The 94,164-nt window shown below is 51.3% G+C and carries 80 protein-coding genes (1 of these 80 cut by a window edge); 21 read left to right on the top strand and 59 right to left on the bottom strand.

What is annotated here, in order from left to right:
• Positions 1-128 precede the first annotated feature (128 nt).
• The gene (locus tag DP091_RS10470) at positions 129-1,391 is read right to left on the bottom strand and encodes an ABC transporter permease (protein ID WP_113058264.1); all 1,263 of its coding nucleotides are present in this window, start codon (positions 1,389-1,391) and stop codon (positions 129-131) included.
• Positions 1,392-1,405: 14 nt separating this feature from the next.
• The gene (locus DP091_RS10465; protein ID WP_113058263.1) at positions 1,406-2,137 is read right to left on the bottom strand and encodes an ABC transporter ATP-binding protein; all 732 of its coding nucleotides are present in this window, start codon (positions 2,135-2,137) and stop codon (positions 1,406-1,408) included.
• A gap of 354 nt (positions 2,138-2,491) precedes the next feature.
• Between DP091_RS10465 and DP091_RS10460 the strand changes: the two genes are divergently transcribed.
• Complete coding sequence (locus DP091_RS10460) at positions 2,492-2,956, top strand: MarR family winged helix-turn-helix transcriptional regulator (protein WP_113058262.1); 465 nt, start codon at positions 2,492-2,494, stop codon at positions 2,954-2,956.
• A 66-nt stretch (positions 2,957-3,022) separates the two neighbouring features.
• Here the strand turns inward: DP091_RS10460 and DP091_RS10455 are convergent, their stop codons facing one another.
• The 12 genes from DP091_RS10455 to DP091_RS10400 all read right to left on the bottom strand — a co-directional run bounded on the left by DP091_RS10455 (position 3,023) and on the right by DP091_RS10400 (position 19,265).
• The gene (locus DP091_RS10455) at positions 3,023-4,042 is read right to left on the bottom strand and encodes a glycoside hydrolase family 53 protein (protein WP_258394477.1); all 1,020 of its coding nucleotides are present in this window, start codon (positions 4,040-4,042) and stop codon (positions 3,023-3,025) included.
• Between the two features lie 317 nt (positions 4,043-4,359).
• Positions 4,360-6,432, bottom strand: coding sequence for a beta-galactosidase (locus DP091_RS10450; RefSeq protein WP_113058260.1), 2,073 nt, complete (start codon positions 6,430-6,432; stop codon positions 4,360-4,362).
• Between the two features lie 40 nt (positions 6,433-6,472).
• The gene (locus DP091_RS10445) at positions 6,473-7,351 is read right to left on the bottom strand and encodes a carbohydrate ABC transporter permease (protein WP_113058259.1); all 879 of its coding nucleotides are present in this window, start codon (positions 7,349-7,351) and stop codon (positions 6,473-6,475) included.
• A gap of 21 nt (positions 7,352-7,372) precedes the next feature.
• Positions 7,373-8,263, bottom strand: coding sequence for an ABC transporter permease (locus tag DP091_RS10440; protein WP_113058258.1), 891 nt, complete (start codon positions 8,261-8,263; stop codon positions 7,373-7,375).
• Between the two features lie 173 nt (positions 8,264-8,436).
• Positions 8,437-10,122 (bottom strand): type 2 periplasmic-binding domain-containing protein, encoded by a 1,686-nt coding sequence (locus tag DP091_RS10435; RefSeq protein ID WP_113058257.1) that lies wholly within the window; start codon positions 10,120-10,122, stop codon positions 8,437-8,439.
• Between the two features lie 97 nt (positions 10,123-10,219).
• Positions 10,220-11,857, bottom strand: a complete 1,638-nt coding sequence (locus DP091_RS10430; protein WP_113058256.1) for a response regulator — start codon at positions 11,855-11,857, stop codon at positions 10,220-10,222.
• Positions 11,838-13,628, bottom strand: coding sequence for a sensor histidine kinase (locus tag DP091_RS10425; protein WP_113058255.1), 1,791 nt, complete (start codon positions 13,626-13,628; stop codon positions 11,838-11,840). The genes DP091_RS10430 and DP091_RS10425 overlap by 20 nt, the downstream gene beginning before the upstream one ends.
• A gap of 257 nt (positions 13,629-13,885) precedes the next feature.
• Entirely contained in the window at positions 13,886-15,406 is a 1,521-nt protein-coding gene (locus DP091_RS10420) for an MDR family MFS transporter (RefSeq protein ID WP_113058254.1), read from the bottom strand.
• A gap of 169 nt (positions 15,407-15,575) precedes the next feature.
• Positions 15,576-17,207, bottom strand: a complete 1,632-nt coding sequence (locus DP091_RS10415) for an ABC transporter ATP-binding protein (protein WP_113058253.1) — start codon at positions 17,205-17,207, stop codon at positions 15,576-15,578.
• A 4-nt stretch (positions 17,208-17,211) separates the two neighbouring features.
• Complete coding sequence (locus DP091_RS10410; RefSeq protein WP_373456911.1) at positions 17,212-17,802, bottom strand: ECF transporter S component; 591 nt, start codon at positions 17,800-17,802, stop codon at positions 17,212-17,214.
• Positions 17,803-17,923: 121 nt separating this feature from the next.
• On the bottom strand, positions 17,924-18,682 hold the full coding sequence (locus DP091_RS10405) for an energy-coupling factor transporter transmembrane component T family protein (RefSeq protein ID WP_113058252.1): 759 nt from the start codon (positions 18,680-18,682) through the stop codon (positions 17,924-17,926).
• Between the two features lies 1 nt (position 18,683).
• On the bottom strand, positions 18,684-19,265 hold the full coding sequence (locus tag DP091_RS10400; protein WP_113058251.1) for a GNAT family N-acetyltransferase: 582 nt from the start codon (positions 19,263-19,265) through the stop codon (positions 18,684-18,686).
• Between the two features lie 224 nt (positions 19,266-19,489).
• Between DP091_RS10400 and DP091_RS10395 the strand changes: the two genes are divergently transcribed.
• Complete coding sequence (locus DP091_RS10395; RefSeq protein WP_113058250.1) at positions 19,490-20,512, top strand: alpha/beta hydrolase; 1,023 nt, start codon at positions 19,490-19,492, stop codon at positions 20,510-20,512.
• Between the two features lie 102 nt (positions 20,513-20,614).
• Here DP091_RS10395 and DP091_RS10390 read toward each other — a convergent pair whose 3' ends face one another.
• A complete protein-coding gene (locus tag DP091_RS10390) occupies positions 20,615-20,920 on the bottom strand; it encodes a hypothetical protein (protein ID WP_071221900.1) in 306 nt (101 codons plus the stop codon).
• A gap of 189 nt (positions 20,921-21,109) precedes the next feature.
• Between DP091_RS10390 and DP091_RS10385 the strand changes: the two genes are divergently transcribed.
• Positions 21,110-21,595, top strand: coding sequence for a GAF domain-containing protein (locus DP091_RS10385; RefSeq protein ID WP_113058249.1), 486 nt, complete (start codon positions 21,110-21,112; stop codon positions 21,593-21,595).
• Positions 21,596-21,652: 57 nt separating this feature from the next.
• Here the strand turns inward: DP091_RS10385 and DP091_RS31315 are convergent, their stop codons facing one another.
• The 5 genes from DP091_RS31315 to DP091_RS10360 form a co-directional block, all read right to left on the bottom strand.
• A complete protein-coding gene (locus DP091_RS31315) occupies positions 21,653-21,988 on the bottom strand; it encodes a hypothetical protein (protein ID WP_181469772.1) in 336 nt (111 codons plus the stop codon).
• Positions 21,989-22,091: 103 nt separating this feature from the next.
• Positions 22,092-22,706, bottom strand: coding sequence for a hypothetical protein (locus DP091_RS10375; protein WP_258394474.1), 615 nt, complete (start codon positions 22,704-22,706; stop codon positions 22,092-22,094).
• Between the two features lie 167 nt (positions 22,707-22,873).
• Positions 22,874-23,071, bottom strand: coding sequence for a YwbE family protein (locus tag DP091_RS10370; RefSeq protein WP_053490029.1), 198 nt, complete (start codon positions 23,069-23,071; stop codon positions 22,874-22,876).
• A gap of 189 nt (positions 23,072-23,260) precedes the next feature.
• Positions 23,261-24,127: a C40 family peptidase gene (locus tag DP091_RS10365; RefSeq protein ID WP_258394473.1), complete on the bottom strand. Its 867-nt coding sequence runs from the start codon at positions 24,125-24,127 to the stop codon at positions 23,261-23,263.
• A gap of 367 nt (positions 24,128-24,494) precedes the next feature.
• Positions 24,495-25,259, bottom strand: a complete 765-nt coding sequence (locus DP091_RS10360; RefSeq protein ID WP_113058247.1) for a pirin family protein — start codon at positions 25,257-25,259, stop codon at positions 24,495-24,497.
• A gap of 237 nt (positions 25,260-25,496) precedes the next feature.
• Here DP091_RS10360 and DP091_RS10355 point away from each other — a divergent pair, with 237 nt between their 5' ends.
• The 8 genes from DP091_RS10355 (at position 25,497) to DP091_RS10320 (ending at position 34,011) form a co-directional block, all read left to right on the top strand.
• Positions 25,497-26,183 (top strand): response regulator transcription factor, encoded by a 687-nt coding sequence (locus DP091_RS10355; protein ID WP_113058246.1) that lies wholly within the window; start codon positions 25,497-25,499, stop codon positions 26,181-26,183.
• Positions 26,180-27,679, top strand: a complete 1,500-nt coding sequence (locus DP091_RS10350) for a sensor histidine kinase (protein WP_113058245.1) — start codon at positions 26,180-26,182, stop codon at positions 27,677-27,679. Before DP091_RS10355 ends, DP091_RS10350 begins: the two co-directional genes overlap by 4 nt.
• A gap of 145 nt (positions 27,680-27,824) precedes the next feature.
• Entirely contained in the window at positions 27,825-28,526 is a 702-nt protein-coding gene (locus tag DP091_RS10345; protein WP_113058271.1) for a response regulator transcription factor, read from the top strand.
• Positions 28,523-29,530 carry a sensor histidine kinase gene (locus DP091_RS10340; protein WP_113058244.1) on the top strand — a complete coding sequence of 336 codons (1,008 nt, stop codon included), beginning with the start codon at positions 28,523-28,525 and terminating at the stop codon, positions 29,528-29,530. Before DP091_RS10345 ends, DP091_RS10340 begins: the two co-directional genes overlap by 4 nt.
• A gap of 184 nt (positions 29,531-29,714) precedes the next feature.
• Entirely contained in the window at positions 29,715-30,485 is a 771-nt protein-coding gene (locus DP091_RS10335) for an ABC transporter ATP-binding protein (protein WP_113058243.1), read from the top strand.
• The gene (locus DP091_RS10330; protein ID WP_113058242.1) at positions 30,460-32,409 is read left to right on the top strand and encodes an FtsX-like permease family protein; all 1,950 of its coding nucleotides are present in this window, start codon (positions 30,460-30,462) and stop codon (positions 32,407-32,409) included. Before DP091_RS10335 ends, DP091_RS10330 begins: the two co-directional genes overlap by 26 nt.
• Positions 32,410-32,452: 43 nt before the next feature.
• Positions 32,453-33,064, top strand: coding sequence for a DedA family protein (locus tag DP091_RS10325; protein WP_113058241.1), 612 nt, complete (start codon positions 32,453-32,455; stop codon positions 33,062-33,064).
• A 104-nt stretch (positions 33,065-33,168) separates the two neighbouring features.
• Positions 33,169-34,011 carry an undecaprenyl-diphosphate phosphatase gene (locus DP091_RS10320; RefSeq protein WP_113058240.1) on the top strand — a complete coding sequence of 281 codons (843 nt, stop codon included), beginning with the start codon at positions 33,169-33,171 and terminating at the stop codon, positions 34,009-34,011.
• 141 nt (positions 34,012-34,152) lie between these two features.
• Here the strand turns inward: DP091_RS10320 and DP091_RS10315 are convergent, their stop codons facing one another.
• The 6 genes from DP091_RS10315 to DP091_RS10290 all read right to left on the bottom strand — a co-directional run bounded on the left by DP091_RS10315 (position 34,153) and on the right by DP091_RS10290 (position 40,693).
• Entirely contained in the window at positions 34,153-34,797 is a 645-nt protein-coding gene (locus DP091_RS10315) for an N-acetylmannosamine-6-phosphate 2-epimerase (protein ID WP_258394472.1), read from the bottom strand.
• A gap of 29 nt (positions 34,798-34,826) precedes the next feature.
• A complete protein-coding gene (locus DP091_RS10310; protein WP_113058238.1) occupies positions 34,827-36,317 on the bottom strand; it encodes a PTS transporter subunit EIIC in 1,491 nt (496 codons plus the stop codon).
• A 224-nt stretch (positions 36,318-36,541) separates the two neighbouring features.
• Positions 36,542-37,354, bottom strand: a complete 813-nt coding sequence (locus DP091_RS10305) for a MurR/RpiR family transcriptional regulator (protein WP_258394471.1) — start codon at positions 37,352-37,354, stop codon at positions 36,542-36,544.
• A gap of 158 nt (positions 37,355-37,512) precedes the next feature.
• On the bottom strand, positions 37,513-38,412 hold the full coding sequence (locus DP091_RS10300; RefSeq protein WP_113058270.1) for a helix-turn-helix domain-containing protein: 900 nt from the start codon (positions 38,410-38,412) through the stop codon (positions 37,513-37,515).
• A gap of 290 nt (positions 38,413-38,702) precedes the next feature.
• The gene (locus tag DP091_RS10295) at positions 38,703-39,698 is read right to left on the bottom strand and encodes a Gfo/Idh/MocA family protein (protein WP_113058236.1); all 996 of its coding nucleotides are present in this window, start codon (positions 39,696-39,698) and stop codon (positions 38,703-38,705) included.
• The gene (locus DP091_RS10290) at positions 39,695-40,693 is read right to left on the bottom strand and encodes a Gfo/Idh/MocA family protein (RefSeq protein WP_113058235.1); all 999 of its coding nucleotides are present in this window, start codon (positions 40,691-40,693) and stop codon (positions 39,695-39,697) included. The genes DP091_RS10295 and DP091_RS10290 overlap by 4 nt, the downstream gene beginning before the upstream one ends.
• Positions 40,694-40,971: 278 nt before the next feature.
• Between DP091_RS10290 and DP091_RS10285 the strand changes: the two genes are divergently transcribed.
• Positions 40,972-42,435: a carboxylesterase/lipase family protein gene (locus tag DP091_RS10285; protein ID WP_113058234.1), complete on the top strand. Its 1,464-nt coding sequence runs from the start codon at positions 40,972-40,974 to the stop codon at positions 42,433-42,435.
• A 231-nt stretch (positions 42,436-42,666) separates the two neighbouring features.
• Here the strand turns inward: DP091_RS10285 and DP091_RS10280 are convergent, their stop codons facing one another.
• The 11 genes from DP091_RS10280 to DP091_RS10230 form a co-directional block, all read right to left on the bottom strand.
• Entirely contained in the window at positions 42,667-43,485 is an 819-nt protein-coding gene (locus DP091_RS10280; RefSeq protein ID WP_113058233.1) for a carbohydrate ABC transporter permease, read from the bottom strand.
• The gene (locus DP091_RS10275) at positions 43,485-44,351 is read right to left on the bottom strand and encodes a carbohydrate ABC transporter permease (protein WP_071221921.1); all 867 of its coding nucleotides are present in this window, start codon (positions 44,349-44,351) and stop codon (positions 43,485-43,487) included. The genes DP091_RS10280 and DP091_RS10275 overlap by 1 nt, the downstream gene beginning before the upstream one ends.
• A gap of 53 nt (positions 44,352-44,404) precedes the next feature.
• Entirely contained in the window at positions 44,405-45,625 is a 1,221-nt protein-coding gene (locus tag DP091_RS10270; RefSeq protein ID WP_113058232.1) for an ABC transporter substrate-binding protein, read from the bottom strand.
• Between the two features lie 205 nt (positions 45,626-45,830).
• On the bottom strand, positions 45,831-46,691 hold the full coding sequence (locus DP091_RS10265; protein ID WP_071221923.1) for a transporter substrate-binding domain-containing protein: 861 nt from the start codon (positions 46,689-46,691) through the stop codon (positions 45,831-45,833).
• A gap of 205 nt (positions 46,692-46,896) precedes the next feature.
• The gene (locus DP091_RS10260) at positions 46,897-48,864 is read right to left on the bottom strand and encodes a methyl-accepting chemotaxis protein (RefSeq protein ID WP_113058231.1); all 1,968 of its coding nucleotides are present in this window, start codon (positions 48,862-48,864) and stop codon (positions 46,897-46,899) included.
• Between the two features lie 454 nt (positions 48,865-49,318).
• Complete coding sequence (locus DP091_RS10255) at positions 49,319-50,539, bottom strand: sn-glycerol-1-phosphate dehydrogenase (RefSeq protein ID WP_113058230.1); 1,221 nt, start codon at positions 50,537-50,539, stop codon at positions 49,319-49,321.
• Positions 50,536-51,303, bottom strand: coding sequence for a glycerophosphodiester phosphodiesterase family protein (locus DP091_RS10250; protein ID WP_113058229.1), 768 nt, complete (start codon positions 51,301-51,303; stop codon positions 50,536-50,538). The genes DP091_RS10255 and DP091_RS10250 overlap by 4 nt, the downstream gene beginning before the upstream one ends.
• A 26-nt stretch (positions 51,304-51,329) precedes the next feature.
• Positions 51,330-52,646, bottom strand: coding sequence for an ABC transporter substrate-binding protein (locus DP091_RS10245; RefSeq protein WP_113058228.1), 1,317 nt, complete (start codon positions 52,644-52,646; stop codon positions 51,330-51,332).
• A gap of 61 nt (positions 52,647-52,707) precedes the next feature.
• Positions 52,708-53,541, bottom strand: coding sequence for a carbohydrate ABC transporter permease (locus DP091_RS10240; protein WP_113058227.1), 834 nt, complete (start codon positions 53,539-53,541; stop codon positions 52,708-52,710).
• A 30-nt stretch (positions 53,542-53,571) separates the two neighbouring features.
• Positions 53,572-54,450, bottom strand: coding sequence for a carbohydrate ABC transporter permease (locus tag DP091_RS10235; RefSeq protein WP_113058226.1), 879 nt, complete (start codon positions 54,448-54,450; stop codon positions 53,572-53,574).
• Complete coding sequence (locus tag DP091_RS10230) at positions 54,443-55,498, bottom strand: ABC transporter ATP-binding protein (protein WP_113058225.1); 1,056 nt, start codon at positions 55,496-55,498, stop codon at positions 54,443-54,445. Before DP091_RS10230 ends, DP091_RS10235 begins: the two co-directional genes overlap by 8 nt.
• A 362-nt stretch (positions 55,499-55,860) precedes the next feature.
• On the opposite strand from DP091_RS10230, the gene DP091_RS10225 reads away from it, so the two are divergent.
• Entirely contained in the window at positions 55,861-56,622 is a 762-nt protein-coding gene (locus DP091_RS10225; protein ID WP_071221931.1) for a DeoR/GlpR family DNA-binding transcription regulator, read from the top strand.
• An 896-nt stretch (positions 56,623-57,518) separates the two neighbouring features.
• On the opposite strand, the gene DP091_RS10220 is transcribed toward DP091_RS10225, so the two are convergent.
• A complete protein-coding gene (locus DP091_RS10220) occupies positions 57,519-58,553 on the bottom strand; it encodes a lytic polysaccharide monooxygenase (RefSeq protein WP_113058224.1) in 1,035 nt (344 codons plus the stop codon).
• Between the two features lie 381 nt (positions 58,554-58,934).
• Positions 58,935-59,234, bottom strand: coding sequence for a hypothetical protein (locus DP091_RS10215; RefSeq protein WP_113058223.1), 300 nt, complete (start codon positions 59,232-59,234; stop codon positions 58,935-58,937).
• 204 nt (positions 59,235-59,438) lie between these two features.
• Between DP091_RS10215 and DP091_RS10210 the strand changes: the two genes are divergently transcribed.
• The 3 genes from DP091_RS10210 to DP091_RS10200 all read left to right on the top strand — a co-directional run bounded on the left by DP091_RS10210 (position 59,439) and on the right by DP091_RS10200 (position 62,042).
• The gene (locus DP091_RS10210; RefSeq protein WP_113058222.1) at positions 59,439-60,854 is read left to right on the top strand and encodes an NAD-dependent malic enzyme; all 1,416 of its coding nucleotides are present in this window, start codon (positions 59,439-59,441) and stop codon (positions 60,852-60,854) included.
• On the top strand, positions 60,847-61,452 hold the full coding sequence (locus DP091_RS10205; RefSeq protein ID WP_113058221.1) for a class I SAM-dependent methyltransferase: 606 nt from the start codon (positions 60,847-60,849) through the stop codon (positions 61,450-61,452). Before DP091_RS10210 ends, DP091_RS10205 begins: the two co-directional genes overlap by 8 nt.
• Positions 61,453-61,526: 74 nt before the next feature.
• Positions 61,527-62,042 (top strand): DinB family protein, encoded by a 516-nt coding sequence (locus DP091_RS10200; protein ID WP_100540121.1) that lies wholly within the window; start codon positions 61,527-61,529, stop codon positions 62,040-62,042.
• 359 nt (positions 62,043-62,401) lie between these two features.
• Here DP091_RS10200 and DP091_RS10195 read toward each other — a convergent pair whose 3' ends face one another.
• The 9 genes from DP091_RS10195 to DP091_RS10155 all read right to left on the bottom strand — a co-directional run bounded on the left by DP091_RS10195 (position 62,402) and on the right by DP091_RS10155 (position 71,745).
• On the bottom strand, positions 62,402-63,181 hold the full coding sequence (locus DP091_RS10195; RefSeq protein ID WP_258394470.1) for an anti-sigma factor C-terminal domain-containing protein: 780 nt from the start codon (positions 63,179-63,181) through the stop codon (positions 62,402-62,404).
• A 308-nt stretch (positions 63,182-63,489) separates the two neighbouring features.
• Positions 63,490-64,929, bottom strand: a complete 1,440-nt coding sequence (locus DP091_RS10190) for an alanine/glycine:cation symporter family protein (protein ID WP_113058219.1) — start codon at positions 64,927-64,929, stop codon at positions 63,490-63,492.
• Between the two features lie 287 nt (positions 64,930-65,216).
• Positions 65,217-65,987, bottom strand: coding sequence for a MerR family transcriptional regulator (locus tag DP091_RS10185; protein WP_113058218.1), 771 nt, complete (start codon positions 65,985-65,987; stop codon positions 65,217-65,219).
• 157 nt (positions 65,988-66,144) lie between these two features.
• Positions 66,145-66,915, bottom strand: a complete 771-nt coding sequence (locus tag DP091_RS10180; protein WP_113058217.1) for a hypothetical protein — start codon at positions 66,913-66,915, stop codon at positions 66,145-66,147.
• 162 nt (positions 66,916-67,077) lie between these two features.
• The gene (locus DP091_RS10175) at positions 67,078-67,752 is read right to left on the bottom strand and encodes a hypothetical protein (RefSeq protein WP_258394476.1); all 675 of its coding nucleotides are present in this window, start codon (positions 67,750-67,752) and stop codon (positions 67,078-67,080) included.
• A gap of 278 nt (positions 67,753-68,030) precedes the next feature.
• Positions 68,031-69,224 carry an acyl-CoA dehydrogenase family protein gene (locus DP091_RS10170; RefSeq protein ID WP_181469771.1) on the bottom strand — a complete coding sequence of 398 codons (1,194 nt, stop codon included), beginning with the start codon at positions 69,222-69,224 and terminating at the stop codon, positions 68,031-68,033.
• A gap of 110 nt (positions 69,225-69,334) precedes the next feature.
• A complete protein-coding gene (locus DP091_RS10165) occupies positions 69,335-69,838 on the bottom strand; it encodes a GNAT family N-acetyltransferase (protein WP_258394475.1) in 504 nt (167 codons plus the stop codon).
• A gap of 507 nt (positions 69,839-70,345) precedes the next feature.
• Entirely contained in the window at positions 70,346-71,125 is a 780-nt protein-coding gene (locus DP091_RS10160; protein ID WP_113058215.1) for an alpha/beta fold hydrolase, read from the bottom strand.
• A gap of 14 nt (positions 71,126-71,139) precedes the next feature.
• Positions 71,140-71,745, bottom strand: a complete 606-nt coding sequence (locus DP091_RS10155; protein WP_113058214.1) for a TetR/AcrR family transcriptional regulator — start codon at positions 71,743-71,745, stop codon at positions 71,140-71,142.
• Positions 71,746-72,021: 276 nt separating this feature from the next.
• Between DP091_RS10155 and lacZ the strand changes: the two genes are divergently transcribed.
• Positions 72,022-75,150, top strand: coding sequence for a beta-galactosidase, LacZ type (lacZ, locus tag DP091_RS10150; RefSeq protein WP_113058213.1), 3,129 nt, complete (start codon positions 72,022-72,024; stop codon positions 75,148-75,150).
• A 136-nt stretch (positions 75,151-75,286) separates the two neighbouring features.
• On the opposite strand, the gene DP091_RS10145 is transcribed toward lacZ, so the two are convergent.
• The 10 genes from DP091_RS10145 to DP091_RS10100 all read right to left on the bottom strand — a co-directional run bounded on the left by DP091_RS10145 (position 75,287) and on the right by DP091_RS10100 (position 89,078).
• Positions 75,287-76,354 (bottom strand): hemolysin family protein, encoded by a 1,068-nt coding sequence (locus DP091_RS10145; protein WP_113058212.1) that lies wholly within the window; start codon positions 76,352-76,354, stop codon positions 75,287-75,289.
• 77 nt (positions 76,355-76,431) lie between these two features.
• Complete coding sequence (locus tag DP091_RS10140; protein ID WP_113058211.1) at positions 76,432-77,730, bottom strand: hemolysin family protein; 1,299 nt, start codon at positions 77,728-77,730, stop codon at positions 76,432-76,434.
• A 503-nt stretch (positions 77,731-78,233) separates the two neighbouring features.
• On the bottom strand, positions 78,234-78,728 hold the full coding sequence (locus tag DP091_RS10135; RefSeq protein WP_113058210.1) for a pyridoxamine 5'-phosphate oxidase family protein: 495 nt from the start codon (positions 78,726-78,728) through the stop codon (positions 78,234-78,236).
• A gap of 232 nt (positions 78,729-78,960) precedes the next feature.
• Positions 78,961-80,976, bottom strand: a complete 2,016-nt coding sequence (locus DP091_RS10130) for an alpha-L-arabinofuranosidase C-terminal domain-containing protein (RefSeq protein WP_113058267.1) — start codon at positions 80,974-80,976, stop codon at positions 78,961-78,963.
• A gap of 53 nt (positions 80,977-81,029) precedes the next feature.
• Positions 81,030-81,923 (bottom strand): carbohydrate ABC transporter permease, encoded by an 894-nt coding sequence (locus tag DP091_RS10125; protein WP_071221947.1) that lies wholly within the window; start codon positions 81,921-81,923, stop codon positions 81,030-81,032.
• 14 nt (positions 81,924-81,937) lie between these two features.
• Positions 81,938-82,900 (bottom strand): ABC transporter permease, encoded by a 963-nt coding sequence (locus DP091_RS10120; RefSeq protein ID WP_113058209.1) that lies wholly within the window; start codon positions 82,898-82,900, stop codon positions 81,938-81,940.
• Positions 82,901-82,933: 33 nt separating this feature from the next.
• Positions 82,934-84,505: an extracellular solute-binding protein gene (locus DP091_RS10115; RefSeq protein ID WP_113058208.1), complete on the bottom strand. Its 1,572-nt coding sequence runs from the start codon at positions 84,503-84,505 to the stop codon at positions 82,934-82,936.
• Between the two features lie 197 nt (positions 84,506-84,702).
• Positions 84,703-86,343, bottom strand: coding sequence for a response regulator (locus DP091_RS10110; protein ID WP_113058207.1), 1,641 nt, complete (start codon positions 86,341-86,343; stop codon positions 84,703-84,705).
• Between the two features lie 4 nt (positions 86,344-86,347).
• Complete coding sequence (locus DP091_RS10105) at positions 86,348-88,147, bottom strand: sensor histidine kinase (protein ID WP_113058206.1); 1,800 nt, start codon at positions 88,145-88,147, stop codon at positions 86,348-86,350.
• 76 nt (positions 88,148-88,223) lie between these two features.
• Positions 88,224-89,078, bottom strand: coding sequence for an AraC family transcriptional regulator (locus DP091_RS10100; RefSeq protein ID WP_113058205.1), 855 nt, complete (start codon positions 89,076-89,078; stop codon positions 88,224-88,226).
• 125 nt (positions 89,079-89,203) lie between these two features.
• Here DP091_RS10100 and DP091_RS10095 point away from each other — a divergent pair, with 125 nt between their 5' ends.
• Positions 89,204-90,742 (top strand): sulfatase family protein, encoded by a 1,539-nt coding sequence (locus DP091_RS10095; protein ID WP_113058204.1) that lies wholly within the window; start codon positions 89,204-89,206, stop codon positions 90,740-90,742.
• Positions 90,743-90,962: 220 nt separating this feature from the next.
• Positions 90,963-91,343 (top strand): chromate transporter, encoded by a 381-nt coding sequence (locus tag DP091_RS10090; RefSeq protein WP_258394469.1) that lies wholly within the window; start codon positions 90,963-90,965, stop codon positions 91,341-91,343.
• Here the strand turns inward: DP091_RS10090 and DP091_RS10085 are convergent.
• Positions 91,246-92,154, bottom strand: coding sequence for a LysR family transcriptional regulator (locus DP091_RS10085; protein ID WP_113058203.1), 909 nt, complete (start codon positions 92,152-92,154; stop codon positions 91,246-91,248). The two genes, DP091_RS10090 and DP091_RS10085, sit on opposite strands and share 98 nt — an antisense overlap.
• A 125-nt stretch (positions 92,155-92,279) precedes the next feature.
• Here DP091_RS10085 and DP091_RS10080 point away from each other — a divergent pair, with 125 nt between their 5' ends.
• Together DP091_RS10080 and DP091_RS10075 are read left to right on the top strand one after the other, a co-directional pair.
• Complete coding sequence (locus DP091_RS10080) at positions 92,280-93,755, top strand: carboxylesterase/lipase family protein (protein ID WP_113058202.1); 1,476 nt, start codon at positions 92,280-92,282, stop codon at positions 93,753-93,755.
• Positions 93,755-94,164, top strand: the 5' portion of a protein-coding gene (locus DP091_RS10075) for a sulfite exporter TauE/SafE family protein (protein WP_113058201.1). The gene runs 358 nt beyond the window's last position; 410 of the gene's 768 nt are visible here — the first part of the coding sequence; its start codon is at positions 93,755-93,757; the stop codon falls past the right edge of the window. The genes DP091_RS10080 and DP091_RS10075 overlap by 1 nt, the downstream gene beginning before the upstream one ends.

Genomic DNA, 94,164 nt, shown 5'->3' with positions numbered 1-94,164 from the left:
CTAAGCTTCGAAGTTTATACTTTCTGATATCTATAAGAAAAACGTCTATCGACGTACTTCCTTCTCTGATATTTTGAATAAAAGCGCGCTGTGTGCCCCTCCCATGGAGCATTCCAGCGCGCTTTTTATTATTCTTGCGGGTGCCTCTCCTCTTTGTAGACCGGCCAAGACATGAGCGATGGCGCCACCATGACAGCGAGCGCAGTCAGTGCAAGCACGGCGAGCCATCCCATCCCCCCTTGCAAAAGCGTTAGCCCAGCCACGAGCGAATAAAGAAATGCGGGAAGGGCGAGCAAGGATCGGACCGCGAGAACACCAGCCGAACGATTCTGCTGATTCGTAAACGGGAGAACCTGCATAAATTCGGCTTTGGCAAACACCGCCCATCTTGTATTCAGCCAATACGACATCATCAATACCAGAGCAAGGTATACGATGATTTTGATGATCGGCGGCGGCAGCCAGACAGCCGGAATGCCGACCAGCGTAATCTGAATGTACAATAATAAGCTCTCAGGGTGGCGCAAAATCGCCTTTAACCCCGCATCCGCCAGCCTCTTCTCCGCCGTACCTTTGAACAATCGGCCGGACTTGCGCATAAACCAGGTCTTGCTTCGTATACTTGGTGGTTTGCCGACGGCTTGAACGAGCAGCTTCTCCGTCAACTGGACCCTTGTCTTCGCATCCTCACGTGCATCTGCGATGAAGGTTCCTTGCATGGCAAGCCGCTTGCGGCTAAGAAGAAACAGCGCCATAAGCAGAATCAAGGCAGCTGCCCACAATACACCATAGGACTCAAGCCAAAACGTAACAAGCAGCGCTAACAGTCCGAATGAGAGCCAGCGTACGAGATAAGTCATTACATGTTTCCGCCAGCCTTTAGAGCTGGAGCGAATCATAGCGGTTAATAAATTCGCGCACCAAGCGCATACAGCCGTCATCATCAGCAAGGTCACCAGGGAAATGCCGGTTATCTCATGTTCCCTGACCAGGATTGGCAGCGCAAGCACTGTAACGACCAATCCCTTGATCGCTGAAACCGTATGACTGTATGCCATGCCCCTGATCATTAACCCCTTCATCCAGCCTCGCTGCTGACGAAGAAACAATACGTCAGCCTCTTCCAGGAACAACAGCACTCTGCCTGAAAACATAAAGAGCAGAAGGCCTACCACCGCCTGCAGCGGGAGGAAGTGTGCCCATCCGGGAAGCGGGCTCGTCCATAACTCGCGGTAGAGCCCGCCTCCCAGCAGTAGACCCGGAACAATGATGTACAGCATAACAATCCAGTCGACCACGGTTGCCAGATTGTCGCGTTGATTCTTCCAATGAGCGGTCACCCTTCGCCAAAAGAGAGCGCCCGGATGGCTAAATTGATAGGATCGATCCATCTCCATTCCCTCCCTCATGTCAGCGCATCGAAGCAATCAAACAACGATGCGCCGGGAAGATCAGCGGCCTGGCGAATTTGATCCAACGTGCCCTCCGAGGCAATCCGGCCTGCGGATATGAGCACAAAGCGATCGCAAATTTTCTCTGCAGTATCCAGCACATGGGTGGACATCAATACGCCGGCTCCCCGACTTCTCTCCTCAAGCAGCAAATTCAAGAAATCTCGGGTGGCCCGGGGATCCAATCCTATAAACGGTTCATCTACAATATAGACGTCCGGCTTGGAGAGAAACCCAATCATCAGCATCATCTTCTGCTTCATTCCTTTGGAGAATCCACCCGGCAGTTCATTGCGCACCAGCTCCATTCCAAACTGACGGAGAAGCTGGTCAGCCTGTCTCTCGAATTGTTCATCATCCATTCCAAATGCAGCGGCCGCCAAATCCAGATGCTCCCACAGCGTCAAATCCTCATAAAACACCGGCTGCTCGGGAACGTAAGCATATCGGGGGGGCTGACCTGCAATAAAGATGTCGGCTTTACTATCTTTAAGCAGCCCAAGCACCGTCTTAATGGTCGTGCTCTTTCCGGCTCCATTCGGTCCGATCAACCCCAGCAGTTCGCCGGGTGCCACTTGAAACGATATATCCCGTATGCGCGGGCGGCCTGGTTCGTAACCCGCCTGCTGGATATCCACCTTCAGTACCGGCTCGGTATCCCATTCATTTTCTTGAATCTTATGCATCCTAACACCCCATCCGTTATTCCTTATCTCAGTATTACGCAGACGGACAAGGATTCGTTGCATTTAGCAAACCTTCTTACATTATACTGTAGAAGTTTCAGGGACCATGCAGCCCTTGCTCCCGGCGGCTGAAGCTTCATCCTTCCGTTCGATTCCGCGGTTTGCATAACAGCAGCAGCGGTTGAAATCCCGCTGACTCCGGCTTACCAGGCTGGAGGTGTAGTTGTGACGAGCGGAGAAAGATAATGTTTCGGCTGGATTGTGACAAATCACATGTTGAATTTTCTCTTTTCAGCGTAATCTTAGATTTGAAGTAAGTCAGGACATGAGTCCATATCAAAGGCGGGAGAATGTATGAAGGTGTCACATGAACGCGATACACAGCTTGCTATGCACCTGTATCGGGTGTTGGCCAAGTCATTCAAGAGCGTCAACGAACATGTCGTGAATGGTAGTAAAATCGAGGGCTTTAATCCCACTTCATTTGCCGTAATGGAAGTACTGTTCTATAAAGGCCGCCAGCCCATCCAGCAGATTGGGGCACAGCTGCTCCTGCAGAGCGGGAACGTAACCTATGTGGTGGATAAGCTCGTCGAAAAAGGTTTTGTGCGCCGCAAACCCTGTCCCGAGGACAGAAGAGTGATTTACGCCGAGCTGACTCCGCCCGGAGAGCAATTGATGCAGAAGCTTTACCCCCTGCATGAACGTCACATCAAGCATGCCCTGGGTGGATTGGATGAGGAAGAGAAACATCAACTGATTGGGCTTCTGAGTAAAATGGGGAAACATGCGGAACAGGTACAAATCGTGCGCCAGTAGAGCTGACAAACAAAGAGAAGAACCCTTTCTCCTTCTCGGAATCAGGGTTCTTCTTGTTAAATACACTCAGTCTTTAAAGCCTTCCAAGGCAATGGTCGGCTTCCCGTCCGCCTGCCAGGCTCCCTTGTTGTATCCCGCATTGTATCCCGGCGCTGCTTCCGGCTCCCAGTAGAACACGCCCAGCCCGGTACCTCCCGATAAACCTCTTACCTTGGTCTTGATGCTCTGGATAAAGCTCTTGGCTGCCGCCGGCTGATTGTAATCCATGCCGATTTCGCTGATCATGATGCTCTTCCCATATCTGGCCGTCATGTCTTTGGCATTGGCAATCGTCTGATCGACCTTCGATGACCAATCGCCTGCTTCCGGGTACAGCGACATGCCGATAATATCAAAGTTCGCGCCGTTGCTGATCAAGCCGCCAATGTTCCACTTGAACAATTCATTGTCGTAGCCATTCGATATATGAACGATCGTCTTGGCCTGGCTGCTGACGGACTTCACTGCATTATGCCCCGTATTGACGAGCCAGGCGTAATTCTTCATGTTCGCCGAGGCTTTGCCGTCGTCCCACAGCATCCCGTTGTTGGTTTCGTTGCCGACCTGTACCCAATCGGGAGTCACGCCCTTATTCTTCATGGTGTTCATCACATAGACGGTATGGGAATAGACCGCATCCATCAGCTGCTGAAAGGTAAAATGACGCCAGGCATAGGGCTTGTTCTGCTGTCCCGGGTCCGCCCAGGAATCGCTGTAATGCAGCGTAAGCATAATGCTCATGCCTTTATTCTTGGCACGCTGGGCCAGCTCGGCGGCTTTTTCCGCATTCAGATAGCCATTCATGTAATCATTCATGTTGGGATTGACCCAGACTCGAATCCGTGCGGAATTGATCTGGTAATCGTTCTTCAGAATGTCCAAAATATCGCGCTGAACCCCTGTCTTGTCCTTCCACTTATATCCTTGAGCTTCCATACCGGGAACCCAGCTGATGTCCGCTCCTTTTGCAAAAGCAGGCGCCGCCTCGGCTGAGCCGTTACCCGTAAAGCCAAACGAGAGCGCAAGCATCGATACGCATAGAAACATTCTGAACCAAACTCCTTTCGCAACTTCAGTCATCATGATACCTCCCTGGTTTTCGTTCACTGCGCAAGTGACACCCCTATTGTAAGCGCTCTCCAAATGAAGCCACAGGGCATAATGCCAACATTTCCGGTCCTTTTCCAAGCAAAATGAATTGTGCGCAAGGGGCCCAAATGTCAGATCTGGTGCAGATAAGACGATCATATGGTATAGACAAAAGAGCTGCGCGGTATATGAAAAAAGGACAGGCACCGTACGCGGCACCTGCCCTGGAAGAGGCATGTTGCGAAACGAATCGGTGCATCGAACGCTAAGACGGCTTACGAAATCCCGCCTTTTATGATCACCTTCACTCCGTAAGGAGCCAACACAAGTTCAGCCCCTGTGTCTTCGCCTGAAATAAAATCGCTGTACCGGGTTCCGTCCAGCATGACCCGCTTTGCTTCGCCAGAGAAGTTCATCACGAAAATGTAGTCCGACTCTCCATCGGTACGAATGGATGCGCTAACGCCCGAAGGCAGCTCCACCGGCAGCGCCCGGCGGACGCCTGTCTGTTCAACGAGTTTCCTGTAAAAATCGGAATGAAACGGCTCCTTGTTCCGGGAGGCAATATAATAGGCTCGGCCCTTCCCTAGCTGATTGACCGTCAAGGCAGGCCGTCCCTCATAAAAATCGGATGCGTAAACGGCCAGTGCCTCCGCCGTCTCCAGATGAATGAGGTCGCAGAGCTCAATGGCTTCATAAGCTTTGGCCAAGCCGAGCCCCCCTCCGTCATTCGTTACGATCCCATTGACATCGTGATCATGGAGAGCATCGATTTCCTCCGACCATACGCCGAGCGTCTTGCGGAGGGGACCCGGAAATCCGCCAAGAAAGCAAAGGTCAAACTCGTCAACGATTCCCGACCAATACGTTGCAACAAACGTGCCGCCCGCTTCCACAAATTGTTGAATCCGCTCGCCCACGCCCGGGCGTACCATATACAGCATGGGCGCTACCAAAAGTTTATATCTGGAGAAGTCCTGCTCCATATCGATGACGTCGACCGGGACTCCCAACTCCCATAAAGCCCGGTAATGCTCTTGCACGGTCTCCTCATACTTGACTCCCTTGTTCCGAGGACCCTGCGCATCGTTGATGGCCCAGCGGTTCTCCCAGTCAAAAATGACCGCCGCTTCCGCCGGAATGCCCGTTCCTACAACGGCATCCATCTTCTTGAGATAGTCCCCGACCTCGGCCACATCGCTGAACACCCGGGTGTGTTCATGACCGACATGATCGACGACGGCCCCGTGCAGCTTCTCGCTCGATCCCCTGCTCTTGCGCCATTGAAAGTATTGCACCGTATCCGAACCATGGGCAACGGCTTGCATGGAGGACAGCAAATGCATACCCGGACGCTTCAGCTTGCTCACCGGCTGCCAGTTGGTTAAACTTGGCGTGCTCTCCATGAGCATCCAAGGCTGTCCGCCTTTGATCGAGCGGATAATATCATGCATCATGGCAACGCGGGCTGCCTGCACGGCCTCATCCCCGCCCTGATCATGCCAGGTCGGATAGCTGTCCCAAGATACCACGTCCAGCAGATCAGCGAACTTCCAGTAATTCAGCCCTTCAAAATATTCCATCAGATTGGTCGTAACCGGAAGGGATGGATTGACCCTGCGGAGGGGTTCCATTTCATGCCGGATGAAATCCGCCGTCTGATCGGTTACAAACCGTCTCCAATCCAGGTTCATTCCATGGACCTGCGTCTCACCGTGCGGTGCTGGGGATTCGATCTGGCTCCATTTCGTAATCGTGTGACTCCAGAATGCGCTCCACCAGGCATGGTTGAGGTCATCAAGCGTAGCATACTTCGCCTGCAGCCAAGACCGGAATGCGTCCTGGCAGTAGTCGCAATGGCAATCGCCGCCAAACTCGTTCGAGATATGCCAACCGATCACGGCTGGATGGTTGCCGTACCGCTCCGCAAGCTTCCTGTTGATCGTATGGACCTTCTCCCGATAGACCGGCGAAGTATAACAGTGATTATGCCGGAAACCGTGCAGGTTACGGACCCGTCTCTCGCTTACGCGAAGCACCTCAGGATACTTCTCCGACATCCAAGCCGGTCTTGCGCCGCTCGGCGTTGCCAGAAAAGCATAAATTCCATTGGCGGCAAAGCGGTCCAATACGGCGTCAAGCCAATCAAACGTGAACACTCCTTCCTCGGGCTCTAAGGAAACCCATGAAAATATGCCGACGGACATCACATTGCAATTCGCCAGCTTCATCAGCCGGATATCCTCTTCGAGGACTTCGGGATAACGGAGCCATTGCTCCGGATTATAATCGGCTCCATGCAGCATGTGCGGAACGCGCGAGCTAATCGGATTAAACGTTCGTTTCATAGTAGGTTAAACCTCCTGTTTCCTGTTATGTTTGCATCTCTTATTCTTTGACAGAGCCCAGCGTCATCCCTTTAACGAAAAAACGCTGCAAAAAAGGATAGACCAGCAGGATGGGCGCCGCGCCGATAAAGATCTGTGCGGCATTCACCGTCGTCTGGGACAAAAGCTCCATCTCTTTCGGGCTCATACTCATCGAGCTCATGTCCCGCTGGATAATAACCGTCTGCAGGAAGGTCGCCAGCGGGAAGTCCTTGGCATTGTTCAGATACAGCAGCCCGTCAAACCATGAGTTCCAATGGAACACCATGCTGAACAGCGCAATCGTGGCAATCGAGGGCAGCGAGATCGGCAAATAAATCTTAAACAGCGTTTTGAAATGGCCGGCTCCATCGATGAAAGCTGCTTCCTCCAGTTCTTTCGGAATCCCCCTGAAGAAGTTCAGCATCAGGATCACCAGAAAGGTATTCACGGTGCCGGGAATGACCAGCACCCAGAAGGAGTTGATCAAGCCCAGCTTCTGAATCACGATATAGAATGGCACCAGGCCGCCATTAAACACCATGCTGAACACAAACAGCCAGGAATAAATACTGCGGCTGCGGAAGACGCGGTTCTCCTTGGACAACGGGTATGCGGCCAGAAACGTTACGGCAAGCGTTAGAGCCGTTCCTAATACGGTACGCGCAATGGAGATCCAGATCGAGTGCAGAAACGCCGGGTTATTGATCGTTTTCTTGTAAGCCTCCAGCGAAAAATCGACCGGCCATAATCCCACCAGACTGGCGTCGGCAGCGGCTTTGGAGCTGAACGAAATCGCCAGCACATGAAGCAGCGGAATGATGCAGAGAATGGCCAGCGCGACAAGCAAGCAGGTATTAAACACGTTAAATATGCGGTATTCCATCGTTTTATGGTACATGGCTCTCCCTCTTTCCCTCTGCTAGAATATACGGTAGCCCGCCCACTTGTAGGCCAGCCGATAAGATACGAGAATAAGGGCCATACTGATCACCGATTTAAACAAGCCGATGGCCGTTCCAAACCCCATCTCGCCATTGAGGATTGCTGTACGGTATACAAAGGTATCGATAATATCGCCTTTCTCGTATACCAGCGGATTGTACAGGTTGAAGATTTGGTCAAACCCGGCATTCAGGATGTTGCCGAGCGCCAATGTTCCGACAACGATCGTGATGGGAATCATGGCAGGGATCGTGATATGAAGCGTTTGTTTCAGGCGTCCCGCTCCATCCATCTCCGCAGCTTCGTACAAGGTCGGGCTGACGCCGGCCAGCGCAGCCAGGAATACAATCGTATTGTAGCCGAACTCCTTCCATACGTCGGACACGATCACCGTGAACCGGAACCAGTTATTGTCTCCGAGAAAAAAGATCGGATCGATGCCGACGGCCGCCAGAATCCGATTGGCAAAACCGTCCACGGCGAGCATTTCGATCAAAATTCCGCCCAGGATGACCCAGGACAAAAAGTGCGGCAAATACACCATCGTCTGGATGCTCCGCTGAAGCGCCGTTTTTCGGATTTCATTCAGCAGAATGGCAAACACGAATGGAATCAGCAGATTGAACACGATTTTCATCACCGCGATGACCAAGGTGTTCCATATGACCTGCATGCTGTCCTGCCTTTCAAACAAATAACGGAAATTGTCCAATCCCACCCATGCGGAGCCGCCAACGCCCTCCCACGGCTTATAGTCCTGAAAAGCCATAATGATGCCGCCCATCGGCAAATAACTGAATAAGAACAGACAGATAAGGGCCGGCAGCAGCATGACGTGGAAAGGCCATGTTTTTTTCATCCTCTTCATCCAAGATCCTCCCGTTAAATCAATCTACCTCTTGATTATAGGACCCGTCCCACGGGGCGCAGTAGCCCACAAAACCAATATTCATGGCACGATAGCAATCAATTTGCGGCGGCTCCCATGACACAAAAAGGACGGCCTTTGGCAGGCCGCCCTTCATTAATCGGTAACCATAACTACTTCACGCTTTGATACCATTCGTTAACCTCTTTGGTGATCTGTTCGCCGCCTCCGGCTTTCCACGTCTCAACGAATTTATCAAACGATTCAACCGGCTGCTTGCCGTAAATGATCTCGTTCAGGGTTTGATTCTCGATCTTCAGCAGATAATCCCACTTCGATTTCATCGTGGAGGTAACCGGTCCCGTAAACATGTTCTTCTTGGAGATCTCCTCTTGGGAGAGGAGCACCTCGGCAGCGGCCGGCGTATCCTTGCCATAGTTCACCGCGACATCTTTTTCGAGACGGCTCTCCGGCTTCTCCCCTTTTGCCAGCTTCAGCAGCGCTTTCATCTGCTCGTCCGGAATCCGGGCGCCGTCGCGGACCAGCAAATAACGGACGACATTGACATAACCGCCTTCGATTTGATCGTTCGGAACCATTTCGCCATTGGCATCGAGCTCGAAGTCATAGCCTTCAAACAGTCCATTGGCAAATTCGCCGCCTTCCTTGGACACCGCAAAGTTATCAAACAGATAGTTCTGATACGTGAAGAAAGCTTCAGGATGCTCCATGTCTTTATGGATCAGGGTAACGCCATTCGTATACTGCGTTCCATGCCGCATCGCAGTGCCATCAGGACCAGCCGGAATCTGCACAGGCTTCCAGACAGCTTCCGGCGCGTTCTTCACGGTATCAATCAGCGGCCAGCCGCTCATCCAATAGGGCCCCGGAATGATCCCGGCCGTTCCGGCTACAGCCGGCTCCGCAGTCTTATTCTCATCCCACAGTGCGGCTTCCTTCGGAATATACCCTTTATTCATCCACTCGTTCAGCTTCGCCAAGCCTTGCTTCATGCCTGAATGAACCGAGCCATATTCCAGGCTTCCGTCCTCAGCCACGTTCCACTGCTGCGGCAGCGTTCCGTAAGCGCCGAATATCCAGGACGGATCGCCCATCCAGGTGCTCATTGACGTTTTGAAGCCAATGCTGAGCGGGGTGACTTTGTCCGGGGCAAGACCGGACGGGTTCTGGTTCTTGAAGGCCTCCATCACCTGCTCAAGCTCATCCATCGTCTTCGGTGCGCTCATCCCCAGCTTGTCCAGCCAATCCTGCCGGATCCATAATACATAGTCGTGATTATAGGCAAAATCCAGCACCGGTAGCCCCATTCGCTTACCGTCCCGGCTGTACTGATTCCACACATTGGAATCCAGATTCATCGCGTTCTTCCACGTTTCCGATGCATACTGGTCAAACAGCGTGCCTACCTCGGCAAACATGCCGGAATCGATTAAATCCTGGGCCAACTGCTGATTTTCGGTGCCGAGCGTGACGACATCCGGCATCTCCTGTCCGGAGGACATAGCCAAACGCAGCTTGGTTGCAAATGCGCCGTTGGTATCCGTAATGGACCACAGCGATTTGATGTTGATGCCGAACTTCTCCTTGGCCCACTTCGTGGCCACGTTGTTCTCGATCGTTTCCCCATTCTTGAATTGCAGCGTTGGATCAACGCCCCACACCGTCGTAATCGTAACTTCCGGATCATATTTGTCTTTGTAGACGTTTTCAGTTTTGGATTCGGTTGGCTGTTGTGCCGCTTCCGGCTTCGGCTCGCCCCCGGAGCATCCGGCCAAGGATCCGGCCAGCAGCAAGGACGCGGCCAGGATCGGGAACCATTTCTTTTTTCTAGCGTTCATATCTAAATCCCCCTTCTACCACCTTATGGATTACATGTTTAATTATAGAGGGGCCGGCTGCCGCATCCTATGTCACGAATCGAAGATTTCTGCACCTTTAGCAACATCCTTGGTCTCTGTATTCGTTCGGCGTCATCCCGTAGTGCTTCCGGAACATCTTGCTAAAATACTGCGGGTTCTGGTAACCCAGTTCAGCAGTAATTTCATAAATCTTCTTGTTTGTATGCTTCAGCAGGTATAACGCCCGCTCCATTCGCTTGCGGATGATATAATCGCCAAGACCCTCTCCGGTTTCACTCTTATAAATCTTGGATAAATACACCGGATGCAGGAATACCCGGTCCGCAATCGTCTTGACGGACAGATCATGACCCGAATCGGCAGTCACCATCTCCTGAACCTGTTTGATGATATGGCTCTTGCTCGTTGTCTCCTGCTCGGAGGAGATATCATGAAGTTTGTTCAGCATATCAAGCGACCAGGAACGCAGCTTCGCAGCCGACTGAACCACCTGCTGAATATAGAGGGGATCCCAGCCGGCCTGGTCCAGCTGATGAATATAATGGCCCTGCTTATGAGCCAGGTACATAAAGGCATTGGCAACCGACAAAAACATTTCATACAATGCCGTCTGCCCTATGAATGCGGTTTCAAGTTCTCCAAAGACTTCTTCTATTTTGTCCCGGGCGGCATCCCACTGCCTTGTCTCCAGCAGATGCAGCAGGCTGGGCGGTTTGGCAAACGCCTGGGTAACGTCCCACACAGGCTCAAACAGCCGGCCATCATGGTCTTCCGCAAATCGGATGGCTTCATGATCTCCGTTTCCCCAGAGGTAAAGCGAGCTTAATCCCGACCGGTAAACGGATGCCAATTCCTCCGGAAAATCAAAGGAGGCCGACACGAGAACTGAAATGCTTCCCTTCAGATAGCTGTCCACGTCCTGTTGAAACTGGATTACATACCGTTTCAATGCGCGGGAATCCGCGAATGCATCCATTTCCCCTGCCTTGGGCTCGCTCTTGGACTGAGCCAACAGAATCAAGCCGTTATGCGGCGTTTTGCTGGACCACACATGGAGCAGCTCGGCAAATACCTCCTCCGCAATATTACCGATGGCATATTCCATCAGGCTGACCGAATGGTCGTCCATTCTTGTAAATTTCTGCCCAAGCCGGATCAGCAGCATGACCGTCCGCCGGTCTGTTCGGAGCGGGATCTCGTATTCATGCAGCTTGTGTTCGAGTGAAGGGCGCGGTATCTCGCGTCCAAGCAAGAGATCATGCATGAGGCTGTTCCGCAGAATGCCGAGATCCGATTTACGGCTGTACATCAACTGATGGTACTGCCCAAGCTCCTTCCGCTCCTCCTTGATTGACGCCAAGGCGGAGCTCACGCTGCGTATGAATTCATCATCGTCCACCGGCTTCAAAATATAATCGGATGCCTGCAGCCGAATCGCCTGCTTGGCATATTCAAAATCCGAATAACCCGTAAGCAAAATGCAGCGGATATGCGTCCAGCGCTCGGTTATGGTCTCCACCAGCTCCAGGCCGGTCATGACCGGCATCCGAACATCCGTGACCACCACATCGATGTCCTGCTCCTCCAGCAGGTCGATCGCTTCCAAGGCGGAAGAAGCCTGGTGCACTTCTTCAATATCCAGCTCACGCCATGGAATGGTCTGATATAAACTTTCCGTGACATAACTCTCGTCATCAACCAATAAGATATTCATTCATTCCCTGCCCCCTGCCCTGACTTTGATTGATACCTTCCAAGCGATCCGGCAGCGGCCAATAGAGCACAGCCCGTACCCCTCCCTGCGGAGATGCCGCAAACCGCAGGCCCGCTTCTTCGCCGTAACGCAGCCGCATGCGCTGGTGAACATTCCAGACGCCGCATCCCATCTCCTGATCCATCGGCTTGTTCAACCGAGCCTCCAGCTCGGCCAGCTTCTGCCCGTTCATACCTATTCCGTTATCATCCACTTGGATGCAGGCCACGCCGTCCAGAATTCGGAAGGTTACCCTGATCTCGCCGTCGCCCGAATGAGGTTCAATGCCATGCAATACGGCATTCTCTACCAAAGGCTGAATGACCAGCGGCGGGATCTCCATGCCTTCGGCTTCTTCCGTCAAATCAAGATGATATTGCAGACGCCTCATCCGCATCTGCTGAATTTCCAAATAATGCGTAACGAACTCCATCTCATCGGGCAAGGGAACCAGCTCCCTTTCCTGACGCGTGGTATAGCGGAAATACCGGGACAAGTTGTGCGACATCGCCACGACGGCTTCGTATTTCCGAAGCTTCGCCATACTGGTGATAAACGAGAAGCAATTATAGAAGAAATGGGGATTGATCTGGGACTGCAGCTGCTTCAGCTTCGCTTCCCTGACATGGATCTTCTCCATGTATACATGCTCGAACAGCTCCTGGATCTGCTCCACCATCGAGTTGAATCTCGTAGCCAGAAAACTGAACTCGTTTCGGCCCGATACCTTCATCCTCACCGCGTAATCCCCGGCCTGCAGCCTGCGGAACACATAAACCAGCTGCTTGATCGGAACCTGAACCTGGGAGTACAGCAGGTATGCGGCGAGGCAGCTCATCAAGAGCAATGCGGCGATCGATATATAAAAGAGCCTGTTGGACGTATGGATCGGCTTCATAATGTCCGATAGCGGAATATAGTCTATCAAATACCATCCGGTCGTTTCCGATAATACGATGCTGACCGAATAGGTTTTGCCGCCCACTTCCTTCGCGCGGTTCTCCACGTCTTGGAGCGGCCCCCGACCCAGCTCCGCCATCATATGGTTAATCAGTTCCTGGTCCGCGGTACGGTTGTAAATAACGCCGGTATCCGGTTTATAGTAGAACGGATCGCTCCTTCCGTCGCTTTTAAAGCGGTCCAGCATATCCTGAATGTTGGTGCTGTCGAATTCCACCTTGATCACGGTATTCGCCTTGCCTGTATGATGCTGGGTGGAATACGGTGCCACCGAATACCAGACAAACAGGAACCGCCGCTCGCTCCCCTCATCATAAGGAGTGACCTGCCAGCCCGGCTTCACGTCCTCCGCAAGCTCCTTTGGCGAGTAAAACCCGGCATCGCTTTCGGTGACCACCCGCCCAAGGGACGGGGAATAAATGGCCAGATGGCTGCGCCAGTTTGAAGAGCTCTCCTGTATGCTCAGCTTCGTCTGAATCTGCTTCACCAGGTTAATCGCATCCAGGTTCAGATATTTATCCTGCAAATAAATATCCCGAAAGCTTGAAATGTCCGGGTCATGCAGCAGCAAATTCGGCCACGATGCCAAAATATCGATATTGGTATTCACCTGATTTTGAAAGAAGACGAGCTGGTTCGTATTCGATTGGCTGAGCTCCTTGCTGAGCACGTTCGTCGTGGTTTGGTTCGAATAGAAATAGAGGCCGACAATCGGAATCAACATTAGGAAAATAAACAGAATGATTTTTCGGAACAGATTAAATTTGGACATACGTCGGCAGCCCCTTGGGTTATGTAGTATGAGAAGTTCATTTATAGAGCGAAATATGTTTATTATATCGGAGTCCACCCTGCGCCGTGTAGGGCATATTAGCAAGATTTCAGACACTTTCGAAGGGGATTGTTGCGAGATGGCCGTCAGCGTCCGCAAAGAGGAGCATTAAACAAGAAAACAGGATCCGGCCTCAAAGAGACCGGATCCTGTTAAATATGCTATGAAAAAATATATGCCTTACATGAGTCCATCCATCAATGGCCTGACGGCTGTGTCTCTTCCGTTCCCGTCTCGGGTTCAGGAGGCGCATTGCGGAAGGCGGCCACGATCAGCATACAGATCACCGCCATCACGGCCATCACCACAAACAGGGAATTCAGGCTGCCCTCCAGTATTCCGCTCAGCAGGCTGCCTGACCCTTCGGGCAGTTCAGCCATGCCATGCGGAGAGAGCAGCTTATTAATATCGTCGCTGGTAATGCCTGCCGCATCCGGCTCCGCTGCAAGTCTGCCCGCAATCCCCGCATTGACCCATAATCCGAACACCGCTACGCCCACGGTCTGACCGAACGTGCGGATGAAGGAGTTCAGCGCCGTGGAAGCTCCCCGGACCTCATAACCCACCGAAGATTGCGCGATGATTTGAAACAAGGTGGAGATATATCCGAAGCCGACCCCATAAATGAACGTAAAGACCAGCAGCACGCCCAGCGCCGTATCCTTATGCATGAGCGCCAATCCTACGGCTCCGACGATTAGAAATACGACGCCGATAATCGCCGTTTTCCGGGAACCGGATTTAATGATCAGGCGCCCGCTGATAATCGAACCGATCAGCCATCCGATCGACATCGGGGCTAATGCCAGGCCCGACAAGGTCGCGTTGCCGCCCCGAACCCCTTGAATCCACAGCGGCAAATACGTGGTCAGCCCGATGATAAGCGCGCTTACCAGAATATTGGCTACCGTCGATACCGTAATATCCCGGATCTTGAACAGATGGAGCGGCAGCATCGGCTCCTTCACCCGGCTCTCCACCACCAGGAACGCAGCGAGCAGCACCACGGAACCGATCATCAAACCGAGCATGAACGGAGAAGTCCAAGAATAGCTCTCTCCGCCGCCTACCGCGAGCGCAAACAGCAGCGCCGTCATTCCCACGGTAAACAAGGCCGCTCCCCCGTAATCGATCGATACTTCGCGCGAGGTGCGCTCCTCTTTGAAATAACGGAATATCAGCCATATCGATAACAGCGCAAACGGTACATTAAAGACAAAGATCCAGTGCCAGGACAGGTAGTCCACGAAATACCCGCCAAGCAGCGGTCCGATCAGAGAGGAGATTCCCCATACGGAGCTGATCATCCCCTGAATCTTCCCTCGTTCCTCCAGATTGTAAATGTCTCCGACAATCGTGAAGGTCACCGGAATAACCGCACCGGCCCCAATTCCTTGGATTGCCCTGAATATGATCAGCTGCGTCATGTTCTGCGACAGGCCGCACAGCAATGAGCCTACGAGAAAGATCAGCGAGCCGTATAAAAATACGGGCTTGCGTCCATATAAATCGCTTATTTTACCGAAGATCGGCGTCGTTACCGCCATCGTCAACAGGTATGCCGTAAAAATCCAGCTCATCAGGCTTACGCTGCCGAAGCTGCTGATAATGGCCGGGCCCGCCGGGCCGACTACCGTTCCTTCGATCGCAGCCATAAAGGTGGATAACAAAATACCGACCAGGACATAACTGCGTTTGTTTTGTTTTAATACACCCATGTTCCTTCGTCCCCTTTACTCTAGACAGCCCCGGCATTTTCCAGTCCCTGCCGTATCAGGTTTCCGATATCTGTCCTTCTGATTAGGATAAAAACCGGGGCTAACAGCATAAAAGCGCCTCCCGATACCAGGAGCGCTTTCACATCATGTAACGTTTCTATTATAAGGGCTACCGCGAAGGTTGCACAGACATTTTCCCGCTTCGCAGATGAATATAGGAAGTGGCATGCCTCTTCATGAGCTCGGGATCGTGCGTAATCATCAATATGGCCGAGCCTTCCCCAATGACATAACGGCACAGCTCGATCACCTTATCGATGGCGGCATAGTCCATCCCCGACGTCGGTTCGTCCAGGATATACAGCCCTCTTTGCAGCATTAATTGGCTGATGATGCTCAAAAGGCGCTTCTCCCCCTGACTGAGCAGGTAGGGAGACAATTCAAGCCGATCCGTAAGTCCCGCTTTCCCCAAAAGAAACCTAGCGCGCTGCTGCTGGCCAGCGGATAGCTCCGGACGCTTCTTCACGGACACCCCTCCATGAAGACTGTAAATCAGCTCCTCCCACACATTCGGGGCAGTAAACATATATTCCGGCTGCTGAAACACATAGCCGATCATCTCGGCTCTGCGGTAGACGGCCATTCCCTTCGTATCTTCCCCTTGCCAGCGTATGCTGCCTGCCGGAGCTGGCAGCAGTCCCATGATCAGGCGGCTGAGGGTCGTTTTGCCGGACCCGTTCTCCCCGGTCAGCAGCACCCAGTCGCCGGGATCAATCTTCGCATCGATATCGCGCAGCGCCTCCCGGCCGCCGGGATACGCAAACGTCAGCGAATTGATCTGGAGCAGCGGGGAGACGGCAGACAGCCCGCTGCCTTCCGCATGGGGGACCGCTGCAGACACGGAACATGCGGGGATCGACGCTTCCGCACGGGATACCGATGCAGGCAGGGAGCCTGCGAGGATCGGCATTTCCGCACGGGGTTCAGCCGAATGCGGGGAAGTTGCCGCCGGGACAGGCTTGTCCCCGGCGGCGGCACCCGCTGCCTCGCCTGAAAGCCGAGGCAGCAAGCCCAGCTGCACCAGCTGCTCCCCGCAGCAGTGCAGCAGCTCATCCGGCGGCCCGTCGAGCACGACGGCCCCGCCGTCCAGGACGATGACGCGCCCTGCGGCGCGCGCGACATCGTCAAAGCGGCCGGACGCGGTAATCAGCGTCCGGCCCTCCGCCTGCAGCTTGCGGCACAGCTGCAGGAAGTTCGCCTGCGCCGCGGCATCCAGGCTGGCGCAGGCGTCGTCGAAGACGAAGAGCCGCGGGCGCAGCGCCAGCACCGCGGCAATGGCCGTGCGCTGCCGTTGTCCGCCGGACAGGCTGCGTACCGGATCCATCCGGCGGTCTAACAGCCCGACCGCCGTAAGGGACTGCACCACCCGCTCCTCAATCTCAGCGGGCGGAACCCGCATATTTTCAGGACCGAAGGCCGCCTCGTCCTCCACGATGCCCTGAACGAGCTGTGCATCCGGATCCTGAAACAATACTCCTACCGCTTCAGCCACGTCGGCAATCGGCGCCGTGGCGGGATCAAAACCATCCAGCAGCACTTCCCCAGTTCTCGTGCCTCCGCCGCTCCGCGGAAGAAGACCACACAGCAGTTGGCACAGCGTTGACTTCCCGCTGCCGCTTGCCCCGAGGATCGCGACCCACCCGTTCTGCTCGATCTCCAGATGGAGATCCTGTATAACCGGGCGCTCTTCTCCATCGTAAAGAAATCCGAGGTCCCGGCATGTTACCGTTGATCCTGACATGGAACTATCCCTTCACGGCGACGGCAAACCGGCGAAGCAGGCCTGTCTTCACTAACGCCTCTCCTAACACTTTCGTTAACAGACCGCAGAGGAGCACGCCGCTCAGAATGCGCACTACCAGCGCAATACCAAGCACTTCAAGCGGCCAGGATGTATATCCGAACATGTTGGCCGCGAACAGAAACCACAGCGGTACCATCGCGCCGCCAGCCAGCATGAGCACGCCGGCAGTCCACTTTTTATGGCGGTAGATGGCAAAAATCGTCTCGGCTACGATCATATAACAGCCTGCGGCCACAAAACACGAAGCAATGCCGTAGACCGTCCCCGTCAGAGCTTGAATCGTGCCGCCAATCGCAAAGGTGACGACCGCCGTCCCCGGTTTACGAATGATGTAATACGCCAAGAGCCCATACACCATGTAGATGCCCGTCGTTGTCGAAGTTGCGATGGGTCCGCCAAGACTGTTCAGCAGCTTGTTAACCGGCCCTATGTACACCGTTAGAACGGCATTGACGGCAGCAAGCATCGCCATCAGGATTATTTCCTGCGTCGTAAAAGCAAACCATTTTTTTGGGGATGATGATGAATTCAAATGTAGTCCTCCTTAATTCCAGCCATGGTTGGCTGTACTAGCACTTTCAGATGCTTCATTCATATTTTGCATGCTTCCGCCCCGATCGTCAACCTAATTTTGAACATAAAAGGTTAACAATTTAGACAATCCACCACACGACAATGGTTGCTAGCACATACATGACAGCCGATATGACGGCCCATAAAGGAATGTTAACCTCCGTACGGTACGTTCGTTCCGGATACGCGCCAAAGCCTTTGGACTCCATTGCGCCCGCCGTTTGCTGCACACGCCGCAGCGCATTGAGCAGAACAGCCGATACAAACTTCAAGCCATAGCGAATGCGGTTACTAAGGCCCTTGGGTGGTCGATGGCCCCTCACCTGCTGGGCAGCCAAAATATGGGTTCCCTCTTCCTCCAACAGCGGGATAAAGGTTAGCGCTGCGGATATGCCAAACGCAAACCGGTAAGGGATTCGAAGACGTCTGGTCAATTCGGCTACCAGCTCTCTCGGATCTGTCGTCAAGATATACGCCATCGAGGTTAGAAACAAGGTAAACATCCGGAGCGTCATGGCACCCGCGGCGTTTAGCGCCTCCACTGTTAAGGAGATGGGTCCCCATTGCAGCCATATGGTCTCTCCCTTGACCGTCAGACTGGTCAGAATGAAATAGGGTACTGCAACGATTGCAATCAGCCGGATCCCTCCCAGCAGCCGCTTGCCTGACACCTGGCCTGCAAATCGGGCTTGTCCAATGCATAACAGAAGGAATAACGCCTGCTGCCAGGCCTGATCAAGCAGCATGGCTATCACGGCGGTGCAAAATAATATCACCAGCTTGCTTAATGGATCATATCGATGAAGAAGCGTGTTACCCTTCTCATATTGAATCAGCATATTACAACTCCTGCCTTTCTATCGGCCTTGTCCATTCTTTACTTAACCGTGAAAAAACGACGGCATCCACATAACCGCTTGGCGTATGGCGATAATCTCTTAAGACGCCTTCGCGCGTATAGCCGATCCTCGCAAACCAACGGCATGCCCGTTCATTTCTCGAATCAACAAAAGCTTCGATCCGGTTTAGTCCCATGGATGTGTATCCAAATGCCGCAACCATTTCGGCCGCCTCCGACATGAAGCCCTGCCCCCAAAAAGCGCTTGTGAGCTCACAGCCGAACTCGCCTTTGAACGCGCCATTCAGCTGCCACATATTAAACCCGCAGCTGCCGATCAATTGGCCTGTGTCTATGGCTTCGATGCCCCAGCGGATGGCCTCGTCCTGCTCGGCAAGCAGATGCAGCCAATGAATCAATGCCTTTGCGTCCTCAGCCGAATGCATGGCGGGCAAATCCAGAAAAGCGGTCGTATTCGGATCGGACCAGCAGCGGAACATCGCTTCCGCATCACCCTTCTCCAACCCGCGCAGACGTATTCGCCGGCCATTCAACTCCGGAATGATTCCCTTGCAGACATACATGGTTTTTGCACCTCCTTGCAAATAATCTGACTTGCATCGGCTGTTTCCGGTGATACTATGTCGTGTATAAAAGAGTATAGCGAATATTTAACCCGTGTCCTGGTCACCCTTCAGTATCTCTAGAAGCTGGATGTATCTATATTGATGGATTCGGGAGGCTTCCGTCAATATGCATGTTACAGCCCCGTTGAACAGTACGGAAGAAGGAGGAAAGTCATCTGAGTATGAATATCGCGATTATCTTGCTGTTCACCGTCGTTATCATTCCCGCTGCCATTACACAAATCGGATATCTGCAGATTACAAGGATGAGAGTAAAGAACGATCTTAGGCTGTTCTCCGTGCTGGAAAAAGCCGGACTGTACAGCAGAGAGCAATATGAGTCACTTCAGAAGAACGAAGTGGTCATTACGAGTTTTGACGGATTGAAGCTGTGCGGCGCAGCCATTGAGAACAATCCCGGCTCCAAGCATTGGATGCTTCTCGCACACGGCTATACCGGATCCCGAGCCGTATCCACCCAATTCATCGATTTGTTCGCAGAAGAGGGCTACAATGTCCTTCTCATCGACCAACGGCGGCACGGGCGAAGCGAAGGACGTTATACCACCTACGGCTATTATGAAAAACACGATGTGCAAGCGTGGGTGCGCTGGCTTATTCAGCAGTATGGCCAGGATGTGGCCATTGGGCTTCATGGTCAATCGCTGGGAGGCGGAACCGTGCTTGAATATTTGTCCATTGCCGAGCCGCAGGTCAAGCTTGTCATCGCCGATTGTCCGTATTCCGATTTGACGGATTTAATGCGGCATCAGCTTACGCGTATTAACAAAATCCCTTCGGTGCCGTTCCTGTCTTGGGTCAATGCCAGAATACGGCGCAAGGCCGGGTTCAGCCTCGATCAAGTCAGTCCGATCCGTGCCGTTCGGAACAGCACGCTGCCGGTTATGTTCATCCATGGCACCAAGGATAATTACGTGCCTACCCGAATGAGTATCGAGATGTTTGAGGCCAAACCGGAACCGAAAAAACTTCTTCTTATCGAAGGCGCTATCCATGCGAACGCTTATCATGTTGATCCCAAGCATTATCGGGAAAGCGTGCACTCTTTCCTTCGTGAACATATAGATCAACCCGTAAGAGCACCGCAGGTGGACGCTGAACGAGTATCACAGCCGGAAACGGAAGCTCCGCCTGCATCTCATCCTTTCCAGTTGGAGTTGGACGGCACACTTGAAACGATATAGACCCGTGTTGATACTTCATATCTCTTCAAAAAAGCCCCCGCCTGCACGCATAAGAACCAGCGTGAGTCGGGGGCTTCTTCTAATGTTATATCTGTTATTTACCTACGCCATGGAGTCTGCCTTCTTCGGATTCACCGGCTTAAGCACTTCATCACAAAGCTCCTTAAGCCTGCTCTGGATTTCCTTGAATTCCTCGATCCCGGCTCCCGTGAGGCTGTATCCTTCCCCGTGAGCCGTCAGGAAGTTCTCCTCGGTCAAGCGTTCGAGCTCATGCTTAACCTCCCGGTCGCCAACCTTATAACCATGACGCTCCAGCTCGGGCTGCATCTCGCTAATCGTTAGGTCCCGCTCATGGGCGTGATAGAGCATATGAATACCGATAAACAAATTCTGTACGTCTGCCCGCATTAAGGTTCTCTCCCTCCATCTGATTAAAATTAATACCTGGTCATGTCATTCATTACCCTTGCGCCTGGAAGAGGAATCAACCGGATCCACTTGATGCTTTTCTTCGTCGTGGCTTGTCCCTTGACGAATATCATATACTTATACTAAGGTCATTGAACCAACGCGATAAAAGGAAGGACGGAAATCCACATGTTTCAAAACACACCCTATGAAGGCACCCGGAGCGAGCAATACGCCCAGGTCCTGAGCCAGTTAAAAGCACTTATACACGATGAGCCCAATGCCATTGCCAATTTGTCCAATGCCTCTGCGCTCCTCAAGCAGTTTCTATCGGATACGAACTGGGTCGGCTTCTATCTCTATGATGGGAAAGAACTGGTGCTCGGGCCGTTCCAAGGACTGCCCGCTTGCATTCGGATTCCGATGAATCGTGGCGTTTGCGGAACGGCAGCGGCTGAACAGACGACACTGCTTGTTCCCGATGTACATGAATTCCCCGGGCACATTGCCTGTGATGCAGCTTCGAACAGCGAGATTGTCGTTCCGATGATGGTGGACGGGGCATTGTACGGCGTCCTCGATATCGATAGTCCGCTTAAGAACCGTTTCGACCAAGAGGACCAGATCTTTCTGGAGGAGTTTGTCCATATATTGGAAGGACAGCTCACTCTATAATCAGGATGTTTTCATGTATTCTTCCGTACACTAACCAAGGATTTGAAACCACAATTCTTAGGAGGAATACACGCTATGTATCAAATGAACAACAATTCGCAAATTTCGCAGCAAATTCGTCAGTGCGAGCAAATTCTTCAGCAGCTGACCCAGCAAACGCAGCAGGGTTCGGCTATGTACCAGCAGCTGATGCAGCAGGAGCAGCAGAATGCAGCCCGCCTGGAGGAGCTCGCTCAGCGTGAGCGCCAAGCCGTACAGATGCTCCAAACAGCCCTTCAAGGCCATCAACAGGCGATGCAGCAGTATCAGCAAATCTCCCAAATCGTTAGGCAAGTCGAGAATTCCGTGCAAGCGCACAACCAAACACAGCACATTCAGCCTTCGTTTGGACAACAGGGTTTTCCTAACACACATCAGGGCCAAGGCTTCCAATAAGCATGTTAAAGGGGTATCTCATAGGTCGCTAAGACCTGCGAGATACCCCTTCTATCGTTATTTACTTCGTATCTTCACTTACGCTGAATTCGATCTCGGCTTGTATCTTATACCTCTTCGGCTCTTCCCCATTCGAACCGCCCTGGTCCGCCCCGTGCGACTGTAAATCAATCACGAAATCCGCAGATCCGTAGACGACGTAGCGCCCGCCCGGAAAACCATCCTTCAGCGAATGGATGAAATCCTTGTACCTTTTGTCGTCCCTGCTGTCGTAACCGCCGCCGATTTTGTAATATTCGCGCAGTGGCTCGCCCTTCTTCAGCTTGGTAGTAATATAGGGCTCATTCATGGCGTAACTGATGTTGTAGTCCCTTGTGAGCTCTTTCATCGGGAAATAAAAGGCGGAGGCCGCATGACCGATCGTAATCTCCTCCTTTTCGCCGATATATTCCAGCTCCGCGTATACTTGAACTTGATCTCCCTGTTCATACTTCGCTTTCTCGCTAACGAGTCGATACACGAAGTCGCCGTCGGTCATTTCCGCCTGACTACCCCTGGCAGCATTATTCAATGTAGGATCAGACGGAGCCGCCCCTAGCGTCTCCTGCTTCACACAACCTGTTAGCATAATAAGCATCAAGATAAACCCCATATAAAGGTATCTTTTCATCTTCATTTTCACCTCAACCTCCAGACGGATGATCTGAGGGCAATGTTGCATAGAAATGCAAAAAAGCCGCATCCAAAACTCCTCGAATTTGCGAAGTTTTGGATCGACTTATACTCAAACTGTTCTATAATAATGGCAGCCTGAATATGATGGCCGCAGGATACATTGAATTTTCAAGACTCGTAAATGTTCTTTACCCGTCCCACCTGACCATCTTGAAGGCGTACTTTAATGCCATGGGGATGGTTCGGGGAATTGGTCAGAATATCTTTAACTACGCCACGGGTTAATTTGCCCGTTCGCTGATCCTGCTTCAATACGATATCGACCTCAAGTCCCGGTTTGATATTGGAACGCTGCCCGCCATTCATCGTCGTCCCTCCTGTCCATTTCTTGATGCTGTCCGTTCTCTATTGTCCACCTTACTGAAATCACAGGCGAAAAGCAAATCCCAAATAACAAAGGACTGCCCGTTAAAGATCATTCAGATCGATTCGGACAGTCCTTCTATCTCATGCTAAGTATGAATTTATACTTAATGAAAAAACGATAATGAAACGTTACAGGACGCTTCCGCCATGCACGAAGCGATTTTTCCAAGAATCACCGAAAGTACCTACCAGGACACCACCGGATTGTTTCGAATACGTATGCAGCAGCTTATTATCTCCCAGATAAATAGCTACATGCGTGATGCGCTGTTTGGACTTGTCCAATCCGGCATAAGCGGATGCCGACGAACCTCTGTAACTCATAAAGAATACCAGATCCCCGCGTTTTAATTGATTCACGCTATATACGGCAGTTCCTTTGTCCTTGATGTACTGCCCTTGCTTGCGGGAATCGCTTGGCAGCGTAATGTCAGCGCCGTCCATAAATGCGCGGCGGACAAAGGCCGAGCAGTCAAAGGTTTTCGTTGAATTGCGGTTAGAACCGAATTCATATGGCGTGCCCAAATACTTCATGCCTGCACTGATTACTTTTTCAACGCTTGCGCTCGCAGAAGGCGCAGTGCTTCCGGAATTGCCGGAATTACTGCCGGAGTTGTTAGAAGAGCCGTTACTTTGGTTAATATATTTAGAGGATGCATATCCTTGCTTGCCCTCCGAAGTTTTAATCTTATACCATCCTGAGCTGCTGCCCAGAATTTGAACGCTGTCACCTTTATACACGCGATCCAAGACTTTACCCGAAGTCGAAGGCTGATTGCGCATATACACATTCGAGCTTGCTACACCTTTGGTTACTGACTGCACGCTGGCAGCTGCCACTTCATTCACAGACCCATATCCGTAAGAACCAAGAACAGCTGCTGATAGAAGCGCTCCGGCCATCAATTGTTTAAAGCTTTTTTTCGAGAAAATAATGATCTCCCCCGTCTCGTTAGATTGTGGGATGACGAAATTGTCATTTTCGTGATCCCGCAATCATTATAGACAGGCTATGTCTTGGGACGCATGCTACCATCCTCACAAAAACGCATGCCAACTATTGGTAAAGAGGGGGACTTTAGTCTCTTTTTATACTTTAATTTAGTATAAATAGATTATTATAGAAATAATACATACCAAAATAACCCAACGATCCCGGTATAACGAACTCCGGAATTCTCTGTTGGGTCTTTCTACTTACCATATATACGTATCTTTTCTTGTTGTTGCTCCATGAGAGAATATATTTGAATCCTTCCGACAGCTAAAAAAAGCCTGTCCAGACGGGTATCCCCATCTGACAGACTCTAGTTTATCGTACATCCTAAATTTCATTCCACTACAATTTTGTAAACATTTATCCTTATGGCCTCTTGGAATAGAGCGGATATCCAGGGTTTTCCGGTACGTCAATCAGGATGACCCTGACATTCTCTTGCGCCTTAAGGCTTAACGTCTCGTCATGCTTCGTATCCATTACCATAAAGTCCCGCTGACCAAATTGGAGGCTTTCCTCTTCGGCACAAAAGCTGCCCGCCCCCCTCACGGCAAGCACAGCCGCTCTTCTGCCGGACTTCAATTCATACTGAGCTTCGTTCCCGGCCAGAATCTGAATATCCAGCATCCTCACATCAACGGATAAATCAGTTGGCGCAGAACCGCCAATCATCGTTTTAACCAGCCCACCCTGTATACGGGTTACCGGAAAGGAATCCGGTCGATACTGACGACAGGCTGGATTCTGTTTCAATGAATCGCGAAGATACGGCTCGAACCAAATCTGAAATCCTTCTGCATCCGGCCCAGTGAGACGTTCCTCGTGCGTTAGTCCGGAACCCGCCCTCATCAATTGCAGGCCTCCAGGACCCAACTCATTGTGCGTGCCATGCGAATCCTTATGAACGCCCTTCCCCTGAATCATATAAGTTACGATTTCAAAACCCTGATGGGGATGAGGCGCGATATAACCTTCGACGGGCGAACGGAACCAGGACCAATAGAAAAGCGGTCCCACCCGGGTCACGGCAGACCCTTCTCCGGAGAAACCGATCGGCTTCTGCTCCGTTATCCTTCCTCCATGGAGAGAGCCCTTGCTCTGATCCTCGGGTGGATATACATTTCCTATCATGTCCAGTCTCCTCCTTTCACCCATCCATAATGACCTTGAACAGGTGCTGCATTGATTGTCTCGGCTTTAAGATAGTATCCACGATAACAGAATATATATCAACATCCTTAAATTCCCTTATTGAGGATGCATATTTGCGAATCACTTTTCAGTTTATTTTCAGTTTACGTTCAGTTTTCATTCAGCTGGAGCACGTATGATAAAGTTGAAGGAATGAGATAAGGGGAGTTTTGTGTTATGGAATCAATGCATCGTATTCGCATTTTGCTCGTGGATGACGAGCCGCATATCCTGCAGTTTCTGGAGCTTGGTCTCCATAATGAAGGGTTTGTGGTGCGAACGGCCCCCGATGGGGAATCTGCAATAATGGAAGCAAGCCGCTTCGAGCCGCATATCATCGTTCTCGATGTGATGATGCCGGGAATGGACGGACTTGCGGTATGCCGACGGTTGAAGGAGGAGGGCCGGGATGTCGCGATCATCATGCTTACCGCAAAGGACGAGATTGATGACCGTGTGAAGGGCCTCATGATCGGCGCGGATGATTACATGGCCAAGCCCTTCAGTTTCGAAGAGCTGCTTGCCCGAATTCAAGCAAGGCTGCGCAATCAGTTCCCGAGCCTGCTGGGTGAACTCCAACTTGGCCCATTCACCATCGATGACCGCAAGAAAGAGATTGCATACCAAGGGGAGGCACTTGAGCTGTCCCCCACGGAGTATAAGCTGCTTAAACTGCTTGTGACCAAACACGGCAGCGTTTTGAGTAAACCAAACATTTTGAATATTGTATGGGATTATGACTTTGGCGGAGAGGACAACATCGTGGAGGTTTATATCCGCTCCCTGCGCGAGAAGCTCGGCGATAAGGAACACCGGGTTATTCGCACGCTTCGCGGAGCCGGCTACCGGGTTGATTTGCCATGAGTTTGCGAAATCGTATACGTTCATCCGGACCTACGTCTCTACGCACGCAGCTCCTGTCACGATCCCTCATCGTCTTGGCGCTTCTGCTCGTGCTGATCGGCGCATTGCAATATGTGTTAATGAAAAATGCCCTGTTCCGCAATCAAGCCGAGGCGCTTTCCCTTCAGGCTCGCTCTATCCCCGTGGAGGTGTGGGAGCCTGATCGGGAGCAGCGTGACCGGTCTGCAGGGCGAAATAACGAAACCCTTCCGGAAAATCCGCGTCAGGGAGACAGACCTATGTTTTTTCTGCCGAATATGTCGCTTGCCAAGATAGAAGCTGACGGAGGCTACACCGACCTCGCCGCTGGCAACGGTCTGTCCGCACCACAGCTGACAGCAGAGGCTTATTCATCGATTCTGGAGAAATTCCAGGGACGTCAGCCTATTTCGTATGAAGTGATCGACAATGCCGAAGGCACCGAGCAGATCATTGTCTTTCGTCCTTACGGCAACCCTAACAGCCCCTCAGGTGTGCTTCAGCTTGGATTGGATACGCAGCCGCTGCATGCCGTTCTGCTGCGGCAGCTGCTGATTTTTGCCGTACTGGCTTTACTTGCCATGGCTGCGGGAATTGCACTGTACCTGCCTTTGCTGCGCCGGACGCTCCACCCGCTGAACCGAATGGTCGAATCGGTAGAACGCACGGATGCTGGAAACTTGGCGGAGCGTTTTCCTTCCGTGCAGGGTCAACGGGAGATTGACCGCTTGGCCGAATCGTTTAACGGCATGCTGGAACGGCTCGAGGATGCGTTTGAAGCCGAACGCGAAGCCAAAGAACAGATGCGGAGATTTATTGCCGATGCTTCCCATGAGCTTCGAACGCCGCTGACTTCGATTCACGGCTTTCTGGAGGTGCTGGGCCGCGGCGCCGCGGATAACCCGGAGCAGCTGCGTGCTGCACTATCCAGCATGCACGGGGAATCCAAGCGCATGAAGAAATTGGTCGAGGATTTGCTTCTGTTAGCCAAGCTTGACCGCAAACCGGAGCTCCATCTGCTGGAAACCTGGCTGGATCAGCTGCTGCTAGAAATGGAGCCTCATCTCAGGATGCTTGCCCAAGGCAGGAGTGTAGCGATTCAAACGATACCGGTGCTGTGCAGGTGTGACCCCGATAAGATCAAACAGGTCATCTACAACCTCTTTCATAATGCCGTACAGCATACTGACTCTGCTACAGGGCAGATTACCGTAACGGTTAATAAAACCAAGGACCAGGTCGTACTGCTGGTTGCCGATAATGGAGCCGGGATTCCGAAGGAGCATCTCCCCCATCTGTTCGAGCGTTTTTACCGTATCGACGAATCTCGGACCAGACAGTATGGCGGTGCGGGTCTTGGATTATCCATTACCCAATCCATCATTTCCGCGCATGGGGGGCAGATGAGCGTGGACAGCACGGTCAACCAAGGAACGGTTTTTCGTGCCGAGTGGCCGGGCATCATTCCTAGCCTGTAATTATTTGATCAGTTCTATGGTTGATGAGCCACTCGTCCTCTACCTAATGTCCACTGTGTTTGCTAACATATTTTTTCCTTAAATCCTTACAATTTGGTACAATACAGTCGGTACTAGAATGTCGAATGAAGGGACTATGATCGATATGTTCAAAATCTTTATTGTCGAAGACGATACCGGGCTGGTTAACCTGCTGAAAGAGTATCTTCATAAATTCGGTTACATGACGCAGTCCGTTCATGACTTCGAGACGGTACGCGATCAATTTGAATCGTATGACCCCCACCTTGTGCTTCTGGATATCAATCTGCCAAAATACGACGGCTATTACTGGTGCCGCCAATTCCGCAGCCTCTCCACCTGCCCGATTATCTTCATCTCCGCTCGTGACGGGAAAATGGATCAGGTGATGGCCCTGGAAAACGGCGCTGACGATTATATAACCAAACCTTTTGACTACGAGATTGCCATGGCCAAAATCAAGAGTCAGCTCCGGCGTGCCTACGGCTCCTATGCTGTCGCTCAGAATGAGCGGGTTCTAAGCGTCGCCGGACTCACGCTCGACGTTGAGCGTCTCTCCCTGTCGCTTGAGCAGACCCAGACGGAAATCAGCCATACCGAAGCCAAAATATTGGACGAGTTAATGAAGAAGCCCGAGCAGATCGTCAGCAGAGACCGGCTTCTCGAGAAAATATGGGATGATCAGGCCTTTGTGGACGATAATACACTGAACGTGTACATCACCCGCGTCCGCAAAAAACTCGCCGCCCTCGGGATCGAGGATGGCCTTCAAACCGTGCGCGGTCGCGGCTATCGTCTGGTACCGAACTGGAGGGACGAAGCATGAAGCTATTCTTGCAAGAACAGCGTCCCTTAATAATGGTTTACATTGCCCAGCTTTTGGTGATAACGCTCATTTACAGGCTGGATGGTTATCGCAATTTGACGGTCAGTCTGTACGCGGGCATCATCAGCTTGCTGCTGCTTCTCGGCTATCTGGCCTTTCGGTTTATTGCCAACCGTTCGTTCTATAAACGATTAGAGCAGCCACTCCCGGGAGAATCCCTCACCGGCGAATCCTCGGCAGAATCCTCCCACACTCCGCTCGCTGAAGCGCTTCATCAGCTGCTAAAAACCCAGTTCCGGCATTACACCACGGATCTGCATAACTATAAACATAAAATTGAAGGACATCTTCAGTTCATCAATCAATGGGCCCACCAGATGAAAACGCCGATTTCGGTCATACACCTGATTCTTCAGGATGACGATGACCCCCGTTTTGCCGCGATCGGCGACGAGCTGGACCGACTCAAAAAAGGGCTTGATCTGGTGCTGTATACCGCAAGGCTTGATACGTTCGAGCATGATTTTCACGTGGAGAACCTGCCGCTTCAGCGAATCGTCCGTCATGTGACTTCCGAGCAAAAACGTTTGTTTATCCGGCGGAGAATTTACCCGTCCATCCGGATCGATTCCGGACTAACGGTGGCCACGGACGAGAAATGGCTCTCTTTTGTGCTAACGCAGCTGCTGACCAATGCGGTTCGGTATACGCTGAAGGAACAAGGCACCCTCTTTTTTCACGGCTACACCCGGGAGAATCAAGTTGTGCTTGAGATCCGGGACGAAGGCATCGGCATTCCCCAAAGCGATCTCCCGCGGGTGTTCGATCCCTATTTCACCGGAGAGAACGGTCGCAGGTTCCAAGTATCGACAGGCATGGGGCTGTTTCTTGTCAAACAAATATGCGATAAGCTTGGACATGCCTTCGAGATCGAATCCAAAGTGGATGAAGGAACGACGGTCCGTATCATTTTCACGGATTCTTCAGGCCGCATTGCACAATAGCTTAATGACGAGCAGAGCAGCTGCTAAAGTGCCCATTCGGATACTATGGCAGTGGCAGTCCCTGTTCTAGCTTACTTCCGTTCAAGAAACCTTACAAGGTTGTAAGGTAACTGTAAGTTACGAATATGGCATGGAGGCGACCGCATCTTTTACAATGAGATCATCGTTATAGAGGAGTGAAGATATGCCCATTCTGAGCGTCAAGCATCTATCCAAAATCTACGAGGGCAAAGTGGCGTTCCAAGCGCTGAACAATATTCACTTCAACGTCGCCAAAGGAGAGTTCGTCGGTATTATGGGTCCATCCGGCAGCGGAAAAACCACGCTCCTCAATCTGATTGCAACCATTGATCAGCCCACGGCCGGGGAAGTGATCATCAATGGGCGCAATCCTCATCTTCTCAGCAGAAGCGACACCGCTCTGTTTCGGCGCCGGGAGCTGGGTTTCGTCTTCCAGCACTTCAACCTGCTGGATACGCTCACCGTTGAGGAAAATATCGTTCTCCCGTTAACGCTGGAAGGCATACCGCTGGACGATATGGGCAGCCGGCTGAGTCGGATCGCTGATCGACTCGACATCGGGTCCATTCTGCATAAGCATACCTATGAGATTTCCGGCGGACAGATGCAGCGCACTGCCATTGCCAGGGCGCTCATTCAGGAGCCCTCCCTGATTCTCGCTGACGAGCCCACCGGCAACCTGGACTCCAAAGCCTCCAAAGAGGTGATGCAGACGCTTTCCGCATCGAGTAAAGAGGCATCCGCAACGATTCTCATGGTCACTCATGATCCGGTGGCAGCCAGCTATTGTGACCGCGTCTTGTTCATCAAGGACGGACAACTATATAATGAAATGTATTGCGGCGACAACCGCCAAGCCTTTTTCCAGAAAATCATCGACATGCTGGCTTTACTGGGAGGAGGCAGTCATGACCTTTCGACAATTCGCTTTTAGGAATGTCCTGAGGAATAAGCGGACCTATGCGGCCTATTTCTTAAGCAGCGCATTCTCCGTCATGATATTCTTTGTGTGCGCGCTGTTCCTGTTCCATCCTTCGATAGCCGACGAGATGTTCTATCCGGTTGTTATCCAGGCGATGCTCGGCGCTGAGCTGATCATGTATGTATTCTCGTTTTTCTTCGTGCTGTATTCCGTCGGGGCCTTTCTAAAGACGCGCAAGCGCGAGTTCGGCATTCTGTTCATGCATGGCATGACGGATCGCCAGTTTAACAAGATGGTGTTTCTCGAAAATATGATCATCGGCGTAAGCGCCATTGCAACAGGCATCCTATTCGGCGTCATTACAGGCAAGCTGTTTCTGATGGCAGGTTCGGCCTTTCTTGGAATTCCGCCCCTGCCGTTTCGACTGCCCCTGCGTGCACTTGGACTGACGGTCGCAAGTTACGTGCTGCTGTTTATCATCATCTCGCTGTGCACACCCTGGCTGCTGCGTCCTAAAGCGTTGATCGATCTGTTTCAGTCCGGACAGCGGCCGAAAACCGCGCCCAGGACATCGCCCTGGTTATCCATATTGGCAGCCGTGCTGCTGGTGGTCAGTTACAGCTTGGCGGCCACGACAAGCGCGTCGACCCTCGCGCTGCGCATGTTTCCGGTTACCTTCATGACGATGATCGGTACGTATCTGTTGTATACGCAGTTAGGCGTTGCTCTTGTGCGAAGGCTGAAACAGAGCCGCCGGTTAGCCTGGAGACGGACCAAACTGATCTCGCTATCCAGCCTGCATTACCGGCTTAGGGATCATGCACAGATGTTCTCGATGGTAACCATCGTGCTGGCTGTTTCTTTTTGCTCGGTAGGCGTATTTGCCTCCATCCCGGTGCTCACAAAGCAATTCAATGAGGATTTCCCTGCCGCCATCGGCTATATTGCCAAAACGGGAGACACCTCCGAGAAGCAGCATTTACATGAAATCCGACAGGAGCTTGAATCGAAAAAAATACCGTTTGAAACGCTATCGTTTCGCGTGAAATATACGGAAGCCCAGCCGGCTTCCGCGCATGTGGGGCAATTGCAAATTCCCTTGGCACTAATCTCCTTCTCCGACTATAAGGCGGCGGTGCTGATGGCGGGGCTGCCGTTTGATGAACAGCCGCTGAGCGGCGAGGATGCTCTTGTCCTCATTGCCTCGCAAAATGACAGGGCTTATATTCGCCATCGGGAGCACGCTTCATACCGGATCCATGATTCCGAAATCCTCCTGCATGAAATCGGTTATTCCGATCATGTCAGCGTACCGGAATATTTGCTCCCGGAAATGGACAACGATTCCCGCTTCGGCGGGCTTGTGGTCAGTGACGAAGCCTTCGCCGCCATCACGAATCCGGTCCGGCTAGAGCGGTACACCGGCTTCTATGTAGATGATTTCACGAAGACTGAGGGCATCGTCCCTCATCTGGCCCCGCGCGGGGCGGTGCGTTATGAGATGGACCGGACCTTTGCGCTGGCGGTCAGCGGCACGCTGTTTGCCCTCCGGGATAGCCTGTACAATATGCTGCTCTTCGCGGCACTGCTTGTGGGTACGGTGTTCTTTATCGCGGCGGGAAGCTTCCTGTACTTCCGCCTCTATGCCGATCTGGATTATGACCGCAGGCATTATGCCACGATATCCCGGCTTGGAATGACCGATAAGGAGTTCCGGCGGATCGTCACCGGACAGCTGGCGCTGCTGTTTTTTGTACCGATTGGCCTTGCGATTGTACACAGCATCTTTGCCTTTGTCGCGCTGCAGAGCTACTTCTATTTATCCATTGCGGCTGAAATGGGCATCGTGCTGATCAGCTTCCTGATGATGCAGGTCCTGTATTTCTTCTTCATCCGCAGTCAATATTTGCGCAAGCTGAAGCAGACCCTTATATAAAGGATGGCAGTGGCATCCTTATCATTTGAAAGAGGTGTAACTTTTGGAAAACTGGATTACGGATATTATGGAGCAGTTCGGCTATATCGGCATCCTGCTGATGATTGCCCTGGAAAACGTGTTTCCTCCAATCCCCTCCGAGGTCATTCTTACCTTCGGCGGGTTCATGACCACCTACACGAAATTGACGGTGCCAGGCGTTATCATTGCCGCTACGATCGGATCGATAGCCGGTGCTGTTATTCTGTACGGGATTGGTCGCCTGCTCGATGTCGAGCGGCTTGAAAAAATCGTGGATCGTTGGGGACATATTCTTCGCGTCAAAAAAGAAGACATTCGCAAGGCGGATGCGTGGTTTGATAAATACGGCTACTGGACCGTCCTGTTCTGCCGCATGATTCCACTGATCCGAAGCCTGATCTCCATCCCGGCGGGGATGTCCAACATGAAGTTCGGCATGTTCCTCCTCTTCACGACGATCGGTACACTGATCTGGAACGTTATTCTGGTATGTGTGGGAGCCGCTGTCGGCGGTTCATGGGAAAAAATCGTGGCCTTCATGGACGTCTATTCCAATATCGCTTATGCTGTAATAGCTGTGGCCGGGATTGCGTTTCTGTTCCTTTTCTTCCGCAAGCGGAGAAAGTCAGCTTAAAATCGGGTTCCCACTGAAAAGTTGAAGATTGAATACGCACTTCATGCCATTCATCATTCATATCATTACATTTAATATTTTTTGTAAGGGAGAGACTATAGGTCATGGATTTTTTAACCATCCTCAAAGCAATTATTCTGGGAATCGTCGAGGGACTGACCGAGTTCGCTCCTGTATCCTCAACCGGACATATGATCATCGTTGATGATATGTGGCTGAAATCCGAGGAGTTTCTGACGAAATACGTAGCCAATACCTTCAAGGTTGTCATTCAGCTTGGCTCCATTCTCGCCGTCCTCGTTGTGTTTAAGGACCGCTTCCTGGATCTCTTGGGACTCAAACGCAAAAAGCCTGAAGCCGGCGTACCGGCGGGTACAGGCAGATTGAAGCTCAGCCAGGTTATCGTCGGTTTGATTCCGGCTGGTGTTCTGGGCGTCTTGTTCGAAGACCTTATTGACGAGCATTTATTTTCTACCGAAACGGTGCTTATCGGACTTGTGATCGGAGCCGTCTTCATGATCGTCGCTGATAAAGTCAGCTCGAAAAAAGAGCCGAAAGTGGTCACTGTCGACCAAATTACGTACAGACAGGCATTCAGCGTCGGACTGATTCAGTGTCTGTCGCTCTGGCCGGGCTTCTCCCGCTCCGGCTCCACCATCTCCGGAGGCGTCATGCTCGGTATGAGTCACCGCGCGGCGGCTGACTTTACCTTCATTATGGCAGTGCCGATCATGTTCGGAGCCAGCTTGCTGTCGCTCCTGAAGAATTGGGAATACTTCACGCTGGAGGCTCTTCCCTTCTTCATCGCCGGTTTCGTGGCAGCCTTCGTCTTCGCCTTGATCTCCATCCGCTTCTTCCTGAAGCTGATTAACCGGATCAAGCTGGTGCCGTTTGCGATTTATCGGATCGTGCTCGCTGCTATAATTGCGTTGGTTCTTTATCTGTAAAACCGCTCGTTCATGTATATTAAATGCACAAGATCGGAAAAAGGCGGGGCTGTCCCCTAAGTCATCTTCAATGACTTTTGGGACAGCCCCGCCTTTTATTAAGGGTGCGCGGATAGCTTTTGTACAACTGTATCTCTTTTGTTATAGAATTTCGTTTACCGCGTTCGAGAACCATTTCGTGATGATTTGCGGCCTTGTTATGGCGCTGCCTACAACCACACAATAAGCTCCCATTTCGATCGCTTTTGCAGCCTGCTCCGGTGTGTTGAAGTTGCCTTCTGCAATGACTGGCTTCTTACACTGCTTAATCAGTTCTTCCAGCACGGTGAACTTCTCCACATGCTGAGACTGCGGTGTATAACCAATAAGTGTCGTTCCAATGTAGTGGAACCCTAATCGCTCTGCTCGCAACCCTTCTTCCGTTGTGGAGATATCCGCCATGAACTTCTGCGAAGGATATTTTGTAAAGATCGATTGCAGGAATGCCTCATCCTGATCCATCGTTGCTTGCACAGCAATAATCTCAACCCCCGTACCAACAAGCGCATCCACTTCGGTCATGGTCGCTGTAATGAACGATTGCATGCCCGGATAGTCTTTTTTGATAATGCCAATAATGGGCAACTCAACTTGCTTCTTAATTTCCTCGATGTCTTCAACGCTATTAGCACGGATCCCCACCGCACCGGATTCGGCTGCCGCAATGGCCATACGTCCCATAATAAACGAACTATGCAACGGCTCGCCTGGCAAAGCCTGACATGATACAATTAATCCTCGTTTCACAATATGTTCCCTCCAAGCCATATCCTCTTTTATTCTTCTCCAATAGCCTCATTTATCTTTTGTTTAATTAAGTCGGCTTTTGCGCCAAATACAGCCTGAATCCCGCCTTTCACTTCCAATACTGCAGTAGCGCCCAGTTCTTTAATTGTATCCTTATCTACTTTCGATACATCTTTGACTGCAACACGAAGTCTTGTAATACATGCATCGACATCTTCCAAGTTCTCCTTGCCACCAAGCGCATTCAGCACTTTCATCGCGGTCTCTCCAATGCTGTCCTTGGTTTCGACCGATACGCTCTCCCCATCACTTTCACGTCCAGGTGTCGCCACATTGAATTTCGCAATTAAGAAGCGGAACACAAGGTAATAGATGATAGCCCAGAAGAGCCCGACAATAATGACATAGATCCAATTCGTTTTGGCATTCCCCTGTAGAACCCCAAAGAGCATGAAGTCGATGGCCCCGCCAGAGAAGGTATTGCCGATACGAACGGATAACATATCCGCGATCATAAAGGATAGACCATCCAGAGCCGCATGAATCACGTATAACCAGGGAGCGACGAATAAGAACATAAACTCAATCGGCTCCGTAATCCCTGTCAGGAACGATGTCAGCGCTGCACTAAAGAACAAACCAAACACAAGCTTGCGACGATGCTTCGGAACGCAATGATACATCGCAAGACATGCCGCAGGAAGACCAAACATCATCGTAGCAAAACGTCCTGCAAAAAAACGGGTTCCTTCGGAGAACATTCCAACATGATTCGGATCAGCCAGTTCGGCAAAAAAGATTTTCTGCGCACCCACCACTTGCTGACCTGCAACCGTGGCGACACCGCCCAGCTCTGTGAACCAGAACATCGGATAAATCATATGGTGTAGACCGACAGCACCTGTAAGACGAAGCAAGAATCCGTATAAATAGGTACCGAAATATCCCATTCCGGCTATAGCGGTCCCTGCCGCTACCAGCCAGCCTTGAAATGTGGGCCAGATTAAGAAGAAGATCCCGCCTACAAAAATAGCACTAAACGATGAGACGATCGGAATAAACCGCGAGCCTCCAAAAAATCCAAGAAAGGAAGGTAATTGAATCCCCCGGTATCGATTGTTCAAATAAGTAACCAGGATACCAATGACAATAGCCCCTACAACTCCGGTGTCAATGGATTCAACGCTTGGATTAAATACAGTGATCATTGCACCAATCGATGCATTCATAACCAGGAACGAGACGGCCGCCGCCAGCGCAGCAGTACCTTTATCTTTTTTCGCTAACCCCACGGCAAGACCAATACACATGATTAGCGCTAAGTTGGCAAACACAACATTACCGGCTGCCGACATAATTTGAAAAACAGCTTGTAAAAACCGCGTATTCAGAATCGGATATGCAGCAATCGTATTCGCATTCGATAAGGCTCCCCCAATCCCAAGCAGCAAACCCGCGGCAGGTAGGATTGCAATCGGTAACATAAATGACTTACCAAGCTTTTGCAACTGTTTAAACATGGATTTTCCTCCTATTGGATCAATCATTGTATTCCATCGCGATATGTCAATTCTACATCATGAAATTATTTTAGTAAATATAATTTCACTAAAATAATTTTATTAAATGGTAATGAATCTATGACACTTAGTATGAACAATGACAATAAAAAAACCTGTGCCCCTCCAGTAGACGAAAAACACGTCAACTTCTGAGGTTCACAGGTACGATGAAAGCTTTGTTATTAATCCATTCGATTATGTTCAAGAATCGTATTCACTGTAATTTGCATCCGACTATTTAAATCCGGATCCGCGAGTAAGATCATGCATAAAATATCTATCGCATACATGACGGAAAATTGACTATTTACAAACCTTTCTTTATCAACAAACAAGGTATTGGAGACCAAAATGAAAGAGTCCACTTGTTGCGCAAGCGTACTTTCGGAGAAGCTGGTCAGACAGATGACTTTGCACCCATTATTCTTTGCGATTCTGGTTGCATCGACAATGACAGACGTTTCCCCTGAACTGGAAATCGCAATAACGAAATCATTCTCATTCAATATCGAACTATTGATCAGCATTAAATGAGAATCCGTAATACTCTGCACATTGAAGCCCATACGGAGCAAGCGAAGCATCATTTCCTTCGCTGAAAGTCCCGAGCTCCCGATTCCGTATATGTAAATTCGCGCCGCGCTCTTAATCGCTTCAGCAAGTCGATGCAAATATGTAATGTCCAGTAATTGATTCGAACGCTCAATGACCGTCTGATAGAATTTAGATACTTGAATGAGAATATTGTCCTCCGCCGAAGGAGCCGTTGCAATACGAAGCCTGCCCAACTGAACCTTCAATTCGGCAAAATTATTGCAACCAATCTTCTTGCAAAAATGCGTAATTGTCCCATTCGAGACACCAACATGGTTGGCCAGGACAGATATATTCATGTTATTAATTGATTGACCTTCTTGAAGAATATAATTCGCTACCAACTGTTCTTTCTTCGAGAAACTCGGATATAACTGCTGAATAACCATATAAATATCCATTGAATCCACCACCGCCATTTGGGAATTATAACAAAAAAAGCATATGGATTCAATATTATTGCCATAGGCGTGAATGCTAGTGCCCATCCTGAATCCTAGTTCGTAAAAACGGGTATGCAGAGAATGATATCGAGCTCGCGGCGTGAAGCTTCTCCGCCTCACTCCTCAAACGATAAATTGGTAGGCTCCTCCAGCATTTCATAGTGAAGATCAAGGTTCGTCGTCGGTACGCCAAGATCCACCTCTTCAAAACGGAGGCTGTCCAGCCACACCTTGCCTGCCCCCATCAGCAGAACACCGATCGAGATCGTGGCGCTCTCCTCGGGTACGTCAAGCACGATGGCGTAGTGATTCCAGTGCGTACTGCCCACAATGCGCCGATCATTCATATTATCGAACTGAAGCACGTCTTCCGCACGGTTATCAACGCGCATCCACAGCCCGCAGTATTCTTTGACGTTCTCGGTTTTGACAAATCCGGAGAACCGCATCCGCTTGCCCGCATACTTATCGGCTTTGAATTGCTGCATCATGGTCGCAAAAGCGCCCGCCTCCATGGGGGTAAGGGCTTTTAGGTAACCGGAAGTGCTACCTTGGTGGGCGATAGAACGGTCGACGCCGATTTCATAATCATGCGGGTGGCTTTCGCTCAGAAACCAGCCTTTTAATTCGGGTTGAGATGGTTGCTGCATGTGATCCTCTCCTTTATAGTGGCTTGAGTGATGAGCGTGGACCGCAAAGATTTTCCGGTAACGCCCCGGCGGCATGCCGTATAGTTTTTTGAATGATCTCGTAAACGACTCCTGACTCTCGAAGTGGCAGTGCAGGGAAATGTCGATAATCGCAGCCTCGGAGTGCAGCAAGAGCTGTGCGGCATAACAGAGTCTTCGTTTTCTAAGATAATCCGCGATATTCATGCCGACCTCCTTCCGAAACAAGCGGTGGAAGTGATATGGCGAAAAACCGGCATGGGCTGCAATTTCCGCGAGGGTCAGCTGCTCCTCCAGATGCTGTTCCATGTACGCTATGCTTTTTTGGATGATACGCTGGGTACTCAAGGTTAGGCCCTCCTTTGTTATAAGAATACCAAATGGAAGAAGCACGTTTTTGATCTTTTTTGCCAACATCAAAAAGCCCCTTCGATTACAAAGATCGAAGAGGCTTTTGCCATGATATGATTCTTATTATGGATCCCGGGAAAGGCCTCCTGCCATGTAGAAGCTATACCCGCCCGCGGTGCGTATCGGACGCTTCGACATGACCTCACGTCTTGAGGATCCGTGTCGTCGACGGTGACACGAAACTGAGCGCGCATCCTGCTGTACGGCTAAAGCCGGATAAATGGCATTTATCCCAGCGGTTTCAGCTGAACGGCACGCTTGGTGCTTGCGGATTCATACGCTGCAATGGCTACACGGGCAGAATAAAGTCCGTCTTCCCCAGTTATTTCGACCGGCTTGCCGTCGCGAATGCTGTCGATAAAGCTGTTGACAAGACCTGTATCCATATCATCGCCCCAGAAGCTCCACGCTGCTTTACCAGTTACATCGCTGTAGACATCGTTCTTCTGGGCAAAAGAATCAATGTTCAGCACACCCTTGGTGCCGATGATCTCAAGCGTTACATCTCCCCAGGTCGGGAAGGCGCGATTACGGGACCAGCTTGGGTCCAGCACAGCAACAACGCCATTCGCGAATTTAACGTGGACCATGCCGGCATCGTCAATCTCCGTGTCATTGAAGAGCGTTTCCGCATGGGCGTACACTTCCTCAGCCTTGCTGCCGGTAAACCAGTGCATCAGGTCCATCACATGGACGGTATGGTCCAATACGGCTCCGCCGCCCGATTTCTCCCGTTCGATAAACCAGCCCCCAGGCATGCTTCCCCGGTTGGTTCCCTTCATGGCCAAAATCTCACCGATTTGTCCCGCGTCAATCGCTTCCTTCGCCTGACGCACGGAGGTAATATAACGGCAAGGAAAGGCCGTCATGAGCTGAACGCCATGATCCTTGCACACTTGAATCATCTCCAGCATCTCGGACTCGGACAAACCTAACGGCTTCTCGCACAGCACATGCTTACCCGCCGCAGCGGCAAGCTTGGTAAATTCCGCATGTCGTGCATTTTCCGAACAGATGACAACCGCATCCAGTTCCTGTGCCAGCAATTCATTATAGTCTGCATAATACGGGATTCCCCGGTCAACAGAGTAAGGACGCACGCGCTCCGCGTTCTCATCCGCGACTCCGACCACCTCGACATCATCCCGCTTCAGCATGCCTAAGAGATAACTTGCTGCATGCATATGGGCAAAGCTAATAAAGCCTACTTTAACTTTCTTCATGAAACTGTCCCTCCGATCATCACGGGCTGTCCAGTCTGAGCCGATTGCTCCGCTGCCTGAGCGATTGCAACGGCATAACAAGCATCCTTGATACTGACGAGCGGCTCGCCCCCGTTCCGGATGCACTCGATAAAATGCTGCACCTCGTAATAATATGGGTCATACAAGCTTGGGCTTGAAGGAACCTGTACGGCTGCTCCCTCTCCTGCCTCCGCATTCACCAATTTAATGTCCAGAGACTGCACCTGAGTGCTATCAAATCTTATGATTCCTTGATTTCCCGAAATTTCGAACTGCGTCGTAAACGGTCCGGGGTACCCCCAATAGCCGGTTAGACTCGCGATTGCTTTATTTTTAAAATGCAGCGTAAGCTGAGCATACTCCATCTCAGGCTCATCCCGCTTAACGGTGGAAGCATATACCGACTCCACTTCCCCGAACAGCCAGCAGGCAAAATCGATATCGTGAATCAAGAGGTCCATGATAACACCGCCGCTCTTGCCCGGATCGTTATACCATCCATCCATGCCCTGCGGATACGAACCGTACCGCTTAAAGTGAGCCATCTTTGGTGTTCCGATGCTCCCGGAGTTGGCCTGCCGATAGGCATCATGATAGTTCGGGAAGAATCGAACAACATGTCCGATAAACAAGCGGACTCCATGCTTCTCGCAGGCTGCCTTCATTTCCAGCGCGTCCTCCAGGGTCAATGCAGCCGGTTTTTCGCAGATGACGTGCAGCCCTCTTTCAGCTAACTTCAGCACAAACGGTTTATGGAGATAGGTGGGCAGACACACCGCAACCGTTACCAAATCTTTTTGTTCAAACAGCGACTCTACATCCGTGTATGCCTTCGCCCCAGTCAAAGCTGCTGCCCGCTCAGCCCGCCCGGCGTTAATATCAACCACGCCTGTCACCGTTACTCCCGGCATTTTCGCCAAATTGTGCGCATAGGCTGTCCCCATCGTTCCGCAGCCCAAAATCGCTATGTTCATGCTTATCCCTCCAGTATACCTATAATGACTTGGACCAAAAGGTGACACCGTATTCGTTGTCCGCAAATACGGCCCACCCTGTTACATTCTTCATGTGACATGGCATTCCTGCCTCTATTTCGCATGATTCGTGCTTTTTTGAACTTATGCCGCTAACTTGATAAAGTGTATTATAGAGATTAGTAAAAATCTTCTATATGACGCTTCAGCCATTTATGAATAACATTCGAATAGGGTCGACAGGAAAGATCCACAGAGAGAAAGGGTGTAGAGTGAACATGTCAGAACTTGTCGTTCAAACGAAAGCCGGGCGTATTCAAGGCAGTTCGGAAAACGGAGTACGCGTATGGAAGGGAATTCCTTATGCGAAGCCCCCGGTTGGCCCGCTTCGATTCCGTGCTCCTGTGCCCCCCGATCCATGGGACGGGATAAAGGATGCCACTGCCTTCAGCCCCATGTGCCTTCAACCGCTTGAATCCACCTCAAGCATGCTAGGCGGAGGAGTGACCAAAACGGTGTCCGAGGATTGCCTCTATCTCAATGTGTGGGCACCCCTGAACACGCCGGCGGAGCCACTGCCGGTCATGGTATGGATTCACGGGGGCACTTTCGTCACAGGCGCCGGCAGCTTGCCAAGCTATAACGGCACGCCTTTCGTACTCCGGGGCGACGTGATTGTGGTAACAATCAATTACCGGCTGGGTCCGCTCGGCTTTCTCCATCTCTCCCCATACGGCGAGTCCTTTTCCTCCAATACTGGTTTATTGGACCAAATAGCGGCCCTACAATGGGTACGGGATCATATTGCGGGCTTCGGCGGCGACCCCGAACGGGTTACCGTATTCGGAGAGTCGGCCGGCAGCATGAGCATCGCAGCCTTACTTGCAATGCCGGCAGCCAAAGGGTTGTTTCACCGGGCTATCATGCAAAGCGGTGCTGCCCAAGTCATGGCTCCGGAACAGGCAAAGATGGTAACGGCAGGTTTGCTTAAAGAGCTGGACATAACGCCTGATAAGGTCCATGAGCTTGAATCGCTCACAGGTGAATTAATATTCGAAGCCGGGGAACGATTGAAGAAACGTTTTGGCTCCGGTGTCAGCATGATCTTCCAGCCGGTGCTGGAACCGGGCACTTTGCCTCATGATCCGCTGCAGGCTGTTCAATCGGGCTGGGCCAAGGACTTGCCGATCCTGATCGGCACAAATCTCGATGAAGGCGCCTTGTTCTTCCGGCCGGACATGCCGCTTGTGAAGGAAGACGATCTTGTACGCACCGTTGAAATGATGACCGGTATCCAGGATGCCGCGCCTATCACCAAGGAATACCCGTACAGCATCGACGGACATGCCCAGATTATGACTGACCTGTATTTCTGGCGTTCGGCCCTGCAATTCGCTTCCGCTCAGAGCAAACACGCGCCGGTATGGATGTACCGATTCGATTGGACGCTGCCAAATCATCCGGTTCTCGGCAAAGCGATGCATGCCCTGGAGATACCGTTTGTATTTAACACCCTGGCGCTGTTTCAGAACATCGGTGTTCAAGTCGATGCCGCCACGCAAGCCCTGTCCGACCGGATGCAGGATGCTTGGATTGCATTTGCGCGCCATGGTTCGCCGGATACGGAGGCGCTGCCGTGGCCAGCTTATGATCCGGCATCGCGCTCAACGATGATATTCAACAACGACAGCAGGATCATCGAGGACCCGGATGCGGAGAAACGGAAAATGCTGCAATTATAAAATGGACAAGCCTTAAGCAAGGGCCCTTTCGCGGGAGGGGCTCCTTATAACAGCAAAAAAGCTGTACTCCTGGCATGACATCATGGACATCATGCCGGAGTACAGCTTTTTGTTAATTTTAGCAGGCCGCACATGTACAAACACGGCTAACCTCTTGCGTAACTCTGTTCCCACAGCATCCGATTCAGGCTCCGTTGATCGAAGGACACTTGGATATGACCGAGCCGCTCCTTATTTCACAGCTCCCTGCGTAATGCCATTGATGATCCACTTCTGCGCGAACAGATAAATGATGATCATCGGCAGCATCGCCATCAGATATGAAGCAAAGGCCAGATTGAAATCTGTATTGAACTGCCCTTGGAAAATATACTGCACAAGCGGCAGCGTGTAGGAATCCGTATCGCTGATAATGATGAGCGGCAGCAGGAAGTCATTGTAAGTCGAAAGGCAGATCAGAATGCCTACCGTCGCATTGATCGGTGCCATAATCGGGAATATGATTCTCCAAAAGGTTCCCCAAGTCGACGTGCCGTCCACCCGAGCCGCTTCCTCCAGCGCAACCGGAATGGATTTAATATAACCAACATAAACAAATACGTTAAATGCCAATGCATACACGGTATGCAGGATGGTCAACCCGACCAGATTCGTCATATTGAACCCGGCTGTCAGCTTGACCAGCGGCAGCATAATAATCGGGAACGGAATGAACATAGCGCTAATGAAATAGAAGTATAAGCCCTTGAAGAACTTTCGGTTCATATTGCGGGCAATGGCATAAGCGACAAGCGAATTGGTCAGCAGGGTCAGTACCACCGTTGCTGTCGTTACCATGGCACTATTGCCCAGCGCGTTGAAGAAATTGGTCATTCGAATGGCATTCGTAAAATTCTCGAAATGAAGCTCCTTCGGCAGGCCAAACACGGAAGTAAGCATGTCCTCCGGCGTTTTGAGCGCAATCGTGATTGTCATATACAACGGGAACAGGATCAGTATCGTCCCCAATGTGATGAGAATCATCACCGTCCAGTTGGTTTTCGTCCGCATTACATGTCCCCCTCTCTTCTCTGCAGGAATCGAATCTGCACAATCGATATCGTGGCAATCAGGATGAAGTAGATCACGGAGTTCGCGGATTGATAGGCAAACTCCCCTCCCTCGAAGCCGCCGGTGTAGATCAGATGGGAGATGGACTGCGTGGCCCGGCCTGGACCGCCGTTGGTAAGGGCGACGATCTGGTCAAAGACCATTAGGGAATTCTTCATCGCAAGCACCATGTTGATCGTAAAGAATGGCGCGATCAGCGGAAACGTTATTTTCCAAAATTCCTGCCAGCGGTTCGCCCCATCGAGGTTGGACGCCTCGTACAGTGTTTGAGGGATAGTCTGGAGCCCCGCGAGATACAGGATCGTGTTATAAGCTATGCCCTGCCATACCGCTACCACCACGATACCGATCCAGGCATGCTGTTCACTGCCCAGAATATTGGTGGACAGCCACTCGATCCCCAGGTTTTGGCCCCAGATGGTGAACACATTCGAGAACAGATAGTTGAAGATGTAACCAACGATCAGCACACTCAGAATATTCGGAAGAAAGTAGATGCCTCTGAAGAAATTCCTCGCTTTGATTCTGGCGTTCAGCCCCATGGCAATCAGCAGACTAAAGATGTTGATCAGGATGGTTACCACGACCGCGAATTTGAATGTGAACCAATACGCATTGCCCACGTTGCCGTCCTTGAACAGATTGACGTAATTCTTGAATCCGATGAAATCGAAGTTATCGCCGAATCCATTCCAGTTCGTGAAGGAGTAATACACCCCCTGCAAGGCCGGCAGTGTCAGAAATACGAAGAACAGCACGACCGCTGGCACGGTCATCAAATAATAAGGCATAAGACGCTTGTTCATGTTGGGTCCTCCTCAATGCTCATGGATATCGTGTCACAGCGTTGATCGCTCCGTTAGCGTCTGTCCGCTACCTTGTCCCATTCAGTGTCCAGCTTCTTTAGATACCCGTCAATATCCCTGTTCTGGAGGAAGGATTGGATCACTGAGTTCAACTGCACAGCGGCAGGAATATAGTGATCGGCAAAATCGATGACTTGGCCCCGCTCCAGATAAGGCAGCAGCTCTGCAACGGCAGGGTCGTCCTGCGTCACGCCCTCAACGGTCGAGAACAACGTTTGCTCCGTATTGTATTGCTTGCTATTCTCAGGCTCCAGCAGAAACTGAATAAAACGCTGTGCCTCCTCTTTATGCTTCGATTCCTCGGAAATAGCCAGCAGAGTATCAACGCCCGAAATCAGTTTATTCTCCTCCGGATGATCGCCGGTTGGCAGCGGAAAGAAGCCGATCGGCGCATCCGGATTGGCCTTCCGGATTTCCGGAATCGCCCAGGTTCCCTGGATATACATCGCCGATTCTCCCCTCGCAAACCCTCGGTTGCCGTCCGCGTAGTTCTTGCCGAAGTTATCCCCATGGCCATAGTCCATCAACGCGAGCTGCTTCTCCGCAATCTCTCGATACTTCTCAGCAAACGTTACCGAGCCTTCCCGCCGATCCATGTAAAACTCTATGCCCTCCAGATTGGATGCCAATGCGTTAAACGGGAGCACCGTCTGCCAATCGTCTTTATATGTGTAATAAAACGGGATTATCCCCGCATCCTTGGCCTTCTGAGCCGTGGCTAACAGCTCGTCCCAGGTCTTGGGAACGCTGAGCCCCAATTCTTTAAAAATTTCCGGGTTGTACATCACGCCGTTAGCGTTCGTTGAATAAGGAATGCCCGTAACCTCATCCATCCCCGCTACGTCCTTCAGCATCTGAACATAGGTCTCATCCACCTGACTCAGCAGCGGATTATTCGTCAAATCCATAAATATGCCGCTTTGCGCCAGCAATGAATACGTATCTGTTGCACCCATGCCGATAATGTCAGGAATATCATTCTTAACAACTCTTGTCTTGAGTACGGTCTCCGCATCCGGCGGATTTACCTGAACGACCTTGATCTCGGATTGGGATTGATTAAATTTCTCAATTAGTGCGTCAAAGGAGCCCTTAGCCTCAGGCTTATTCTGAAAAAATTCAATCTGAACGCGTCCCGATTCCTCTTTTGCACCGCACGCGGCCAGCATCAATACCATCACCAAACACGCTGCGATCCTTGTACCAAGCTTCATGGTCTGCCCCCCATTTCATATCCTGATGTAGTTTTGGTCAAAGTCCATGTCTATTTACTACCCTTTTTGCTTGGTTGGTAAACCTCCCGGACGCCGAGGCGGAGCCCTCTTCACTTTATTGGACAAAACAAAAAAGCCAGCAGACCAGGCTCTTCAGCCTGGTCTGCTGGCAGGGATTGGCTATCTGTTCATAGCCTGACTCAACCTACTCCAACCATTTTTTATGAATGTCCGCAAACTTGCCTTGCAGCTTCATTTCGTCAATCCACATTTCCAGATAGCTTGCATATTCAAAGTCGCCGCGAGGAATCATGTAGCCTTTTTCGCTGTTCGTGAACGGCTTATCTGTCAATGCAGCATACAGTCTGGAATCTGCTTTTGCATACGTAATCGCTTCGATTGTATCGGTAATCATCACATCATACGTACCGTCCGCCACCAAATGAGGGATATCCAGATTGTTTGGAACGACAGTTACATTAGCTTTCGTCAGGTGCTCGCGTACGAACACCTCGTTTGTTCCGCCCGGATTCACGCCAATACGAACCGAAGGTTTGTTAATGTCTTCAATCGTCAGGTATTTGTCCTTGTCTTCGGCACGAATCAATGGGGCTTTACCGAAGGAAATGTACCCTTGGGATACATAAGCCGTTTTTTGTCTTGCCGTGTTGCGGGTAACGCCGCCCACCGCGATGTCGAATTTATCAGCCTGCAGGTCCTTCATCATGTTGGACCATGTGGTGTTGACGTAGCGAACTTCCACGCCCAGATCTTTACCGAGCTCTTCCATAGCGTCAACATCATAACCTTCATACTCTTTTGTAGCAGGATTTAAATATGTAAACGGTTTGTAATCCCCAGTCATACCCACCCGGATGTAGCCTCTTTCGATAATCTCGTCGAGCTGGGAAGCCGATTGTTTCTTTAGTTGTCCGGGTGCATTGGTCGAAGCCGATTTAGCGGATACCTCCGGTGAAGTGAGCACTTCGTTTGCAGCAAAACCCGTTGCCACCAATGATAAGCTGACTACCCCTGCAAGTAATACCTTTTTCCAATTCTTAGCCATGTCTTCGTTTCCTCCAGTTTTCATCTAGTTGTACATCGTGATGCCCCTTGGTTGGCAGCGGCATCGATCTGCCTGAAACACTCTGATCATCGTCTTGCTGGTACTTTCCTTGGCTTACTGCCTTACACGTTACGATTGGAGCTTCTTTTCTTCCATGCATCCCCCCTCTCAAGTACCCCTACGCGCGATCCATAAGAACGGAATGTTAAAGCCTGAATTTGGCAAGCTCTTTGCTAAGCTCCTGAGCGACCGTCTCCAAATGTTTAACGGAATTCGAAATTTCCTTGATGGTTGAGATTTGATCTTCCACAGCGGCAGACACATTTTGGGCGTCGCTGGAAGTCAGATCTGCGATGGATTTCAGCTCTTCCACCGAAGCGCTGACTTGTTCGGATCCCGCCGACATTTCCTCGGAAGCTGCCGATACCTCCAGAATGTGGTCAGCCACGTTGCGTGTCGCACTCAAAATGTTATCGAATTTCTCGCGCACCTCTTCAATCAGCGCAATTCCATCCTGTACATCCTTCCGGCTGACGTCCATCACCTGTACGGCGTTAATTGTGTCCTCGCGGATTTCCGTAATCAGCTTCGCGATCTGATCGGTTGATACCTCGGACTGTCCAGCCAGTTTCTTAACTTCCTCAGCCACGACTGCAAAGCCGCGTCCATGCTCCCCTGCTCTAGCTGCTTCGATCGAAGCATTCAAGGACAGCAAGCGAATCCGGGAGGTCACTTCCGTGATGAAGCTCAGAATCTGCTCGATTTCGGAAGAACGCTCATTTAAGCGCTCAATTGCCGTTCCGACCTTGGTCGTGCCCGCGCCGATGTTGCCAATCTGCTTCACGGCTTGTTCAACGACAACCGATCCGGTCTCCGCTTGACTTGCCGCCTCCTGTGCAGCTTCAGACACCATGGAGGACGTTTCGGCTATTTTGACGATCCCGCTAGCCATGTCACTCATCGATACGGCGATCTCGTTGGAGCTTGAGGCGTGAGCATTCGCGCCGCTGGCAATTTGACGAATGGAGACGCCGATGCGATCCACGCTGTCCATAGCCGTCTCCACCCCGCTCGAAACGGTCTCCGTTACCGACATAACTTGTCGGGAAGAATCGTTCACACCGAGGACCAGATGCTTCAAATGCGATACCGTCTGGTTAAAATCGCCGGAAAGGACGGCAACTTCATCCTTGCCGCTAACCTGAATCGTTTTGGTCAAATCGCCTGCCGCAACTTCCTTAACTGCTGTGTTGAGCCTGCGGATCGGCCGGACGATCTGTGCCGTGAACCAGACCGCTGCACCGGCGGAAACGACCAGCGCGGCAACCGATATAATGACTAGCGTAACCGACATCTCCGTGATCGGAGCATTCAGCTCCTTGGTCGGTGCCGTTACGAATATGCCCCAATTCAAATTGGATGAAGCGAAAGCCGCCGTGTATTCGACGTTATCCAGAACATATTCGAATTCTCCCATCTCTCCTTGACGCACCTTGTCAAAAGCTTGCGATAATTCCGTGCTCTCCACGTCTTCGACCTTCTTTTGAAGGACGAAATCCTCTGTTGGATGCCACATGAACGTTCCCGCTTTGCTTAGAAGAAATGCGTATCCGGTATCTCCGAAGGTTTGGGAGGATACTTTTTTCTGCACCTCGTTGATCGGAAGCGTAGAGCCCATGTAACCGTACTGTTTACCATCCTTCATTAACGGAATGATCATCGTTACGATGTTGTTGCCCGTACGTTTGGAAAGCACCGGCTCTGATACAACCAGCTTGCCTTCGCCCTTCCCGGCCTCCTGATAGTGAACGCGATCGGATACATCGGTCACTTCACCCAGAAAGTTAATGACATTTTTCCCGGTTAAATCGTACGAGAAGAAAAAGGTTTCAAATTCCGGGTTCACTTCCTGCGCCGCTTGTATCAATTGCAAGTCTTGCGCTTTATTCCCCGTGACGAACTTCCCCACAGTCTCAACCTTAGCAATTTCCACGTCAAGAAATTGGTCGATCTGAAGCGCAAGCTTCTCCGCGCGAAGCTGCGCCTCTTTGTCCAGGCTCTCCTGAAGCAATACGGAGGACCGGTTGTAAGTTACGGCAAAGACGGATCCAAGACTGACGAGTAAGAGCAAACAAATCATTGTAATCATTTTTTGCTTGAGACTCTTTAGCATGCTGTAAACCCTCCCCAAAAATAGTGCCTGGGTCCTATCCGATCATTCGTCCAAAATTTTTGCAAGTGCTCTTTTCTCTGTAAGGACTTTCTCTCTACAAACAAAAATGAACAAATCACGTCGAAAAATCATGGTATAAAATGGTGAAATAAGACTCCACTTTATTAGTTATCGGTAAGGTATGTTCGTTTTTTGAGAGGTTAATGAGACATTTTACACAATTCGACATTAACGTGAGAAAGCATAAGTCCAGGAATTCATCTAGTTCAAAAGATTTAAATATGCAAAAAAATCCCCATACATCTTTAGTCCCTGCCCACAAATTGCAGGAATTCTTGAGTTTATATGAAACGGAGGAATAGTAGCCAGGAGGATAAAAGCAAATAAGGCTGTCCCCTAACAAGCAGAATGGTCTGCTTATAGGGAACAGCCTTATTTCAATGCATGTGGATTCTTAATTTACGAATAGATATCCTTGTTCATTGTAGGCACGGAGCAGCGTGTAACGGCTGCTTCGAACCTTATGAGCCTCACTCAGGCTCCGCTTCAACAATTCGCTCTTGATCGGAAGCTCCGACACCCCAGCCGGTCCGCCGACCGTTCGCATCATATCAGCCAGCTCTGACGGTTCCGGGATTTGCGTTATATACGACCGGATTTCATTCCAGTGCTGCGTGATCCGAAGCGCCGCGTCATCCGCACCCCTGGAGGCGCCTCTGTTCAACTCAAGCCCCTGTTCCCCGAGACGGTGATACAGCTTCGAGATTTCCACGCAAGCAGCGCCTACCTTGGCGCCGTGCAGCAGCTGCTTCTCCCCCAGCCGGATAAACTCCATCTCCCAATAGTGGGACAGGTGATGTTCCGAGCCTGAAGCCGGATGGGATTGACCGAACAGCAGCATGGCTAAGCCGGATTCGACGAGCGCACCCATTAAGAGGCGTACCCCCTCCTCGGTTCCCTCCGCAATCTGTTCCATCCCTTTCACGCACTGGTTAAGCGCAGACCGTGTAATTTCCGCCGAAATTTGCAAATAGGGTTCATCGGCCACCAGGCTTCCGAATTTCCAGTCGAACAGGGATGTATACTTGCCCAGCATATCCCCGAACCCGGCTGCGGTAAGCTGTGGGGGAGCCGACATGAGAATATCGACGTCCGCAAAAATCGCGCTCGGTCCAATGGCTGGAATCGTCTTTTTCTCCCCTCGTATAATGATGGGTGCTCCCTTGGAATTAAATCCATCCACCGAAGCGGCCGTGGGTATGGAGATGAACGGAATGCCCGCGGTATATGCACCATAACGGCTAATATCGTGAATCGTTCCCCCGCCTACCGCCAGCACCGCCTTTGCCCCGTTTTGCTGGATATCCAGAATGACCTGAATCAGGGAAACCTCATCCGCGATAACATCTCCCTTTCGGTCCGGATGAAGCTTGGTGACTTGGACCTGAATCGAGGATTTCGTGAGCAGGCTCGCAAGCGGCTGGCCCGCTACGTCATAGGTATTGCCGTCGACGACCATCACCACCGAGGTCCAGCGTTTCGTCTCAAGGTAACCCGCGACCTCGCGCAGAGCTCCGGACTGGATCCGAACCAGCTCCACTTCGTCCAGATTCGAAAGCTGCCTAGCAGGCAAGTCCGCCGCCAAACTTCGAACATTCGATAAAATAGAGGTCATATCGGCGTGCCCTTCTTTCCGATCACAGCCATCGCCGGCAGCGGGTCATTGCAGGTCATGCCGGTAACCCCGCATTCCAGCGAATAGCGGACACCCTGCTCATCGTCCGGACAATAACTCCAGACCAGCAGCCCCTGCTCCTGAAACCGGGCAACGAGCTCCGGCGTAAGCAGCGACATCTCCACGCCGATTGCCCACATCTTAGAATAGGTTCCATCCTCGCCGAAGACGAAACGGGACATTTTCTCGCCAGGAAAACCCTGGGTCTTCAGACCATGCGTATCATGAATATGGGTCAGAACTTCTGCATTGAAGCAGGTGAATACACAGCGCGGCAGGTACCCGTATCGGTTTAGCACATCAATCGCCAGATCTGCGGTCTCTATAGCATCGGGACTTGCCTTAATCTCCACGTTGCACAGAACTTCGGGATATTCCCGGAGCAGTTCGCATAACTCCGCAAGCGTCGGGATCTTCAATCCCTCAAACTCCCGAGCGAACCAGCCGCCCGCATCGAGGGATTTCAGCTCTGCAAGCGTATAATCCCTCACCTCGCCGGTGCCGCTCGTCGTGCGCTGAACCGTTGCATCATGGATAACCACCACTTCCTTATCCCGCGTCAGCCGAAGATCAAACTCCAGCATTTCCACCCCTAACTCCAGCGCCTTGCGAAAGGCCAGCAGCGTATTTTCCGGATAAGCTGATTTATACCCGCGATGTGCAGCCACCATCGTACAGGATGGTTCCCGTAGTCGTTCGATCATATGTCCTGCCACTCCTTTACCAGTTGTTATTGGGCCAAAATCCGTTCCGTCTCTTTCTTGAAGGTATCCAGCGTGGCCGGAATATCCTTGCTGTCATACATAATCGCTTCCATGGCTGAGAAGAACTCATGCATAATCTCCGGCCATGCTACGTCCTTATTGGTATCGGTCGCAAATTCCAGCTGATCATAGGCGACTTTGCGGTTCGGTTCCTTGGCCCACAGCTCTTGGATTTGCTCCGACTCCACCATCTTCTTCGTGAAAGGCAGATAACCGGATTGCAAAATAAATTCAAGGCCGCCTTCCTCTTCCATCTCCATCCACCGGATGAACTCCCATGCCGCTTCCTTGTTCTTGGAAGAGGACAGCATCGTCACATTCGCGCCTCCGGTCGGATTCGCATACACTTCGTCCTTAGGCAGGAATGCCGTCACGTAATCGAAATCCACCGCGCTGGACAGCCCGCCAATCGATCCCGTCGATTGATACATCATTCCGACCTTGCCTTCAACAAACATGCTGTTCACAATGTTGCCGGAATCCTGAGCCGGCGGATAATACAAGGCGCCTGTGCTTTGCAGATCTTTAAGGTAAGTGAACATTTTGGCGCCTGCGCCGTTATCCCCGAAGCCGATCGACGTATTATCTTCGTTGAAGAAAGTGCCGCCCGCCTGCGAGATCATGGCAATCGGATACCAAGTGTCATAAGGCATCGTAACGCCGTAGCGCTTATACTCGCTGCCTTCCTTAACCACCAGCGCATTGGCGACCTCCTTCAGCTCCTCCCATGTGGTCGGTATTTGAAGCCCCTGCTCATCCAGCAATGTTTTGTTCACATGCAGAATCGGGGTGGAACGGTTCAGCGGCAGCGATACCAATTGATCATTGAAGGTGGAATGTCCCATCAGTCCCGGCGTAAAGTCATCGACGCTGATGCCAGAGCCTTCAAGATAAGGCGTCAGATCTTCAAGCACTTCCGAATCGGCGAACATCTGAACGTAGGCTCGCTCCAGCATACTGACGTCCGGACCGGTATCGGATGCTATCGCTTGCTGCAGCTTGGTTACCGTCTCGTCATAACTCCCCTGGAAGGTGCCTATCACTTCGATGTCCTCATGGGATGCATTAAAACGCTGGATGAGCGCATCCATATATTCCCCGTTCTTGCCGCCCAGCGAGTGCCAGAACTGAACCGTGGTTTTCCCTTTGTCTCCGGACGGGGCTTCGGTTCCCCCGCTGCCCGGGGCTTCGCCAGGATCACTGGACGTTCCCACGCCACCGCATGCGGCAAGCAAACTGAACAGCATGATGACGGATAGCAGTGTATACCATTTGGATTTCATATGACTCATTCCTCCATTAATTATTCGATTATGAATTGCTGAACCCTGTCATTTCCTGTAATTATTTTATCCCTGAATAAACAAAAGCCTTCACGATGTGTTTCGAGCAGAATACATACACAAGCAGGATCGGCACCACCAGAATCACATTCCCGGCCATAATGATATGCCAGTTGCTGATGCCCTCGGTCTCCCTTAACATGGCGATCCCCAGGGTCAGCGGCCGGACGGCAGCCGAATCGGTCATGACGAGCGGCCAGAAATAGTCATTCCAGTGGCTGACAAAGCTGAACAGCGCGATGGTAGCAAGTGCCGGCTTCGACATGGGAATCATGATTTTTCGAATGATTTTGAATTCACTCGCATTATCAAGGCGGGCCGCTTCAATGATTTCCTCCGGAATCTGCATGAAATATTGCCGCAGCAGGAAGATGCCGAAGGCATTCGAGATGAACGGGATAATCTGCGGGAGCAAAGTCTTGACTAAGCCCCAATCGGCCATCATCAGATAGACCGGAATGAACGTAACCTGGCCCGGGATCATAAAGGCCAGCAGGATCATGCCGAACAGCAGCGTTTTTCCTGGAAACTTATACTTGGCAAATGCATACGCGGCCGGGATCATGATCAGGAACTGCAGAACGATGATGGATCCCGTGACAACAACCGAGTTCCTGAAATAGGTCAGAAAAGGACCTGCCTGCATCGCCTCCGCGAAGTTGCCCCACTGCGGTGAGGCTGGAATCCACGTTGGCGGAAACGTCATCGTTTCCCGGAATGTCTGGAGCGAGGTGGAGATCATCCATAGAAACGGGAAGATAAATATCATGAGCACCGCGGCTTTCAGCAAATAACCTAGCATGGTCCATACGATTTTTAAGTCAAGGGTCTTCAAACTGTGCCTCCTTTCTGCATGGCCAAAGCCTTATTGATAATGGACTTTCCTGGACAACAGCCGGAAATAGATGAACGTGAGCAAACCGATAATGGCCATAAGCACAACGCCTGTCGCGGCCGAATAACCGATATTGGTCGTTCGGAAACCGTATATGTAATACACAAGCGTAGTCGTTGCGTTATTCGGTCCTCCGCCTGTCATCACCTGAACGGTATCGAATACTTTGAAGGAACCGATCGTCATGATGATCAGAATAAAAAACAGCTGCGGCGAAATCATCGGCAATGTGATTTTATAAAATACCTTGAACCTGCTGGCATTATCCAGCGCCGCCGCTTCATAAATGCTTGGCGATATGCTCTGCAGGGCTGCCACGATTATCAGGGTGTAATAGCCGATAGCCTGCCAGACCGATACGATTATGACGGATATCAATGCGGTTTTGGAGCTTTGCAGCCATGCGGACGGCGGGAGTCCCACCAGCTTGAAGAGATAGTTGAGAAGTCCTTGATTCGGCTCCATCAGCCACAGCCAGACCAATGAGATCGACACAATCGAAACGACGTGCGGCGTAAAAATCCCGGCCTGAACGACCGAATTGAAACGCCCCTTCTTGTTAAGCCATACGGCAATCAACAAGGATAGCAGCATGGTTAGAATAACGACGCCGACTGTATAGATGGACGTGTTCCAGAGCGCTTTGTAGAAATCCCCGCGGCCCAGAATCTGGGTGAAATTGTCCAGCCCGACAAACTTGCTCTTGTCCTTGTTCATCAGGTTGTATTTGAACAGGCTTAAGTAAATCAGATAACCTACCGGATACATCACAAACAGCATGATACCCGCCATGGCCGGCGTGATCAGCACGTAGGGCCTGATCCCTTCCCATATCCGCTTCTTATCCATGAGCCAGCCCTCTCAGCCGCTCCATGAACTCCCTATAACGGACGTCCTGCGCTTCGATCCGGTTCTCATCCGCTCCGAAGAAAAACAATTTATCCGCCGGTACGCCAAGATATACCTCCTGATCGACATGGAACTGGTCATCCTGACACTTCACCATGAATGCCTGGCCCTCCGTTGTCCTCACCTGATAAATCGTCTCGGATCCCAGCATTTCGCGCGTGATGACCGCTCCCTTGGTCGTATAATGGAACGACTCCGGTTCAGTGCCAATCACGACGCTCTCCGGACGGAATCCGAATGTGGTGCGATCGTCGCCAAGCGGCGCAATGTTCATGGGGGGAACCCCGATAAATTGGGCCGCAAACAGATTGCTGGGCTCGCGGTACACCACTTCAGGCGGCGCTTCCTGCTGAATGACGCCTTTGTTCATAAGGACGATCGTGTCTGCCATCGACATGGCCTCGATTTGGTCATGGGTCACATAGACAAAGGTCGTTCCCAGCTTCTTGTGCAGCTCAATCAGCTCAATCCGCATCTGAACCCTGAGCTTGGCATCCAGATTGGACAACGGCTCATCCATCAGGAAAACAGACGGATTCTTAACCATCGCCCGGGCCAAAGCCACCCGCTGCCGTTGTCCGCCGGACAAGGTGGATGGCTTGCGATCCAAGTAATCGTTCAGTCCAACGGTTGCCCCTATGGTCTCCACCAGACGTGTACGCTCAGCTTTGGGAACCTTGTTGTTCACGAGACCAAACTCGATATTCTCGCGGACCGACATGGTCGGGTAGATCGCGTAATTCTGGAATACCATGGCCACGCCGCGTTTACCCGGCGCAATGCGCGTAACATCCTTGCCATCGATAAGTACGGAACCGGAGGTTTGAGGGTCAATGCCCGCAATCATCCTTAGGAGCGTTGTTTTCCCGCAGCCTGACGGACCGACCAGCACGGTGAATTTTCCGTCCTCGATGGTAAGGTCCAGGTCCTGTATGACGGTTTGACGATCAAAAGACTTGCTTACTTTCACAAATTCAATGGATGCCAAGAGCGATCCCCCTCACGAAAGTGTAATGATGCTGTCATGACAAGCGAAAAATAAATGAATCCATAAAAATGAAATCCCTTACACGCATCTGATAATAAGTACGCACTAAACGCACATGTAATGATCACTTTTGTTCATTTTTATTTAATTCGATTGTAGATGTGCAATATTAGGAGAGTGTTAGACCTTCGTACGGATTATGTAAATTCGCTTCGCATCAAGGGATTTAACATGGCATTAACATACCGGGAGTACACTAGATAGACATGGAATCCTTAAGCATAAAAGAGCAAAAGTGCGCATTGTATGTACAAACGTACCTGCACAGCTCATTGTCTATTTAGGAAGGGAGAAATTATCGATTGCTTGCACATGAACGAAAGAAAAGGATTATTGATTACGTAAGGCAATACCGAACAGCAACGGTTGCTGCGCTGGCATCTGAATTCGGTGTTCACACGGCGACCATCCGCCGCGATCTGGCGGAGATAGAACAGGAAGGCGCGTTGAAACGCACGCATGGCGGGGTCATCATGGAGCAATGGACGCATAACGAGCCGTCCTTTAACGAGCGAACCAACTTTCACCGGGACGAGAAAATACGCATCGGCCAGCTCGCGGCTTCACTCGTGGAAGACGGGGAGAATATCATCATTGATTCGGGAACAACCACCCTTCATATTGCAACGCATCTTGTGCACCGCTCGGACATTACGGTCATTACGAACGATATGAACGTCGCCGTCGAACTTCGCGATGCTCCGGGCATCAAAGTCATCCTGACCGGCGGGGAGCTGTATCCCTCGAGTTACATGCTAAACGGCATGTTTACCGACCATGTGCTGAAATCCCTGCATGTCGAGAAAGCATTCATCGGTACCCCTGCCCTGCACCCTCAGCATGGCCTCATGCACCCGGAAGCGCTGCTCGTCCCGGCCAAACAGAACATGATTCAGGCCGCCGGCGAAATTGTCGTTGTCACCGACCACAGCAAGATCGGCAAGCTGTCTCTGCACACGGTCGCTCCCAACAGCGCGATACATACCCTTGTCACCGGTACTGAGGCTTCCGACTCGGATATCAAGCCGTTCCAGGAACGGGGCATTACCGTGTACAGGGTTTGAGGCTTGCACACTTTGCATACCTCGGCAACCTTTGCATACCTTGCATACTTGCATACCTTGCATACTTGCATACTTGCATACTTGCATACCTTGCATACACCTTTTTGCATTCCTTTGTGTACCTCGGCATCCCTTTGCGTACCTCGGCATACTCGGCTACCTGAATATCCTTCTTACAGAACACACAAAAGGCACCCCTAGGGGTGCCCTGATCAAGCTGCTGCTTGCTGGCAGCTTGTTTATTTATATTCCACTGCTATGTTTCCCATCCATGCCCGCTCTTTTTTCGTCATCCCCCCGCTTAGACCAAAAGCAATAAGCAAAAATTCACTGAACGCCCAAAAATACGATCGCATATCATTCAATATGTCCAAAACTCAACGGTCGACAGTCGATCCAAGCATGCCCCGGACCACGCACCGTGCGCTCAGGGAGCAGTGCGCACGATGTACTTGTTCTTTGGTATAAGAAATCCCTAACGGACTCAGAATACCTTATTTCTTAGAAAACAGCCCCTTAGTAACTTTAGCGGACCCAGCGGACCTTATTTGCTGTTTTAATTGGTATTTGCTCCCGTGTTTCTCATAATAGCGGATCTGGAGTCCGGTACATTGTGAAAAATCGGGTTATGATCTTAAATAACGGAACTAGGGTCCGTTAAAGTGACGAAAGCCATGTAATCTTCGAATGAAGAACATCGACAGTCAGTGAACCCGCAACATTTCGACCGGAAATTCAAGAGCACCAGGGACAATGCGTAGCCGACGGAAGCTATTTCCTCCACGTTTATTAATGGAGGTAACAAAGAGAAATCCCCCCTCACTCTCCCCTTCCCTGCCCGGCTGCTTAAAAAAAGATCCGGCAGTCATAAGACGCCGGATCTCTCACCCTATTGATTAAGGAATGACCTTCCAAACTTCGGCAGATCCAGGAGTTTCGCCTTGAGTCCACCATCTTGCTTCATAGTTCACGCCGTTGTGGCTGACTTTGCTGCCACCTAAATAAACGGCTGTTGCGCTCCATGCCGGATAGGTCGCTGCGCTTCCGGATGTTGATACGGTAAGCGGAGCGGATGCGGATGATTTGCTGCCCGTACTGCTTACGGCTACCACAGTATACGTATAGGACGTTCCTTCGGCTAACCCCGTATTGGTATAGGAGGTTGTAGTGGATGTACCTACAAGGGATCCGTCACGGTAGATTTCGTAACTGGAAGCACCTGTGGAAGCTGCCCATGCCAGGGAAACACTGTTGTTGGTTTGGGCCGGGGAAGTAAGTCCTGTCGGTGCCGGTACGCCTGGGTTCGGCGTTCCACCACCGCCAAAGTCCACATCGATAACGTTATAGAAAGCGTTAGCTGTGTCAGCTACTTCCCATACCGCCAGAATAACATGGTAACCGGACTTCGCAGGAACGTTACAAGTGGATGCATAGTTCGTCGGAGGTTTTACACCGCCGTAGTCAATGGAGCAGAAAGGTGTCAGATCAAACGAAGCTCTGCTCAGCGGAGCATTTTGATTCCAGCCGTCTTTGGTAATGTAGTATTTCCAGCTTGCCGTCGCATGGTTGGCTGTCAAATGCCATTGGAACGTTGTGGTTCCCGGGGAAATGCTTACTTTGCTCCAGCGAGTTGCGGATTGCTCGTCAAGTTTAGGGAACACGCCGCCTGCACTGGCGATTTTGCCATCGGCAGGGCCTGCGTTCGGCCAGCCTTTTGGAGCTTCCAAGCTTTGAGGCTCATACACGACTGCGCCGCAATCGGTATTTTGCCCCTGCTTACACAGAATCGCGCGGCTGCCTGGAGAATCGACATATCCGTGGGCAGAAGCTTTATCAGCAAATAATACCATGAACAAGGTCATTAACAACATCGTGGAACCGGCAATGATTAGATGCTTGAGCCAAGCTTTGTTCGGCAAACTTAAAGTCATACAATTAATCCTCCTTTAATATAAAAGATAATAAATAAAGCGTTTACACAACCTCAGGCTGCTCAGGCCACCTCCCTTTCTTTGATAATGTGGTTGCCCTCTTAACTAGACTGATAACTTGTATGAACTTGGAAATCTTCCATAACCCTAGCCCAAGCTTTACCAGTGCTATCATTATTTTAAAGCATCTGAAAGCCGTATCCCATAACACTAATCAACGATTTGTTACACATTTCAATGAAATTGGATAAATATGTAACCCGCAATGTTATGTAAACACACGAAATTTGCAGAAAATAATCACAAAAAAAAGCATGCCCCCCTGGGGGAACCATGCTTTCATTCCATGCGGTTCTATTCGTTCAGACTGCGCGTCGACTCCTATTCCACACCGTCCTTAAAATGCTTTTTGTAATGTTTATCCCCTTTGTGTTCCAAATCCTCGATCGTAAGCTCCAGAGTATGAATGATCTGTTCCTTGACCTGATTCAACGTGTCAAAATACACATTCTCCTCCGATCCTACAATGCGTGTGCCGCTGAGCGCCTGAACGGCCTGGTAGATCCGGTGCTGCTCGGCCAAATCGTCAACGGCTTTCAACGTATGCTTCATCTGAAGGAACAGATCCTTATGATGCTGGGTCGTCAAACGCTTCTCAAGTTCCTCGATTCTGGCATTCATGGCTCTCTCTCCTTCACAACAGGCTGTTTTTGATTATATTCCCTTGAGATTTGCACTTGCAAAAAATCCTCCTTATTTATATCACGGTTTCTTTATGCTGAAACAGGAAATTGACCACTGCTCAGCGAACTATGATAACGTTAACATTTTGCATAGTTACATACACTGAGAATGACGAAATCGATCAAACATTTGGAGGTAACCATGGAAAACAACGGACTCGGAGGAAAGAGCATTATCCTCAGACTAGAAATGAATACACAAGAAATCAAATTCGGTCAGGTAGCATCCGCCATATTTGAAGCCGGGGGAGACATGGTCGCCATCGACGTCATTCAGGCGAGCGGCCACATTACCGTACGCGATATTACCATTACGGTTACGGACAGCGTCGATATCGGAAAAATTACAGATGCCGTGAAAAATCTAAAAGGCGTCCGGCTTGTCAACGTTTCGGATCGCACCTTCCTGCTGCATCTCGGCGGCAAGATCGAAACCCAGCCCAAAATTCCAATCCAAAACCGCGATGATCTGTCGCGCGTCTATACGCCAGATGTTGCCCGGGTGTGCACAGCCATTCAGGAGGACCCGAAAAAAGCCTTTACGCTCACGATTAAAAGAAATACGGTGGCCGTCATCTCGGATGGAAGCGCCGTGCTCGGTTTGGGCAATATCGGCCCTTATGCAGCCATGCCGGTGATGGAAGGTAAATCGATGCTCTTCAAACAATTTGCAGGTGTAGACTCCTTCCCGATCTGCCTGGATACCCAGGATACGGAAGAGATCATTTCTTGCATCAAAGCCATGGCACCGGCTTTTGGCGGCATTAACCTGGAGGATATCTCCTCCCCGCGCTGCTTCGAGATCGAACAACGACTGCGGGATGAGTTGGATATTCCCGTGTTCCACGATGACCAGCACGGCACAGCGGTCGTTCTGTATGCGGCACTGATCAATGCCCTGAAAATTGTCGAAAAATCAATCGATAAAGTTAGAATCGTTGTGTGCGGAATCGGCGCTGCGGGCGTGGCATGCAGCAAAATCCTCCTGTCGGCCGGTGTCAAGGACATCATTGGCGTAGACCGCGAGGGTGCGCTGGTTGCTGGAAAAGAATATAGTAATAGTATGTGGCAATGGTACGCAGAGCATACGAATCCGAATAAAGTTGAAGGTACCCTGCGCGAAGTGATCCAAGGTGCCGACGTGTTTATCGGCCTCTCTGCCGGCGGCCTGCTTCGCCGCGAAGACGTACAAGCCATGGCTAAAGATCCGATCGTGTTCGCAATGGCAAACCCTACGCCGGAGATTAAACCGGAAGAGGTCGAGGATATTGTAGGCGTCATTGCAACCGGACGTTCGGATTATCCGAACCAAATTAACAACGTCCTCTGCTTCCCGGGTATTTTCCGTGCGGCCCTGGATTGCAGAGCGACCACGATTAATGAGGAGATGAAGCTGGCTGCAGCCGAAGCGATCGCATCCGCCGTATCGGATGAGGAACGCAACCCGTCGTATATTATTCCAAGCGTATTTAACCAGAACGTCGTGAAAGCCATTCGCGAGCTTGTCGTGAAAGCGGCGATCAAAACCGGCGTCGCCCGGAGAATCCCGCGTGAATAAGCAATCCCTCATTCGGAAGTTCAATAAGCAGGCAGCGATATATGAAAGGAACACCAGACAGCGCAGGCTCGGTGAATGGAGACAGCGGCTGCTTCACGATGTAGAGGGTAGCGTGCTTGAAGTAGCTGTCGGCGCCGGCGCGAACTTCCCCTTCTATCATCGTGACAAGGTGAACGTAACGGCTGTCGATTTCAGTCCCGAGATGTTAAGCCGTGCACGGCGGATGGCCTCCGAGATGGGTATCCGGGCCCATTTCCTAGAGCGGGATATCGAGACGCTGGAACTCCCGGAACGTTCCTATGATTGTGTTGTATCCACCCTGTCGCTATGCGGCTATGAGGATCCGATCCAAGCTCTGAATAAAATCAATCGCTGGGCCAAACCCGGCGGCCGCGTTTATTTACTGGAGCATGGCATGAGCACGAACCGGTTCCTTGGCGTCATGCAGCATCTGATCAACCCGGCGGCACGGCGGATATCCGGCTGTCATTTTAATAGGGACATGATCCAGATCGCGAATACCTCGGAACTGAATATCGTGAAGACAGAACGCTATTGGAACGGCATCGTTCATCTGATCTGGGCGCAAGCAACCTGATCCATTCATTCATTTTGACCTGTCGGCATAACTTTTAACGTAAGCTCTTATTAATTGATCTGGAGGAACTTGTTATGAACACAAGGCCTGATTCTAATGAATATTTGCCCCTCGCCGAAAAATACGTCTCTCTTGTCCCCGAAGGCCATATTGCCGAAGTTTTGCAGCGCCAGCATGATGAAACGTTACGATCGCTCAGCGATCTGACGGAAGAACAAGCGAATGTTCGCTATGCGGAAGGGAAATGGAGTCTAAAACAGGTGGTCGGACATATCGCCGATGTAGAGCGCTTATGGAACTACCGCATTCTCTACATCGCGCGGGGAGATGCCCGTGAATTCTCGGGGTACGACCGGGAGATTTTTGTCCAGAATTCTCCCTTCAGCCATCTTCCGTTACGGGAAGCACTCAAGGATTATGCTGCCGTCCGGCAGTCTACCATTACGCTGGTTGGAAGCTTGACGGAGGAAGCACTGCTGCGTCAGGGCACATTCAACAATTACCCGCTCTCCGCCCGGGCAGCCGCCTATGTCATTGCAGGTCATGAGCTTCATCACCTGAATATTCTACGGGATAAATATTTAACGTAGTTTATAAAGATTGCTTAGCAATGGTCTAATATTGCTTATTCTTAACAAAATGGGGGTGTCCATAAAGATCTTAGATCTGACGGGATCCCCCTTTTCTGTTAGGAGACGCTCCGTGTACGAATCGTTCCTCCCATCGCTGTTGCCCCCAAATTTCTTGGAATAGTTCAAAGCATGGATGAAATTCGGGGACAAAGGCGACCGCTCTCGCTTGTCCGGAATCGTTTCGTCCTCTCCGCTACCGTTGTGCGAACCCAAACATACTTTAGAAATACGAAAGGAGAGCGTTTCTTGGTAAAATGGAAGCGCGACCCAACAACTCATTCTTGTATGATATGCAAAGGTTGGCTACGCAAGTTGTCTTAACTCCAATTCCATACCTCGATGCGGCCCAAACGGAATTCCATGAATTCCTGCTCCTCCTTCAGCTTCTCCAGCTCCCGCACAGGTCCCGTAACGGTCGCTCCATAAACTTGAACCCCATTTTTTTTCAAATACGCCAGACGCTTTATGTCTTCATCCACACCGTTATATTTGATGTTGTCGGTCATCCATTCAACGTCGGCGATCAGTTGCTTCACGTGATCCGTTATCTCGGTATCCCCTGAGAAGAATGTGTGCCAGAGGGAAAGGGAATGGTTATCGCCAAACTGAACCTTGGGTCTTAACGTTAGATGAGGAATCATGTAATCTGCACCGCTAGAGCTATAAGTACCCAGCTTAAAATCCTTCAGTTCTCCTGCAAAAACAGCCATACTAGTTGCTTTAACATCATAGTCCGACAAGAGCTCCAAGACCTCCTCCGGTGACCTAAGCATTCGAAGCGAGAAGAATAATTCCGCTACGTTACCGTCTTCAAGTTTCTCTAACTGGTTCATTACACCAGTAGGGTGAGGATCGTCTTTAATCTCCCTGCCCTCCAGCAGCGCAGAGTTCAGGATATAAGGATTTCTTTCCTCACGATTCAAATAAGGATTCAGTTCCACAATAGAATACCTCAGTTCTCCCCCTAATCGCTTCTTCGCGTGAAGCTCTCCGACAATTACCTCCCATTCCCCCACATTCTTATACACTTTCAGCTCTGTCTTCTGAGTGAGAAAGGGCGTCACTTCACCCCAAGGCGAGCTACGTTTATCTACCATAAGTCCATTTTCATGCAATTCAACCGTTGATATGACGGTCCTTAGAAATTTATCATTTAGGCCGGTTTTATAATAGTAGATGTGGATAGCTGAGTAATACACGGCATAAATGAAAAACAATATTAACCCAGCTAACAAAGCATATATAAGCTCCTTCCCCCTTGTCCGCCAGGTCACTCGATTAATCATCCGTATTCATCTCCTCTCAAACCTCTCATCTAGACAACGGTTTGAGCCCGTAAATGTTACGGTAAAATAAAAAATCGTTACAGCAGCTAAATGCACGCAGCTACCGTAACGATCCCATATCATGATATCCTATATGATTGCACTTCAGAGGATGGGTTGTTGTTTTCATCCCAGCACTCCACATCATCAAGCCCTTTGATGCTATCCTTGGTGAAGACCGGATCGAGGCCTGCCCGCTTCTGCTTCAAGTAATCTTGAAGCGCGGCAAAGGCCGTTCGGGATAGCAGCGTGATAGCCACAAGATTCACAATCACCATCAATCCCATGAACAGGTCAGCCAAATCCCACACCAGCTTCACGCTGGTCACGGAGCCGAAGATGACCATGGCCAGCACAGAAGCCCGATAAACCCATATCCATGCACGATTCGACTTCAAAAACTCGATATTGGTTTCCCCGTAGTAATAATTGCCGATCAGCGTGCTAAACGCAAACAGGAAGATCATGATCGCCAAGAAATCGGAGGCCCATGCCCCCATCTCCATGCCTAGCGCGGCCTGCGTCAGAGCGATTCCATCAAGACCGGTCTGCTGATAGGCACCGGTAAACAGAATGATGAAAGCGGTGCTTGTACATATGACCATCGTATCGATCAGTACGCCCAGCGCCTGCACCAGCCCTTGCTTGGCTGGATGGCTTGTCGTTGCGGTAGCCGCAGCGTTAGGCGCGCTCCCCATGCCGGCTTCGTTGGAGAACAGCCCTCTTTTGATCCCGTTCATGAGAGCCGCACCGATGGACCCGCCAACAACCTGCTCATAACCGAACGCGCTTTTGACGATAAGAGTAAAAACCTCCGGCAGCTTGGTGATGTTCGCCAATACGATAAACAGCGCGGCACCGACATACAGGACAGCCAATACCACAACGATTAGCTCCGACATTTTGGCAATCCGCTTCACGCCGCCAAAGATGATAACCGCGAAGATAACCGCCATAATAATGCCGATGGTTAGTCGATCGGTTCCAAATGAATTCTCGAAGGCAATCGTAATCGTATTGGATTGTACCGCATTAAAGACAAGGCCGAAGGACAAGGTGATCAGGATCGCAAACAACACGCCCATCCACCGTTTCTTTAATCCTTGCTGCATGTAATAAGCGGGACCACCGCGGTAACCCCCCGCCCCATCTTTTACTTTATAGATCTGGGCCAGCGTACTCTCGATAAAACTCGATGCCGAACCGACAAGCGCAATAATCCACATCCAGAATACGGCCCCGGGTCCACCAAGCGAGATAGCCAGAGCCACCCCGGTTATATTCCCTGTTCCGACACGAGCTGCCATACTGATGGCAAATGCCTGAAAGGGTGAAATGCTTCCCTTCGCTTTGCTCTTGGGTTCTCGGATGACCCGGAACATCTCGCCGATCAGTCGAAATTGCAGAAATTTGGTCCCCACCGTGAAATAGAGGCCAACGGCAATCAGCAATACGATGAGCAGCTTAGACCATAAAAAATCATTAAAAATATTCACTACATGCTGTACAATTTGATCCATACTCAACCCTCGCTATATAAGTCATCACCCATGGTGTAGGTTTTGTATAAAATAGTCCACGTTTCATCTAACCATTACTTCCCCTTCAAACACAAGAGGTTAATTGTGGAAAATGCTGAACGCTAACCCGGGCGGTTACCTCATTTCGCGGCAATTCAATTCTTTGTTGATCTCAAGGCTAGATTTCCGGACATTTATATTTATTAAAAAAGACCCTTTCCTCTGCGTGTTTAAAGCGCAGGGAAAGGGTCCTGTCATCATGTCAGGCTGCCTGCAAACCAGCCTTTCTATGATGAAGAGTTCATGCCCGTGTAGATAAGAATCGCATCGCGGAGGAATGCTGCCGTTCCGGGCTGCTTCTCATCGTAATGAGCGGTAAAACGCTCATCGTCAACATACATCTGGGCCAGGCCTGCGTGGGCCTCTTTGCTGTAATCACTCCAATAATAAGTGAGCCAGCGCTTGTGCAGATCGGCTGCCTTCTGAGCCAGCTCACCGGCAGGATCGCCCTGCTGAAACGCTTTGGCCAGCGTCTCGTACAGCTCATCAGCCAGACGCGTCAATTCCTCATGCTGTTCTTGCGTCATATTTTTCAGCTGGGCATTGGATTTATTTACAATCTCATCGCCATACTTCCCGCGAATTTCCTTACCGTATTTCTTCTCATTATCATCAATCAGCTTCTGCTTGAATCCTTCAAATTTCTCTTGGTCACTCATGGTTATTCTCCCTTCGGCGGAGGCGATCGTGTTCTCCACATTGGTAATCAGCAAGTCCAATTGCCTTCTTTTGTCTAGGAGCTGCGCATGGTGTTCTTGGAGCGCCTTGGTCCGGTTGAAGGATGGCGAGGTCATAATCTCTTTGATATCGACCAATTGAAGTCCGAGCTCCCGGTAAAACAAGATCTGCTGCAATCGATCGACCTCCTCCTGCCCATAGATCCGATATCCCGACGAGTTGATTCTGGCCGGCTTCAGAATACCGATTTCATCGTAATAACGGAGCGTCCGGGTACTTATTCCTGCCAACCTTCCAAGCTTCTGCACCGTGTATTCCATGGTTTCTCACCTCCTGACAACATCAATGTACACCTTTACGTAACGTTAAGGTCAACACGCTCTGCAAAAAAAATTATAAATTTCTTAAATAAAAAAGAAACTGAATGTATTCTTAACAGAATATCATCCAGTCTCCCCAACGATCTACTTCAGTATGTTACTCCGCGTCCGCTTCCGTGTCTGTCGCAGGATCTGCTGCTTCATCAGCGTTCGTATGCTTCTCGTTTACCCACTGCTTCAACGGCTCGGTCATTTGATCCTTCAGCTTCTGAATCAATTGATCCTCCGTAATCCCCTTCGCGGCCGCGATCTCGGCTAGCGACTGCCCTTCCTTCATTTTTGCCTTCAGCTCGTCCTCAGACAATCCAAGCAGAGCTGCAAGTTCCTCCGGATTACCGAATTTGCCGAAGCCTCGGCCGCCTTTGCCATGGCCTTTTCCAAAACCGGCTTCGCTGCTCACGATTTGAGTAAGGCGGTCGCTCAGCCCCTCTTTCCACTCGGCTGCTTCGGCTTCCGTCATGCTGCCTTCACTCAGGCGTTCCTCAATATTGGCGGTTTCCAGAACGATCAGCCTCTGCACAAACACGGATTGGGTCATTCCTTTGCCTTCGGCAATTTCAGCAAACGTGCTCCCCGCTTCAAGCGCTGTGCGAATCTCTGCCTCCGTGAGCCCAAGAACCTCGGCCGTCTCTTTGACGATGTTGCCGCCGCGAGGACCGCCACCCTTACGATCCATCCACTTTCCATCTCGGTTCTTGCCTGCATCGGCAGCCGATTGATCTGTCTCCGTCTGACTATTCTGTGTCACCGAGGCGGCAGCGTCTGTGCTCGTCGCGGCAAAAGCCTTGCTCTGAAGATACCCGCCTCCCCCCAGCACAATCGCTGCTGCCATACTGCTCACTAATACTTTTTTACTTATCGGATTCATGGTCATCTCTCCTTGTAGGTTCATGGTTTGTCTTACAATTTGAAGTATAGAGAGGGAATCTGAAAGTAAACTTAGGAGAACGTTATGCCAGGCTTAGGCTCAGCTGAAGGTTTGCTGAACGTGGCGGTATGCCAATTGGCTTCAGCACAGCATAAGAAGCAACTATCGAAAAGACAACGTGCGGTAGGAGGCCAGCTTGCGAACCGTCAGCCACAAGGATAAGAGGAGAAGCAGCTCAAAGACGTTCGTGGCAGCCGAACTTTCGATCGGAATCGAAATGGCGCTCCCGGCAGCCATCAGCACCGTACCGATAAACAACAGCGGCGTCCTTTTCCTCCGCCATACGATAACGCCTGCCATCAGCAGAGGAATCAAGATCAGGATGACCATGAGCGGCGGCCCCCCGGATTCGGTCGGAACATAACGAAGCGCTCCGTATTCCATGGAAGGCTGGAGCTTAAGCGGCAGCGTCTCCGTCAACACCTCCAGCACAATAAGCGCTGCGGTCAATATCCAGGCTCCCCAAGCGGCAGCCCGCTTGTTGGCCCAAGGGCTACCTGCCTTGCGGATCAGATCGAACGACACGAGCACAAGCAGCGGCGTTGCCAACGCATGCACCCAGAAACGCGTAACGTTCAACCCCTGCAGCAGATCTCCCTCCCCGATGTACTTCCCGATGCCGATCACGCCGTTATCCCAGACCAGTCCGGCCGTCACGATCAGCAGCAAATACCGAAGACCCGGCGAAGAATCACGCTTCATCAGCACACACCCATACAGAAGCAGCGCAGCATATACAACGGCCAAGCCCAAATACAGTACAGAATCCAAGGTCATATCTCCCTTCATCTTAACTCCTGACGATCGGATCTTGATTGATCCTGTTGCAGCACGTACTGATAGGTTTTATACCCGTTAGCCCGCCATCCTAACCCAAGTGTATGTACTTGAAGCAGGAGGGACTAACGATGTGAAATTTTTATTGGAGTCACGAAGAAGGATCCCCTATCCAGCGCAAAAAAACCGCCGGAGACATCCTTCTCCAGCGGTTCTATCCGTAGATCCTTCGAGATTCCATACGCAGTCCAGGCTTTCATCTAATCCGATCAAGCGTCTTACCTCCCCTTCTCCTCTGCTTCCGAAATAGCCCGGTTGGCCAAATTCGTCAGCACGACATCGTCCATGGGCGGATTATGAAGACCCGCCCGGACATCCCTGTACATTCGTTCCAACGGAAGCTGCCGGGAGAGGCTCAATCCTCCAACGATCCGCATCGCATGATCGACAATCCGGACCGCTGCATTGGTCACAACATATTTGGCAAGACCTAGCTCAGGCTTAAGCGCAGCGCGGTTTTCCACTTCCTTGTCCCAGCGGTCGGCGGTTTGATACAAATAACTGCGGGCTGTATGCAGGTCCACTTCGATTTCGGCAATATGCCTTTGGATATTCGGCAATTCGGCAATAGGGACCGTCAAGGAGTTCGGTTTATGATGACGGGCAAAATCGATGGCAAAATTGCGCGCGGCATAAGCAATCCCCATATAACATGCCGGTATGTGAAGCAGAATGCCTTCCGTCGGCACGGGACATTCAGGCTTCTCATAATCGAGTCCCCGAATCACTTCCGCCTCCGGCACGAAGACGTCCTCCAGAATCATGTCATGGCTTCCCGTAGCGCGCATGCCCATCGTATTCCAGGTTTCCTCGACCTTGACCCCGGGTCCACTTCGAACGAGGAATGCACCGACCTTCTCGCTATGCTCGATACCGGCCGTAACTACAAACTGCTTCAAGATCGGGCTTAACGTGCTGAAGGTTTTGCGTCCGGTAATGCGCCAGCCGCCCGGCACACGCCGTGCCGTGGTCTCCGGCCTTCCCCCCCGGCTGGGGCTTCCTGTCGCAGGTTCGCTCGCCAGTTCATTAATGAGCACGCCTTCAGCTACAACGTCCTTGCACAGTCTCTCAAATAAAGGCTCCGGCCATGCCCCGGACAGGCGCAGCTGGAGTATTTGCCCGATATGCCAACCGACCGCCAGCGCGGTAGAGCCGTCGCCTCTGGCGAGACGTTCCTGGGCAAGCACCATTTCGTATACGGAGGCTTCTTCTCCTCCATAGGATGCCGGTACGGTCAGCTTAAGATAACCCGACTCCTTCAGATCATCAAAATTTTCGAACGGAAACGAACCCTCCAAATCGTGCCGTGGTGCTCTTTCCGCGAATTTCGCCCCAAGCTTCTCGGACCGAGTTGCGATCATGGCTTCGCGTTCATTACGTATGAATGGATCTGTGGAACCGGATCGATTCAAGTTCGTCCCCTCCTTACTAACCCTTGTATTCCGATGGATATATACTTAAAATTGTAGCAACCCTATTTGGGGGTGTCAATGAAGAGGGGGCCGATCGCCGCTTTCCCCTTTTAATTCGGATATATCCAGTGTATGAATTCCAAGTCCTCGTGACTCTTCTGGAATCCCAGTTTAAGCAAAACATGCTGAGAAGCCGCATTTTCGGGTTCGCATCTAGCGATGATGGATTTGACGTCCCGCTGCCCCGAAGCCCAATCCAACAGTTTCTGCGCCGCTTCATGACAGTAACCTTGCCGCTGACGACTTGGATTGGTCGCAAAGCCGATTTCGATTCTGCCCTCCGGATCAGGATCTCCCAAGAATCCGATGCCGCCGACAATATCGCGCGTGGCCTTGTCTACCATAATCCATGAATCAAAACCCCGCGTCCCCTGATTCTTGACCAACAACTCCCGGAAAAAAGGCAATGCCTCATAAAAGTCGGTGCCCGGCCATTCGCCGTTACTGTGGTATCCTAAATCCTCGAATGCCTTCGGATCCCGGCGCGATGCCGCGTCAATCAAATCCAAATCCAATGTTCTAAGCAGCAACCGTTTTGTTTCCAGTTCCATGATGTGTTCACCTGTCCTTCTTAAAATTTATTTTTATTAGAAAACATAAACAGGCGGAAAATGAACGTGAGTCATTCTCCGCCTTTATATGAAGTCTATATGCTATTTGCATCCATAAGAAAAACATCAATCAACGCACTTCATAGATGACAGACCGCGTTTAGATGAAGTTTTTCTTGCGATTATCGAATGGTTCAGCTTGGCTGAAAACTTACAAATTCAATAATCTAATAAAAATCCGCGCTGCAAAAGCAACGCGGATTCAAGACGCAAATAGGATAGTCTACCCAAGGCTTCCTTGATCTCCGCAGTTCTTAACTCCTCTATATCCGGCCGAAGAATGCACCTTGAACTAAACCTAGCCAATGACAGCTATGTCAGGCGCTCCTCAGAACCTATAGGTTCAAACAAAGTTAAGAACAACAAATCTCTCCTTAAAGTAGGTTTTACATATTGTACCTATTATCAGATGAGCGCGTCAAGCTTTAAAGCCCCCTTCTGGCCATAAGTCTACATCGCGTTCTCCTTCAGAAATGAAGCGATGGCTTCATTCACTTCATCCGGATTATCCATATTCGTTGCATGGTGAGCGTTCCGGATGATTCTTAATCGCGAATTCGCCATTCTCTCCTGCATGTACGCCTGCTGCCTTCGGATCATCGTGTCGCTCTCTCCTTGAAGAAGCAAGGTTGGACAATGGATCTTAGGCAGATCCTGCGTGCTGTCCATCCGGGTCACCGCATCCCATATCCGAACCCAGCTGGAATGCGGGATGGAACGAAAGGCTTTCTCTATATAAACTTGATTGCTCTTGTTGTACTTGGATAGCATTTTCGCTTGCCATTTTCCCGATAAGGACATCGGCATCAAGTAACTTGACCAGCGATTCAGCGGCACGAACATTCGCTCATACCAATTGAACGCATTCGTGAACGGCGTGCCGATCAGTACCAGGGCCGCAACCTTGTCAGGATAGCGAACGGCCGTCTGCAGCGAGATATGCCCGCCCAGGGACAGCCCGCAGAGAATCGCTTTTTCAATGCCCAGTCCGCTTAGCAGATCCGCCAAATCCCTGGTGAAATCCTCCGAATCCACCTTTCCGTCCGGCAAGGAGGAGGAACCATGTCCCCGGATATCCCACACCACGGTTTGGTACTGACGCGAGAAATAATCCACTTGCAGCCGCCATTGTTCATGATTCCATGAGGCACCATGCGTAAAAACAAGCGGCTTTCCTTCCCCCTTTACTTCATAGTACAGATCGACTTCCCTTCCTTTGAAAATCGGCATAACCTTCCTCCTTGCTAAATTTGAAATGATCGCGCCCCGACATCCCCTAACGGTGCAAATATCACCTGAAAGCACTCATCAAACAGCTCCTCCAGCGTTCGGTTTGACTCTTTAATCCAGATCATCATAGCCCCGCTGATGGCGGCTTGCAGTACCCGGCTAACCATCGCCACGTCGCATTCCGCGATTTCTTTGTTCGTAATCGCCTGGCTCAGCATCTGCCGGGTAAACGCATCAATCAGCTGCAGTCGGTACCGGGTTTTCTCCATCAAATCGGGGTCATTCGTCCCTTCTAAATAGAAGGAAGTATGGTTCGCCAGTTCAACAGGATCTTTCATATGGGAAACCGCATGCTTAAAAACGGCCTTTAGTGCATCAAGTCTCGATTGATCGGATAGGCCAGCCTCCTGGAAGGCATGCCTGGTTAATTCAATAACATAATCACTATAGGCCAGAAATAAATTCTTCTTCGAACCGAATCGCTTCATTAAGGCTGCCGGTGAAATATTCACTTCGTGTGTGATGTCGGTTAATGCTGCTTGCCCGTATCCTTTTTTGGACAGTGCCCGGTAGACACCGTAGAAGATAGCCTCATCTTGAAATTCGCGAGGTCTTACCATGCGTAATCCCCTCCCTATAGTTAGTGAATCATCATTTACTAACTATTGTTTCATAAACTTTCTCGAGTGTAAACCGTGGAGTGCCTGGAGATGAATTCGCACATCAACATACGCCCTGAAGCCATAAAAGGCTCAGTCCCCCTCTGCTGACCACTCCGGTGAGTACATCAAGCTGTCCTTTTTAATAGAAAAACGCAACTTCTTTATACTCTTGGAGCGAATTAACCTCTATACTGACAGTAGAAGGAAACCATAATCTAGGAGGAGCTGAGCACATTGCGTACCAAATTCATTTACCAGGCACCTGCAAACGGTTATCCCGAATGGAATAATAATCCGAATATTTTTCAGCTGAACCGTCACAAAGCCCATGCTTACATGATGACTTTCCCGTCAGAGTCTGAGGCGCTGGACCGTGCCCACTCCATGTCCCCCTGGTATCAGTCATTGAACGGGATGTGGAAGTTTGCGTTTGCTGAAACCCCTGACAAGCGCATCCAGAATTTCTATGAGGTCGATTATGATTCCGGCAGCTGGGCCGATATGCCCGTCCCTTCCCATTGGCAGCTTCAAGGGTATGACTATCCTCAATATACAAATGTTAGATACCCCTGGTCCGAATCGGAGCCTGAATTGAAAGCCCCCTTCGCGCCAACGCGATACAATCCCGTAGGCTCCTACATCCGTGAATTTACGGTGCCGGACACTTGGAAGGAACAGCCGGTGTATATTAGCTTCCAAGGTGTTGAATCCGCTTTCTATGTATGGGTGAACGGCGAGATGGTCGGATACAGCGAAGATACGTTTACGCCGGCCGAGTTCGATATTACGCCCTATCTGGTCGATGGCGAGAATAAATTGGCTGTAGAAGTGTATCGGTGGTGTGACGCGAGTTGGCTGGAGGATCAGGATTTCTGGAGGCTTAGCGGGATTTTCCGCGAGGTCTACCTCTATTCCGCCCCGGCCATCCATATCTCCGATTTCTTCGTGCGGCCGGTTCTTGATGACGAATACCGGGATGCCGAGCTCGAGATCGATGCAACCGTTACGAATTACTTTAATGAAACCATCGATAAGGACAAGCTTCAGCTTGAGGCGCTTCTATACGACCAGGACCGTCAGCTGGTTCGGAAGCAAACGCTCGCCTTAGCGGATTACATTCTGGAGGAGAGCACCTTCACCCTGAGCATGAACGTCCCCGAACCAAGAAAATGGAGCGCGGAATCGCCTTATCTGTATACCGTCGTTCTGGCATTAAAGGATACGGACGGAGCATGCCTTGGAGCCGTAAGCTGCCGCACCGGCTTCCGCCGCTTCGAGCTGAAGGACGGATTGATGCGGATTAATGGTCAGCGCATTCTGTTCAAAGGCGTGAACCGGCATGAATTCTCCCCGGATACCGGCCGGGCGCTTAGCCGCGAAGACATGATCACCGATATTGAGCTGATGAAGACACATAACATTAATGCGGTACGGACCTCCCATTACCCGAATCAATCCGCATGGTATGACCTCTGCGATGAATACGGGTTATACGTTATCGATGAAACGAATTTGGAGACGCACGGAACCTGGACGTATGGGCAGCAGGAGCTGAAAGAAACGGTGCCCGGCAGCAAGCTGGAGTGGCGCGACAACGTATTGGACCGCTGCAATTCGATGTTTCAACGCGACAAGAATCACCCCTCGGTCGTCATCTGGTCGCTTGGCAACGAATCGTTCGGAGGCGACAACTTCATTGCGATGCACGATTTTCTGAAGGAGGCCGACCCGTCGCGGCTGGTTCATTACGAGGGAGTCTTTCATTACAGGGCGTCCGAGGCGGCTAGCGATATGGAATCCACCATGTACGCAAAACCCCAGGAAGTGGAGAAGTATGGAACCAGCAACCCGAGCAAGCCTTACATCATTTGCGAATACAGTCACGCGATGGGCAATTCCTGCGGTGGTCTTCATCTGTATTGGGAGCTGTTTGAGAAGTATGACATTTTACAGGGAGCCTTTATATGGGACTGGATTGACCAAGCGATCCGTACCCAAACGGCAGACGGTATCGAATATTTAGCGTATGGCGGGGATTTCAACGAAATGCCGCATGACGGCAATTTCAGCGGAAACGGTCTGATCTTCGCGGACCGCAGCAAAACCCCCAAGCTGGACGAAGTGAAAAAATGCTACCAGAACGTCAAGTTCGAATGTTTGGACATTGCTGCTGGCCGGATTCGGGTCAGCAACCGTTTCTTGTTCACCGATCTCGATCAGTATCTTGTGAGATGGAACGTTCAGCTGAACGGAGAAGAAAGCCAATCCGGCACGCTCCAGCTCTCGCTCCAGCCCGGTGACCATACCGAAATCGAGATTCCGTATGCCCCGATAGAGGACAATGGAAAAGAAGCCGTGCTCACCGTCTCCCTGGTTCGTAGGGAGATCGCCAAGTGGGCACCCGCAGGACATGAAGAGGCTTGGGAGCAGTTTGAGCTAACGCCCTATATAGCGAATAGATCGAAAACGGACGCTCTTTCAAGCGCAAAGACTCTGGAAGTTACCGAGTCGGATGAAGAGCTTCTCATCGCGGGTTCAGCCGTTTCGTTGCGCTTCCACCTGGGCACCGGCGATCTGACATCTTACGCGCGATCCGGCAAGGAGTACCTGCTGGCACCGGCCAGACCGAATTTCTGGCGGGCCGTGACCGATAACGATCTGGGCAACCGGCTCCCTGAACGCTGCGGCGTGTGGAGAACGGCCCACGACCGGCGGAAAATGCTGTCCCTGCGCTGGCATACGGAAGGTCCTGCCGTCGTGGTCTCCAGTCACTATCAGATCGAGACGACTCCTATATCCGGACTGAACTTGGAGTATCGAATCTTCCCGGATGGAACCATCCGCGTGCAAGAAACCTTTGTCCCGGGCAGCGGCCTGCCTGACATTCCGGAAATCGGCATGCTGTTCTTGCTGGATGAAAGCCTCGATAAACTCAGCTGGTACGGCCGGGGGCCTCATGATAATTATTGGGACCGAAAGACGGGAGCCAAAATCGGTCGATACACGGGAAGAGTCGCCGATCAGTTCGTTCCTTATTTGAGACCTCAAGAATGCGGGAACAAAACGGATGTCCGCTTCGCGAGCCTTACCGAAGGAAGCAGCGGGGAAGGTCTGCGATTCGAAAGCTCCTCCCTCATGGAGTTGTGCGCCCTGCCGTGGACACCGGAGGAACTCGAGGGCAGCGACCATGCGTATAAGCTCCCGCCAAGCAATAAAACCGTTCTGCGCATCAACTACAAACAAATGGGCGTAGGCGGCGATGACAGCTGGGGAGCGCCAACCCATGAAGAATTCACGCTGCCGGCGAACCGTACGTACAGCTTCGGCTTTACGATGGGGGTAGTGCGGAGACCTAATCTATAGAAAAAATACAAAAAAGAGCAGCTTCGTATTGAAGCTGCTCTTTTCATGATTCCGCAAGAGCATTCCCTCTCACCACCGAACCGGCAGCAAAAGACCAATTCATCTTAGAACGTCCCCAATGCTATTTAGCCATCGCTTAGGCCTGTGCACCCTGCAGCTCGCGGCGATCCGATTCGTCCCGGATGTCACCCACGATTTCCTCCAGAATATCCTCCATCGTCACCAGACCGATCACCTCGCCGGATTCGTTCGTGACGACGGCCATATGAACGCGGATTTGCTGCATCTTGATCAGGACGTCCTTAATCGAAGAAGACTCCGGAAAACGCGGCATGTCATGGATAAAGTCATTCACGCTGCAGTTTCTCCCGGCCGCTATGCCCGTCAGCATCTCTTTCGTATGGATAAACCCGATGAAATCCTCCGCGGGTCCCGCTTCCGTCACCGGATAACGGGTGTAGTCGTAATCGCCGAGAACTTCCAGGATATTGGCAAGGGGCCACCCTCGTTCTACCGTGACGATGCGATCTTTGGGGACCATGATTTCCCGCAAAGTGCGCTCTTCAAAAGCAAAAATATTGGTCAAATACCCCATCTCGGTCTGGTTAATTTCGCCGCTCTCGTAGCTCTGATCCACGATCCACTTCAATTCCTCTTCGGAATGGACCGTTTCATGCCCGGCCGGCTTTACACCGAATAGTCGGAGCAGAAGACGCGAAGCTCCATTCAGTGCATAGATGAACGGATACATGATCTTCCCGAACCAATACAGGGGAGATGCCAGCAGCAGCGTCATTTTCTCGGCAAATTGGATCGCCAATGTCTTAGGTGCCAGTTCCCCGATGACGACGTGTAGGAATGTAATGATCCCAAGAGCAATGATATAAGAAAGTACCGTTGCAGCGGCCGCCGGCACGTCGAATCGTTCAAACAGCGGATGGAGCATCCTTTCGACGGTCGGCTCGCCCAGCGCGCCCAGCACGAGGGCCGTAATCGTAATTCCAAGCTGGCAGGCGGACAAGTAGTAATCCAGCTCATGGGCTACCTTTCTGGCCGTAACCGCCCGTTTATTCCCTTCTGCGATCAATTGATCGATCCGGGACAGCCTCACCTTCAAGATGGCGAATTCGGCGCCCACAAAAAATGCAGTCAGTCCTATGAACACGGCAACCAAAAATAAGTTTAACGCGATTATTCCGTCCAATAATTTCCCTCTTGCGAGGGATTCACCTCCAAAAAAAGTTATGGTCCGAATGTACAGGAGATCATGCCCTTCCTGAATCATCCGTGTCTGAGAATGACGTGTTTGATCTGGAAATTATCCGTTTCCGCTACGGCCCATATATGCTCGCCATGCTGAATCTCATCGCCGTCTTGAGCTGTTGTGCCTTTCTGGTACTGTATCCAGCCGCCGATCGTATCCATCTCCTCGTTATCCTCGAATACCAAGCCGAAGCGCTTCTCAAGCTCCTCCAAGAGAACCCGTCCGCTAATCAGGTATTCGCGTTCCCCAATCTTCCGGATATCCGCTACTTCATCTTCGTCGAATTCGTCGCGAATTTCCCCTACGATCTCTTCCAGCACATCCTCCAGGGTCAGAATCCCGGCCGTACCGCCGTATTCATCAATCACCAGAGCCATATGCATCCGCTCCTGCTGCATTTTTAACATGGCATCCTGGATCGGTGTATGTTCAAGCACGACCGGGAGGTCCCGAACGAATTCCTCCAGCTTGCGTTCTCGTCCGGCCACGATGTGGGGCAGCATCTTTTTCACGTTGACGACGCCAACCACCCGGTCCTTGCTCCCCTCCTCGATGACAGGATACCTCGTATAGTTGTGCTCATCCAGAATAAGGACGATGTCCGGGTATTTCATTCCTTTATCCAGAGTGATCAGATCCGTTCTCGGCACCATAATGTCTTTGGCCACCCGCTCATCAAACGAAAACACGTTTTCCATGTAAGCCAGCTTGGTCCCATTGATCTCGCCGCCCTGAAAGCTCTGCGCCATGACGATGCGCAGTTCCTCTTCCGAATAAGCCTGCTCATGCGGCGCAGCTTTCACGCCGAACGAACGAAGCAGCACGCGCGAGGCCCCATTCAACGCCCAAATGAACGGATACATCAACTTTCCGAACCAATACAGCGGGGCTGCAAGGAGAAGCGTCGTCTTTTCCGAGAACTGAATAGCCAAGGTCTTTGGCGCCATCTCCCCCACCACGACATGCAAAAATGTAACGAGAATGAACGCAATGGCGTAAGAGGCAATCGAGGCCGTTGAAGCCGATACGTCAAACCAATCGAATACGGGGTACATGAAACGTTCAACAGCCGGCTTGCCGATGGCCCCAAGCCCCAGCGCCGTCACCGTAATGCCGAGCTGGCAGGCCGAGAGATAGTAATCGAGATCGCCGGCTACCTTTTTGGCAACAACCGCCTTCTTGTTTCCTTCCACAATCAATTGATCGATCCGCGACATGCGGATTTTAACAACGGCGAACTCGGACGCCACGAAAAAAGCGGTCAACGCAATCAGTATGGCAAGAATGATTAAATTAGTGATGGTAATAATGTCCAATAATTTCCCTCTTCAGAGGGATTCACCTCCAGATTGAATTAAGGCCCTATGTTTGGGCATCAGAACGAGTCATGTCTATATTCGATATTTCCATAAAAAAGAGATAGTTCGCAGATGAGAGTATTACAGCCTAATTCCGCATTTGGATCCATTTGCAATAACGCCTTCCCAATGAACTACCTCCTCTCCTGGAATCTATTTTTCATATTTATGAAAAAATTATATCATAACGGCTGCCAAACCATCCAGTTGCACGTTATGGTTTGGGAGCGGATTTCAATACGAATTTACATAATTCTCACTTGTTTGATGAGGTATATTCTTTTATATGTTAAATCTGTCCTGTTATGTATTAAAATGCTCACAATATCGGTGTTTATCCAAACAAACCAAAAGGCCGCCGGCTTGAAGGATATGTGCATGCGGTTCAAACATACTAGAAAAAACCGCAGGATCATGGCGGATCCTGCGGCTTTCCCTCTGCTAATTATCGTGCCCCGTTATCAATGGAGATCGACGGTTTTGTTAATATCCGAGTCGCCCTCCGGCTCTTGGCCCACCATTTTCTTGAAGAAGGCTTTTACCGTTTTGGTTTTGTTTCCGGTTTCCCAATACTCTGCGGTGTCCGTATCCACCTTGATCAGAATAATGTTAGGATCGTCGTAGGACGTTTGCAGAAACTTCTCATATGCCGCATTCCAGAGCGCCTTTTTCCGCTCTAGGTCGTCCACGGCTTGGGCCGTTCCCCGAATCGATACATAGGATTTGCCGACATAAGCGATATTGACGTTGGGATTGGCCATAATTTCTTGATATTTGCTGGTGTCCCTTTTCGTCAAAAACCACAAATCGCCGTCGAATTCGATATCCTGCGTTTGCATCGGTCTGGAATTGATCCCGCCCTCCGATATCGTGGAGAACATCGCCGTTTCAATATCCTTGATAATATCCTTCACGGTCTCAACCGCTTCCTGGTTCACTACGGTTCCGTTTGACATCTCAATCACCCCATCCTTGTATTTAGTCTCTATTTACACTTCCCCAAAATAAGTTAAACGATGAATCCTTTATAACTCCGTTTTCGATTGCTAAGTCATCCATTATGATTAGACAAAGTTTTAACCGTCGCCTGCACCAAAAAAAGCCGGAAGCTGCCAGCGCAGTCCGACCTTTTTGTGGATCGAATCATTTAGAATCTTACTCATTCCTTTGTACGTACCTTGTGCCACACTATACGAGCGCTTTAATTTCAAGCACGTAAACAGATGAAGGTCGTAACAGGTGCCCCCGCTGCCATGCCTCTGCCGGCACCTTGCTTTCCTGGCACACGATATGATCCGGCTGGAACACGGAGTTCACATCATCGTAAGAATTGCCGGTGATTTCATAAAGGATCGTTTCCCCGGAAGCCTCGAAGGCCTGCAAATCCAGTACGGCCGTTACCTCCTCCAGGCTGCGGTTAACGATAAATACGGTCACTTGGCTGCCGTCGTCATTCGTACCGGCCACAATGTCCAGTTCCGGAAGCGCATCAAGCTCCATAGGCGTCTCCTTGTTTGATGCCACGGAGAAAGTGCCGCATTCCGCTTGGACGGGGAGAAGACGACGGACGTCGCGATTCGCGTAAAGCTTTAACACTTCATAGGTCGGCGTCCCGTAAATCGCGAGCGGAAGCCCGCTCCAACCGGACTCCTTGCCGCAATACTGATCTGCGTAGTAGTCCCCGACCCGTATGCATCCTCCGAGCCAGCCATTCACAAGATCGGAGAAGCTGCCGATATGCACCATGTCGCTGCAGCGAATCATTTCGTTCAAGTTGGCGGCATTGGCCACCGCGGCACCTAATGTATGCTCGTTCGGCAGCCCTTTTCGCACCGTATTCGGATAGTACATCGTGTTGTATTCGGTGATCGCCAGCTTCACGTGACTATGCTTGGACTCGGATCGAATCAACTCCGTTGTCTTCCGGATATGGTGCCGGGTCCACTCGGGATAGGAGGCTATCGCCTTATAGCGTTCCTCTGCCGGCGTATCCCGATTCATGCCGAAGGGGCCGTAGCCGTGATATAAATGCAGCGTCAAGTAGTCCATATACTCGCCTGCCAGATCCAACACGGTCCGGTTCCATTCCTGCTCGTAATGCCCGCAGGCCAGCAGCATGATGGAAGCGTCCGCCCCCTTCATGGCCTTGGCAAACGATATGGTCCGCTTTGCAAACTGTTCTGCCGTACAAGTGCCGACCTGCCATTGGCCCCATACCTCATTGCCGATCTCCCAATACTTGACGTTGTATGGCTCAGGGAAACCGTTTCGGGCACGTAAAGCACCCATGGGTGTATCCACGCTCCCATTGCAGTATTCGATCCACTGCGCAGCTTCTTCAGGAGTACCCGATCCATCGTTCACGCAAATCAGGGGCTCCACCTGCAGCTCGCGGCAAAAACGGATGAATTCGTCCGTACCGAAATATTTGCTGGTCCATCCTCCCCAGGCTTCGTTATACATGACCGGTCTCTCCAGAACCGGACCGATGCCATGCTCCCAGTGGTAAGCGCTGATGTAATTGCCCGCGAGCCTCATCATGCCCGCATTCAGCCCTCTCGTCATCTCGATCACTTCACGCTTCACCATCGCGATGCTATCGACCGGCAGCAGGGACACGTGATCGATCCAGAGCATGCCGGTGGAGACGTGATCGATCCACCTTGGATGCTCGGCCGGAACATACACCCGGATCTCGGCATCACTGCAAGCGCGTGTGATCGACAGCTCACCCACGTATTCATACCAATTGTGGCTGCCGAGCTCCACGCGAAGCTGTCCAAGCGTTTCTTCCGTACGCCGGTCCACGGCTTCGACCATCGCGTATTGAAGCTCGATGGAAGCGCGGGCAACAAGCCGGACCGTATACTTCATCGGACCCTTTAATGCCGCTTTCTGCGCGATGCCGGCATAGGCTTCGTCATCGCTCAGGATCCGGATTCGCTGGGCGCGTCCCGAATGCCGGGGCGCCGGGGATTCCATCGCGTACCCGGTGTTGCGTCCGTTGGTATAGGCGCGCCAGCTTCCCGACACCGGCGTCTTGGTCTCCGCCTCGCTTTCAAAATCCATGTCCCTCAGTGGAAACGCAAGCATCGCCTCCATATGATCCCGAATATCCTCCACAAAATGACCGAACAGGTAAGGATTGATCGTATGCTCGCTCTTGCGGCTGCAATCAATGGTAATCGTTGCGTTTGTATTCAACATATAACCTCCCCAAGCAATTTTAGGCTGGCCCATGCGATCGGTATCGGAAATCAACCTTTAATCGAGCCAATCATGACGCCTTTAACGAAATGCCGCTGCACGAACGGATACATCAGCAGTACAGGTAAACTGGAGACGATAATGACCGCGTATTTGATGCTTTCGGCAAGCAGGATGCTTTCTTCCAGTCCCACGCTGCCGTCCACTGCATCCGATTGGCTGATCAGCAATATTTCGCGCAGCACCAGCTGAAGCGGATGCAAATTCTCGTTGCGAATATAGATGAGCGCATTAAAGAATGAATTCCAGTGGCCGACCGCATAAAACAACACCATCACTGCCAGGATCGGCTTGGATAGAGGCAGAATGATACTGAAAAGCAGCCTCCAGTTGGAACAGCCGTCGATATGGGCGGCCTCCTGCAGCTCCCAGGGAATACTCGATTGGAAATAGGTCCTCATCACGATCAGATTGTAAGTGGCAATCGCGCCGGGAACAATCAGCGCCCACATCGAATCGACCATTCCCAAATCCTTGACCAGCAGATATGTTGGAATCAACCCTCCGCTGAAGAACATCGTCAGCGTGATAAACACCATGATTGCATTTCGGCCTGGAAGGTCAGGCCTCGATAGCGGGTAGGCCGCCAAAATCGTCATGATGATATTGATCACTGTGCCGACGACTGTATAGATGATCGTGTTACGGTATCCCGTCCAAATCTTTTCGTTTTGCAAAATATTTGTGTAGGCATCCAGCGTTACGCCTTTCGGCAGCAGCCAGACTTCGCCGTTCAATACCCTGGTCGGATCACTGAACGAAGCGCTGACAATAAAAATCAACGGGTACAGCACTATGACGATAATGATCGCGGCGATCACGTAGATGATGACATCGAATACCCGTTCATTCGCTGCCTCTTTTACTGTCGACGGCTTGGACATGGCGCGTCCCCCCTTTACCATAAGCTTGTCTCTGACGTCTTGCGCGCAATCCGGTTTACGAACAGCAGCAGGAACAGATTGATGACCGAATTAAACAGTCCGATCGCTGCCGTGTAACTGTATTCTCCCTTTAAAATGCCTGTCGTGTAGACAAACGTGGAGATGACGTCGCTCGATTCCAGATTCAGGTTGTTCTGCATCAACAATATTTTTTCAAAGCCAATGTTCATGAAATGGCCGATATCCAAAATGAGCAAAATGATAACGACAGGCGCGATTCCTGGCAAAGAGATGTGCCAGATGCGCCGCAGCCTCGATGCCCCGTCCATCTTGGCCGCCTCGTAGAGCTGCGGGTTCACCCCGCTCAGCGCCGCAATATAGATAATGGATTGCCACCCCATGTTCTGCCAGATGTTAGAGCCGATAAAGATGGTCTTGAACCAGCCGGCTTCCTCAAGAAAACGGATCGGCGCACCGCCGACGGCCTCGATCAACAGATTGATCGGACCGCTATTGGGCGAGAGGAACACGTTTAGAATGCCAACGATCACGACCACCGAAATAAAATGCGGTATGTATGTAATGTTCTGCAGCCATTTGCTGAAGGTCTTGCTGCGTATTTCATTGATGATCAACGCCAGCAGGATCGGAATCGGGAAGGCAATCAACAAGGAAAACAAATTGATGGACAGCGTATTCCACAGCAGCCGCCAGAAATAATACGAATCAAAGAAGCGTTCGAAATGGCCGAAGCCCTCCCAGCTGCTGCCGAGGATCCCTTTTGCCGGATTGAAATTTTTAAACGCGATTTGCAGCCCGTATAGCGGACCATAGTGAAAGACCAGATACCAGACGACCGGCAGAAGCAGCATGAGATACAGGTCATATCGCTTGGCCATTTGCCTTAATAGGCGGGAACCCCGCCTCGAATCGCTTCGAGGCAGAGCCATCGATGAATCGGCTTTGATACGCTTCATGGGCATCCACTCCTTATCCATGATGTGGCAGCATTATTTCTGCATCTTGTCATAGGCATCCTGATACAATTTCTCCAGCTCGCCGATTTTCATCTTCTGGAGCGTGGATTGGAATTCTCCCCACTTGTCGAAGCTAAGCGCGCCAACAATGAATTTCGTGCTTTGCTCTTCGTAATATTTGTCGATATCGTTGCGAAGAATGTTGACCTGCTGCGCGGTTTGCTCGTCAAACATCGGAGCCGCATAACGAACCTTCGGCATGAACGGATCCAGCTGCTGCTGCGCCTCCTGTACCTGCGGCGGGTTAATGAACGAGGCAACCTGTTCGCTGATGATGTGAGGCGCCCCCCCTCCCGCATAAGGCGTGATTTTGGCCTGGTTGGTAATATCCTTCAGGAAGTCCTCCGTGTAGTACGGAATGCCGTCCTTGAGCTCGTAGTGCTCCCCTTCCCTGCCGAACCTCAGAAGCGTCGAGCCTTCGTCACTATAGAAATAATCGATCCAGCGCATCGTAACTTCCGGGTATTTATTAATGGACGTGATCGCAAAAGCTCCGAAATCCCGTGCAATCGGCAAGGTCTGGCTTTGCATCCGATCTCCGCTCGGGCCAGCCGGAGGCGCGATTCCGGTATACTGGTCCTGGATCGACAAGAAGTTATTGTTGGTCTGGTCAAAGAAGAATCCCGTATTTCCCGAACCCTGCTTGGCCAAATATTGCGCTTCAGTGTGCGAGAAGATCTCAGGGTCGAGAAGCTTCTCCTTGTAAAGCTTGTTTAAGTACATGAGCATCTCTTTATTCTTGTCGCTGCCCATCCAGATGCTGACTTTGTCATTCTCGATGTTGATGTTATACCCGAGCTGCGTATCCAGCCCGAATGAGCCGCTCATCGCAGCCACGATCGCCAATCCGACACGGGCCGTCATCGGAAGTTCATCCTGCTTCCCGTTGCCGTTCGGGTCACCGTCGCGGAAGGCAAGCAGCACCTCATACAGTTCGTCCGTCGTCTCCGGCACCTCCAGATTCAGCTTCTCCAGCCACGTCTGGTTGATCCATTTCTTATCCGTCCGTGCCGCGCCCAGCGTCACAATGCCCGGAATCGCATAGATATGCCCCTCCGGCGTCGTGATGCCCGCGCGAATTTCCGGATATTCCTCCATCAATTTTTTCAGGTTCGGCGCATATTCATCAATAAGACCTTCCAGCGGGATCAGCTGTCCTGCCGATCCGTAACGAACAGCCTCAAGCGGCGACAGACCGGAGCGGAACAAGGCATCAGGCAGCTCATTGGAGGCGAACAACAGGTTTTTCTTCTCTTGGAAGCCGTCCGTCGGCGCTTCGATGAACTCGACCTTCACATTGCTCAGTTTCTCGTAATCCTGGAACACCGGCATCTCCTTGAACGGACCGTTCACGGGCGCAATCCGGGTGAACATCTTGAGCTCTACGGTCTGATCTACGATTGGAAACCCTGTAGTATGAACGACACTCTCTGTACCTTCGGGTGCAGCTTCTTTCTTCGAACCTCCGTCGGAACTGCATCCGGCCAGCATTAAGCTGAAAGCGATCATCGTAATGACCGCGTTTCTTCCCCAGCGTTTACGCATAAATAAGCGACCCCCATATCCCTTCATTCACCAAGCGCCGTTTGTAAGCGTTTACTGCCTGGTGTGTGAATATTATAATTCACCCTTTAAGACGGCCCATTACAAAAATATGACCATTTACTCCACATATTTTACGATCTGTGAACGACGGCTTCGCTGCATGCTTCATCTGCCGATCCGAATACTGGGTTTTTTGCCTAGCCTCTTCCCAAGCGGTTCAAATACTCCTGCGGAGTTACCCCCGTTATTTCCTTGAATACTTTAAAAAAATAGTTATGGGTCGTGAAACCCACTTGATTGCTAATTTCCTTGATCGAGTATTTGCCGCTTTCCAGCAGCTTCCGCCCTGCGTCGATCCGAACCTGATTCAGATACTCCGAGAACGTCCGCTGCGTCTCTTCCTTGAAGAGCCTGCTTAAATAAGAAGAGTTCAGGCCGATGGCACCCGCGGCCAGCTCCAGCGTGACATAACCCGGATACCTCTCCAGAATAAAATGAACGGCCTGCGTGACATGCCGTGAATACGGTCCCGCCGCCCGGTGCTGCTTCAGCAGGCCAAGCAAACCCGCATAGTAGGATTGCAGCCATTGCACCAGCTCCCTGACACTGCCGATTCTTCCGAGCTCGCTTCTTGAAGGAAGCTTCTCCTTCACGGCTTCCGGAGAGGGCATCCATGTCTTCCATGCCTTATCCCCGGTTAACATGAGCTCGCTGACAATCATCTGAATCGTATGCGAATGGACCGGCAGATGGCGGATCGAAGCAAAGATGGAGGAGATTAACCCGTGCACGTCATCGATATCCAGCCTTTCGATTGAAAGCAGCAGCTGCTTGTGTTCCTCGATCGTCAAAGATACACGCTGATCGTTTCCGCCGGCAAGTCCCCCGGCCCGGCCCGGCATTCTTGAAACCGCATTGCTTCCGGACGGCTCCATGGTGGAGGCGTCGAGCACCCGCTCAGCGGAGCTATAACTTGAGCCGAGTTGTGACAAGCTGGTGCATACATGTCCGACGGAGACCACGCAATTTAAATTAAGGAACAGCTCGAGCGCATGTTGAAGCTTCCTCATCCGTCCGGCGATCTCATTCTTTATGGCATGTTCGCTCCGCTCCTTGAACGCGAACGCGACAATAAACCGCCCCTCCTCCATGTAAGCCGCCGTCCGCTCCTGAATATCCCCCAAGCTCTGCTGCATCATATCGACCGCCTGCTGAACCAGTCGGTTCGTTTGCACGTCGCTGTAAGACTCCGTCAGCAGCAGGAACGGAACAATCTGCACGGCCGCTGCCGCATAGCTAAACGCGTGGGTGTACAGGCTGTTTTTTTGTGAGAAAGCCTTAACCTCCGTGGTTGCATCCATCCGTCCGCTAACGAGGTACACGATATAATCGCGGATCAGCGCAGGATTCAGCCTTTCGCCCACGGCCTCATGAGCCATGCGTTCTTCCAGCCGATCCTCCTGCCGTAATTCCAGGACTGCTTTGTTTAACAAGGCAGCCAGCGCTGCACCGTCCAGCCGATGCTTCAACAGATAATCGATGGAGCCGTTCTTCAGGCACTCCCTGACGTAATCATAATCATCATAGCTGCTGAGCATAATCGTCTGAATGAACGGATACCGTTCCTGGATCACCCGGTTGAGCTCTACACCGTTCATTTCGGGCATATTCACGTCAATAATCGCAATATGCGGGGGAGACTGCTCAATCATGGCCAAGGCCATCAATCCATTATGCGCTTGGCCGCATATTTCGAATCCATGCTCATTCCAGTCCAATAACGTGCGCAGATCATGTCGTACCAATGGCTCATCATCAACGAGCAGCACTTGAAACATGGCTTTATATCACCTCTTGTCGGGATTTGTCCGCACTCTCCATTTTTTTCGGCAGCCGGACCTCGGCCTTCGTATATAAACCCGGCTCACTGTACAGCTTGACGCCGTACGAATCACCGTACATATGAACGATCCGCTCATGCACACTCCGCACGCCCATACCGCTAAAACGGGAGGTTTCCCCCTTCCTGCCCGTCTCGCCCAGCAGGCGTGCCCGTTGCCCTTCCGTTATGCCCTTGCCATTGTCAATCACTTCAATCTTCAGGTCGCTGCCCTCATCGCATACGCGTATCAGCACGAGCCCCTCCTGCTCCATCGCTCCGATACCATGAATGACGGCATTCTCCACAAGGGGCTGGAGCATCAGCTTCAGCACCCGGCATTCCAGCAAAGCATCATCCTCAACCTGGGTGACCATTCGGATCGGCTCCATATACCTGTACTTCACGATCGAGATATAACGTTCAACATAATCCAGCTCCTCCCTCACTGTCAGATATTCGCTCGAATTGCCCAGAACGCCGCGCATGAGCTCAATCAGCGATCCGGACACCTCTTCGATATTCGGTACGCCGTTCATCTTGGCCAAATACTTGATGGTGTTAAGCGAGTTGTATAAAAAATGCGGATGAATTTGCGCCTGCAGCGCCGTCAATTCGGCCTCCCGCTTCTCCCTCTCGCTGACTCGAATCCCTTCGAGCAGTCGCTTCAATTCCTCCACCATGCTGACAAAGACGCGGTATAGCTGCCCGGTCTCGTCCTCGCTGGTTATCTCCTTTCTCGGAAACGTCAGATTCCCTTCCTTCACGAACATCATTAAGGACTTCAACCTCCGGATGTTGAGGGTGATTCGGGAAGATACCTGCAGGGAACCGATCAAGACTACGATAAAGACGATAACCGATACCTCCGCCAACAGTTTACGGAGTTTTGTTGATTCGCTAAGCAGCGAATCCATCGGTATCAAAGCCAGGGTGGTCCAGCCCGTATAACCGGATTGGCGGCTGACTACGATATAGTCTCTTCCGTCAATGGCTTGCTTCACGGCGTCCCCATCCCCTGCGAGTTCCCCATGAATGTTGAGGATCTTCTCGAACGAAGGGGCAAAGGACGGCGCCGATTCGGCCTCATAGACAAATCCGCCCTGCTTGTCCAGCACGTAGATCATGCTATCGGTGGTCGGCTTTACGCCGTATGTTTTTTGGATGAAATCATAATTCAAATCCACCATGACAACCCCGATCGTTTCACGGTTAAATCGAATCTCCCGTCCGACCGTGATGGCATTGGACGCCCCGGTCTGCTTGAAGTACGCGTGACGCGATCCATTCTGGAGCATATAATCCATCATTCCGGTCCTCAAGACCGTCTTATCCAGCCACGGACCACCTGAGAAAAACACCTTGCCGTTTAAACCGACAACGGCAATCCGAGAAATGTAAGGCTTGTAATCGATCAGAACGGATAGAAACTCATCGATCCGTTTCTGCTCTTGGAACCATTCATAACTAATTTCTTCATGAGGGCTCAGCAGGGTGTCGATCACCGTGTTTTTGTTGGTCACCACGACGGTGTTCAGGCGGTCGATCTCTTCCAGCATCATATTCAGCGACTCATCCGCCTGCCTGATGCTGTCCGAAACCGAGGTGATCGCATTCTGCATGATCGTCTCGCGCATGCTCATATACACGATGACCGTAATGGAGACGATGGACACAAGCGTTACCGCACTGAACGCAATAAAGATTTTCCCCTGAATACTTCGCCTCGGTGATATCCACCTTTGAATCGTAGAGAGTTTCATGGCGCGCGTCTCCTTTTTCCAGATCAGAAGAACCAGATCGTAAACGTTTACAAAAACGCAATTGCCGTCCGTACGGTCAGCATCGAACTCCGCGCATGGTTATGGGAGGCACCTTATAATAGATCTTGAAAGCCCTGGTGAACGAATATAAATTCGGATAGCCGAGAGACAAGGCAATCTCGGTAATCGTTGCGTCCGTTTCTTGTAACAACCGTTTCGCCTTTTCCATTCGTATGCGCTGAAGGTATTTTAACGGCGGCATGCCTACCTGATGGGTGAACATGTTGGAGAAGTATGACCGATGCACCCCGGCGAAATCGGCAACCTGCTGTACGGAAATCCCCTCGGTGGCATGCAGCTCCATATAATCCAAACACTCGTGAATCCATCCCGCAAGTTCCGTCGGCTGCGCGGAGGCCATATCCGGGACCATGCCGGCGAGCAGTCCATAAATCAAGCCGTGCAGCTCCAGCGATACCGCCGGTTTCCAGCGCTCGACTCCGGCCAGGGTATCAATGACGCGTTCGGAGGATTCCTTGACCTTAGAGGATATCATGTGTTTGCCGAACGGATTGTCCGGAAATAAGCCAGCCAGCTCCAGCAATGGCCTGACCCTGTTCCCGTCGACTGCCAACCAGCTCATCTGAAGCGAGGTATCCGCAGGCAGCATGCGATAATAATAGGTCCGTCCCGGAAACAGGCAGAACAGATCATTCTTCCGCAGATCCACTCGTTTGTCATCGAACTCCAGCCGCACCATGCCTTCATGTACAAAATGCAAGCTGTAACACTCGATTCGCTTCGGTCCGACCCTGTAATTGGGCTTGGCTATGCTTCGTCCCGCCCGGACAGGCCAGATCTGTTCCTCTTTATCCAAATATCCGGGCGTGTAATAGATGAACTCCGCATACTCATATTCGTATTCCTGCATGATGGCTCCCTCCTCTTTTCTTCATTTTTTCTATCCAGAATAACAAAATGACAACAAAAATATAACACCCCGCTATTTTTATAACCCGATATTTTCAATATGATCATACTAGGAGGCGATTACACTTGTCGAGAAGACCTAACATTTTGCTAATCACAAGCGATCAGCAGCATTGGAATACAATCGGAGCATTTCAGCCTGAAATCTCTACGCCCAACCTGGACCGCCTTGCACGTCAAGGAACGACGTTCGATCGGGCGTATTGCCCCAATCCCACCTGCACGCCAAGCCGGGCATCCATCATTACGGGGCAATACCCGAGTCAGCATGGAGCATGGACCCTGGGGACAAAGCTGCTGGAAGACCGCCATACCGTAGGAGAGAGCTTCCAAGACGCAGGCTATCGAACCGCGCTGGTGGGAAAAGCGCACTTCCAGCCGTTGAAATCTACGGAAGATTACCCATCCGTAGAGGCCTACCCGATTCTTCAGGATTTGGAGTATTGGCGGAAATTCAACGGACCTTTTTACGGATTCGATCACGTCGAGCTGGCCCGAAACCATACGAATGAGGCTCATGTCGGACAACATTATGCCCTATGGCTGGAGGAGCAAGGATGTGCCAATTGGCGGGAGTACTTCCTGCCCCCTACGGGAACTATGGATCCTTCCCAAACGTACACCTGGCCCATCCCGGAACAATACCACTACAATACCTGGATCGCAGAGCGAACCAACTCTCTTTTGGAGCAATATAAAAAGGCGGATGACCCCTTCTTTATGTGGGCAAGCTTCTTCGACCCGCACCCGGAATACCTGGTGCCGGAACCATGGGATTCGATGTATGATCCGGAAAAACTCACGATCCCATCCTTAACCCCTGGCGAGCATGACCGCAATCCGCCGCATTTCCGCTTGACGCAGGAAGAAAATCCGGATTTTTCGCATCTCGCTGAAACCGGGTTCGGCATTCACGGCTACCGTTCCCATCATTATTACGAATACGGCTCGAAATCCAGGTTAACGGAGTATGACAAGAAGAAGCTGGTCGCCGTGTATTACGGCATGATCAGCATGATGGATAAATATATCGGCAGCATTCTCGATAAACTGGATGAACAGGGGCTATCCGAGGATACGATCGTTGTTTTCACCACCGATCACGGACATTTCTTCGGCCAGCACGGCCTTCAAGCCAAGGGCGGGTTCCATTACGAGGATTTAATCAGGCTTCCATTCATTGCACGGTATCCAGGACGGGTGCCTGCCGGAAAAAGAACAGATGCGATGCAGTCCCTGGTCGACCTGGCCCCTACCTTCTTATCCTTCTGCAATATACCGATACCGCCAGTGATGACGGGCATCGACCAAAAGGATGTATGGCTCGGTAACGCGGACGCAGCGCGGCAGCATGCTCTCTGCGAATTCCGGCACGAGCCTTCGACGATTCATCAAAAAACGTACATCGAGCAGCGCTATAAGATCACCGTTTATTACAATCAAACCTATGGCGAGCTCTTTGACCTAGAAGCGGATCCCGGCGAGCTGCGCAATTTATGGGATGAACCGGGGTACGAGCAGCTAAAGGCGGAGCTTCTGCTTAAATACATCTGGGCCGAGCTTGGCAAGGAGCCGATGCCGATGCCGCGAATTCATCACGCCTGATGAAAAGGACAACCACATATTAGCAGCCTGAAAAAACGATTGACGCTGCTGGCCCGGCGATTTTGGACCTTCTGCTGCATCGGACCCCCCACGTTCAGGGGCGGGGATGCAATGCTGCCTATTATTGAGCGCGAAGTGGTGAGCTAGAAGAAGTGGGTAAAACGAGGAGGAAGTCGGTGGGTTTATCTCGCTTGCCGGTTCCGCTCCCGGCGGCGTAGGCATGAATGCGGCGGCCATGATCGGCCACCGGCAAGCCGGTATTGCCGGGGCTGTTTCGGCTGTGCTCGGCGTGACATGCCCCGCGTTTTTGATCGTGATTCTGATCAGCGTAGGCGCCGTTGTTTTTCGGGATCAACCCAAGGCTGAAGCCGCTTTAAAGGGGAGGCATGGCGCCATTATTGCGTTAATCGTCTTCGATGCGACAACAACGATAACCGCGCTTGCCACCGTATCGGTGATGCTGTTTACAGGCGTGCACCCAAAGACGGATAAGGGCGAACAGGCTAGAGTCCGGTACGAGCGATGTCCTGCCGGTGCGATTCGGTCAGCCGAGCAAAGTACCGAATGGCAAAATCCCGAAACAGCACCGCCGTATGCATGAGGTACCGCTCCTTCGGCCAAGACAAGGAAATCGAGCGCTTGCACCAGCTTTCTTCGAGTCTCAGCTGGACGACATCAGGCCCGGTTGATCCGCCCCATGTCACCACCGGCAGGAAGGCGACGCCCTGACCCGCTCGAATAAGACCGCGGACGGTGGCGGGGTCGTCGCTCTCGAATCGGATGCGGGGGGTAAAGCCGGCAAGGCGGCAAAAGGCATCCGTTGTTTCACGCAGCGATTTACCCGGAGGCAGGGTAATGAAGCTCTCTTCCTTGAGCTCCTGCAAGCTGACATGGTTCCGATCCGCGAGCGGGTGCTCGGCGGGAACGGCAACCACGATATCCTCTTCGAGCAAGCAGACCGACGCGGTTCCTTTTGGCGGAGTTGCTCCATCGGATAGGCACAAATCGAAACTCGGCATACCTTCGAACGACGAAACATGCTGCTGCAATTGAAACTCTGCATTCGGCCATTCTTTGCGGAAATCGGCCAGTAGATCCGGCAGTAAATGCGAGGAGACGCGAACATCAAGCGTGATGGCGGCGGAGACGCAGCCATTAGCATCCTGCAGCTTCAGCTTTCCATCCTCCAGCGCTTGCAGCGCAATATCCACTTGATGGAGAAACAGCTTGCCGTGCTCGTTCAGCCGTATCGTTTTACGCTCCCGATTGAACAGCTTCGTTCCCAGCTCGGCTTCAAGCGACGCGATCATTTTGCTTAATGCCGGCTGAGAAATATGTAGGCTATGGGCTGCTTTTGTTATGTGCTGCATTCGGGCGGCAGCCTGAAAATACTTTAATTGCAACAGTTCCATTCCGATCCCCACTTTCTACAATACATAACCTAGAAGTTATAATGAATATAAATCAATATATATTAGGGTTCATAAATTATACAAGATATAATAGTCTCAAATCGTAAGGATAGGAGACGATCGACTTGATCGTACAGACAGTATCAGGAACAGTGGAAGGCGAAAATTTAAACGGTGCGTATGTATTCCGGGGCATCCCCTATGCGGCCCCGCCAGTCGGCAGGCAAAGATTCAAGCCTCCGGCACCTCCGCAACCCTGGCCGGGCGTGAGGCAGTGCAAGCCATTCGGACCTATCGCACCGCAGAAGCATAATCCGCAAGGCTTCATCCCGGAGCTTGTACAGTCCGAAGATTGCCTAAACTTGAATGTGTGGACACCAGGCGCAGGCGATAAGTTAAAGCCTGTCATGGTCTATATCCATGGCGGGGGATTCATATCGGGCAATGGAGCGGAGTGCGACGGATTCCGCTATGCGGCCGAGGATGGAATCGTCTATGTATCGATCAATTATCGGCTTGGCGCTTTAGGTTTCTTGTATTTAGGAGGGCTGCTGGGCAAAGATTATGAAACCTCGGGCAATAACGGAATGCTCGATATCGCAGCTGCACTGCGATGGGTTCAGTTGAATATTACCGCTTTCGGCGGCGACCCGTCGCGAGTAACCGTCATCGGCAATTCTGCCGGGGCCAAATGTACGGCCACCCTCTACGCGATGAAATCGGCACAGGGCTTATTTCACCGGGCCATTGCCCAAAGCGGCGCAACACAGTCGATACGGGATTGCCAAACCGCCAATGTCACGACTCTCCGGCTGCTAGAAGAGCTGGGATTATCTCCAGCGCAGGCGCATCAGCTGCTTGAACTTCCTGCGGAGAAAATAATCGAAGCGCAGTCAACGATCGGTTCCGATACCTCGCGCAGCCTGCACATGTTCGGTCCGGTATCGGATGGCCATGTTATCCCTGTGGCTCCCCTGGCGAGCCTAACCGGCAGCGTCGATCTGCCGCCGCTGCTGATCGGCACGAACGAGGATGAAGCAGCCATCTTCATTCAGGATGATCCCGTGCTCCAATCACCGGCCTTCGAGACGCTCAAACGATTCTTCGGAGCGAATGCCGCTGTCGTGTGGGACGCTTATGGTCGTTATAACCAATCGATGTCATCGGGTGATGCGTGGAACAAAGCATTAACCGAGCATCTATATACGATTGGTGCGATGCAGTTCGCGGAAGCCGTGGCAACGCCCGGAACATCGGTATGGATGTATCGGCTTCAATGCGGCGGCACACTCGGCGCGATACACGGTTATGAAGGCAGTCTCATCCATGCTGCGTTAACCCGCAACCCCATGTCCGAAATGCCCATCAATGCAGATCCATATGCTGTAACAGCTGAAAATTATGCACTGGCAGACGCCATGCGGAAAACATGGGTTGCATTTATACAAAGCGGAGATCCGAATATCCATGCGCTGCCGGCTTGGCCCCTCTATGGAAGCGGGCAAGCCACCATGGTTCTGGACAAGATTAGCTGCGTTCGCGATGATCTGCCGGTTCCGGCCGGGATCGGCGTCCCTCATCAGGTTTGGAGGATGGTCTGATGCAGTTGGTCGATATTGCCCTCGTTATGGTGCTGCTCGGACTCCTTCTCGGTTTTGTAGGTGCAGGCGGCTCAGGTTTCATTATATCCATCCTAACCGTCGTATTCGGTTATCCCATTCATACCGCGCTGGGTACCGCACTGGCGGCGATGTTCTTCTCGTCGCTTTCCGGTTCTGTCAGCCATTACCGGGAAGGGAACATGGCGCTGAAGACGGGGGCCGTCGTCGGCTTGGCCGGTGCGGCAGGGGCATGGGTAAGCTCAGGCTGGTCCTCGCTTATTCCCGAGGATAGGCTGGGCTTCATGACATCCGGTATGCTGTTCGCCTCTGGACTAGCTTTATGGTTCAGGATGCTGTACGTCTCACGTCAGTCGAAGGCTTCCGGGGACTCGGCGCCACCCGTCATCCA

Origin of the sequence: Paenibacillus sp. MDMC362 (genome assembly GCF_003269305.1) — a bacterium.
Taxonomy (GTDB): domain Bacteria; phylum Bacillota; class Bacilli; order Paenibacillales; family Paenibacillaceae; genus Paenibacillus_AQ.
The sequence above is the reverse complement of the archived record's forward strand: the minus strand, read 5'-3'. Positions and strand labels throughout refer to the sequence as shown.

What these genes read in the sequence shown, in the direction of transcription:
- DP091_RS10470 (WP_113058264.1), bottom strand. Translation starts at nt 1,391, where the DNA reads ATGGATCGATCCTATCAATTTAGCCATCCGGGCGCTCTCTTTTGGCGA.
- DP091_RS10465 (WP_113058263.1), bottom strand. Translation starts at nt 2,137, where the DNA reads ATGCATAAGATTCAAGAAAATGAATGGGATACCGAGCCGGTACTGAAG.
- DP091_RS10460 (WP_113058262.1), top strand. Translation starts at nt 2,492, where the DNA reads ATGAAGGTGTCACATGAACGCGATACACAGCTTGCTATGCACCTGTAT.
- DP091_RS10455 (WP_258394477.1), bottom strand. Translation starts at nt 4,042, where the DNA reads ATGTTTCTATGCGTATCGATGCTTGCGCTCTCGTTTGGCTTTACGGGT.
- DP091_RS10450 (WP_113058260.1), bottom strand. Translation starts at nt 6,432, where the DNA reads ATGAAACGAACGTTTAATCCGATTAGCTCGCGCGTTCCGCACATGCTG.
- DP091_RS10445 (WP_113058259.1), bottom strand. Translation starts at nt 7,351, where the DNA reads ATGTACCATAAAACGATGGAATACCGCATATTTAACGTGTTTAATACC.
- DP091_RS10440 (WP_113058258.1), bottom strand. Translation starts at nt 8,263, where the DNA reads ATGAAGAGGATGAAAAAAACATGGCCTTTCCACGTCATGCTGCTGCCG.
- DP091_RS10435 (WP_113058257.1), bottom strand. Translation starts at nt 10,122, where the DNA reads ATGAACGCTAGAAAAAAGAAATGGTTCCCGATCCTGGCCGCGTCCTTG.
- DP091_RS10430 (WP_113058256.1), bottom strand. Translation starts at nt 11,857, where the DNA reads ATGAATATCTTATTGGTTGATGACGAGAGTTATGTCACGGAAAGTTTA.
- DP091_RS10425 (WP_113058255.1), bottom strand. Translation starts at nt 13,628, where the DNA reads ATGTCCAAATTTAATCTGTTCCGAAAAATCATTCTGTTTATTTTCCTA.
- DP091_RS10420 (WP_113058254.1), bottom strand. Translation starts at nt 15,406, where the DNA reads ATGGGTGTATTAAAACAAAACAAACGCAGTTATGTCCTGGTCGGTATT.
- DP091_RS10415 (WP_113058253.1), bottom strand. Translation starts at nt 17,207, where the DNA reads ATGTCAGGATCAACGGTAACATGCCGGGACCTCGGATTTCTTTACGAT.
- DP091_RS10405 (WP_113058252.1), bottom strand. Translation starts at nt 18,682, where the DNA reads ATGCTGATTCAATATGAGAAGGGTAACACGCTTCTTCATCGATATGAT.
- DP091_RS10400 (WP_113058251.1), bottom strand. Translation starts at nt 19,265, where the DNA reads ATGTATGTCTGCAAGGGAATCATTCCGGAGTTGAATGGCCGGCGAATA.
- DP091_RS10395 (WP_113058250.1), top strand. Translation starts at nt 19,490, where the DNA reads ATGAATATCGCGATTATCTTGCTGTTCACCGTCGTTATCATTCCCGCT.
- DP091_RS10390 (WP_071221900.1), bottom strand. Translation starts at nt 20,920, where the DNA reads ATGCGGGCAGACGTACAGAATTTGTTTATCGGTATTCATATGCTCTAT.
- DP091_RS10385 (WP_113058249.1), top strand. Translation starts at nt 21,110, where the DNA reads ATGTTTCAAAACACACCCTATGAAGGCACCCGGAGCGAGCAATACGCC.
- DP091_RS10375 (WP_258394474.1), bottom strand. Translation starts at nt 22,706, where the DNA reads ATGAAGATGAAAAGATACCTTTATATGGGGTTTATCTTGATGCTTATT.
- DP091_RS10370 (WP_053490029.1), bottom strand. Translation starts at nt 23,071, where the DNA reads ATGAATGGCGGGCAGCGTTCCAATATCAAACCGGGACTTGAGGTCGAT.
- DP091_RS10360 (WP_113058247.1), bottom strand. Translation starts at nt 25,259, where the DNA reads ATGATAGGAAATGTATATCCACCCGAGGATCAGAGCAAGGGCTCTCTC.
- DP091_RS10355 (WP_113058246.1), top strand. Translation starts at nt 25,497, where the DNA reads ATGGAATCAATGCATCGTATTCGCATTTTGCTCGTGGATGACGAGCCG.
- DP091_RS10350 (WP_113058245.1), top strand. Translation starts at nt 26,180, where the DNA reads ATGAGTTTGCGAAATCGTATACGTTCATCCGGACCTACGTCTCTACGC.
- DP091_RS10345 (WP_113058271.1), top strand. Translation starts at nt 27,825, where the DNA reads ATGTTCAAAATCTTTATTGTCGAAGACGATACCGGGCTGGTTAACCTG.
- DP091_RS10340 (WP_113058244.1), top strand. Translation starts at nt 28,523, where the DNA reads ATGAAGCTATTCTTGCAAGAACAGCGTCCCTTAATAATGGTTTACATT.
- DP091_RS10335 (WP_113058243.1), top strand. Translation starts at nt 29,715, where the DNA reads ATGCCCATTCTGAGCGTCAAGCATCTATCCAAAATCTACGAGGGCAAA.
- DP091_RS10330 (WP_113058242.1), top strand. Translation starts at nt 30,460, where the DNA reads ATGACCTTTCGACAATTCGCTTTTAGGAATGTCCTGAGGAATAAGCGG.
- DP091_RS10320 (WP_113058240.1), top strand. Translation starts at nt 33,169, where the DNA reads ATGGATTTTTTAACCATCCTCAAAGCAATTATTCTGGGAATCGTCGAG.
- DP091_RS10310 (WP_113058238.1), bottom strand. Translation starts at nt 36,317, where the DNA reads ATGTTTAAACAGTTGCAAAAGCTTGGTAAGTCATTTATGTTACCGATT.
- DP091_RS10305 (WP_258394471.1), bottom strand. Translation starts at nt 37,354, where the DNA reads ATGGATATTTATATGGTTATTCAGCAGTTATATCCGAGTTTCTCGAAG.
- DP091_RS10295 (WP_113058236.1), bottom strand. Translation starts at nt 39,698, where the DNA reads ATGAAGAAAGTTAAAGTAGGCTTTATTAGCTTTGCCCATATGCATGCA.
- DP091_RS10290 (WP_113058235.1), bottom strand. Translation starts at nt 40,693, where the DNA reads ATGAACATAGCGATTTTGGGCTGCGGAACGATGGGGACAGCCTATGCG.
- DP091_RS10285 (WP_113058234.1), top strand. Translation starts at nt 40,972, where the DNA reads ATGTCAGAACTTGTCGTTCAAACGAAAGCCGGGCGTATTCAAGGCAGT.
- DP091_RS10280 (WP_113058233.1), bottom strand. Translation starts at nt 43,485, where the DNA reads ATGCGGACGAAAACCAACTGGACGGTGATGATTCTCATCACATTGGGG.
- DP091_RS10275 (WP_071221921.1), bottom strand. Translation starts at nt 44,351, where the DNA reads ATGAACAAGCGTCTTATGCCTTATTATTTGATGACCGTGCCAGCGGTC.
- DP091_RS10270 (WP_113058232.1), bottom strand. Translation starts at nt 45,625, where the DNA reads ATGAAGCTTGGTACAAGGATCGCAGCGTGTTTGGTGATGGTATTGATG.
- DP091_RS10265 (WP_071221923.1), bottom strand. Translation starts at nt 46,691, where the DNA reads ATGGCTAAGAATTGGAAAAAGGTATTACTTGCAGGGGTAGTCAGCTTA.
- DP091_RS10260 (WP_113058231.1), bottom strand. Translation starts at nt 48,864, where the DNA reads ATGCTAAAGAGTCTCAAGCAAAAAATGATTACAATGATTTGTTTGCTC.
- DP091_RS10255 (WP_113058230.1), bottom strand. Translation starts at nt 50,539, where the DNA reads ATGACCTCTATTTTATCGAATGTTCGAAGTTTGGCGGCGGACTTGCCT.
- DP091_RS10250 (WP_113058229.1), bottom strand. Translation starts at nt 51,303, where the DNA reads ATGATCGAACGACTACGGGAACCATCCTGTACGATGGTGGCTGCACAT.
- DP091_RS10245 (WP_113058228.1), bottom strand. Translation starts at nt 52,646, where the DNA reads ATGAAATCCAAATGGTATACACTGCTATCCGTCATCATGCTGTTCAGT.
- DP091_RS10235 (WP_113058226.1), bottom strand. Translation starts at nt 54,450, where the DNA reads ATGGATAAGAAGCGGATATGGGAAGGGATCAGGCCCTACGTGCTGATC.
- DP091_RS10220 (WP_113058224.1), bottom strand. Translation starts at nt 58,553, where the DNA reads ATGACTTTAAGTTTGCCGAACAAAGCTTGGCTCAAGCATCTAATCATT.
- DP091_RS10215 (WP_113058223.1), bottom strand. Translation starts at nt 59,234, where the DNA reads ATGAATGCCAGAATCGAGGAACTTGAGAAGCGTTTGACGACCCAGCAT.
- DP091_RS10210 (WP_113058222.1), top strand. Translation starts at nt 59,439, where the DNA reads ATGGAAAACAACGGACTCGGAGGAAAGAGCATTATCCTCAGACTAGAA.
- DP091_RS10200 (WP_100540121.1), top strand. Translation starts at nt 61,527, where the DNA reads ATGAACACAAGGCCTGATTCTAATGAATATTTGCCCCTCGCCGAAAAA.
- DP091_RS10195 (WP_258394470.1), bottom strand. Translation starts at nt 63,181, where the DNA reads ATGGTAGATAAACGTAGCTCGCCTTGGGGTGAAGTGACGCCCTTTCTC.
- DP091_RS10190 (WP_113058219.1), bottom strand. Translation starts at nt 64,929, where the DNA reads ATGGATCAAATTGTACAGCATGTAGTGAATATTTTTAATGATTTTTTA.
- DP091_RS10185 (WP_113058218.1), bottom strand. Translation starts at nt 65,987, where the DNA reads ATGGAATACACGGTGCAGAAGCTTGGAAGGTTGGCAGGAATAAGTACC.
- DP091_RS10180 (WP_113058217.1), bottom strand. Translation starts at nt 66,915, where the DNA reads ATGAATCCGATAAGTAAAAAAGTATTAGTGAGCAGTATGGCAGCAGCG.
- DP091_RS10175 (WP_258394476.1), bottom strand. Translation starts at nt 67,752, where the DNA reads ATGACCTTGGATTCTGTACTGTATTTGGGCTTGGCCGTTGTATATGCT.
- DP091_RS10160 (WP_113058215.1), bottom strand. Translation starts at nt 71,125, where the DNA reads ATGCCGATTTTCAAAGGAAGGGAAGTCGATCTGTACTATGAAGTAAAG.
- DP091_RS10155 (WP_113058214.1), bottom strand. Translation starts at nt 71,745, where the DNA reads ATGGTAAGACCTCGCGAATTTCAAGATGAGGCTATCTTCTACGGTGTC.
- DP091_RS10135 (WP_113058210.1), bottom strand. Translation starts at nt 78,728, where the DNA reads ATGTCAAACGGAACCGTAGTGAACCAGGAAGCGGTTGAGACCGTGAAG.
- DP091_RS10125 (WP_071221947.1), bottom strand. Translation starts at nt 81,923, where the DNA reads ATGTCCAAGCCGTCGACAGTAAAAGAGGCAGCGAATGAACGGGTATTC.
- DP091_RS10120 (WP_113058209.1), bottom strand. Translation starts at nt 82,900, where the DNA reads ATGAAGCGTATCAAAGCCGATTCATCGATGGCTCTGCCTCGAAGCGAT.
- DP091_RS10115 (WP_113058208.1), bottom strand. Translation starts at nt 84,505, where the DNA reads ATGCGTAAACGCTGGGGAAGAAACGCGGTCATTACGATGATCGCTTTC.
- DP091_RS10110 (WP_113058207.1), bottom strand. Translation starts at nt 86,343, where the DNA reads ATGTTTCAAGTGCTGCTCGTTGATGATGAGCCATTGGTACGACATGAT.
- DP091_RS10105 (WP_113058206.1), bottom strand. Translation starts at nt 88,147, where the DNA reads ATGAAACTCTCTACGATTCAAAGGTGGATATCACCGAGGCGAAGTATT.
- DP091_RS10100 (WP_113058205.1), bottom strand. Translation starts at nt 89,078, where the DNA reads ATGCAGGAATACGAATATGAGTATGCGGAGTTCATCTATTACACGCCC.
- DP091_RS10090 (WP_258394469.1), top strand. Translation starts at nt 90,963, where the DNA reads ATGAATGCGGCGGCCATGATCGGCCACCGGCAAGCCGGTATTGCCGGG.
- DP091_RS10085 (WP_113058203.1), bottom strand. Translation starts at nt 92,154, where the DNA reads ATGGAACTGTTGCAATTAAAGTATTTTCAGGCTGCCGCCCGAATGCAG.